Consider the following 114,110-nt stretch of genomic DNA (forward strand, 5'->3'; position numbering starts at 1 on the left):
CCACAAAATGGTCCGACTGGTCGTAGCTCTATTAGAATGGCTGCTCCGACAACTAGTGGTCTGTCAAAGGTCTGTAAAAATAGTAGGGTAGAGTAGGCGTTTTCCCCTCATGTGATCAAAAGTAATCGGGTATCCAGCGTTCAGCCCTGATTTCTTGCTAAACAGCTATATGCCGGCTAAAAAAGAATACATTTGGCAATTCCCCTGTATTCTTTTGCACCATGTCTGTTCTGGCCTGCCCCAAATGCGAATCGAAGGAAGCCACCAAAAGCGGGGTGGTGAACGGGCAGCAGCGGTTTAAGTGCAAGGGCTGCGGCTACCACTACACCGTGGCCAAGGTGGGCCGTGAGGTGAACCCCTACTACGTGGTGAAGGCCTTGCAGCTCTACATCGAGGGCGTGAGCTACCGCGAGATAGAGCGCCTGCTGGGCGTGAGCCACGTAAGCGTGATGAACTGGGTGAAAAAGTACGGCGTGAAGGCCCCCCGCCAGACCGACTACCACCCGACCTATAAAATTCTGAACCAGAAGGAGCTGGCCGAGTTTTTTCAAAAGCCCGAGAACCTGAAAAGCGCCGGGCTGGTGGTGACGGAGCTGGGCGACAAGTACATGATGATTCGCTGGGAGCGGTTCCGGGCCGGGTAGGGGCCCGGCGGCTATAGCGGGTTAGCGGGCCCGGCGGCGGGGAGAACCGCCGAAAAGCAGCGGCAGTATATTAGGCACCTCAACTCACCATTCTTCCCCACCCATGAACCCCGTCAAAACCTCCCCGGTTCTCACGCCCGAACGGCCGCAGTTGGGCTTGTTCAGCGCCATCGTCATCGTGGCCTCGCTGGGCTATTTTGTAGATATTTACGACCTGGTGCTCTTCAGCATCATCCGGGTCAAAAGCCTGAACGGCATCGGGATAACCGACCCCGCGGCCGTGACCGACCAGGGCCTGCACCTGCTGAGCATGCAGATGTGGGGCATGCTGCTGGGCGGCATTCTGTGGGGCGTGCTGGGCGACAAAAAGGGGCGGCTGTCGGTGCTCTTTGGCTCCATTCTGCTGTACTCGCTGGCCAACATCGCCAACGGCTTCGTGCAGAACGTGGACCAGTACGCTTGGCTGCGCCTGGTGGCGGGCGTGGGCCTGGCCGGCGAGCTGGGCGCGGGCATCACGCTGGTGGCCGAGAGCCTGCCCAAGGAAAAGCGCGGCTACGGCACGATGATCGTGGCGTCGGTGGGCGTGAGCGGGGCCATGGTGGCCTATTTGGTGGGGCAGGAGTTCGGCTGGCGCAACGCCTACTTCATCGGCGGGGCCCTGGGCCTGGGGCTGTTGGCGCTGCGGGCCGGCGTGTTCGAGTCGGGCATGTTCGAGCAAACCAAGCGCACCGACGTGGCCCGGGGCAACTTCCTGAGCCTGTTCAGCAACGGGCCGCGCTTCTACAAGTACCTGCGCTGCCTGCTGGTGGGGGCCCCGTTTTGGTACCTGGTGGGCATCCTGATTACGTTCGCGCCCGAGTTTGGCAAGCAGTTCGGCTTGCAGGGGCCCGTCACGGGCGGCCTGAGCGTCTTCTGGTGCTACTTCGGCCTCACGCTCGGCGACTTCACCAGCGGCGGGCTCAGCCAGCTCTTCAAGAGCCGCAACAAGACGCTGCAAGTGTTCATTATCTCTTCGGCCATCACGGTGGGGGCGTACTTGTTTGGGCTCAACGGGGCCAGCACCACGGTGTTCTACGCCGTGTGCTTCCTGATTGGCTACACGGGCGGCTTCTGGGCCTTGTTCGTGACGGTGGCCGCCGAGCAGTTCGGCACCAACCTGCGCTCGACGGTGGCCACCACGGCCCCCAACTTTGCCCGCGGGGCCACGGTGCTCATCGCGCCCGCCTACAAGGCCCTCAAGGCCTACCCCTCGCTGGGCATGGTGGGGGCCGCCGGCCTCATCGGGGCCGTGCTGCTGCTGCTGGCCTTCTTCAGCGCCAGCACCTTGCCCGAAACCTACGCCAAAGACCTCGACTACGTGGAGGAATAACGCTAGCGCCTTCGCCGCTTTTGCCAGCCTCTCAAACGGCAGCCCCCGCCCGGGGGCTGCCGTTTGGCGTTTGGGGCAGCGGCCCACGAACTTAGAACCTGGGCGATATCGCTAAACAAGTATAGGTTTGCTCAATTGATATCGCTTTTTCAGAAATGCTGATTGCCCGCTGGATAACCGAGTCCGGGCGAACCGTTTGAAGGGATAAAACTAAGATTCAGCGCAGTGGGTGGCTGTTTTGGGTGGGCCGTAGGGGTTGGTGCCATTGCCGGTCGAGGATCCCTGACTACCGTACCAGTGGGAATATTGCCCCGTACGGCCTCGTAGGTGTGCCGGGCGCGCTGGGCTACAACTGCTCCAGGGGCAAAGCCGTGCAGCACTAGCTATACAAATTAGCGAAACGATGGCACGCCGGCACCATAAAGCCCCGCCATAGTGCTACTTAGCTGGACCAAACCTGAATGGCCGCCTGCTGGCCTTTGGGAGCGGCTCCTACTTCTTACCATCCTACCATTTCCTCATGCGAAATTATCGCTACTCTTTGGCTCTTAGCAGCTTGTTGCTCGTAGGGGCCGGGTCGGCTTTCGGGCAGGTATTGCCCCCGGCCCCCGGTACGCCGCCCGCCCCGGCCGCCCCCGCCCCGCCGCCGGCCGTGCCGGCCCCCGCCAAATCTGTGCCCTACGGGGCGGGCATGAAGGTGAACCTCTCGCCCGACGGCTCCAAATACCTGCGCTTCATTGGCTGGGCGCAGGCTTGGGCCCAGTACAACGAGAACAACAGCAACACCCTGCGCGTGGGCGTTCCCAAAAACGACCAGCTGGCGTTCAGCATCCGCCGGGCCCGCCTCATCACGCTGGCCCAGCTCAACCCCCGGTTTTTGCTGCTGCTCGACCTGGGCATGGAAAACCAAACCGCCGTCAGCGGGGGCACGCCTAACGACCCCAACGGCCCCGGCCACCGGGCCCCGTTCTACGTCCACGAGGCCGTGGGCGAGTACCGCGTCAACAAGTACCTCAGCGTCGGCGGCGGCCTGAACTTCCAGGTGGGCATTTCGCGCATGTCCGCCGCCAGTACGGCCACCATGCTGGCCTACGACATTCCGGTGGTCAACTTCCCGACCCTGGACCAAACCGACCAGTTCGGCTTCTACACGGGCTTCTACGCCAAGGGCCGGGTGGGGGGCTTCGATTACCGCCTGGCCGTGGACGAACCCTTCCTGCCCAGCCAGGCCAACACCCCCGCCACCGTGCGCACCAACGTGGCGGCCTTCTACCCCCGCAACTCCAACAAAATCTACCAGGGCTACTTCGACTACGAGTTCCTGGACAAGGAATCCAACCTGCTGCCCTTTACCACCGGCACCTACCTGGGCACCAAGCGGGTGTTCAACATCGGGGCCGGCTTTCACTACAACGCCGCCGGCATGTTCTCGCGGCCCGCGGCCTTTACTGGCACAGCGCCCGCCGACCCCTTCACCATTCCCTTCCGCACGCACGACATCAAGCTGTTCGGGGCCGACGTGTTTTACGACGCCCCGATTGATACGGCTTCGAACACGGCCGTTACCTTCTACGGGGTGTACTACAACTACAACTTCGGCCCCAACTACGTGCGCAACGCCGGCGTGAACAACCCCGGCACCAGCATCGCCCCCCCCACCGGCTTCACGGGGGCCACCAACCTCTACGGCAACGCGTTGCCGCTCATCGGCACGGGCCAGACCCTCTACGCGCAGCTGGGCCTGCTGCTGCCCAAAAAGCTGCTGGGCCCCAAGGCCAAGCTCCAGCCCTACGTGGCCTACCTGCACAACAACCTGGAGGGCCTGCGCAACCCCGACGGCACCATCAAGGGCGTGAACGTGTACGACGCGGGCCTCAACCTGTACCTCGACGGCCACAACGCCAAGTTCACCCTCAACTACCGCGCCCGCCCCGACTTCAGCGACCAGTCCTTCATCCCCGCCAACAACGGCCAGGCCACGGTCAACAGCGTGAACTACCGCCCCGAGGTCACGCTGCAAGCGCAGGTGTACTTGTAAGCGGGGCCCCCGCCCGCCGGGGCCCCCGCGCAACCCCATTCATTAACCTTTCCCACCCAACACCATGGACCAAAGCCTGAACCCCGCCTACGCCGCCGACCTGGACGCGCCGGTGGCCCACGACAACAACCAAGTCGATACGAAAACCATCCGGCAGGTCATCACGGCCTCGTCGGTGGGTACGGTCATCGAGTGGTACGATTTCTACATCTTCGGGTCGTTGGCGGCCATCATCGGGCCGGTGCTGTTCGGGCACGCGGGCAAGATTGAGGACACTTTGCTGGGGGCCCTGGCCGTGTTCGGGGCGGGCTTCGTGGTGCGGCCGTTCGGGGCCATGTTCTTCGGCCGGCTCGGCGACATGATTGGCCGCAAGTACACCTTCCTGGTCACGCTGCTGATCATGGGCGGGGCCACGTTCGTCACGGGCCTCATTCCGAGCTACGATTCCATCGGCATCGCGGCCCCCATCATCGTCGTGATTCTGCGCCTGTTGCAGGGCCTGGCCCTGGGCGGTGAATACGGCGGCGCGGCCACCTACGTGGCCGAGTACGCCCCCGACAAGAAGCGCGGCTACTACACCAGCTTCATCCAGATTACGGCCACCGGGGGCCTCATCCTCAGCATCCTGGTGATTGTGATTACCCGCAAAACGATGGGCGAGGCCGCCTTCAAGGAGTGGGGCTGGCGCATTCCGTTCCTGCTCTCGGGCCTGCTCCTGATTGCCTCGTACTACATCCGCAAGCGCCTGCACGAGTCGCCGCTGTTTGCCAAAGCCAAGGCCACCGGCACCACCAGCAAGAGCCCGCTGCGCGACTCGTTCGTGAACCCCATCAACCGCCGCTTGGTGCTGATTGCCCTGTTCGGCGTCACGATGGGGCAGGGCGTTATTTTCTACACCTCGCAGTTCCACGCCTACTCGTTCATGAACAACACGCTGAAGCTCGACATCATCGATTCCAGCACGATTCTGGTGGTGGCGATGGTGCTGGCCACGCCGCTGTTCATCTACTTCGGCTCGCTCTCCGACCGCATCGGCCGCAAGCGCATCATCATGACGGGCATGATTTGCGGGGCCCTGTTCACGATTCCGCTCTTCTACGGCATCAAGGCCTACGCCGGGCCCCTGTCGGAAATCACGCCCGCCACCGTGGACGCCGCCGGCGCGGCCGTGCCCGCCGTGATGAAAGCCCTGGCCCCCAACGTGCCCATGATGACGCTGCTCACCTTCCTGCTGGTGCTGTTCGTGACGATGGTGTACGGCCCCATCGCCGCCTACCTCGTCGAACTGTTCCCGACCAGCGTGCGCTACACCTCGTTGTCGGTGCCCTACCACATCGGCAACGGCGTGTTCGGGGGCTTCGTGCCGCTCATTGCCACCGCCATTGGGGTGTGGGCCGCCAAGCAGCCGGCCGGCACCTTCTCCAAGGAGCACAGCAGCCTGCTCGGCCTGGTGTACCCGGTGGTCATCGCCCTCATCTGCTTCTTCGTGGGCATGGCCCTGATGAAGGACACGCGCGACGTGAAGCTGATGGACAAGTAATCTCCGGTTTGCCTGGCTAATAACCATCCAGAATCCGCCGGGCCCCGCGTCCGGCGGATTTTTGCTTGCCCGGGGGCCCCAGAAACGCCATTCTTTCGTTCCCTCCCATGTCCCCACTACCCCCCGGCGAGCCGGCCGAGCAGCGTCGCGGCCAGCGCCTGCTGTTCGTGGCCGTGCTGTTCGGCGTGCTGCTCAATTTTCCCCTGCTGGCCGTGTTCGACCGCGACGGCCGCGTGGGCGGCGTGCCCGTGCTCTACCTCTACGTGCTGCTGGTGTGGGTATTGGTGGTGGGGCTGACGGGGTATTTGGTGCGGAAATCCAATGACTGAATGGGGGAATGATTGAATGGGTGAGTTCTCGGGCCGTCATGCCTCGGCTGCGCTCGGCATGACGGCCTGATTGGTCCCCACACCCCCATACCACCACACCCTCACCCATTTACTCATTCACCCACTCACTCCTTGAACAAGCTGCTCGTCGTTGGCTTTTCGTTCGGCTACCTGGCCCTGCTCTTCGGGGTGGCCTACGCGGCGGAGCGCCGGTCGGCGGCGCGCAAAAGCTTGGTGGCCAACCCCTACGTGTACGCCCTGAGCATGGCCGTGTACTGCACGGCCTGGACGTACTACGGCTCGGTGGGGCGGGCGGCGCACCAGGGGGTCAGCTTTGTGGCCATCTACGTGGGGCCCACGCTGCTGGCCCCGGCGTGGTGGCTGGTGCTGCGCAAGATCATCCGCATCTGCCGGCAGCAGCGGCTCACCTCGATTGCCGACTTCATCTCGGCCCGCTACGGCAAGAACGCGGCCCTGGGGGCCCTCGTGACCGGGGTGTGCGTGCTGGGTATTGTGCCCTACATCGCGCTGCAAATCAAGGCCATTGCCACCTCGTTCGTGGTGCTCACCGGGGCCGGGGCGGGCGGGGCGACTCCGGTGGCGCTCTACACCACGGGGGCCCTGGCGGTGTTCACCATCCTGTTCGGGGTGCGCTCGGTGGAGGCCACCGAGCGCCACGAGGGCATCGTGTTGGCCGTGGCCGTCGAGAGCCTGGTGAAGCTGTTGGCCTTTCTGCTGCTGGGCGGCTTCGTCACGTTCGGGCTGTTTCACGGGTTCGGCGACGTGTTCGACCAGGCGGCGGCGGTGCCGGCGCTGCGGCAGCTTTTCACGCTGCGCGGGGCGGGCACGGGCGGGGCCGAGTGGGGCACGCTGCTCGTGCTGGGCATGTCGGCGGTGCTGCTGCTGCCCCGGCAGTTCCAGGTGGCGGTGGTGGAAAACGTGAACGAGGACCACCTGCGCACGGCCATGTGGCTGTTCCCGCTCTACCTCATCGTAATTAACCTGTTCGTGCTGCCCATTGCCTTCGCCGGCATGTTGCGCCTGGGCCGCCCGGGCCTCGACGCCGACACCCTGGTGCTGGGCCTGCCGCTGGCCGCTGGCCGCCCGTGGCTGGCGCTGCTCACCTACCTCGGGGGCCTGTCGGCGGCCAGCGGCATGATCATCGTTGAAACCATCGCCCTGAGCGTGATGATGAGCAACCACCTGCTGATGCCGCTGCTGGTGCGCGTGCCGGCCGCCGGGCCGGGGCCTCCCACGCGCTGGTTTGCCTACCTGGGCCGCATCGCCCTCGAAAGCCGCCGCCTGGCCGTGGGGCTGGTGCTGCTGCTGGCCTTTGCCTACTACGCCGAGGTGGGCCGCCAGCTGCCGCTGGTGAACACCGGCCTCGTCTCGTTTGCCGCCGTGGCGCAGTTCGTGCCCGCCGTGCTGGGCGGCCTGTACTGGAAGGGCGGCACCCGGCGCGGGGCCACCTGGGGGCTGCTGGCGGGCTTCGGGGTGTGGTTTTTCACGCTGGTGCTGCCCACGCTGGTGGGCCCGGGCCGCCTGCGGGCCGACCTGCTGACCGCCGGGCTGGGCGGGTGGGCGGGGCTGCGGCCGGGGGCCCTGTTTGGCCTCGAGGGACTCGACCCGCTCTCGCACGGGCTGTTTTGGAGCTGGTTTTTCAACATCGGCCTGTACGTGGGCGTGTCGCTGGCCCGGGCCCCCACGGCCCTGGAGCGGCGGCAGGCCGACGTGTTCGTGGACGTATTCGCGCGCCGCAGCCTGGCCGAGGAGGTGGCCGGCTGGCAGGGCCGCACCCCGCTGCCCGACGTGCGGGCCCTGCTGCTGGGCTTCCTGGGCAAGCGCCGCACCAACCAGGCCCTGCGGGCCTTCGCCGTGCGCTTCCCCGACGCGCTGCCCGCGGCCGCCCCGGCCCCGGTGCTCTCGGGCCCGCCGCCGCTGGCCCAGTCGTTCGTTTCCGCCGACCCGCGCCTGCTCACCTACGCCGAGAAGCTGCTGGCCGGCACCCTGGGCCCGGCCTCGGCGCGGCTGCTGCTGGCCGGCGTGGCGGGGGCCGAGGAAATCAGCTACGACAACGTGGTGGGCATCCTCAGGGAAAGCCAGCAGCTGTTGGAAGCCAACCGCCAGCTGCAAAAGCAGAGCCGCCAGCTCCAGCGCCTCAGCGACGAGCTGCGCCAGGCCTACGACCAGCTCCAGGCCCTGGACCAGCAGAAGGACGAGTTCCTGTACACCGTGACGCACGAGCTGCGCACGCCGCTCACCAGCATCCGGGCCCTGGCCGAGATTCTGGCCGATAACCCCGACCTGCCGGAAGAAGAGCGCGAGAACTTCCAGCTCACCATCGGCCGCGAGGCCGAGCGCCTCACCCGGCTCATCTCCCTGGTGCTCGACCTGGAGAAGTACGAGAGCGGCCAGGCCACCCTGGCGCGGGCCCCGCTGGCCCTGGCCGCCGTGGTGGCCGATGCCGTGGCCGCCGTGGGGCCCCTGGCCCGGGCCCGCGGCATCGCGCTGCGCGTGGACGTGCCCGCCGCCCTGCCCGCCCTGCCCGCCGACCGCGACCGGCTGATGCAGGTGCTCATCAACCTGCTCTCGAACGCCGTGAAGGCCTGCCCGCCCGGCGGCCGGGGCCGCATCGCGGTGCTGGCCTGGCCCGCCGCCGACGCCGTGCTGCTGTGCGTGGAAGACAACGGCAAGGGCATTTCGCCGGCCGAGCACCACCTCATTTTCGACAAGTTTTTCCAGGCCCGGCACCAGGCCCTGCGCAAGCCCGAAGGCTCGGGCCTGGGCCTGGCCATCACCCGCCGCATCGTGGAGCTGCACCAGGGCCGCATCTGGGTGGAAAGCGCCCTCGACCACGGGGCCCGCTTCTTCGTGGAGCTGCCGCTTTTTTCTTGAGCTGTTAGCTGATGGCTTTTAGCTGTTAGCTTTCTCGTTAGTCGTTAGCGCAATGCACAATTGATTCAGCCCATGTACTTATCTCCACTCATTTCCTGCCCAAGCCAGGAGCTAGCAGCTAACAGCTAAAGGCTAACAGCTATGTAAAGGCTAACAGCTATGAAAACGCCTCGCATTCTCATCGTCGACGACGAGCCGAACATTGTCATGTCGCTCGAATTTTTGATGCGCAAAAACGGCTACCTGGTCGGCATTGCCCGCAACGGCACCGAGGCCCTGGCCGCCATCGCCGCCACGCCCTTCGACCTGGTGCTGCTCGACGTGATGATGCCCGACGTGGACGGCTACCAAGTGTGCCAGCAATTGCGCCAGGACCCGGCCCGCGCCCAAACAAAGGTTATCTTCCTGTCGGCCAAGAGCCGCGACGCCGACGTGCGCAAGGGCTACGAAGTGGGGGCCGACCTCTACGTGGCCAAACCCTTCAGTACCCGCCAGCTGATGGAAAAAGTGCGCGCGCTGCTCGGCATCGCCGCCTGACGGTCCCTTTCTCCCCCTTTCCCAACTCCCACCCGCCCCATGAAAACCGCCTGCTCTTACGCCGTGATGCACGCCGCCAGCCTGGCCGACCCGGCCGCGTTTTGGCTGGCCCAGGCCCGCTACCTGGCCTGGCACCGCCCGCCCACCGCGGCCCTGAGCCAGGACGAAGCCAACGGGGCCCACCGCTGGTTTGCCGGCGGCACCCTGAACACGGCCTACCTCTGCCTCGACCACCACGTGGCCCAGGGGCGGGGGCCCCAAAAGGCGCTGATTTACGACTCACCGGTGACGCAAACGCTCAGCACCTACACTTACGCGCAACTGCTGGACCTCACGGCTCGCTTCGCCGGGGGCCTGCGCGAGTTGGGCGTGGGCGTGGGCGACCGGGTCATCATTTACATGCCCAACCTGCCCGAAGCGGTGGTGGCCATGCTGGCCTGCGCCCGGCTGGGGGCCGTGCATTCGGTGGTGTTCGGCGGCTTCGCGCCCCACGAGCTGGCCGTGCGCATCGACGACGCCCAGCCCAAGGTCATCGTCTGCGCTGCGGGCGGCAAGGAGTTCGACCGCATCATTCCCTACAAGCCGCTGGTAGACGAGGCCCTGGCCAAGGCCACCTTTCAGCCGGCCCACGTGGTGGTACTCCAGCGCGGGTTCGTGACGGCCGAGCTGCAACCCGGCCGCGACGTGGACTACCAGGAGCTGCTGCAAGCCGCGCCGGTGCCGGCCGTGCCCGTGCCGGCCACCCACCCGCTCTACATCCTCTACACCAGCGGCACCACCGGCCGGCCCAAGGGCGTGGTGCGCGACCACGGCGGCCACGCCGTGGCCCTGCGCTTCAGCATGGAGGCCATCTACGACCTGGCCCCCGGCGAGGTCATCTTCACCGGCTCCGACATCGGCTGGGCCGTGGGCAGCAGCTACATCGTGTACGGGCCCCTGCTGCGGGGCTGCACGTCGGTGCTGTTCGAGGGCAAGCCGGTGCGCACGCCCGACGCGGGCACCTTCTGGCGGCTGGTGGCGCAGCACAAAGTCAACGTGCTGTTCACGGCCCCCACGGCCATCCGGGCCATCAAGAAGGAAGACCCCGAGGGCCGGCTGGCCCGCAACTACGACCTAAGCAGCCTGCGCCACCTGTTCCTGGCCGGCGAGCGCTGCGACCCGGCCACCTTCGCCTGGGCCCAGCAGGTGCTGGGCGTGCCCGTGGTGGACCACTGGTGGCAAACTGAGTCGGGCTGGCCCATGCTGGCCACGCTGGTGGGCTTGGAGGAAATGCCCGCGCCCCGCGCCGGCAGCGCCGGCTTCCCCGTGCCGGGCTACGACGTGCAGATTCTCGACGAGGAAGGCCGCCCCGTGCCCGCCGGCACCACCGGCCTCGTGGCCGTGAAGCTGCCGCTGCCCCCCGGCTGCTTCCCCACCCTCTGGCGCGACGAGGCCCGCTACCACGAAGCCTACCTGGCCCCCTTCCCCGGCTACTACCTCAGCGGCGACGGCGGCTACCGCGACGCCGAGGGCTACTGCTACATCATGGGCCGGGTGGACGACGTGATTAACGTGGCCGGCCACCGCCTGAGCACCGGCGAGATGGAGGAAATCCTGGCCGCCCACCCGGCCGTGGCCGAGTGCGCCGTGCTGGGCATTGCCGACCAGTTGCGCGGCCAGGTGCCCGTGGGCCTGGTGGTGCTGAAAGACGGTCAGGCGGTGGGCGAGGGGGCCCTGGAAAAAGAGCTGGTGGCCGCCGTGCGGGCCCGCATCGGGGCCCTGGCCTGCTTCCGGCAGGTGCTGGTGGTGGCCCGCCTGCCCAAAACCCGCTCCGGCAAAATCCTGCGCAAAACCCTGCGCCAGCTCGCCGACGGCGAAGCCTTCGCCCTGCCCTCCACCATCGACGACCCGCGCATCCTGGACGAGATTCGCGCCGATTTTCAGCGCCGGGGCACGGGCGTAGCCTTTGAGAAAGTCGCCTAACCCCCATGACTTATTCCCGAGTAAAAAAACGCTTCAAAAAGGCGGTTATGCCGAGCGTAGCCGCGGCATCTCGCATGGTGAAGTAATTCAATCGTTGCAACGAAGCACGCGAGATGCCGCGGCTGCGCTCGGCACGACCGCCTTTTTTTGCTGATTCAACAACAAGCCTTCGTCGTAAAACGGAGTGGCACTCCGTTCCGCCGCGCCTTGCAAAACGGAGTACCACTCCGTTTTACATTCCCTACTCAACTTCAAATCACTGCTTTTTTCAACCCTTCAACTCTCATGTCCAAACCCCTCGAAGCCAAACCCGCCCGCATCCGCACCCTGGAAGAATACCACGCCGCCTACCGGCAGGCCACGGAGGACCCCGACGCTTACTGGGGGGCGGCGGCCGAAGCCTTTACCTGGCGCAAAAAGTGGGACACCGTGCGCGGCGGCGAGTTTTCGCCGGCCGGCACCAGTACCTGGTACGCCGGGGGCCTGCTCAACATCACCGAAAACTGCTTGGACCGGCACCTCGCCCAGCGCGGCAACAAGCTGGCCCTCATCTACGAGCCCAACGATCCGCACACCCGCCACCTGCGCCTGACCTACCGCGAGCTGTACCAGCAGGTGTGCCAGTTTGCCAACGTGCTGAAAAACAACGGCGTGCAGAAGGGCGACCGGGTGCTGCTCTACCTGCCCATGATGCCGCAGCTGGCGGTGGCCATGCTGGCCTGCGCCCGCATCGGGGCCATCCACTCGGTGGTGTTCGCCGGCTTTTCGGCCACGGCCATCGCCGACCGGGTGCAGGACGCCGGGGCCACGGTCGTCATCACCGCCGACGGCCTCAACCGGGGGCCCAAGCAGATTCCGGTGAAAAGCGTGGTGGACGAGGCCCTGCTCAGCTGCCCCGATGTGCGCCGCGTCATCGTGCTCAACCACCTCGACTGGCCCACCCACATGCGCGAGGGCCGCGACGTGTGGTACCACGAGGAAGTGGAGGGCGTGGAAAAAACCTGCCCCGCCGAGGCCCTGGCCGCCGAAGATCCGCTCTTCATCCTCTACACCAGCGGCAGCACCGGCAAGCCCAAGGGCGTGGTGCACACCCAGGCCGGCTACATGGTGTGGGCCGACTACACGTTCCGCAACGTGTTCCAAATCGAGGAAAACGACGTGCACTGGTGCACCGCCGATTTGGGCTGGGTCACGGGCCACACCTACTGCCTCTACGGGCCCCTGCTGGCCGGGGCCACCTCGCTGCTCTTCGAGGGCGTGCCCACCTACCCCGACGCTGGCCGCTTCTGGGAAGTGATTGACAAGCACCAGGTCACGACCTTTTACACGGCCCCCACGGCCATCCGCTCGCTCATGGCCGCGCCCCTCGACCACGTGCTCAGCTACTCGCTCAGCAGCCTGCGGGTGCTGGGCTCGGTGGGCGAGCCCATCAACGAGGAGGCCTGGCACTGGTACGACCTGCACATCGGCAAGGGCCGCTGCCCCATCGTGGACACGTGGTGGCAGACCGAAACCGGCGGCATCATGATTTCGGCCCTGGCCGACGTCACGCCCAGCGTGCCCGCCCGCGCCGGCCTGCCGCTGCCCGGCGTGCTGCCCGTGCTGCTGGCCCAGGACGGCACCGAAATCGAGGGCAACGACCAGGAAGGCTACCTGGCCATCAAGGCCAGCTGGCCGGGCGTCATCCGCACCACCTGGGGCGACCACGAGCGGGCCCGCCAAACCTACTTCGCGCCTTACCCGGGCTACTACTTCACCGGCGACGGGGCCCGGCGCGACGAAAACGGCCTCTTTCGCATCATCGGCCGCGTCGACGACGTGATTAACGTGAGCGGCCACCGCTTCGGCACCGCCGAAATCGAGAACGCGCTGAACCAGAACGAGCACGTGGTGGAGTCGGCCGTGGTGGGCTACCCGCACGACGTGAAGGGCCAGGGCATTTACGCCTACATCATCTGCCAGCACGGCGTGCCCGCCACGGAGGCCGAGCGCAAGATGTTCGAGGCCAGCATCATCGAGACGGTGGTGGCCGAAATCGGAAAAATCGCCAAGCCCGACAAAATCCAGCTCGTGAGCGGCCTGCCCAAAACCCGCTCCGGCAAAATCATGCGCCGCATCCTGCGTAAAGTGGCCGAGGGCGAAACCACCAACCTGGGCGACGTCACCACCCTGCTCGACCCCGCCGTGGTGGACGAAATCCTGGCCGGCAAGAAGTAAGCGGCGGGCTTCATACCATACGCGGCCCGCCGTTGCTTCGGCGGGCCGCGCTATTTTTAAGAAAATTTAACCGACCGCTCATGCAACCCGACCAACTCGCCCTCTCGCCCGCCGACAGCGAAGCCGTGCGCCAGCTGGCCCAGCGCACCGGCAAAGCCGAAACCGAGCTGCTCCACGAAGCCGTGGCGGAGCTGATGCAGCGGGCTACCCTCGAAAACTGGCAAGTAGCTCTGCGCCGCGTAAAAGGAATGTGGGCCGACCATCCGGACGCACCGGATGTGCGTAAGCTCCGCGAAGGGTGGGAAAACCGAATGGAAGACATAACCGGCCCGGCCCATGACTAAGCCGCTTCTGCTGGATTCTGACGTGCTGATTGATTATTTACGGCAACGCCCGCAGGTAACGGCGTACTTGGAAGCGCTGACGGCCGCGCCAGTGTTGTCGGCCATAACCGTAGCCGAGTTATTTTCGGGGGTGCGCGACGGACAAGAGCGGACGTTGCTCGAAGCGCTTGTGGCCTCCGTGCAGATTCTTTCAGTAGAAGAGCAGGTTGCGACGCAGGCGGGCTTGACGAGACGACAATACTGGACCAGCCACCGGCTTGCTTTGCCCGATGTGTTGATTGCCGCCACCGCCCTCGTTCACAACGCCACGCTGGTCACGCTCAACGCCAAGCACTTTCCAATGCTACCCGACGTGCTCGTGCCTTATCAGAAGCCATAACCCCGCGCACAGCAGCCGGTTTGCGGCCCACAAAAAACCCGACTGGCTACTAAGCCAGTCGGGTTTTTTGTGGGCCGCAAACCGGCGGTAATTTACCAGCCGCGCCGCTTTTTGGAACGCTTGCCCCCGCTTTTGCTGCTGAGCCACACAATGGCCCCGGCCGAAATAGCGGAGACGACGGCCAGCTTGGCAATGAAACCCGAGCGGTTGTACTTCAAGTCCATGCCGGCCCCGCGCTCGGCAAAAATGTTGGGCACGTGGCCGTGCGCGAGGTCGCTCAGCACGCCCTCTACCATGTCCACCCGGTCGGCCAGCAGCAGGGGCAACCAGTGCGGGTACACCGATTCGCTGTACTTGAACGCCCAGCGCCGGATGGCCCCGCTGAGCCCGTGCGGCGGCAGCGGCGTGCCAAAAACGGCCGACACGTTTTCGCGCTCGATGGACTTGAGCACTTCTTCGTCCACGGGTTGGAGCGTGGGGCGGTGCTTGCTGTCGGGGTCCTGGCCCACGTTCATGCGGTGGCGCATGGGGTAGGTGGGGTCGTTCTTGGGGTCCGCGTCGATGCCCCAGCCGGGCAGCAGCCCCGGGTCTTTTGCAGTGGTTTCCATGGTGGGTCGGCGTTAGATTTTAGCGGAAGGGGAGATGAGCACGGTTTTGATGCAGTTGTCCAGCTTGTCGGAAAACAGGCGGTAGCCGTCGGCCACTTCTTCCAGCGGAATGCGGTGCGTAATCAGCGCCTTCGGGTTGATGATGCCGTTCTGCACGTGCTCGATCAGCCGGGGCAGCAGGCGCTTCACCGACGTTTGGTTGGCCCGGATGGTGAGGCCCTTGTTGAGCACGTTGCCAATCGGGACCAGGTTGTCGGTGGGCCCGTACACGCCCACGATGGACACCACGCCGCCTTTTTTTACCGAGTTCACGGCCCAGTGGATGGCCGTGGCCGAGCCGGCTTGCAGCAGCAGCTTGCGCCCGGTGATGGTCTGCATGGCGTTGCCGGAGGCCTCGGCGCCCACGGCGTCGATGCACACGTCGGCGCCCATGAAGTCGGTGGTTTTCTTGATGAACACCACCGGGTCGGCCATCTCGTTGAAGTTGTAGGCCTCGCACTTAGCGTAGTTGCGGGCAAATTCCAGCCGGTAGTCCACTTGGTCGATGACGATGACGCGGCCGGCGCCGAACAGCCACGCGCACCGCGCCGCCATGATGCCGATGGGCCCCGCGCCGAACACCACCACCGTGTCGCCGGGCTGGATGCCCGCCATCTCGGCGGCCTGGTAGCCCGTGGGCACCACGTCGGTCAGCAGCACCGCGTCGTCGGGGTCCATGCCGGCCGGAATCACCGTGGGGCCCACGTTGGCGTAGGGCACGCGGGCGTACTCGGCCTGGCCGCCGTTGTAGCCGCCGGCGGTGTGCGAGTAGCCGAAGATGCCGCCCACGGCGCTGGCCTGGGTGTTGCTCTCGTGGCAGTTGCCGAACATGCCCTGCTTGCAAAAGTGGCACTCGCCGCAGGCCACGTTGAAGGGCACCAGCACGTGGTCGCCCACCTTCACCTTGGTTACGTCGGGCCCCACTTCCTCCACGATGCCCGTGAACTCGTGGCCGAACGTGGTGCCCACGCGGGTGTCGGGCACGTTGCCGTTGTAGAGGTGCAAGTCGGAGCCGCAGATGCACGCACGCGTCACCCGGACGATGGCGTCCTGCGGGTGCTTGATTTCGGGCATGGGCTTTTGGGCGGCGCGGACCCGTCGGGGGCCCCGGTAATCCATTGCTAACATGGGTATCCTGCTTTAATGAACGGTGAGACTGAGTGGGGAAGACTACGGATTGGTACGGCCGGCAGGGCGTTGCCGTTTCCGCCCGGGCCCCCCCGATGGCGCACGAATTCCGGCGTGGTGCCCGGAAGGGCCGCCGTAGCAACTGGCAATTGCCTGACCGTTCAAACAGTAGCCTGGTGACTCGGTAGAGGCCCAAATTTTTATTTTTTTGCTTGCCCGGCCGCCCCGTTACCGCGCCAGGGCCAGGCCGGCCCCGCGCACGCGGCGGGTGTGCACAGCAGCAGTGGCGGGTAAAAGCTTAGCAGTAGCAATCCACTTTCCTTCGCGTTGCCGCCCGCCAGAGTTTCCCCTCGGGTTGTCCGATTATCGGCGTGGTTCGACGGGGGACCGGCAGGCGTTCCGTGGATGGGTAGCGCCGGCGGAAGCTTACGTGTAATACTGCGTTCACATTGACTTAACGCAAAGTTAACCAATAGTAATAGTGCTACTTAATTGCGAATTAATGGCAATTATATGGTCGGATAATACAATTTAAGGCGAGTGCAGAACCGCTAGGTTACGGGGTGAATTAGTTTGATAACACGGGTGGCTTGCTCGCAGCAAGGGAGCCGGCGGACTTTTGCACCAGCAAAGTCGCTGCCCTTAACCTGCGCTTAATGAGTCGTCTCTATTCCCTGCTGATTTGCTTGCTGAGCCTGCCGCTGGCGGTGCTGGGCGGCACCATCAAAGGCCGCGTGACCGATGCCCGCACCGGCGAGCCGCTGGTGGGCGCGGTGGTGTACTTGCAAGGCACCGGTTACAACGCCCAGGTGCAGCTCGACGGTACGTTCAGCCTGCGCGGCGTGCCCGTGGGCGAATACGAGCTGGTGGGCCAGCTGGTGAGCTACGCGCCCCTTAACCAGCACGTTTCCCTCACCGCCGCCCAGCCCGACCAGGTGCTGAGCCTGCGGCTGAGCGACAAAAACCAGGCCCTGGAAGAAGTGACGGTGCAGGGCCACCGCGACCCGGAAGGGGAGGTGACGGCCCGCCGCATCGAGCAGGTGGCCCCCAGCATCGTCAACGTGGTGTCGGCCCAGGCCATCCAGGTGTCGCCCGACATCCAGGTGGCCAACGTGTTGCAGCGCGTGTCGGGCGTGACGCTGGAGCGCAGCACCAACGGCGACGGCCGCTACGCCCTCGTGCGGGGCATGGACAAGCGCTACAACTACACGCTCGTTAACGGCATCAAGATTCCCAGCCCCGACCCCTACAACCGCTACGTGCCGCTCGACATCTTCCCGGCCGACCTGCTCCAGCGCCTCGAAGTAACCAAGGCCCTGACGCCCGGCATGGAAGGCGACGCCATCGGCGGCGTGGTGAACCTGGTGATGAAGGACGCGCCCGCCGAGCGCACCCTCAGCGGCCAGCTCGGCACGGGCTACGGCCAGCTGTTTGCCGACCGCTCGTTCCTGGGCTTCGACCGCGGGGCGGTGAACCGGAAATCGCCCGGGGAGCGGAACGGCTCCGATTACCAGGCCACGCCCGGCGACTTTCCCTGGCCCAGCTTCACCCACAAGGCCCCGGCCCCCAACCTGCTGGGCAACCTCACCTTTGGCAGCCGCTACGGCCGCGACCAGCGCCTGGGCGTGCTGCTGGCCGGCTCGTACCAGGCCCAGACCCGCGGCTCGAACGGCTACTTCTACGAAACGGGCATCACCCAGGACAACTACCCCGCCCTGCGCACGCTGCACGTGCAGCAGTACTCGACGCAGCAGCAGCGCCTGGGCCTGAACGCCAAGCTCGACTACCGCCTCGACGCCCGCAACACGCTGCGCTTCTACGGCGTGTATTTGCAATTGGACGAGGCCCAGGCCCGCGCCGAAACCGACACCACCTACAAAGGCACCGCCCGGCCCGACGTGGACCGCCTGCTGCGGGCCCGCTACCAGCGCCAGGGCATCGCTAACGCCACCTTGCAGGGCGAGCACCAGCTCGCGCCGCGCCTCTCGGCCACGTGGTCGCTGGTGTACTCGCGGGCCACCAACAACGTGCCCGACGTGAGCGAGCAGGACCTCAAGCTCACGGCTTCGGGCAACTACTACCAGAACGCCACCCACACCTGGCTCGACAACACCGACCAGGACAAGGCCGCCTACCTCAACCTGAAGTACGTGCTGGCCGACGGCCTGGAGCTGTCGGCCGGGGGCCTGTACCGCGACAAGGACCGCGTGAACCACTACCTCTCGTACTCGCTGCGGCCCTCGGGCCAGCCCGCCACCAACGAGCAGGACATCAACTCGGAGCCCTACACGGTGTTCAACCCGTTGGGCATCTACGTGGGCAACAACAACTACACGGCCGCCGAAAAGGTGACGGCCAGCTACGGCCAGCTGCGCTACTTCCGGGGGCCCTGGGAGGTGCTGGGCGGCGTGCGCACCGAGTACACCGACCAGTCGTACATCACCAGCCTACCCGTGACGGAAGCCGCCAACCGCGGCGGCCAGAAGTACCTCGACGTGCTGCCCAGCCTGCACCTGCGCTACGCCCTGGACCCGCGCCAGAACCTGCGGGCCTCGTATTTCTCGTCCATCAGCCGGCCCAGCTTTTTCGAGCTGACGCCCCACAACAACTCCGGCAGCGTGAGCGAAAACAACGTGTACGCCGAGGCCGGCAACCCCTACCTGCTGCACACCCAGGCCCAGAACCTCGATTTGCGCTACGAATTCTTCGGGGCCGGCAACGACCATGTGATGCTGGGGGCCTTCTACAAAAACATCAAAAACCCGATTGAGTACGGCCTCGTCACGCTGCCCAACACCACCGTGACGGTGTACCAGCCCATCAACCCCAGCACGGGCGCGGCCACCAACTACGGCTTCGAGTGGGTGGGGGTGAAGTACCTGGGCGCGTTCGGGCTGTCCACCAATTACACCTTCACCTCGTCGAGCATCACCACCGACAAGGGCCGCAGCGCCACCGCCGAAGACCCGCGCGTGAGCGTGGCCCAGAAGCGCCCCCTGCAAGGCCAGTCGAAGCACGTGGCCAACGCCTCGCTGCTCTACAAAAACCCGCGCAGCGGCCTGGAAATGCAGCTGGCCTATGTGTACACCGGGGCCCGCATCGTGCAGGTGGGCCAGTTTCTGGGCCTCGACTACTGGCAGCGGGCGCAGTCGCAACTCGACTTTTCGGCCGAGAAGCGCCTCACCAAGTCCGACAAGCGCTTCGGGCTGACGGCCTACGTGAAAATCCAGAACATCCTCAACACGCCCTACCAGGTCGACATCCTGGCCCCCGGGGCGCCGGCCATCCCCGGGGCCCCGGCCGTGGCCGGCTACCCCTACCAGGACCGCGCCGACCGGGTGAATGTCGTCAACCAAACCTACCGGGCCTACTACCTGGCCGGGCTGCGCTTCCGGCTGTAGTGTTTTGCTTTTAAGGTACCTGAAGAACGTCATGCTGAGCGCAGCGCAGCGGAGTCGAAGCATCCCTCCCGCTCACTAATCCTGATTGCTGCCGCAGTAGAGATGCTTCGACTCCGCTGCGCTGCGCTCAGCATGACGGCCTTTTTTACTCCTGAATAAAATCGTATTCTCACGCCTTATGCGTCAATTCCATTCTCTTTTCACCCCCGCCGCCGCGCTCCTGCTGGCCACCGGGGCCCTGCTCTCCTCGTGCGAGAACCTGATTTACGTGGCCGCGCCCGTGAGCACGGTGGGCCAGGCCTTCAGCGGCGACACGCTGCGCAGCCCCATCAAGGGCACCATCGCGGGCCGGGCTAACCCGTACTACATGATTGGCGACGTGACCGTGAACGACGGCGACACGCTGCTGATTCAGGCCGGGGTGAAGATTCTGGTGATTGGCAAGCCCAAGTCCACCGCCACCTTTGGGCAGGCCACCAACAACCCCGGCTTCGTGGTGAACGGCGTGCTGCTGAGCCTGGGCACCAAGGCCGCGCCGGTGGTGATGACCATCAACGACAACCTCAAGGGCGACCCCGCAGCCGTGGTGAGCGCCGCCACCGACCCCGCGTTCAAGGGCTACTGGGGCGGCATCAACGCCGACGGGGCCTCGCTGCTGGTGCTGCGCTGGACGGACATCGGCTACATCGGGGGGCCCTACGGGGCCAACGCGCCCACCGGCTACGCGGCCGGCGACCCCAAGTACGGCGTGTCGATGCTGGCCAAGAAAGCCAACGCCCGCCTGGTGATGGAGGACTGCTACCTGCACGGCTCCGTGGACGACTTCATGCGCCTGCAAAGCTGCAAGTTCAGCCTGATGCGCAACCGCTTCGAGAAAACCGGCAAGGCCGGCGGCGAGGGCGTGAACGTGAAGGCCGGCTGCCTCGGCGACATCGCCTACAACACCTTCGTGGGCGGGGCCACCAACGGCTCGAAGGTGGCCTCGGTGGCCGCCGCGCCCGTGCAGGCCAACGTGAACACCTACAACAACACCTACCTCAACTGCGGCTACCGCCAGACCAAGGCCGGCCGCGGCGGCTCCATCAACTACGAGGTGCAGGCCGCCGGCCTGGTGTACAACAACCTGATTGCCAACTGCCGCTTCGGCCTGCGCATGCGCTCCGACGACCAGCCCGACCTCAGTAAAATCAAGTACAACAACCAGTACTACTACGGGGCCACCAGCTACCAGGTGGCCGAGTTCAACGCCGCCACGGCTGGCTCCGTCACGGCCAACCAGCCCAACGATACCCGCGGCACCGCCGGCACCAACGACCCCAAGTTCCAAGCGGCCGACCTGACCACGGCCGCCGGCACCACGGCGGCCCCCAGCACCACCATCCAGTGGACGAATTTCCTGAAGGGCGGCGGCAGCCTGCGCCTGCAAGCCGGCTCGCCGGCCCTCGGCAAGGGCTTCACCACGTTCTCGCCCGTCAACGCCGTGGGCGACTTGCGCGTCGGGGGCCTGTTCACGCCCACCGTTACGCCGCCCGGCTCCGACGCCGGGGCCTACCAGGCCGACGGCACCGGCAACCAGCAGTAAGGAGCCCGTTTCGCCGTAAAACGGAGTGGCACTCCGTTGCTACCCCTGGCCGCAACGGAGTGCCACTCCGTTTTACTACTATTTTTCCAATGCCCGTTTCTGCTATTTTCCGCCGCCCGGCCCTGGCTGGCCTGCTCGCCGCCACGGCCCTGCTGGGCACCCAGTGCCACCAGTCGGTGTCGGGCGTGCTGGGCACGCCGGTTGGCGGCACCAACACGGGCCCCGGCGTGGTGCAGCCGGTGGTCGTGACCGACCCCGTGCGCTACGACACCGACGACCCCGCCATCTGGGTGAACCCCGCCGACCCGGCCAAAAGCCTGGTCATCGGCACCGACAAAGCCTCCGACGGGGGGCTGTACGTGTTCGATTTGCAAGGCAAGGAAGTGCCGGGCAAAACCGTGCACGGCCTCAAGCGCCCCAACAACGTGGACCTGGCCTACGGCCTGAAGCTGGGCGGCCGGCCCACCGACTTCGCCCTCGTGACGGAGCGCGAAACCGGCAAGCTGCGGGCTTTCCGCCTGCCCGACATGCAGCCCCTCGACCACGGCCAGCTCGACGTGTTCAGCGGCGAAGCCGCCGGCGACCGGCTGCCGATGGGCATCGCCATCTACACCCGGCCCGCCGACGGGGCCCAGTTCGCCGTGGTGGGCCGCAAAACGGGGCCCAAAGAAGGCTACCTCTGGCAGTACCGGCTGGAGGACGACGGCACCGGCCAGCTCAAGTTCACGCCCGTGCGCAAGTTTGGCACCTTCAGCGGCAAGAAGGAAATCGAGTCCATCGCCGTCGATAACGAGCTGGGCTTCATCTACTACTCCGACGAGGGCGTGGGGGTGCGCAAGTACTACGCCGACCCCGCCCGGGGCAACCAGGAGCTGGCCCTGTTCGCCAAAACCGGCTTCACCGAGGACCACGAGGGCATCTCCATCTACAAAACGGGCCCCCAAACCGGCTACATTCTGGTGTCGGACCAGGGGGCCAGCCAGTTCCGCTTCTTCCCCCGCCAGGGCACCGCGGCCAACCCCAACGCGTACCCCGAGTTGAAAACCGTGAAAGTAGCCGCCCACTTCAGCGACGGCTCCGACGTGACCAACGTGCCCCTGAACCAGCAGTTCCCCCACGGCCTGTTCGTGGCCATGTCCGACAACAAAACCTTCCACTACTACCGCTGGGAAGATATGCTGGGCAAGGATTTGAAGGCCGTGCAATAGTGGCCCCTGGGGCCTTAAACGTTGCGCCTAACGCAGGCCCCTACTTGCCCTTCTTCGCCACCGGTTTAGAGCCCCGTACCGGCCGCTTGGGCCGCTTCTTGCGGATGGCCGCCAGCCGGTCGCGCTCCACTTTGCGCTCGGCGCGGGCCAGCAGGCGCTGGGGCAGGCGGGCCATGAGGCGCTCGCGCACGTAGTGCGCCAGGCGGGCCAGGGGGATGCGGTTATTCGTGCGCAGCAGCTGGGCCACGTCGCGGCCCCGCAGCGTGCTTACGCCCGTCAGGCCCAGGGCCAGCAGGAATTGCTTCACTTCTTCGAGCAGGAGCAGGGCGGCGATGGGGGCCCGCGCCACGGTGGCGTTGTAGGCGGCGGCCCGGTGGGTGCGCAGGCCGTCTTCGGCGGCCACCAGCACGCCCACCCAGGGGGGCAGCAGCGGTAGTAGCTTGGGCAAGTGCTTCTCCGTCACCACGAACGTGACGAAATCGTAGGCCCCGGCGTAGCAGCGCAGCTGGTTGGGCACCCGCTGCAAGGTGTCGCGGTCGCCCTTTAGCTCGTAGCCGTGCATGAAGTGCTCGGTGATGTGCACCACGTCGGCGCGGGTGCTGCCGGTGGGCAGCTCGTCCACGTGCACGCCGCCGGCCAGCAGGGGGTAGAGCAGGGCCCGGATGGCGGGGTCGTTCACGCGAACACCTTCACCTTCTCGCCCTTGTGCTTGGTGCGCAGGTACTGGCGGATAATCTGCTGGGTGTCCTTGTTGTCGGTGTAGGTCTTTATCACGTCCCGGAAGTCCCCGATTTTGCGGGCCGTGAAGGTGTCGTCCACGTAGGCGAAGCCCAGGTAGCGGCCGTGCTCCACCAATACCACGGTTTTTTCCAGCTCGGTGCGGCCCGCGCCAATCACCACGAACGACTGGTGCTCGTAGGTGATGCTGTCGATGGCCTCGTCCACGCGGGCGTTGTAGGCCTCGGGGGCCTCTTCGCCCACGCAGGCTCCCAGGCAGCGGTGTACCTGGTAGTCGAAGCAGGCCCCCTGGGTTTTGTAGAGCCCGCACAGCTTCTGGCACAAATTAAACTTGGCCACCTTGTGGTACAGGAAGCCCTGGGCCTTGTACTGGTTGCCCAGCGCAATGATGGGAATCTCCGCGTTCCGCGCGTCGGCCTTGCCGTAGAGCAGCCGCTTGTAGCCCTGCTCGTCGGTGCGCAAATAAATGCCCGCCGGAAACACCGAGCGCCGCTGGGCCCGGTTGTAGGCCGGCTTGAGCTGCTTAATCAGGTGCGACTCGTAGAGCAGCGCCACCAGCTCCGAGCCCGTCAGCTCCCAGGTGATGTCGGCGATGGAGTTCTTGAAATCCAGGCTCTTGCGCGACTTCACATCGACGGCAAAGTGCTGCTGGATGCGCTTGTAGATGTTGATGCTCTTGCCCACGTAAATCACCTCGCCGGCCTCGTCGTGGAAGTAGTACACGCCCGTGGCCTGGGGTAGGCTGGCCACCAGCTGGGGCGAAACCAGCGGCGGCAGCAGCGCCGTGCGGATGGCCTCCTGCACGGCCGCCACCCGCCGGGGCGACGGCGCTTTCGTGCCGCCCGGGCCCTCGGGCCGGCGGCCGGCGGGGGCCAGCGCATCTACCTGGGCCAGCGTGTCGGCCGTGGGGGTCCCCGGGGCCCCGGCCTCGCTTTCCTGGGTGATGCCGAGCAGGCGGCCGAAGAGCAGGGCCGTTGCGTGGGCGTCGCCAGCGGCGCGGTGGCGGCCGTTGAGCGGGATGCCGATGTTCTGGCACAGCTTGCCCAGGCTGTAGCTGGGCTGGCCCGGAATGAGGCTGCGCGAGAGCCGCACCGTGCACAGCGTTTTGCGCGAGTAGTTGTAGCCCAGGTCGGCAAACTCCTTCTTCAGAAACGAGTAGTCGAACCGCACGTTGTGGGCCACGAACACGCAGCCTTCGGTGATTTCCACCACCCGGCGGGCCACCTCGTGGAACTTGGGCGCGTCGCGCACCATGTCGTTGGTGATGCCCGTGAGCTGGGTGATGAACGGCGGAATGCTGCGCCCGGGGTTGAGCAGCGTGGCGTACTCGTCCACGATTTTCTCGCCGTCGTGGATGTACACCGCAATTTCCGTGATGCGGTCCTGGGCCGGCTGGCCCCCCGTGGTTTCTAAATCGACAATGGCGTACAAGGCAACGAAAAATAGGAGGAATAAGAACAGCGCTAACAAATTTAGTCGGCCGGAAGGTTGCAACATAAAAAAAGCGGCCCGGGGGCCGCTTTTTTTAAAATTGGCAACAAGCCGTTGGGAACAAGAAAATTTGGCTTGTCCACCGGCTGTCCAAACCTATTTGGCCTGGCCTTTCCACTGGGTCACCTGATTTTTGGCGCTCAGGATTTCGTCGTGCTGCTTTTGCAGCACCGTTTTGGCTTCGGTGGGCAGGTCGTTGCTCTGCAGCGCGGTTTCGTAGGCCTTGAGGGCCGCCGCATCGCCGGTTTCGCACTCGCCCAGGATGGCGGCGTCGCTCTGGCCGGTCACGGCCGATTTGATGTTAATCCAGCCGCGGTGCACGGCGGCGGCGGCATCCGTCAGGGCCCCTTCCACGGTGGTTTCGTGGCCGGCGGGAATGCCAAACTGCTGGGCGTGCTGGCTCAAGGCCGAAGCGTATTGGGCTCGCTGCTCCGAGAGGCGGGCCAGCTGGGCTTTTAGCTCGGGGCTGGTCACGCCTTCGGCGGCTTCCTGGTAGCCCTTGGTGGAGGTTTCGTTGATGGTTACCAGGTCGTTGTAAGCCCGGGCGGTGTTGTCAGCAAGCGTTGCCATAGTGGTCAGTGAGTTAGATGTGAAGTGAGAAAAGGAAGGTAAACTACCTGCTTCCTTGTACGAAAAGCCCGGCGCGGGGTTGCGCCGGAACGGCCCCTAAACGGGTTTGATGCGCAGCCAGAGCCGTTTAAAGAAATTGTCCTTCGCCGGTACTTTGGCCGACTTCAGCTCCGTGCCGTCGCTGAGGTCGCCCAGCAAAAAGCCCCAGGGCTCCATGCTCCGGTTGGCGTCGAACACCACCTTGAGCACGGCCACCAGCGGAATGCTCAAAATCATGCCCGGCGTGCCCCACAGCTCGCCGCCCAGGATGAGGGCGATGATGGCCGCCATCGGGTTGATGCTCACCTTGGAGCCCGTAATCATGGGCGTAATGAAGTTGCCCTCCAAAAACTGCACGAACATAAACACGCCCACCACGCCCAGGGCCTTGGCCGGCGAGCCGGTGTCGACGAGCGTGACGAGCGCCGGGATGGCCGAGCCCACCATGATGCCGATGTAGGGAATGATGGCCAGCACGGAGGCAAACACGGCAAAGAAAATGGCGAATTTGACGTCCAGCAGCAGCAAGCCGATGGAATTGAGCACCGACACAATCACAATCACCGTGAGCAGGCCTTGGATGTAGGCCTGCACCACCGTCTGGATGTCGTCCATGGTGTGCAGCACGCTGGTGCGCTTGTTGGGCGTCACGAAGCGGAACAGGAACTGCCGCATGTGGTCGCGGTAGTACAAGAAGCAAAAAATGTAGATGGGCACCAGCGTGGTCACGCTCAGGATGCCGGCCGTGGTGCTGAGCGTGGAGCCCAGGTAGCCGCCGGCCGACGACTTGAACGAGTCCATCGACTGGTCAATCAGCTGCTCTTTGCTCAGGGGCTGGTAGCCGAAGCGCTGGCTGGCCCACTGCTGGGCCTGGTCGAAGTACAGGATGGAGCGGGCCTCCAGCTTGGGCAGCTCGGTGCGCAGGCTCGCAATCTGCGCGCCGAAGCCGTAAAACATGGCCACCAGGGCCACCACCACGATGAGCAGCGTGACGACGATGGCCCAGACCCGCGGCAGCTTCCAGCGCTCGAGGCGGGCGGCCAGCGGCAGCAGCAGCACCGCCAGCAGCGCCGCGAACAGGATGGGCAGCAAAATGCTGTCGAGCGTGTGCAGCACGTACACCAGCAGCGTGAGGCCGATGAGCAGGAACGTGTATTGCACCACCGGCGACTGCTTGATGGGGGCCGGGGCCTGGTGCTGCAACGGCGAGGGGATGTTGCGCGGCGCGTTCAGGTTGTTGGGCGGCGGCAGCACCCGCGGCGGGGCGGTGGGGGTAGGGGAGGGGGGCATGGCGAAGAAGGTGAACCGGCGGGGCCCGGGCGAACCAAGTGCCGCCGGCCGGTGGTTACGAAATAGCTAACAGGGTTGGCGGCCGCCGGCTAAGCTGCCTGGCAGCGTGGCCGGCGGCCGGCCGCCGTTTTGTGCGTTATTTTACCCAGTAATTGCCTCCTACGGATTTTTTATGACGAGCGACGAACTTACCCCCGCGGCCCCCGCCCACGGCTACACCGAAGACAGCATCCGCTCGCTCGACTGGCGCGAGCACATCCGCCTGCGGCCCGGCATGTACATCGGCAAGCTCGGCGACGGCTCGGCCTACGACGACGGCATTTACGTGCTGGTGAAGGAGGTCATCGACAACTGCATCGACGAGCACGTGATGGGCCACGGCCGCACCATCGACATCAAAATATCGGAGCAGCGCGTGCAGGTGCGCGACTACGGCCGCGGCATTCCGCTGGGCAAGGTGGTGGACGTGGTAAGCAAAATCAACACCGGCGGCAAGTACGACTCCAAGGTGTTCCAGAAGTCGGTGGGCCTCAACGGCGTGGGCACCAAGGCCGTGAACGCGCTGAGCGGCTACTTCCTGGTGCAGAGCGTGCGCGAAGGGCTCATGAAGTCGGCCGAGTTTGCCCGGGGCCAGCTCGTGCAGGACCCCAAGCCCCAGAAAACGCCGCAGCGCAACGGCACGCTGGTCACGTTTCAGCCCGACGACACCATTTTCAAGAACTACCGCTTCATCCCGGAGTACCTCGAAAACCAGATGTGGAACTACGTGTACCTCAACGCGGGCCTCATCATCAACTACAACGGCCAGAAGTACTTCTCCGAAAACGGCCTGCGCGACCTGCTCGGCCGCAAGGCCGACGTGGAGCACCTGCGCTACCCCATCATCCACCTCAAGGGCCCCGACATCGAGCTGGCCCTGAGCCACGGCAACGACTACGGCGAGGAGTACTACTCCTTCGTGAACGGGCAGTACACCACCCAGGGCGGCACCCACCTGGCCGCCTTCCGCGAGGCGGTGGTGAAAACGGTGCAGGAGTTTTACGCCAAAGCGAACAAGAACAAGAAGTACGACGCCTCCGACATCCGGGCCTCCATCATCGCGGCCGTGTCAGTGCGGGTGCAGGAGCCCGTGTTCGAGAGCCAGACCAAAACCAAGCTCGGCAGCATCAACATGGGCGAGGACGGGCCCACGGTGCGCGGCTTCGTGCTCGACTTTGTGAAGGAGGAGCTGGACAACTTCCTGCACAAGAACCCCGCCACCGCCGAAGCCCTCAAGAAGCGCATCGAGCAGAGCGAGCGGGAGCGCACGGACATGGCCGGCGTGAAAAAGCTGGCCAACCAGCGCGCCAAAAAGGCCAACCTGCACAATCGTAAACTTCGGGATTGCCGCCTGCACCTGGGCGAAACCAAGGAGGCCGAAAAGGAGCTGCTCACCACGCTCTTCATCACCGAGGGCGACTCGGCCTCGGGCAGCATCACCAAGAGCCGCAACGTGGAGCTGGAGGCCGTGTTCAGCCTGCGCGGCAAGCCGCTGAACTGCTACGGGCTGAAGAAGAAAATCGTGTACGAGAACGAGGAGTTCAACCTCTTGCAGCACGCCCTCAACATCGAGGAAGGCATGGACGGCCTGCGCTACAACCGGGTCGTCGTGGCCACCGACGCCGACGTGGACGGCATGCACATCCGGCTGCTGCTGCTCACCTTCTTTCTCCAGTTCTTCCCCGATTTGGTGCGTAACGGCCACGTGTTCATCCTCGAAACGCCCCTGTTCCGCGTCCGCAACAAGAAGGAAACCATCTACTGCTACAACGAGGGCGAGAAGCAGGCCGCCATGCGCCGGCTGGGCAAGAACCCCGAAATCACCCGCTTCAAGGGCCTGGGCGAGATTTCGCCCGACGAGTTCGGCAAGTTCATCGGCGACAACATCAAGCTCGAGCCCGTCATTTTGCAGTCCGACCGCAGCATCCAGCAGGTGCTCACCTACTACATGGGCAAGAACACGCCCGACCGCCAGCAGTTCATCATCGAAAACCTGCGCCTGGAAAAAGACCTCGTGACCAGCGACGCGCTGCCCGTGGCCGAAGTAGCCGAAGCCGACCTGGCCTAGGCGGCCCTGGTTTGGCCCCAGCAAAACGCCCCCGCCCGAATGTTCGGGCGGGGGCGTTTTGCGTTGAAAGCCGCCAGCCTTATTGGCCCACCACCTGGCTTTGCAGGCTGGTAATAATGGTCAGCAGCTCGGTCTTTTCCGGGTCCTTCACGCCGTTGTCGGTCAGGGCTTTGGTGAAGGCCACGCCGAACACGCCGAACTCCTGGGTGGTGATGGCCATGCCTTTGTGGGCGGCCGTCATGGTGAGGCCTTTGTACACGAGGGGGCCCCCGGTGGCCTGCCCAATCTGGTCAATCAGGTTGTCGCGCAGCAGCGTCACGCGCTGGGCGTTGCCCGACGTCAGGAGCGGGTTGAACGTGCGCTTAAGCGACGAGTTGGACGTCTGGCTCTCGGCGATGACGTTGGCCAGGAACGAGTCCACGACCTTGGACACGCCATCGACGTTGCCCAGGCGCGAATAAAGGGTGGCGGGGGCCGGGGCCGGAGCCGGGGCGGGGTCGCTGCTTTTGCTGCACGCCGTGGCCGCCAGCAGCAGCGCACCGGCCAACAGGCTCTTGCGGACGGGTAAAAAGATTTTCATGGGTAAAAATGGTTGGGGGATAAATTAAAAAAAGTGAGAAACAAGCAAAGCGGGCCCTACACCGCCACGAAAAAGCGGCGCAGGTTGAGGGCAAAGCGCAGGCGCTCCAGGCCCAGCACGTAGCCGGCGGGCACCGGGCACTGGCGGGCCGCGGGGGCCGGAGCCGGGGCGGCGGGCAGGGCCCGGGGCGCGTAGGGGCCGGCCCCGGCCAGCGCCCGGCGCAGGCCGGCCTCCGTGGCCTCGCCCGGGCGGTACACGAACGACACCGTGCCCGTGGCCGCGCTCAGGGCGCAGGCCCGCACGCCGGGCTGCGCGGCCAGGTGCGCGCGCAAAGCCTCGGCGGCGGGGCCCGTGGGCAGGTGCGGCACCTGCCAGGCCACCAGCTCGATGGGGGCGGCGTAGCTGTGCAGGGCGGGGGCCTCCCAGTTGGCCCAGGCCAGCAGGGCCAGGGGCCCCACCACCCAGCCGCGACGTAATAGAGCAGACATAAAATTATTGGTTAAATACTATTCATAAATGCGCTGATTGAACTCAGTGGCAATGATTGCCTGTAAAGATGTTATTTCAATAGGTATTTCGGCGAATGCTGTAATTCGTCCGGCCAACGGGGCCGGGGCCCCGGCCGGCAGCGGGCCCCGGGCTGCCCGCGCCGGGTGGGCGCGCGGGGCCCCGGCGGGCGCTTTTGCCCCCGGCGGGCGGAACTTTCCGGCCCCGGCCGGCCTTGCCAGGGGTTGCGCCGCCGCGCCGCCGCCGGTACATTTGACCGCATCTTGCCGCTCACCCGTTTGCTCTTCGTGGATACACCCCTTACCCCCGGCCCCGCCTCGCTGTTCCCCGCCGACGAGCCCCGCGCCTCCGACGCGTCGGAACCCAACCCCTACCAACACCTCCAGGCCGGCGATTCGGTCGACTTTGACCTGGGCGCGTTTTCGCCCGCCGCAGAGGAAGACGCCGGGCTGGCCGCCGGCGACGAGGCCCTCGCCGCCCAGCTCACCGCCGACAACGAGCCCCTGGCCGCCGAAGAGGTGCCGGAAGAGGAAAACCCCAAGTTCGCGCCCGGCGAGGTCATCCACGACGTGGCCACGGTGCGCGGCATGTACCAGAACTACTTCCTCGACTACGCCTCCTACGTGATTCTGGAGCGGGCCGTGCCCGCCATCGAGGACGGCCTCAAGCCCGTGCAGCGCCGCATCCTGCACGCCATGAACGAGATGGACGACGGCCGCTTCAACAAGGTGGCCAACGTGATTGGGCAGACCATGCAGTACCACCCCCACGGCGACGCCAGCATCGGCGACGCCATGGTGAACCTGGGCCAGAAGGACCTGCTCATCGAAACCCAGGGCAACTGGGGCGACGTGCGCACCGGCGACGGCGCGGCGGCCCCCCGCTACATCGAGGCCCGCCTCAGCAAGTTTGCCCTCGACGTGGTGTTCAACCCCGACACCACCGAGTGGCAGCTCAGCTACGACGGCCGCAAGCGCGAGCCCGTGGCGCTGCCCGTCAAGTTCCCGCTGCTGCTGGCCCAGGGCGTGGAAGGCATCGCCGTGGGCCTGAGCACCAAGATCATGCCCCACAACTTCCGCGAGCTGTGCCAGGCCAGCATCGCGGTGCTGCGCGGCAAGGAGGTGCAGCTGCTGCCCGACTTCTCGACCGGGGGCCTGTGCGACGCCACGCACTACAACTCGGGGATGCGGGGGGCCAAAATCCGCCTGCGGGCCACGATTGAGAAGGTGGACAAAACGATGCTCGTCATCCGCGACATTCCCTACGGCACCACTACCACGGCGCTCATGGAGAGCATCGTGAAGGCCAGCGAGGCCAATAAAATCAAGATTAAGAAGGTGGTGGACAACACCGCCGCGGTGGTCGAAATCCAGGTGCAGCTGCCGGCCGGCGTCTCGCCCGACCTCACGATGGACGCGCTCTACGCCTTCACCGACTGCGAAATCAGCATCTCGCCCAACACCTGCGTCATCATCAACGACAAGCCCCGCTTCGTGGGCGTGGAGGACGTGCTGCGCTTGAGCACCAAGGCCACCGTGCGCCTGCTGGAGCGCGAGCTGGAAATCCGCCAGGCGGAGCTGTGGGAGCGGTGGCACCACGCCTCGCTGGAGAAGATTTTCATCGAAAACCGCATCTACCGCCGCATCGAGGAGGCCGAAACCTGGGAGCAGATCCTGGACACCATCGACGCGGGCCTGAAGAAATTCGTGCGCGTGGAAGGGGAGAAGCCCCGCGCCAACGACCTGCGCATCGTGCTGCGCCGCGCCGTGACGGCCGACGACCTGACGCGCCTCACCGAAATCCGCATCAAGCGCATCAGCAAGTTCGACGGCTTCAAGGCCGACGAGTACCTGCAAAAGCTGACCGACGAGCTGGCCGAAGTGGCCGACCACCTGGCCAACCTCACCCGCTACGCCGTGGCCTACTTCGAGGGCCTGCTGAAGAAGTACGGCGCGGGCCGCGAGCGCAAAACCCAGCTCCGCACCTTCGACGTGGTGACGGCCCAGAAAGTGGCCGTGGCCAACCAGAAGCTGTACGTGAACTACCAGGACGGCTTCGTGGGCTACGGCCTGAAAAAGGACGAGAGCGCGGTGAGCGTGGCCGATTGCTCCGACCTGGACGACATCATCGCCATCCGGCGCGACGGCACGTTCACGGTGTCGCGCATCGCGGAAAAGACCTTCGTGGGCAAGGACCTGCTGCACGTGGGCGTGTACAACAAGAACGACGACCGGCTGGTGTACAACATGGTCTACGTGGACGGGGCCAGCGGCATCAGCTTCGCCAAGCGCTTCCTGGTGTCGGGCATTACCCGCGACAAAAGCTACGACCTGACCAAGGGCACCAAGGGCACCAAAACGCTGTACCTCACGGCCAACCCCAACTCGGAGAGCGAGGTGGTGACCATCCTGCTCGCCGACAAGGCCCCGGCGCGGGTGAAGCAGTTCGACTTCGACTTTGCCGAGCTGGCCATCAAGGGCAAGGGCTCGATGGGCAACATCGTGACCAAGCAGCCCATCAAAAAAATCACCCAGAAAAGCCGGGGCGACAGCACCTTGGGCGGCCGCGAAACGTTTTTCGACGCCGTGGTGGGCCGCCTCAACACCGCCGGCCACGGCCGCTACCTGGGGGCCTTCGACACCGACGACACCCTGCTGCTGGCGTACCGCGACGGCTCGTACGAGCTGAAGGCCCCGGCCCCGGCCCTGCACTTCGACGTGCCCAACCTCGTGCTGCTGCGCAAGTTCGACCCCGACACGGTGCTCAGCGCGGTGTACGTGGAAGGCGAAACGAAGACGCACTACGTCAAGCGGTTCAAAATCGAAACCAGCACCTTGGGCAAACCCTTCACCTTTATCACCGAAACCAAGGGCTCGAAGCTGCTGGCCGTGACGGCCCACCCCGAGCCGCTGGTGGAAATAAAAGCGCAGAAGGACAAGAAAGGCGACAAGGAAACCGAGCAGCTCGGCCTGCACGAGTTCATCGACGTGAAGGGCTGGAAGGCGATGGGCAACAAGCTGAGCTATTACAAAATCCACAGCCTGGCCCTGCTCACCGACGAGGGCCCCGAGCCCCAGCGCCGCGAGGCCCGCAAGCGCGGCGCGGCCGACGCCCCCCCGGCCGACGACGCGGCCGTGGCCGTGACGGACGAGGAGGTGGCCCAGGCCCGGGAGGTGGCCACGGGCCGCACCAAGGCGCAGCTGGGGCTGTTTTAGCGGAGTAAGATGGGGGGCAGTGGGCCAAGCGTGACGGGGTGGGGGAGGCTGGCCGTGCTGGCGGCCGGCCTGGGCGCGGGCCCGGCGGCGGCCCAGGCCCCGGCCGTGCCGCCCGCGCCCCCGCCGGTGGTGCAGCCCGCGGCCGGCCCGCCCGCCCCGGCCGGAACCCTGGGCGAAGACCCGCCGGCCGTGCGCCAGAAGCTGTTCGAAGCCGCCCGGCTCCTCAACCGCTACAAGGATTCGGAGGCGCTGGCCGCGTACCAGGACGTGCTCAAAATTAATTCCGCGCACTACCTGGCCCTGTGGCAGTCGGCGGTGCTGAGCGTAAAAATCGGGGCCCGCTACTCCGACGAAACCCGCAAAACGGCCTACTTCAACGCCGCCGCCCGCTACGCCGACCGGGCCCTGGCCCTGCGGCCCGAGGGCGGCGAGAGCAACTACGCCGCCGCGCTGGCCCTGTTCAGCCAGGCCGGGCTGTACCGGTCGGAAAACCGCCTGGCGGCCTTCCGCGACCTGCGCTCCTACGTGTTTCTGGCCGTGGGCCAGCGCCCCGACCTGCCCGAAGCCTGGCAGCTGCTGGGCCGCTGGCAGTACCGCGTGGGCCACTACAACGTGCTGGAGCGCATTTACAGCAAAATCATCCTGGGCGGGGTGCCGCCCGGGGGCAGCGTGGCCGACGCCATGCGCAGCCTCGAAACGGCCATCCGGCTCGATTCGTCGCGGGTCTCGTTCTACTACGACCTGGCCCGGATGTACCGCTACCAGGGCCGCCGCCGCCGCGCCGTGGCCCTGCTGCAAAAGGCCGTCCGCCTGCCCACCTACACCAGCGAGGACCTGACCCTCAACCGCCTGTGCCAGCAGCTGCTGCCGCCGTTGCAGCGGGCCGCCACCCGGCGGGCCCGCCGGCAAGCGCGGGCCCAGCAGCGGGCCGCCCGCGCGGCCGGGGCCCCGCCCGCCGCGCTGCGGCCGTGAGGGCCCGGCGGGCCGTACTTTTGGGCATGCGTTGCCCCGCGCCGTTCGTTTTGCTCGCTGTGCTGGCCCTGCTGGCCTTGCCGGCCTGCCAGTCGGCCCCCGCCGAGCGGCCCGATACCCTCGTGGACCTGGCCACCGTGCAGAGCGGGCCCCGCGTGCAGGCCGACGAGCTGGACGGGGCCCTGCGCCAGCAGCCCGGCAACGTGGCCCTGCTTACGCGCCGGGCGGCCCTGCGCCTGGCCGCCGGCCAGCCCCGGGCCGCACTGCGCGACGCCACCGATGCCCTGGCCCTGACGGACGGCGACGACGACGGGCCCCTGTACTTTCTGCAAGCCCGGGCCCTGCGCATGCTGGGCCGCCTGCCCGAGGCCCTCGCCGCCGCCCGCCAGGCGGCCGAAAACGGCTTCACGGGTCCCGAGCTGCCCCTGCTGGTGGGCGAAACGCACCTGGCCGCCCGCGAGTACCCCGCCGCCCTCGACAACCTCGACCGGGCCCTGCGCCTCGACCCCGACCAGCCCGCCGCGCTTTTCTACAAAGGCCTGGCCTACGCCGCGTCGGCCGACACCGCGCAGGCCCTCGACTACCTGCGGGCGGCGCTGGTGCGCGAGCCGCGCCAGCCCGAGATACTGCACCAGCTGGCGGCCCTCTGCAACGCCCTGCGCGACCCCGAACAGGCCGCCGGCTACGCCGCCCGGGGCCTGCGCCTCGACACCACGTCCGGGGCCCTGCACTACGACTACGGCCGCCAGCTGGAGCTGCGCGGCCAGCCCGACAGCGCCGCCTGGCACTACCGCCGCGCCCTGGCCCTCGACACCACCCAGTACCGCGCCGATTACCGCCTGGCCCTGGCTGCCGGGGCCCGCGGCCAGCGGCCGGCGTCAATTATCCCGCACCTCGCCCGTGCCCTGCGCCGCAACCCGCGCCTGCCCCAGGCCCGCGCCCTGCTCGCCGAAGCCCTCGAAGAGCACCGCGACCTGCCCGCCGCCCTGGCCCAGTACCGCCGGCTGGTGCTCGAAAACCCGGGCAACGCCCACTGGACTTTCAAGGTGTGGAAAGTGGGCAACCGGGCCCGCCTGCTGCTGCCCGACAGCCTGCGCCCGGCCCCGCTGTACTACCCCGGGCCGGCGGTGGCGCGCCCCCGGGCGCAGGCCGTGGCCCCGCTCGCCCCGCGGGGCGGGCTGCCGCCCCGCTAGGCCAAGCTGCCCCTAGCCGCTGGGGCGCCGGTTAATGGGGAGCCTCGCCTGCTTCCGCCTTGCCTATAAAAAGGGCGAGGAGGGGGAAGCGCTGGCGGTGCGGGTCGGTACGCCCCGGTTGTCAATTGAAAAGTGCGCTAACTTTCTGCGTTTTAAGTAACGTAGTACTCCCAACAACTGCCTTTGATGAGAGTTGTCCTCCTGCTCATAATACTGGTGATGGGGGGGCGCGTGCCGGCCGCGGGGCAGGGCCCCCCGGTGCCCGGCGTGGCGTGGCTGCGGGCCGTGGTGCGGGCCCACCCGGCCCCCGACACCGTGCGGGCCAACCGCCTCAACGCCCTGGCCCTGTCGTTGCGCACCAACGCCCCGGCCGAGTCGGCGGCGCTGTTTGGCGAGGCGCTGGCGCTGGCCCGGCGGCTGCGCTACCCCGCCGGCGAAGCCGCCGCCGTGTTCGGCCTGGGCTACTACTGCCGCCTGCGCAACGCCTACGGCCCGGCCCTGGCCTACACGTTGCGGGCCCAGCGGCTGTACAAGCAGTTGGGCGACGGCTTCAACCAGGCCCGCTGCCAGTACAGCCTGGCCCGCATCTACTTCGAGCAGGGCAACTACGGCCAGTCGGTGGCCGCCAATCTCGACGGGCTGGCCCTGGCCAAGGCCCGGCACGACGCCAAAGGGCAGGCGTTTCTGAGCACCCAGCTCGGCATCACCAACTCTTACCTGGCCGACTACCCGCAGGCCCAGCAGTACCTCGCCCGGGGCCTGGCGCTGGCCCGCCAGGGCCACGACCGGGTGGGCATGGGCCACGCCAGTTCGGGCCTCGGCGATTTGTACCGGCGGCAGGGCCAGTGGGCCCAGGCCCAGGCGCAGTACGAGCAGGCCCTGGCCGCGTACCGCCCCGTGTACAACCGCGCCGGCCTGCTGTTCGAAGAAATTAACCTCGCCGACATGAACGAGCGCCAGGGCCGCTACCCGCAGGCCCTGGCGCAGGCCTACGACATCCTGGCCCGCGCCCACCGCGCCGACGCCGTGGACCAGGTGCCCCGGGCCGAGCTGGTGCTGGCCCGCGCCTACCTCGACACCGACCTCCCCGACAGCGCCCGCCGCTACGCGCAGCAAAGCCTGGCCGCCAGCGAGCGCAGCGGCGCGCGCGAAAACGGCCGCGACGCCACCGAAATCCTGGCCCGCGCCACGGCCCAGCTCGGCCGCTTCGCCGACGCCTACGCCTACCAGCAGCTCTACGGGGCCTACAGCGACAGCCTCACCGGCGAGGCCACCCGCCGCCGCGCCGCCGCCGCGCAGTTCGGGTACGGGCGCAGCCAGGCCCAGGCGCAAATCCGCCTCCTCACCGAGCAAGCCCGCCTTCAGGCCCAAACGCAGGAAGTGGCCCGCCTGCGCGAGCAGCGCGAGATGTCCGGCTTTGGGGCCCTGGCCGGCGCGGCCCTGCTGGGGGCCGCCGGCTGGCGCTGGCGCACGCGCCAGCGCCAGCACGCCCGCGAAGCCCGCCTGCGCACCCAAATCGCCGCCGACCTGCACGACGACGTGGGCACGCTGCTCTCGCAAATCAGCCTGCAAAGCAGTCTTTTGCAGGAAGACCTGGCCGACCCCGCCGCCCACCGCCAGCAGCTGGGCCAGATTGCCGAGGCCAGCCGCGCGGCCGTGCGCCAGCTCAACGACGTGGTGTGGAGCCTCGACGCCCACAACGATCACCTGCCCCAGCTGCTCGACCGCCTGCGCGATTACGCCTACGACGTGCTGGTGCCGGCCGGGCTGGCGGTGGTGTTCGACGCCCCCGCCGCGCTGCCCGACGGCCGCCTGCCCACCGCGCTGCGCCGCAACCTGTACCTCATCTACAAAGAGGCCCTGCACAACGTGCTCAAGCACGCGGCCGGGGCCACGCGGGTCACCGTGCGCCTGGCCCTGGGCGGCAGCCCGGCCGGCCTGCTGCTGGAAGTGCGCGACGACGCCGCCGTGCCCGCCGGGCACTCGCACGCGCGCCGCAGCGGCCACGGCCTGCGCAACATGGCCGAGCGGGCCGCCGCCCTCGGCGGCACCGCGGCCTGGGAGCCCCTGCCCGGGGGCGGCTCGGCCGTGCGCGTGGCGCTGCCGCTGGGCGCCTAGCGCCCCGGTGCGGGGCCGGGCGCTGCCCCAGGGCGGCGGCCGCCTGTTTTTTTAGGTAGCTGCCCGGGGCCCGAGGGGCACAGCTAACGGATGGATAAGGGTAATTATGTAGTGAGTTAAGAGTAAGCGGGCATCGACCTTGCTGTACGCTTTTATTGATTCAGCACAAAAGCTGGCTATTAGCAGCTAATAGCCAGCAGTAAAAAGCTAACGGCCAGCAGCTAAGTTCGCCGGTAGCGCCCGCATCTTCATGCAGTACCGCTGCGCGGGTTGGGTAGGTACTTTTGAGCCGTGAAAATCTCCCTTGCCATCATCGAAGACCAGCCCGCCATCCGGCAGGTGCTCAGCACCTACCTGGGGGCCCAGCCGGAGTTTGCCTGCGAGTTGGTAATGGGCTCGGTCGAGGAGCTGCTGGCCGCCCTGCACGCGGGGGCCCCCGCGCCCCGGCTGGTGCTGTCCGACATCGGGCTGCCCGGGGGGCTGTCCGGCATCGCGGGCATTCCGCTCATCCTGGCGCAGGCCCCCGGGGCCGAGATTGTGCTCATCACCGTGTACCAGGAGCCCGACCGCGTGGTGCAGGCCCTGTGCGCGGGCGCGGTGGGCTACCTGGTGAAAACCACCCCGCTGCCCGACATCAAAAAAGCCCTGCTCGACGTGCTGGCCGGCGGCTCGCCCATGTCGCCGGCCGTGGCCCGGCACATTGCCCGCTACTTCCGGCCCGCCGCGCCCCAGGCCACCCTCACCCAGCGCGAGCAGCAGGTGGTGGAAGCCATCGAGCAGGGCCTGAGCTACAAGCTCGTCGCCGACCGCCTCGGGGTCACCATTAACACGGTGCGGGCCCACATCCGCATCGTGTACGAGAAGCTGCAAGTCAGCTCCAAAGCCGAGCTGATGAACCGCGCGCGCAACAAGTAGCCGGGGGCAAAGCGCGGGATTGGGCGGCCTTTCGGCCCCCGCGCCCGGGCCCCGCCGCCTGGTTACTCGTTGCCGAACGGCGTAACTTGCGCCCCGCCTGGCCCCACCGGCCGGTTATTTTCCTGTTTATGCTCCACCTCACCCTGCCCGACGGCTCGCCCCGCGAGCTGCCCGACCACGCTACCGGCTACGACCTGGCCGCTTCCATCTCCGAGGGCCTGGCCCGCAACGCCCTGGCCGTGACCGTGAACGGCGAAGTGCGCGACCTGCACCGCCCCCTGCCCGACCACGCCAAGGTTAGCATCCTCACCTGGAACGACCCCGCCGGCAAGGCCACCTACTGGCACTCCTCGGCCCACCTCATGGCGGAGGCCCTGGAGGCCCTGTACCCCGGCGTGAAGCTGGCCATCGGCCCGGCCGTCGAAAACGGCTTTTACTACGACGTGGACCTCGGCGAGGGCCGCGCCATCAGCAGCACCGACTTCCCCGAAATCGAGAAGAAAATGGTGGAGCTGGCCAAGGCCAAAAGCCAGTACGTGCGCCGCGCAGTGCCCAAGGCCGAGGCCATTGCCTACTTCACCGACAAGCAGGACCCCTACAAGCTGGAGCTGATTGACGGCCTCGAAGACGGCCAGATTACGTTCTATACCCAGGGCAATTTCACCGACCTCTGCCGGGGCCCCCACATCCCCGACACCAGCACCATCAAGGCGGCCAAGCTCATGAACGTGGCCGGGGCCTACTGGCGCGGCGACGAGAAAAACAAGCAGCTCACGCGCCTCTACGGCATCACCTTTCCCAAGGCCAAGGAGCTGACCGAGTACCTCGAGCGCCTCGAAGAAGCCAAGCGCCGCGACCACCGCAAGCTGGGCAAAGAGCTGAAGCTCTTTGCGTTCAGCGAGCGGGTAGGAGCGGGCCTGCCGCTGTGGCTGCCCAAGGGCACGGCCCTGCGCGAGCGGCTCGAGCAGTTCCTGCGCAAGGCCCAGGTGCGGGCCGGCTACCAGCCGGTCGTCACGCCCCACATCGGGGCCAAGGAGCTGTACGTCACCAGCGGCCACTACGAGAAGTACGGGGCCGACTCCTTCCAACCCATCCGCACGCCCAACCCCGGCGAGGAGTTCTTCCTCAAGCCGATGAACTGCCCGCACCACTGCGAAATCTACAAAACCGAGCCCCGCAGCTACCGCGACCTGCCCGTGCGCCTGGCCGAGTTCGGCACCGTGTACCGCTACGAGCAGAGCGGCGAGCTGCACGGCCTCACCCGCGTGCGCGGCTTTACCCAGGACGACGCCCACATCTTCTGCCGGCCCGACCAGGTGAAGGACGAGTTCAAGAAGGTCATCGACATCGTGCTCTACGTGCTGAACGCGCTGGATTTTAAGGACTTCACCGCCCAAATATCCCTGCGCGACCCGGAGAACAAGACCAAGTACATCGGCTCCGACGAGAACTGGGCCCGGGCCGAAGCTGCCATCCAGGAAGCTGCCGCTGAAAAAGGCCTCACCACCACCACCGAGCTGGGCGAGGCCGCTTTTTATGGCCCCAAGCTCGACTTCATGGTGCGCGACGCGCTGGGCCGCCGCTGGCAGCTCGGCACGGTGCAGGTGGACTACAACCTGCCCATCCGCTTCGGGCTCGAATACACGGCGGCCGACAACTCCAAGGCCACGCCGGTCATGATTCACCGGGCCCCCTTCGGCTCGCTGGAGCGCTTCGTGGCCGTGCTCATCGAGCATTGCGCCGGCAATTTCCCGCTCTGGCTCACGCCCGAGCAGTTCATTGTGCTGCCCATCTCCGACAAGTTCATCGACTACGCCCACGAGGTGAAAACCCAGTTGGAAGCCGCCGACCTGCGCGGCACCGTGGACGCCCGCGACGAGCGCATCGGCCGCAAAATCCGCGACGCGGAAATGGCCAAAACCCCTTATTTGCTGGTGGTCGGGGAGAAAGAGGCCGAAGCCAACGCCGTCGGCGTGCGCCGCCACGGCGAGGGCGATTTGGGGGCCATGTCGGTGGCCGAGTTCATTGCCAGCGTGCAAAGCCAAGTGGCCGCGGCCAGCTAAGGCCGTCCGCAACGGGGCCCTGATTTTTGGGAACGAGCCGCCGGGGGGCCTGCGTTTGGTCCGCTGGGGGCTTCGTTTGCTGAAAGTTAACCGCGCTGGTTTGCCTTTACGAATAAAAATAACGATATTTGCCCCCTGATTGACGGGGTTCACCCCGCCCAATCTGCCCAAAGACTCATTCCCCGCCACTTTTTTCGCAGGAGGACCAAACCATAGCAACCCCGAATCGTCGGTATGTGCCTCGCCAGCAGGTGGAGGAGCCGTTCAAAATCAACCAGAAAATCCTGGCCCGCGAAGTTCGCCTAGTTGGCGACAACGTGCCCCAGGGGGTGTACACCACCGACCAGGCCCGCAAAATGGCGCAGGAGCAAAACCTCGACCTCGTCGAGATTTCGCCCACCGCCACGCCGCCCGTGTGCCGCGTTATCGACTACTCGAAATTTAAGTACGAGCAGAAGAAGAAAACCCGCGAGCTGAAGGCCAAGCAGACCAAGGTCGTGCTCAAGGAGATTCGTTTCGGCCCCAATACCGACGAGCACGACTTCGCCTTTAAGGTGAAGCACGCCCAGGAGTTTTTGCGCGAAGGCGCGAAAATTAAGAGTTACGTGCACTTCGTGGGCCGCAGCATCGTCTTCAAGGAGCGGGGCGAAATTCTGCTGCTCAAGTTTGCCCAGGCCCTCGAAGACCTGGCCAAAGTAGAGCAGCTGCCCAAGCTCGAAGGCAAGCGTATGTTCCTCTACCTCGCGCCCAAGGCGGCCATCGTAGCCAAGCCCACGGCTAAGCCCGCGGCCCCCGCCACGGGCGAGAAAGCCGAAAAGAAGGCCCCCAAGCCCGCGGCCCTGCAAGAAGCCACCGCCGAAGACGACTCTTCGGAGGACGCGGCGGCCGATAACGACTAGCTTTTTCCGGTTGCGGATGGCTTCCCGGCCCACGGTCGGCTAGCAATCAACCCAAACAATCAACAACCACCCCAAACCAACACGACAATGCCGAAAGTAAAGACGAAATCCGGTGCTAAGAAGCGGTTCACGCTCACCGGCTCGGGCAAGGTGAAGCGGAAGCACGCCTACAAATCGCACATTCTGACCAAAAAAACCACCAAGCAGAAGCGCAACCTCACCCACTCCGGCCTCGTGAGCAGCGCCGACATGAACCGGGTGTCGCAAATGCTGAATATTTGATTTAATTGATTAATTGTTGTGGGCTAAATTGTTGCTGTTCAATTCTGTTGACTAAAACAATTCAGTAATCAACAACTAATCAATTAAGTTATTTAACAATTTAATTTCCCCACCAGGCTTCCGGCCGCAATTTCAAGCCACTGCCGCCGCGCAGTGACGCCGGCTGCCAAAAACAATTCAGGTTATGCCAAGAAGTGTCAACCACGTGGCCTCGCGCCACCGCCGCAAAAAAATCATGCGTTTGGCGAAAGGCTACTATGGCCGCCGCAAAAACGTGTGGACTGTTGCCAAGAATGCCGTTGAAAAAGGCCTGCTCTACGCCTACCGCGACCGCAAAGTAAAAAAGCGCGAATTCCGCGCGCTCTGGATTCAGCGCATCAACGCCGGGGCCCGCGAACACGGCTTGTCGTATTCGCAGCTGATGGGCGGCCTGAAAAAGGCCGGCATTGAGCTGAACCGCAAAGTGCTGGCCGACCTCGCGCTCAACCACCCCGCTGCCTTCAAGGGCATCGTGGAGAAAGCCAAGTAAGCCGCGTCCGGTCCCCCGATAAGCAAGGAAACGCCGGTGCCGCAAGGTTCGGCGTTTTCTTGTTTTGGGCCCCCTGGCCGCCGGCGCGGGCGGTGCGCCGCTGGGCACAAAAAAACCGCCTCGGCACGCGGCCAATGCGGTTTTAACCAGTAGCGGGAGGCGGGTACGATCCGCCGACCTCAGGGTTATGAATCCTGTGCTCTAACCAACTGAGCTACCCCGCCGGGTTTTGTGGGTGCAAAGGTAATGAAAAATACGACTCCTGCGCAAAGTGCAGGCCCAAAAACACGGTTTATTCCGCTCCGCTGGCTCTTGATCGGTCGGGGCCCCTCGTTCTTAACCAATTAGTGCCATGGCATTGCCGGATACCCAAATCAAAACGCCGTTTGAAGTCGATTACCCCATCAATGCGTCGCCCAAAATCCTGTTTCCGTACCTGGCCACGGCTGGGGGCCTCGCCCAATGGTTTTGCGACGACGTGCGCTACGTGGACGGCGGCCGCCTGAACTTCGTGTGGGACCGCGAAAACCACTACGCCGAAGTTGGCCTCCAACGCCTCAACCGCTCCGTGCGCTACGTGTTCCTTGGCCCCGAGCGCTCCCCCGAAGACGACCCCAGCTACCTGGAGTTCACGCTGCACTCGTCGCAGGTGACCGATGAGGTGTACCTGCACGTGGTGGATTACTCGGCCTCGCATTCGGCCGAGCAGCGCGAGCTGTGGGACGGACTCGCGGCCAAGCTGCGCGAGCAAGTGGGCGGCTAAGTGGTGAGCCATTAGCTTTTAGCTGCTAAGCTGTTAACCTTTGTCAATCAGCGGGAAAGCTGATGGCTCACCACTTAAGGCCCGCCACGCACTATTTGGCGGCCCGCCCCGTTGAAAAAACGGCCCTGCCTTTGACTGGCCCCGCGCATGATTAAAAAACTCGACAAGCTGGTGCTGAAGGCCTTCGCCGGGCCCTTCCTGCTCACTTTTGCGGTGGTGCAGTTCATCCTGCTCACCCAAACCCTGCTCAAGTACCTCGACGACATCATCGGCAAAGACCTGGGCCTGCCCGTTATCGGTAAGCTGCTGTTCTTTCTGAGCGTCCTCATCGTGCCCACTTCGCTGCCGCTGGCCGTACTGCTTTCCTCGCTGATGACCTACGGCAGCATGGGCGAGCACCACGAGCTGACGGCCATCAAGGCCTCGGGCATCGCCCTCACGCGCATCCTGCGGCCGGTGCTCATCGTGAGCGTGGGGCTGCTGCTGGGCTCGTTCTGGTTCAACAAGTCCATCGTGCCCAAGGCCAACCTCAAAGCTTACAGCCTGCTGTGGGACGTGCGCCAGCAAAAGCTGGCGCTCGACATCCGGGAGGGCGTGTTCTACGGCGGTATTCCGGGCTACACCATTAAGGTGGACCACAAGACGGGCCCCGAAAAAGACCGCCTGCACGGGGTGATGATTTACGACCACACCCAGCGCAACGGCAGCTCCACCGTGATGCTGGCCGATTCGGGCCGCATGTTCACCCGCTTCAACGGGGCGTACCTGGGCCTGGAACTGTTCCACGGCCACAGCTACGTGGAGCAGCCCGACGCCCAGAACCGGGCCGGGGCCAGCTTCTACCGTCAGGGGTTCGACCACAACGTCGTCACGTTTTCGCTGGCCTCGTTCGACCTCAACCGCACCAAAGAAGAGCTGTTCCAAACCAACCGGATGATGCTCACCATTCCGCAGTTGCGCTCGGGCACCGACTCTATTCAGCGCAGCCTGGGCATGGCCCGCCGCCAGTTGCCCCGCCAACTCGATACGTACTACACCTACCTGCGCTTCGACACGCTGGGGGCCGCGGCCAACCGGCGCGTGGCGCAGTGGCAGGTGCCCGCCGGGCGCTTGCCCAAGCTCACGCCGCCCATCGCGGAGCAGGCTGCCAACCGCGCCCGCAACCTGCGCCAGTCGTTTAAAACCACCGCCGACCGGCTCGACAACCTGGCTCGCGACTCGGCCCAGTACCGCGTCGAGATTTACAACAAATACGCCCAGTCGGTGGCCGTGCTGCTCATGTTCCTCATCGGGGCCCCGCTGGGGGCCATCATTAAAAAAGGGGGCCTGGGGGTGCCCATCCTGATTTCCATCCTGTTTTTCATCGTGTACTACGTGCTCACCATTATGGGCACCAAGTACGCAAAGGAGTTCGTGCTGCCGGTGGGCGTGGGGGTGTGGCTGGCCAACTTGGTGCTGCTGCCCATCGGCCTGTTTCTGCTGTTCCAGGCGTACAACGACTCGGGCCTGCTGGAAGTGGATTTCTGGCGGCGGCTGCCCCGGCGGCTGGGCCTGCCCGTCCTGCGCCGGTTCACCAAACCAGCGGGGGAGGAGTAGTGCTTCACCGATTGATTAATCTTTTTTGCGGGTTAATTCACTAAATCCCGTACCTTTGCGGCTCCCCGAAGTGGGGGAACGTCATTTTTTTCATTTTTAAATCCAAGACGGGGTCAGACCCTATCAACCGATGAAGCTCACCACCGAAGCAAAGCAGGACATTTTCGAAAAGAACAGCCTGCAACACGTTAAAACCGATACCGGCTCGGCCGAAGCCCAGATTGGCCTTTTCACCCACCGCATCAACCACCTGACGGAACACCTGAAGGCCAACAAAAAGGACCACAGCACCCGCCTGGGCCTGCTGAAGCTGGTGGGTAAGCGCCGCCGCATGTTGGATTACCTCCAGCACCGCGAAATCAACCGCTACCGCGCCATCATCAAAGAGCTGGGCATCCGCAAGTAAGCCCAATGTCTGAGAGTAGGGAGCCTTCCACCGGAAGGTTCCCTACTCTTTTTTTTGCCAGTTGCGAGAGGTGAGCCGGGAGCGATAAGCCGGGCGTTTGCGTTCAGTGCTTGTCCAAGTAATTCCTTCCCCCGCGGTTCTCACTTCTTTCCCCCATTCCTCCTCTTCTCCTTCCGAATGCCCGCCCCCCACGCCATTACCAAAACCCTGGCCCTGCCCGACGGCCGCCAGATTTCCATCGAAACCGGCAAGCTGGCCAAGTTCGCCGACGGGGCCGTGGTCGTCCGCCTCGGCGACACCATGCTGCTGGCCACCGTGGTGTCGGCCCCCAGCCAGCGCGACGGCGTGGACTTCCTGCCGCTGTCGGTGGACTACCAGGAAAAATTCGGCTCGGCCGGCAAGATTCCCGGCTCGTTCCAGCGCCGCGAAGGCCGCCTGAGCGACTACGAAATCCTGATTTGCCGCCTGGTGGACCGCATCCTGCGGCCGATGTTCCCCAAAGACTACCACTACGAGGTGCAGGTGATGATTACCCTCATCTCGGCCGACAAAGAGGTGCAGCCCGACGCCCTGGCCGCCCTGGCCGCGTCGGCCGCGCTCTCGATTTCCGACATTCCGTTCGCCGGGCCCATTTCCGAGGTGCGGGTGGCCCGCATCGACGGCCAGTTCCAGATTAACCCCAAAACCAGCGACCTGAAGCGGGCCGACATGGACCTCATCGTGGGGGCCACCGCCGATTCCGTGGCGATGGTGGAGGGCGAGATGCACGAGGTGAGCGAGGAAGAGATGGTGGCGGCCATTGCTTTCGGCCACGAGGCCATCAAGGCCCAGGTGCAGCTCCAGAAGGATTTGGCCGCCGCCGTGGGCCGCGCCGCCGACTCGCCCACCCGCGAGTACCCGAAATACGAGGAGAACGAGGCCCTGAAAAAGCTCGTGCATGAGGGCGTGTACCAGGGCGCGTACGACGTGGCCCGCACCGGTAACACCAGCAAGGGCGGTCGCAAGGAGGGCTTCTCGCTCGTGAAAAAGGCTTTCCTGGAAAAGCTGGTGGCCGAGCAGCCCGAGCTGGACGCGAAGCAGTTCAGCCGCTACTACTCGTCGGCTGAGAAGAAGGCCATCCGCGACATGATGGTGAAGGAGCGGGTGCGCCTCGACGGCCGCCAGCTGACGGAAATTCGGCCCATCTGGTCGGAAATCAACTACCTGCCCGGGGCCCACGGCTCGGCCATCTTCACGCGCGGCGAAACCCAGAGCCTGACCACGGCCACGCTCGGCACCAAGCTCGACGAGCAGATTGTGGACCAGCCCCTGACCAAGGGCTACTCGAAGTTCATGCTGCACTACAACTTCCCCGGGTTTTCGACCGGTGAAGTGAAGCCCAACCGGGGGGCCGGCCGCCGCGAAATCGGCCACGGCAACCTGGCCATGCGCAGCCTCAAGCAAGTGCTGCCCCCCGACGACGAAAACCCCTACACCATCCGCATCGTGTCGGACATCCTGGAGTCGAACGGCTCCAGCTCGATGGCCACGGTGTGCGCCGGCTCGCTGGCGCTGATGGACGCCGGCGTGAAGGTGCGGGCCGCCGTGGCCGGCATCGCCATGGGCCTCGTGCAGGACAAGGAAACCGGTGAGTACGCCGTGCTGAGCGATATTCTGGGCGACGAAGACCACCTCGGCGACATGGACTTTAAGGTGACGGGCACCGAGAAAGGCATTTGCGCCTGCCAGATGGACATCAAAATCCAGGGCCTGAGCAACGAGATTCTGACCGCGGCGCTGCACCAGGCCCGCGAAGGCCGCCTGCACATCCTGGCCGAAATGGCCAAGACCATCGCCGCACCTGCTGCTGAGCTGAAGGCCCATACGCCCCGCTCGCACAAGATGCTGATTGATAAAGAGTTCATCGGGGCCATCATCGGGCCCGGCGGTAAGGTCATCCAGCAAATACAGAAGGACACCAACGCCACGGTTATCATCGAGGAGAAGGACGAGAAAGGCCACGTGAGCATTTACGCGGCCAACCAGACGGACATGCAGGGGGCCATCGACCGCATCCGGGCCATTGCGGCGCAGCCGGAAATCGGCGAGACCTACAAAGGCAAGGTGCGCAGCATCCAGCCCTACGGCGCGTTCGTAGAGATTATGCCCGGCAAGGACGGCCTGCTGCACATCTCGGAAGTGACCCACGAGCGTATCCAAAGCCTGGAAGGGCTGCTCGAAGTGGGCCAGGACATCGACGTGAAACTGGTGGACATCGACAAAAAAACCGGCAAGTACCGCCTCTCGCGAAAAGTGCTGCTGCCGAAGCCCGAAGGCGCTACCGCCGACAACGGCCAAGCCTAACGCTGGGGGCCGAACTTTCGTTAGGAGAAGCCTGTTGCTTTTCCTTGACCCTTGGCCTATCGTTAAGCGCTATTTTTTTGTCTACTATTTCCCGTTATCGTCCCTACCAGCTCCCATGAGACAGCTAAAAATCAGCAAGCAGATTACCAACCGCGAAAGCCAGTCGCTGGACAAGTACCTCCAGGAGATTGGCCGGGTGGATTTGCTCACCCCCGACGAGGAGGTGACCCTGGCCCAGCGCATCCGCGACGGCGACCAGCAGGCGCTGGAAAAGCTCACCAAGGCCAACCTGCGCTTCGTGGTGTCGGTGGCAAAACAATATCAGAACCAAGGGCTTAGCCTCGGTGACCTCATCAACGAGGGCAACCTGGGCCTGATTAAAGCGGCCAAGCGTTTCGACGAAACCCGCGGCTTCAAGTTCATCTCCTACGCCGTGTGGTGGATTCGTCAGTCCATCCTGCAAGCTCTGGCCGAGCAGAGCCGCATCGTGCGCCTGCCCCTGAACCGCGTGGGCTCGCTGAACAAAATCAGCAAGTCATTCTCGGAGCTGGAGCAGAAGTTTGAGCGCGAGCCCTCGCCCGAGGAAATTGCCGAAGTGCTGGAGCTGACCACCTCGGAAGTAGTGGACACGCTCAAGATTTCGGGCCGCCACGTGTCGGTGGACGCGCCGTTTGTGCAGGGCGAGGAAAACCGCCTGCTCGACGTGCTCGAAAACGAGGACGAGGAATCGCCCGACATGGCCCTGATGAACGACTCGCTCCGCAAGGAGGTGCAGCGGGCCCTGAGCACGCTCACTAAGCGCGAGGCCGACGTGATTACGCTGTACTTCGGGTTGAACGGCGAAGCCGCCCTGACGCTGGAGGAAATCGGCGAGAAGTTTAACCTGACTCGCGAGCGGGTGCGTCAGATTAAAGAAAAAGCCATCCGCCGCCTGCGCCACACCTCGCGCTCGAAAGCCCTGAAGCCTTATTTGGGTTAATTCTACTTAATTTTGCGTTATTAAAAAACCCCGGCCGATTGGTTGGGGTTTTTTAATAACGGCGGGGCAGCCCCGCGTCATTCTTTTTACTTTACCGCGGCGGGGCTTTGCGCTCCGCACCAGGGCCCTGGCGGCCACCTTTGCTATGTCTGAACACCACAAGTGCCTGATTATCGGCTCGGGCCCGGCCGGCTACACGGCGGCCATCTACGCGGCCCGCGCCAACATGGCCCCCGTCATGTACATGGGCCTGCAGCCCGGTGGGCAGCTCACCATCACCAACGACGTGGAGAACTTCCCCGGCTACCCCGACGGCGTGATGGGCCCCGAGATGATGGAGGACCTGAAAAAGCAGGCCGAACGCTTCGGCACTGATATTCGCTACGGCATTGCCACGCAGGTGGATTTCTCGGGCCACCCGCACAAGGTTACAATTGATGAGACGACGGAGCTAACGGCCGACGCCGTGATTATCGCCACCGGGGCCTCGGCCAAGTGGCTGGGGCTGCCCTCGGAAGCCAAGCTGAACGGCTCGGGCGTGTCGGCCTGCGCCGTGTGCGACGGGTTTTTCTACCGGGGCCAGGACGTGGCCATCGTGGGGGCCGGCGACACGGCCGCCGAGGAGGCCACCTACCTGGCCAACCTGGCCCGCAAGGTGACCATGATTGTGCGCAAGGGCGAGCTGAAAGCCTCGAAAATCATGCAGAAGCGCGTGCTCGACAACCCCAAGATTGAGGTGCTGTTCGACACCGTGACCGACGAGATTCTGGGCGAGCACGCCGTGGAAGGCGTGCGCGTGAAAAACGTGCGGACCCACGAGGTGCGGGAGATTCCGCTCACGGGGTTTTTCGTGGCCATCGGGCACGAGCCCAATTCGAAGATTTTCCAGCCCTACCTGCACCACGACGAGCAGGGCTACCTGAAAACCCTGCCCGGCACCAGCAAAACGAACGTGGACGGCGTGTTTGCCTGCGGCGACGTGCAGGACTTTACCTACCGCCAGGCCGTGACGGCGGCCGGCACCGGCTGCATGGCCGCCCTCGACGCCGAGCGTTTCCTGGCCGCCCAGGGCCTGCATTAGGCGCGGCCAGCTACTTTTGGCTAACTCCAGTCTCGCTTTGCCTCTCTGCTTTTGCTGCTTTACCGCTTGAATTTTCTGCGTCCTCTGGGGCTGCTATGGCTGTTGGCCGCGCTGGGTACGGCCCCCGCGCTGGGGCAGGGCAAGAAGCCCGCGCATCCCAAAGACGAGCACACGGGCCGCCGGTCGGACTTTTTTCGGGTGAAAACGCCGAAGATGAAGTACGTGCGGCCCGACACGACCACGGTCATCGAAACCGAGGAAATCCACGACGACAACTCCGACGCGGCCAAGTCGCTGCGCTTCAACCCGGCCAAAAAGCTGAGCATCGTGAGCGAGGACACGACCACGCTCAACGAGGGCGGGCAGGAAATCGTGGAGATGTCGGAGGAAGTGCTCATCGACTCGTCGTGGGTAAAGGTGGCCGGGTACTACTCCATCTGGGACGTCCACAACATCAACCCTTACCACGTGGACGGCCGCCGCTTCCGCGACTCGGTGAACCTGAAGCTGACCGACGCCAGCCGCGAGCGGTTCAGCCGGATGCCGATGAAGGAAACGCCCATCACGTCGGGCTTCGGGTTCCGGGGCTACCGCTGGCACTTCGGCGTGGACCTGGACCTGGAAACCGGGGACTCGGTGAAGGCGGTGTTCGACGGCGTGGTGCGCATCAGCAAGTGGGACGGCGCGGGCTACGGCAACTACCTGCTGGTGCGCCACTACAACGGCCTGGAGACGCTCTACGGGCACCTGAGCAAGGCCCTGGTGCCGGTGGGTACCTTCGTGAAGGCCGGCGAGCTGATTGCCTACGGCGGTAGCACGGGCCATAGCTCGGGCTCGCACCTGCACTTCGAGGTGCGCTACCAGGGCAACCCCATCAACCCGATTCAGCTCTACGACTTCCCCGACCACAAGCTGCTGAAGGACAACTTCACCATCACCTCGGAGCTATTTAACTACTACAGCCAGGCCCTGCGACGCGGCGGCGGCAGCCTGACGGGCGGCGGCCGCAGCGGCGGCGGCGAAGGCCGCGGCAGTCGCACCAGCCGCCCCCGCCGCGGCGAACCCCGGGCCGCGCGGGTGGTGGTGAGCCACCGCGTGCGCCCGGGCGACACGCTCTCGGAGGTGGCCGAAAAGTATGGCGTGGGCTTGAGCACCTTGAAACGCCTGAACCCGGGCATGAAGACCCTGCAACCCGGCAAGAAGCTGCGCATCAAATAAAATCGCAGATTTTGCAGATTTTAAGAATGATTTCGCAGATGAAGCAGTGGTGGGCAGTTGGTTTTTAATGTTCGTTTTGCCGTGCGGCCGCACTCCTGAAAAGCCAAAGATTTGAGCGGCGGGGCCGGTCATTGCAATTGCCATTGAATCTGCGTAATCCATTAAATCTGCAAAATCTGTGATTAAGCTGGATATCCTGGCCCTGGGGGCCCACCCCGACGACGTGGAAATGTCGTGCGCGGGCACGCTTCTGGCCGCCCGCGCGGCCGGCAAAACCGTGGGCGTTGTCGATTTCACCCGCGGCGAGCTGGGCACCCGGGGCAGCGTCAAAATCCGGACGGCGGAGGCTGCCGCTTCCAGCCAGATTCTGGGCCTGCTGGTGCGCGAAAACCTGGGCTTGCCCGACGGGTTTTTTCGCAACGACCGGGAACACCAGCTGCCCCTGATTGCCGCCCTGCGCCGCTACCGGCCCGACGTGGTGCTCGCCAACGCCGTGGCCGACCGCCACCCCGACCACGGCAAAGGCGCCCAGCTGGCCATCGACGCCTGCTTTCTGAGCGGCCTGCGCATGGTCGAAACCCTCGACGAGCACGGCCAGCCCCAGGCCCCCTGGCGGCCGCGCAAGGTGTACCATTACATCCAGGACCAGCAACTCGTGCCCGCCTTTGTGGTGGACATCACGCCCCATTGGCAGGGCAAGTGGGACGCCATCCACGCCTTCGGCAGCCAGTTTTTCAACCCCAACGCCGACCCCGGGGCCCCGGCCACCTACTTGTCGGGCCAGCAGTTCGAGCGCTTCATGGAAGCGCGGGCCCGCGAGTTTGGCCACATCATCGGGGTGGAATTCGGGGAAGGCTTCACGGCCGCCCGGCCGGTGGGCGTGCGCGAAGTGACGGAGCTGTTGTAGCGGGACAAGCCAGGCGGCACCCGTTGCGGTAGGGATGCTTTTGGGGAAAATACGCGGGGCGTAGCCCGCAGTATTCTTCAAATGAGCGCACATCTTGCAGCAGAAAAAGGATTAGAGGCAGAGAATTAAAAAACTGAGCATCAGTTTTTTAATTCTCTGCCTCTAATCCTTTTATTTAAGCAATAACTGCTCTAAGCGGAGAGGAAGGGTGCCCGTCAACGATTAGCGGGACAGCTCGGTGAGTGGCCCGGCTGGGGCGGGCCGCCCGGGCACCGTGCCGTCAGGGCGGGCCCAGGGCTCCAGTGGGGCCAGGGGCAACGCCAAGAGCTGGGCCACGGTCTGGCGGGTTGGGTCGGGGTAGGCGGGCACGCCGATGGTGAGGGCTTGCTGCGGCACGTTCAGGCGCAGGGTGCGGTGCAGGCGGTCCCATAGGGTGAGCACGACGCCGAAGTTGCTTTGCGACTCGCGGTGCACCACCGAGTGGTGGATGCCGTGGGCCCGCGGCGTGACGAGCAGCGGGGCCAGCCGGCGTTCCACGGCCAGCGGCAGCCGCCAGTTGCTGTGGTGAAAAGCCGCGCCGGCCTCGAACACCGCCTCGTAGGCCAGCACCGTGGCCGGCCGGATGCCCAGCAGCGCCGGCAGCGCCGCCCGGTAGGGGATGCTGGCCAGCATCTCGCCAAAGTGGAAGCGCCAGGCCGTGGTGAGGTCCATGTCGAGGTCGGAGTGGTGCACGCGGTGCAGCCGCCACAGCAGCGGCGCGTGCAGCAGCCGGTGCCAGCTGTAGGCCAGGTAATCGAGCGCCAGCACTTCCAGGCCGAGGCGCAGGGGCCCCGGCAGGCGGGCCAGCTGCCGACCCAGCCCGTGCGGGGCGGCCCGCTGCGCCAAGCCCACCATGGCGGGCAGCAGCGTGAGGCGGGCGGCGGGCAGGGCGGGGGCGGCCAGCAGCGCGTTGCGCCGCCAGCGCTCCGGGCGCGGGCGGGTGCGCCGCCGCAGCGGGTGGCGGGTTTCGAGCAGCAGCAGGCCCAGGCCCACCAGGGCCAGGGCCGGGCCGGCCCAGCGGTCGAAGCGTTGGAGGAGGGGGGGCGAAGCTGAAAAAAGCGGCATGAGAAGCGACGTACTGAGGGCGTAGCAACACTACGTAATTAGTGCCCGTGCCACCGGCCGGCCCCGAGCTGCTGGCCGTTTCGCGCAACGTGCGCCGCGCCCCGGCGTACTTAACCGGCCGGGGCGGCCCGCGGTTGCGCCCGGCGCGGGGAAGTACACTTAATCTTTTTTGTTGGCGCTGGCTGGCAGTATTTTGAATCCTGACAACCAACCGGGCGCTGAGCTAAGCGTCAGCATCATCATCCCGACGTACAACGAGGCGGCGGCCATCGCGGCCCTGCTGGGCTACCTGCGCCGGGCCACGGCCGGCGGGCCCGCCCCGGAGCTGCTGGTCGTGGACGGGGGCAGCACCGACGCCACCGTGCGCCTGGCCCGGCAGGCCGGGGCCACCGTGCTCACCAGCCCCCGCAAGGGCCGCGCCGCGCAGCTCAACCACGGGGCGCAGCGGGCGCGCGGGGGGGTATTGTACTTTCTGCACGCCGACTCCTACCCGCCGCCCGGCTTCCTGGCCGACGTGCGGCGGGCCCTGGGGCAGGGCTACGGGGCGGGCTGCTACCGGCTGGCTTTCGACCACCCGCACTGGTTTTTGCGGTTCAGCGCCTGGTGCACCCGCTTGCCCTTGACGGCCGTGCGCTTCGGCGACCAAAGCCTGTTCGTGCGCCGCGACTTGTTTGCCCGCATCGGGGGCTACCGCGAGGACCTGCTGGTGATGGAAGACCAGGAAATTGTGGGCCGCCTGCGGGCCCAGGCCCCATTTCGGCTGCTGCCCCGCGCCGTGACTACTTCGGCCCGCAAGTACCTGGTGAACGGCGTTTTTCGGCTGCAAGGTATTTTTACGCTTATCGTAATCCTCTACCGGCTGGGCGTGCCGCAGCGCCGCTTGGTGCAGCTCTACCGGCGGCTTGTCCGGCAGGGCAATGTGTAGCCGGCGGGCGAGTTGAAGGGGTTGGCCGTAGCTTGCCACTCCTATTTTTCAAGTGAAAAACGCCCGTATGCCGCCTGCCGCCACGCCCGCCCCCCACCTGTTGGTCTTTGCCCGCGAGCCGGTGCTGGGGCGCGTCAAAACCCGGCTGGCGGCGGGCATCGGGGCGGCGGCGGCGCTGGCCGTGTACCGCGAGCTGCTGGCCCTGACGGCGGCGGCCGTGGCGGCGGCGCAGGTGCCCGCCACCGTCTGGCTGGCGGAGGCCCCGGCCGGGGGCGACCCGGCCCTGCCCCGGCCCGAGTGGCCCGGCCTGCCCTGGCGCGTGCAGCCGGCCGCGGGCTCGCTCGGGGCCCGCATGGCGCAAGCCTTCGAGGAGGCTTTTGCGGCGGGTGCGGGCCGGGTGGTGGTCATCGGCACCGACTGCCCCGGCCTGAGCGCGGATTTGTTGCGGCAGGCTTTCGACCAGCTGCTGAGCCATGAGCTGGTGGTGGGGCCGGCCGACGACGGCGGGTACTACCTGCTGGGCATGAATGAATTGGAGGCCGAGCTGTTCGCCAACAAAGCCTGGAGCACCGCCACCGTGCTGCCCGATACCCTGGCCGACGCCGCCCGCCTGGGCCTGCGCGTGGCCCGGCTGCCGACCCTGCACGACGTGGACTCGGCCCAGGACCTGGCTACCTGGCGCGGGAACCCGGCGCGGGGGTAGCGCGCGGCAGCTGCCCGTGTCCCAGGTAATATTCCGCCATTGCCCAGGCCAGCACCGTCCCGTATTCGAGGGTTAGCAGCAGGCCGCTCTCGGTGTAGGCGGAGGTGCGGTACGCCGAGTAAGAGAGCACGGCCAGACCTGCCCAGATACGGGCGTAGCGCAGCGGCGAAAAGCAGCTCAGCGCCACCAGCGGCACCAGGTACCAGGGGTGCACGACGGTGGCCAGCGCAAAGTAGCCGCTGAGCGTGAGCAGCAACCGCTGCGGCAGCGCCGCCAGCCGGGGCCGCCCCGCCCCCCGCGCCAGCCGGAAAGCCAGGTATAGTGCCCCCGCGCCCAGCAGCGGCCCCAGGCCGCCCACCAGGTCAACGCCCGTGAGCCCCTTGCCCAGCGCCAGCAACACGTAGAACACGCTGGCGTTGAACTCGAAACTCTGAAAATACAAGTCCAGGCTGAGGCCGATGTGCAGGAGCAGGGTCCACGAAACGAAAGGTAGAAACAGCAGCCCCAGGCCCCCCGCCAGCACCCCCAAAAACCGGCGAAAGCGCCGCCGCCCCAGCCGCCGGGCCAGCAGGGGCAGCGCCAGCAGGGGCAACAGCTTGGCGGCCACGGCCAGGGCCAGGGCCCCGGCCGCCAGCCGGGGGCGGCGGTGCACCAGCAGCGCCCCCGTCAGCAGCAGGAAGCACACGACCACGCCTTCCATGTGCACGTTGCCCATGACCTCGACCACCACCAGCGGGTGCAGCAGGTAGGCCAGGGCGCGGCGGGCGGGCCAGCCGGCCAGGGGCAGCAGCCACAGCAGCAGCGCCGCCGCGCCCGCGTCGGCCAGCAGCAGGGCCCCGCGCACCACCACCAGAAAGCCGGTCTGGGAAGTGGGAAACGCCCGCGCCGCCGCGCCGTACAGGGCCTGGCACACGGGCGGGTACACCGAAAAATACGTCGGCGAATTGAGTTGCGGCAGCAGGCCCCGCAGCGCGGCCAGCGGCAGGGCAGCCGAGTCGGCGGGCGGGTGTTGGAGTAGCTGCACGGGCGTTTCGGCAAACGGGTTGTGGCCGTGGCCCACCAGCAGCCCGTCCCAGCGAAAGCGGTAAAAATCGTTGCTCAGCGCCGGGGTGGCCGGCAGCCACAGCAGCCGGAATACGAGCGCCGCGCCCAGCCCCCAGCGCAGCGGCAGCCGGGTGTGCAGCAGCCACGCGTAGGCCGCGCCGGCCACCGCAAAGAGCAGGACCAGCTGCCCAAACTGCGCCCGCGGCGTGTGGTAGGCCAGGGCCCAGTAGGCCGCGCCCGTCAGCAGCAAGGCCAGGAGCTGGCCGGCGCGGAGCAGGGGGGTGGGGCGGGATGGGTTCAAGAGCAAGTGGTTGGACGGCAGCGCTTTTGGCACTTCTGTGGGTGCCTCACCAGTATTTAAAAATCGTCCACAGAATCTTGTAGCCCGCGCCCAGCGTGCCGCGCACCGTGCCCGATATCTTGGAGGTGCCGATGCGGCGGCGGTAGCGCACGGGCACCTCCACCACGCGCAGGCCCAGGCGGGCGGCCTTCACCTGCATCTCCACCGTCCAGCCGTAGTTCGTATCCACCATGCCGATGCGGGCCAGCGCCGCCGCCGTCACGGCCCGGAAGGGCCCCAGGTCGGTGTGGGTGCCGCCGTAGCGCAGGCGCAACAGGCGTGAGGCCAGCCAGTTGCCAAACACCTGCTGCGGCAGCAGCGCCCCGCGCTCGCGCTGGCCCAGCGCCCGCGAGCCAATCACCAGCTCGGCCGCGCCGCTTAGCAGGGGGGCCAGCAGGGCGGGCATTTCTTCGGGAAAATCGGAGTGGTCGCCGTCGAGAAACACAATGATTTCCGGGGTGCGGCCGGCGGGTTGGGCGGCGTAGTAGGCCAGGCCGGCCAGGCAGGCCTGGCCGTAGCCGGGGCGGGGCTCGGCCACCACGGTGGCCCCGGCGGCGCGGGCGGCGGCGGCGGTGTCGTCGGTCGAGGCGTTGTCCACCACCACCACTTCCTGCGCCAGGCCAGCCGGGATTTCGCCCAGCACCCGCCCGATGGAGCGCCCCTCGTTGTGGGCCGGAATGAGCACGCCGATGCGCGGAAGAGTAGCCAAAGGGAGCAGCGAAGCGGGTGAGCGGGGTACAAAGAACGACCAGGGCCGCGCAATCGGCGGGCCGGGGCCGCTGCGTAGGTGCCGGGCGCACCGGGCGGCATCCCGCCGCATTTTGGCGTTCATTTGCATCCCAAGTAGGGCAGCAGAAATAATGAACGCTTGAATTTTGCCTAAGTCTCTGTTAGTCAGAAAAAAGCTAACAGCTAATAGCTAGCAGCCAACAGCTCACTACCTATGCACCTCGTTATCATCGGCAACGGCATCACGGGCGTTACGGCGGCCATCACGGCGCGGCGGCTTGCGCCCGACGCCCGCATCACGCTGGTGGCGGCCGAAAGCGCCCACCACTACGCGCGCCCGGCCCTGATGTACCTCTACCTGGGCCACCTGCGCTACGCCGACGTGAAGCCCTACGCCGACTGGTTCTGGGCCGAAAACCGCCTGGAGCTGGTGCACGCCGAAGCCACCGGCGTGGACACCGCCGCCCGTACCGTGCAGCTGGCCACCGGCCCCACCCTGGCCTACGACCAGCTGCTGCTGGCCACCGGCTCGGTGGTGCGCACGCCCGGCTGGCCCGGCCAGGGGCTGCGCGGGGTGCAGGGCTTCATCGGCCTGCCCGACCTGGAACGCATGAGCCGCGCCACCCAGGGCATCCGCCACGCCGTGGTGGTGGGCGGGGGCCTGATTGGCGTGGAGCTGGCCGAAATGCTGCACTCGCGCGGCATCCGCGTCACGTGGCTGGTGCGTGAGGCCCGCTACTGGCAGTCGGTGCTGCCGCCCGAAGAATCGGTAATGCTGGAAGCGCACATCCGCCGCCACGACATTGACTTTCGGACAAGTACCGAGCTGGGCGAGGTGCTGGGCGACGCCCAGGGCCGCGTGCGGGCCGTGGCCACCACCACCGGCCAGGAGCTGCCCGCCGAGTGGGTGGGCCTGGCCACCGGCGTGACGCCCAACCTGGCGCTGGCCCGCGCCGCCGGCCTCGCCACCGACCGCGGCATTCTGGTAAACGAGCTGCTCGCAACCAGTGCGCCCGGCGTGTACGCGGCCGGCGACTGCGCCCAGCACCGCCAGCCGGCCCCCGGCGAGGCGGCCGTGGAGCAGCTCTGGTACACCGGCCGCATGCAGGGCGAAACCGTGGCCCACACCCTCTGCGGCCAGCCCACGCCCTACCGGCGCGGCGCGTGGTTCAACTCGGCCAAGTTCTTCAACCTCGAATACCAGACCTACGGCCGCGTACCCGCCCAGCCCGAAGCCGGCCTCGCCAGCTTCTGCTGGCAGCACCCAAACGGCCAGCACCTGCTGCGCCTCAACTTCCGCGAGGCCGACCAGGCCGTAACCGGCGTCAACGCCCTGGGCCTGCGCCAGCGCCAAGACGTGTGGGAGCGCTGGCTGCGCGACAAAACAAGTATCGGCACCGTGCTGGCCCAGCTGGCGGCGGCCAATTTCGACCCCGAGTTCGGGCGGCAGCACGAGCCGGCCATCCGGCGCGAGTTTGAGCGGCAGTTTCCGGGCATCGCCGTGGCTAAGCCGCGCCGCAAGGGGCTGTTTGGGTAGTCGAACGGGCAGCGTAAACCAGTAGGCCTGTTGGTGTTTGCTGGTCAGAAGTTAAAAAAAGAACGTCATATTTCCCTTCGGTCTGTATGACGTTCTTTTCATAATAAGTCATCCACTAAGTAGTGCGTCTTAGGTAATCGACACTTGCCTATTGGCTAAAATTTTGTTAATCAGAACGTAAGCTAATAACTAATAGCTAAAAGCCAACAGCTAATCCATTATGCAAGACCTCCCCGCCCCCTCCCTGGCCCTGGCCCAGCCCCCGGCCGCTGCCGTGCCCGCCGGCGAAAAGCCGGCGCTGGCCGCCGTGGCCCTGGGCCTGCTGGCGCTGCTGGTGGCCGCCGCCGACGCCGACGCGGCCCGCGCCCGGCTGAGTTTGTGCCTCGCGCTGGCGCTGGTGGTGGGCGGGGCGCTGGGCTGGGCCTGGCTGGCTTTTGGGCGCAGGGAGGCCGGCTGGCACCCGCACGACCTCTGGCGGCGGGCCAGCACCAGCCGGGGCACCGTGGCCTGGGCCACCGGCGTGGCCCTCACGGGCTTCTACGCGGTGCTGTACTGGTTGCCGGGGCTGCTCACCAACCTCATCCGGGCCGTGGACCCGGCCAGCCAGTGGCTGCGGCACCAGCCGGCCGACCAGTGGTTTCTCTACGGCACGTTCTACACGCTGGCGGTGCTGGTGCTGGGCGGGCGGGCGCTGTGGAAATACCGGTTTTCGCGCTACCACCTGGCCCGTACCGCCTCGGTGATGTTCTTTCAGCTGGGTTTCGGCTTCCTGCTGCCGGGGCTGCTGCTGGCTTTGCAGCAGCCCGAGTATTATTTCTCGTATTTCTGGCCTTTGAAGTACGACTACCTGTTTCCCGCCACCGTGGGCAAGCTGCTGCACGGCGGCGGGCTGGGCGTGTTTATGGTGTTTTGGGGGGTGATGCTGTCGTTTTTGGCCACGCCGGTGCTCACCTATTTCTTCGGCAAGCGCTGGTACTGCGCCTGGGTGTGCGGCTGCGGCGGCCTGGCCGAAACCGCCGGCGACGCCTACCGCCACCTCTCCGACAAAAGCCGCCAGGCCTGGCGCTGGGAAGTGCGCCTCATCTACCCCATCCTGGGGCTGATAACGCTGCTCACGGCGCTGCTCTGGGTGGGGGCCTCGGGGGCGGTGCCGGCGCTGCGCTTCGTCACGGGGCCGCTGGGGCAGTTCTACGGCTTCGTGATTGGCAGCGTGTTTTCGGGCATCGTCGGGGTGGGGTTTTACCCGCTGATGGGCAGCCGGGTGTGGTGCCGCTTCGGCTGCCCGATGGCCGCCTACCTGGGCTTGCTGCAAAAGCACTTCTCGCGCTTCCGCATCAGCACCAACGGCGGCCAGTGCATCTCGTGCGGCAACTGCTCCAACGCCTGCGAGATGGGCATCGACGTGAAGCAGTACGCCCAGCGCGGCGAGCCCATTGTGCGGGCCGCCTGCGTGGGCTGCGGCCTCTGCGCCACCGCCTGCCCGCGCGGCGTGCTCAACCTGGAAAACGGGCCCCGCGCGGGCCGCCTGGCCGGCTCGGCGTTCATTCACGCTGACGCCCTGCGAATTTTGTAGGGCCCCCGGCCGGCGCTTTTCTTTTTAGTATTCTCTTGATGTTATTCCTTGAAACCGGGCTGGTCGTCCTTTACGGGCTGTGCCTGGTCTTTATGCTCGGGTTCAGCCTCACGCAGTGGCAGCTGGCCCGGCTGGCGGGCCGGGCTAAGGCAATTCCCCCGCCCCCCGCGCCCGCCGCGTGGCCGCGGGTGGCGGTGCAGCTGCCGGTGTACAATGAGCTGAACGTGGTGGCCCGCCTCATCGACGCGGCGGCGGCCCTCGACTACCCCGCCGACCGCCTGCATATCCAGGTGCTCGACGACTCGACCGACGAGACCGGGGCCCTGGCCGCCGCCCGCGTGGCGCACTACCGGGCGCAGGGCTTGCACATTGCCCACGTGCGCCGCCCCACCCGCCGGGGCTACAAGGCCGGGGCGCTGGCCCACGGCCTGGCCGAAACCGACGCGGAGTTCATTGCCATCTTCGACGCGGATTTTCTGCCCGCGCCGGACTTTCTGCGGCGCGTCATCCCGTACTTCACCGGCCCTGACGTCGGGATGGTGCAAACCCGCTGGGGCCACCTCAACGAAAATGACTCGCTGCTCACGCGCCTGCAAGCCTTCGGGCTGAACGCGCATTTTCTGGTGGAGCAGGTGGGCCGGCAGGCCGGCGGGCACTTCCTCAACTTCAACGGCACGGGCGGCGTGTGGCGGCGCAGCTGCATTGTGGACGCCGGCGGCTGGCACGCCGACACCCTCACCGAAGACCTCGACCTGAGCTACCGCGCCCAGCTGCGCGGCTGGCGCTTCCGCTACCTGCCCCAGGTGGTGGCCCCCGCCGAGCTGCCGGCGCACCTCGACGCCCTCCGCTCGCAGCAGCACCGCTGGAACAAGGGGGCCGCCGAAACCGCCCGCAAGCACCTGGGGCGGGTGTGGCGCGCGCCGGCCCTCTCCCTGGCCACCAAGCTGCACGCCACCTTTCATTTGCTGAACAGCTCGGTGTTTGCCGTCATCCTGCTCATGGCGCTGCTGAGCGTGCCGCTGGTGTTCGTGCGGGCACACCGGCCCGAATTTCGGCCGGTGTTCCGGCTGGCTTCGGGGTTTTGCCTCACGCTGCTGCCGCTCACCTCCTATTACTACGCGGCCTGGCGGCGCAGCCCGCCCCCGGCCGGGCGGTGGTTTGCGCCCACGTTCGCGCTATTTATTGCCCTGTCGATGGGCCTGGCCCTGCACAACGCGCGGGCCGTGGTGCAGGGCCTGCTACGGCGCTCCTCGCCCTTCGTGCGCACGCCCAAGCTGGGCGCGGGCCCGGCGGCCGCGGCCCCCGCCCGCCGCTACCGCGTGCGCGAAACCGGCCGGCTGCCGCTCGCCGAGGCGCTGCTTACCCTGTATTTCCTGGCCGGGCTGGCGGCCGGCTGCTACTATGCCGACTACGGCCTGCTGCCGTTTCACGCGCTGCTGGTGGCGGGCTTTGGCACGCTCGCGGGCTACGCCTGGCACGAGCGGCGGGGGTGAAGCAACCGGCGGGGGCCGCGCCTGCGTATGGCTGGGCATGACTTCCTCCTCCCTCGGGCGGTGGCTGGGCGGCGGGCTGCTGCTGGCGGGCCTCGTGGCCGCTTGCCACGGCCGCCGCCCCGCCGCCCCGCCCACCACCAGCAAGCTCTACTCGGCCATGCTCAACGGCCTGCTCCAGGGGTCGGTGCCTTTTGTGAGCGTGGTACAGCTCCGGCAGCAGCCCACCCCCCCGGTGCTGCTCGATACCCGCGAGGCCCCGGAGTTTGCTGTTAGCCACCTGCGCGGGGCGCGGCTGGTGGGCTACAGCACGTTTTCGCTGGCTGCCGTGCAGGACCTGCCCAAAAACGCGCCCATTGTGGTGTACTGCTCGGTGGGCGCGCGCAGCGAAAAAATCGGCCTGCGGCTCAAACAGGCCGGTTTCACCGACGTGCGCAACCTCTACGGCGGCCTCTTCGAGTGGGTCAATGAGGGCCAGCCGGTGGTCACGGCCGCGAACCAGCCCACCGACCGGGTGCACGCCTACTCGCCCACCTGGGGCATCTGGCTCCGGCGCGGCCAGAAGGTGTATTGAGTTATCAGCTGTTAGCTTATGGCTGTTAGCTTATGGCTGTTAGCTTATGGCTGTTAGCTTATGGCTGTTAGCTATTAGATTTTGTGTTGATTAACAATTAATTAACCGAAAGCCAAAGGCCGTTTACTTTATCTTGCGGAGTAGGTGGCCGCCCGGCGTAGCCACTTGGCGCGTAGTGAAGGATGTGATAATTGCTGACTGAGTGCTTATTCAGAATTAAGCAGCTAACGCGTTTGGTTTAACCGCTTGGTAGTGAACGAGAAAGCTAACAGCTAATAGCTATGAGCTAACAGCTTAACAGTCAACTACTCTGGTAGCAGGCGAATGACAAAGTTCTTGAGCGGATTCTTTTTGATGATGGTCACCAGCTGGCCGTTGGCGTACTGGTACTCGTCCTCGCGGCCGTCGCGCACGGCCTGCCAGCGGCCCGCCGGGCCCCGGCTCAGGGCGAAGTAGTCGCCGAAGTATTCGGCAAACGCCCGCGCCTGGCCGGCCGGCGGCTCCCCAAAAAACAGGTTGGTCACCGCGTAGCGGATGGGCTGCGTCTCGGTGGCCCGGTAGTGGTGCTTGTACTGGTCGGCCACGATGTCGTAGTGGTCGCCCTTCCACTCGGCCCGCGAGGCAAAATCGCCCTGGTTGGTGTGCGCCTCCACCGTCGAAAGCAGCAGCTGGCCGTTGCGGAAGCGGTTGGTTACCTGGTAATAAATCTTGAGGTGGTAGAACAGGAAGTTCACTTTCACGTCGCTCACCAGCGCGTACGTCACGTCGGGGCCCGCCGGGGCCTGCCGCGTGGCCGTCATCGTGCCCACCCGGATGCCCGCCACCTCGATGCCGTAGTGCCGCACCTCGGCCGCGGCGGCTTGGGGGTCCTGGGCTGCCGCAACCAGGGGCAGCGTGCTGAGGAATATTTCATTTAACATTTAGCAAGTAACATTTAACGGTCTCGCTGCGAATGGACAAGGACCATGCAGCTTATTGCCACATTCTACCAATCGTTAAATGTTACTTGCTAAATGCTAAATGAGAATCAGCAGCAGCCGCCCCCGTCGTAGTGGAAGGTGGCGGGCGAGATGAACACGTCGTCGCGGCCCAGCTGGGCCAGGGCCCCGGCGGTTTTGTCGCACACGGCCAGGGGCTGGTTTTGCAGCAGCACGTGGCCTTTGTGGTCGTCAAAGTACTCGTCCTGACCGAAATAAATGGCCGTGCGGCCCGTGAAGATGCAGGGCCCGTCGGCCGGCATGGGGTCCTTGATGGCGCACACTTCCACGCTTTCAATGTAGATAAGCTCGTCGGTGGGGTAGTGCTGGGGCGAGAGCACGCGGTAGGCCCGCCGGGCCCTTACTTCCACGGTGCCGAAGCCCACTTCGGTTATCATGTCCAGGTACTGCTGCAAGGGCAGCGAGCCGGTGAGGCACAGGGCCCGCAGGCGCTCGTCGGCCCGCAGCTCGTCGCTCAGGGGCTGCTCGCAGGTGGGGTCCGACATCACCAGGCGGCCGTGGGGCTTGAGCACGCGGTAGGTTTCCTGGAGGGCGCGGCGCAAATCGTCGAGCTTGAAGATGTTGAACAGGCAGTTCTGGGCGGCTACGTCCACGCTCGCGTCGGCCACCGGCAGGTGCAGGGCGTCGCCGGCCCGCAGGTCCACGAAGTCCTGCTTAAACCAGTCGTTCTGCGCCGCCGCCGTTTGCATGTTGGCCCGCGAGGCGTCGAGCATCTCGCTCACCACGTCCACGCCAATCACGGCCCCCGGCCGGCGGCTGAAGTAGGCAAATTGCAGCAGCTCCATGCCGCCGCCCACGCCCACGTAAAGCACGGTGGGCGAGTTGGTGAGGTCGCGGGGGTTCACGGTGCTGCCGCAGCCGTAATTCATGCTCAGCATGCGCGGCGGGATGCTCAGGCCGGGCAGCTGCCACACCGGGTTGGTGGTGCAGCACAGGCCCACCTGGGGCTCCTGGGCCGCCTGGCGGTACACGTCGGCGGTGGTTTCGAGGTAGCTCATGCGGGGGGGCGGGGAAAGGTGCAGTAGCCGGCGAAGCTACGGCCGGCTTACTGCTTGTTCAGGTTCCAGTTGTAGTCCAGGTACGTAATCTTGGTGTTATCGCTGATTTTGGCCGTGGAGTAGCGGTTGACCCACTTCACCACCGACTGGCCGTTCTTCTGCCAATCGCCTTTGTACCAGTCAAAATACTTCGAGAGCTGGGCGTCCGACGGGCTGATTTTATTTTTGGCCGGGTTGTTCAGAAAGTCGCGGCCCTGGTCGTCCAACTGCTTTTCGAGCTGAGCGGCGGTGTAGGCCTCGTTGCGCAGGCGCGGGCAGGAGATGGACGCGCAGACCAGCGTGAAGTGGATGCGCGGGTCGTCGAACTTCTTGCGCAGAATGCCGTGCTCGATGTTGTCGAGGCTCATATTTTCGCCGCCGATGCTGAAAAACTTGGCCGCCCAGGGCGTGGTCACGAACGGAATCTTGATTTTCGAACCGATGTCCTTGATGCTTTCGACCGGGTAGTGGTTGAGGATGAGGCGGATGGTGTAGGCGTTGTAGGCGTTAATCCAGTACGCCATCTGGTCGGCCTTGCTCCAGTTGGCGGCCGGCGGGTTCTTGCTCAGCATGGTCAGGTACTGGTTGAAAATTGCTTCATCCGCCTTAAAGCCCTTGTAATCGACCAGCCCCTGGGCATTAACGTGCTTTTTAAGGAGCCGGTCGTAGGCGCTGTGGTCGACCAGGGCCCCGGTGGCGGGCACGGCGAGCGTGGGCGTGGGCACGGGGTTGAGGCCGGGCCCCACCACGGCCACGGCAGTGAGCGTACCGGCGGCCAGCACCAGGGCGGCCAGGGTCGAGGTTTTCATAAATTGATTCATTACCCGCATGTACGTGGAACCGGACCATAAAAGATTCTTGCCCGCTTAAAACCCCGGCCCTGCCGCGATTTCGTACAGTGAGCGCAGCCATCTTTACCGCCCATGCTTTTGACCTTTGCGCTGCTGGGCCTCGCCGGGCTGGCCCCCGCCGATACGGTGCACCCCAAGCGCCTGGCGCTGATTCCGGTGCCGCTGGTGTACTACACGCCCGAAACCCGGCTGGCTTACGGGGTGGCCGCCACGGCCACCGTGCATTTCCGGCGCGACGACGGCTTTGCCGCCGCCCGCCCCTCGCAGCTCACGCTGGCCCTGGCCTACACCCAAAACCACCAGCTGCTGCTGTACCTGCCTTTCCAGGTTTTTTACGACCACAACCGCTACTACGCCTACGGCGAGGCCGGCTACTACCGCTACAACTACTACTTCTACGGCCTGGGCCAACGCGCGGTGCCGCGGGAGCTGTACGGCGTCAATTTTCCCCGCGTGCGGGCCAACGCCTTTCGGCGCGTGGGGGCCGGGGCGGGGGCCGGCAAGCTCTACGTGGGCCTGCGCTACCAGTACGAGGACTACCGGGTGAGCAGCGTGGCGGCGGGCGGCCTGCTGGCCGGCGGCACCGTGCCCGGCGGGCTGGGCAGCCGCCTGACGGGCGGCGGGCTGGGCCTGTTTTACGACTCGCGCGACCAGATTTTCTTTCCTAAAAAAGGGGTGGTCGTCGACCTCAGCGCTTTTGTTCGCAACCGGGCCGTGGGCGCGGGCCCGGCGGGCGAAACGACGCGCTTCGACCGGTACGTGGCCGACGTGTCGGAATACCACGCGCTGGGCCACCGCGCCGTGCTGGCCGTCAATTATTTCGGCAGCTTTACCGTGGGCACCGCCCCGTTCAACGCCTTGTCGCTGCTGGGCGGCCCGCGGCGGCTGCGCGGCTACTACGAGGGCCGCTACCGCGACCAGAACGCTGCCCTGGTGCAGGCGGAGCTGCGCTTTGACGTGTACCAGCGCCTGGGGGCCGTGGTGTTCGGCGGCGTGGGCGCCCTGGGCGATGCGCAGGCGCTGCTGCGGCTCAACGAGCCGAAAGGTGCTTACGGGGCGGGCCTGCGCTTCACGGCCAACCGCCGCGACCACCTCAACGTGCGGCTCGATTACGGCCTGGGGCCGCAGTCGAGCGGCTTGTACCTCACCGTGGGGGAGGCATTTTAAGCCGGTTGAAGCCCGTCTTTGCCAAATGATTCGGAAGTTGCGGCTCCAAAGAAGTTTTGCCGGTATGCTCAGCGTCATCATCCCCACCTACAACGAAGCCGCCCACATCGGCCGGCTGGTGGCCGAGCTGCGCCGCCACGCGCCGGCCGATGCGGTCGAAATTCTGGTGGTGGACGCCCACAGCCCCGACGGCACCGCCGCCGCCGCCCGCGCCGCCGGGGCCACCGTGCTGGCCGCCCCCGCGCCCGGCCGCGCCGCCCAGCTGAACCACGGGGCGCGGCAGGCCCGCGGCGACGTCCTTTACTTCGTGCACGCCGACGTGGGCATTCACCCCGGCTACGTGGCCACCATTGCGGCGGCCGTGGCCCGGGGCCACGCGGCGGGCTGCTACCGCTTCCGGTTCGACTCGGCGCACCCGCTGCTGCGCATCAACAGCTACGGCACGCGCTTTAAGGGCATTATGAGCCGGGGCGGCGACCAGACGCTGTTCGTCACGCGGGCACTGTTTGAGCAGCTGGGGGGCTTCAACGAGCAGTTTGTCATCATGGAAGACTTCGAGATTATCCAGCGCATCCGGCGGGTGGCCAGCTTCCACATCGTGCCGCTGGAGGTGGTGGTGTCGGCCCGCAAGTACGAAACCAACGGCTGGCTGCGCGTGCAGCTGGCCAACCTGACGGCCTTCGCCCTGTACTTCCTCAAGCAGCCGCCGCCCCGCATTGCGCGCACCTACAAGGCCCTGCTCAACTACCGCTGATGCCGCCGCTCCCGCTTCCCCGCGTGCTCGTGACCGGGGCCAACGGCTTTTTGGGCCGCCACCTCGTGGCCGAGCTGCTGCGCCGGGGCTACCCCGTGCGGGCGCTGGTGCGGCCGGGCCGCCCAAGTAGCCCGGCCTTGCCGCCCTTGCAGGCGCTGCCCGTCGAGGTGTGCGAAATGGACCTTTCGCAACCCGCCCCCAAGGCCGAACTGGCCGATGCCATCGGTGGCTGCGGGGCCATCATCCACGCCGCCGCAGTAGCCCAGGTGAACCCCGCCCGCAGCCGGGCCGTGCGGGACACCAATCTCGGCGGCACCGAGCAGGCGCTGCGCCTGGCGCGAAAAGCAGGGGTAGAGCGCCTGGTGTACGTGGGCACGGCCAACGTCTTCGGCTTCGGCTCCAAAGCCCGGCCCGGCGACGAAACCCGGCCCTACGCCGGCCGCCGCTACGGCCTCGACTACATGGACAGCAAGCGCGCCGCCGCCGACCGGGTGCTGGCCGCCGTGGGCCGCGAGCAGCTGCCCGCCGTGCTGGTGCACCCCACCTTTATGCTGGGCCCCGGCGACGCCCGGCCCACCTCGGGCGCGTTGCTGCTGGCGCTGCGGGCCGGCCGGCTGCCCGGCTACCCGCTGGGCGGCAAAAACTACGTGCACGTGCAGGACGTGGCCGTGGCCACCGTCAACGCCCTGACCCAGGGCCGGGTGGGCGAGTCGTACATTTTGGGCAATGAGAACCTGAGCTACCGCGAAGCCTTCGCGCTGATGGCCGAACTACTGGGGGTAGGGCCCCCGCGCTGGCCGGTGCTGCCCCCGCTGGCCAATTGCTACGGCGTGCTCTGCGACCTCAAAGCCCGCCTCACCGGCCGGCCCGGCCCGGTAAACGCGGCCATGGCGGCCGTGGCCAACGACGGCCACTACTTCACCGCCCAAAAAGCCCGCGCCGAGCTGGCCCTGCCCCAAACGCCCATCACCCAAGCCGTGGCCGAGGCCCGCGACTGGTTCATCACCCACGGCTATGCTACCTAACACTGCCGGCCCCCTGGCGGGCCGAGTCGCCCTGATAACGGGCTCCGAGTCGGGCATTGGCCGCGAAACGGCCCGTGCCTTTTGCCGGCAGGGGGCGGCCGTGGTGCTCAACGGCCGCCAGCCCGAGCGCCTCGAAGCCACCCGCCAGGCCCTGGCCGCCGAGGGCTACCAAGTGGCGGCCTGCGTGGCCGACGTGACCGACTACGCCGCCTGCGAGCGCCTCGTGGCCGTGGCCATCGCCCGCTTCGGCCGGCTCGATATCCTGATTGCCAACGCCAGCATTTCCCAGCGGGCCTACTTTGCCGACATGCAGCCCGACGTGTTCCGGCAGGTGCTCGACAGCAACGTGTACGGCGCGGTGTACCCGCTGAAGGCGGCGCTGCCGCACCTGCTGCAAGCGAAGGGCAGCGTCACGTTCATTTCGTCCATTTCGGCCCTCAACGGCATGCCCAGCGGCTCGGCCTACTGCGCCGGCAAGGCCGCCCTGGCCAACCTGGCCCACACCCTGCGCCTGGAACTGGCCGGCACCGGCGTGCATTTCGGGGTGGTGCACATCGGCTTCACCCAGAACGACCCCGACAAGCGCGTGCTCGACGCGGCGGGCCGGCCCGTGCCCATCGCGCACCGCCCGCCGCGCTGGCAAAAGTCGCAGGCCCAGGTGGCGGCCCTCATCCTGGGCCACGTGCGGCGGCGGCGGCGGCGCACCGTTATTTCGGCCCTGGGCCGCCTCATCCTGGTGGTGCATTCGCTGCTGCCCCGGCTCGGCGACTGGGTGGTGCTAACTTCCCAGCGCCGGATGCGCAATTTCTACGAGTAGCCCGCCGGCAATCTGTTCCCTTTCCTTTCTTCGTGTTGTTTAAAACCCCTGCCCATGGAAACGTATTACAACCCCGCCGACCTCAAGAAATTCGGCAACATCGGCGAGTTTCAGAAAGAGTTTGCCGACAAATTTTTCGCCTACTACGGGGCCGTGTTCGCCGAAGGGGCCCTCACGGCCCGCGAAAAATCGCTCATCGCCCTGGCCGTGGCCCACGCCGTGCAGTGCCCGTACTGCATCGACGCCTACTCGGCCGACACGCTGGAAAAGGGCTGCACCGAGCCCGAGATGATGGAGGCCGTGCACGTGGCCGCCGCCATTCGCGGCGGGGCCACCCTGGTGCACGGCGTGCAGATGATGAACAAAGTCAAAGAGTTATCGATGTAAGTTGTAATGGTCGAATTGATTAATTGCCGGATGGTTGAATCGGCGGCTGATTGCACTTTCGGCAAGAGCGGAATAAACAGGAGTTCAACCAGCCGCCGATTCAACCATCCAGCAATTAATCAATTCAACAATCACGTGATAAAATCCCTCAAAGCCACCGGTAACCAGTTCGCCGATTCGGCTTTTCAGCTCACCGTGCTGCGCCAGGAAGTGGTGGACGTGCTGCACCTGCCGCCCTTCCACCAGAAGATGCGGGAGGCGGGCCTGTTCCCCCTGAAGCCGGTGGCCCCGGCGGTGCTGCAAATCAACGTGGGCAAGATGTGCAACCAGGTGTGCAAGCACTGCCACGTCGACGCCGGCCCCGACCGCAAGGAAATCATGACCCGCGAAACGATGCAGCTCTGCCTCGACGCGCTGGCCCAGACCGACATTCCGACCGTGGACCTCACCGGCGGGGCCCCGGAGATGAACCCCGATTTCCGCTGGTTTGTGGCGGAGATTCACAAGCTGGGGCGCAAAACCCTGGTGCGCTGCAACCTGACCATCATCGTGGCCAACAAGAAATACCACGACCTGCCCGAGTTTTTCAAGCAGCACGGCGTGGAGGTGGTCAGCTCGCTGCCCTTTTACTCGGCCGACAAAACCGACCGCCAGCGCGGCGACGGCGTGTTTGACGACTCCATCCGGGCCCTGAAAATGCTGAACGCCGTGGGCTACGGCCAGCCCGGCAGCGGCCTCACGCTGAACTTGGTGTACAACCCGGCCGGCGCGTTCATGCCGGGCCCTCAGGTGGCGCTGGAGCGGCAGTTCAAGCAAGCCTTGCTCAAAGACCACGGCATTGCGTTCAACAGCCTGTTTGCCATCACCAACCTGCCGGTGAGCCGCTTCCTCGACTACCTGGTAGAATCGGGCAACTACGCGGGCTACATGGAAAAGCTCGTCACGGCTTTCAACCCCGCGGCGGCGGCCGGCGTGATGTGCCGCGACACCCTCTCGGTGGGCTGGGACGGCGGCCTCTACGACTGCGACTTCAACCAGATGCTCGACCTGCACGTGGCCAGCACCAGCCAGCACATCCGCGACTTCGACGCGGCGGCCCTGGCCCAGCGGCCCATCGTGCTCAACCAGCACTGCTACGGCTGCACGGCCGGCGCGGGCTCCAGCTGCGGCGGCGCCGTGGCGTAGCTACCACCGGGCCCGGGCCACCCACTGCGGCCCGGACTACCCTCAGCGCTGGCCGCCCCGCCCCGTGCGTGGCTACACTGCTGGCAGCACCAGCACGGGTACGGGGCTGTGCAGCAGCACGTGCGCCGTGACGCTGCGGTGAAACAGCTCGCCCAGGAAGCTGTGGGGGCGCGCCACCAGCACCACCCAATCGAACCCACCGCCGGCCACGGCCTGCAAAATGCCGCCCGCTGGCGTGGCGTGCACCAGGCTTTGGGCGCGCAGCCCGGTCGTCAGGTCGAGGGCGAGGCCCGTGCGCTCCAGCGCTTCGCGGGCGGCGGCGGTGCCGGTTTCGGCGCTCGCCTTGTCGGGGCCGACGTGCAGCACGGTCAGCTCCGCGGGCAGCGCATCGAATAAGTGGCGGACGAGCCCCGCGTACGTCCCCAAACTAAACTGCTCCTTGTCAAGGGCCAGCAACAGGCGGTGCGGGGCGCTGAGGCGGGCCCGGGCGGGCACCACCAGCATGGGCTGCGGGGCGGCGCGCAAAATATCCAGCGCGGCGGTCGATACCAGCTCGTCGGGCATGGCGTCGGTGTTGCGGTGGCCGAGCACGACCAGCGCGGGCTGGTGGCGGCGCAGGGCGTCGGCCACGGCCTCGGCCACCCGGCCGTGCGCCTTTTCGGCCACCACGGGCGCGGACAGCCCGCGGGCCAGGCTGGCCAGCGCCAGGTCGATGGCCTCCTGGCCCAGGGCGTCGACGCGGCCGGTGAGGTGCTCGGGGTCCAGCACCGAATCGCGGCGCACGTGCAGCAGCACCAGCTGCGCGCCGAGGGCCCCGGCCAGCGCGTCGGCGTAGGCCAGGGCATGGTCGGCGGGTTGGAAGAAATCGGTGAGCACCAGCAGCGAGAGCGCCATGTGGCAAGGGAGAAAGGTTGGGAAACGCAGGCAAAGAACCGGGCGCGGCGGGCCCCCGGCCATGCGCAACGTCAGCCCCGCCACCTGATTTTAATCATGGCCTTGGCCGGGCGGCTGCCGGAACCTTGCGGCCTTCCAAACGCACTTCACTGCAGCGCACTTGCTGCCCTGGGCCTTCCTGACCATGAACGTCACTGTTTTCAGCACCCTGGCCTTTGAGCGCCCGTTCCTGGAGCGGGCCAACGCGGGCCGGCACGAGGTTCGTTTTTACGAGGCGGCCCTGACGGGCCAGACCGCGCCGCTGGCCCAGGGGGCCCTGGCCGTGAGCGTGTTTGGCCCCGACGACCTGTCGGCCCCCGTGCTGGAGCAGCTCTGGGCGCACGGCGTGCGCTACGTGCTGGTGCGCGCCGCCGGCACCGACCAGGTGGACCTGCCCGCCGCCCACCGCCTGGGCCTGCGCGTGGCCCACGTGCCCGATTACTCGCCCCACGCCATTGCCGAGCACGCCGTGGCCCTGATGCTGGCCCTGGCCCGCCACCTGCGCCGGGCCGACCAGCAGCTGCGCGCCAACGACTTCTGCCTCGACAAGCTCATTGGCTTTGAGCTGCACAACAAGACGGTGGGCATCGTGGGCGTGGGGCACATCGGGGCGGCCCTGGCCGGCATCCTGCACGGCTTCGGCTGCCGGCTGCTGGGCGAAGACGTGCAGCCCAACCCCGACCTGGCCCGGCGCTACGGCCTGGCGTACGTGGCCCTGCCCGAGCTGTGCGCGCGGGCCGACATCATCAGCCTGCACACGCCCCTCACGGCCCAAACCCGGCACCTGTTCAACGACCAGGTGCTGAGTCAAATGAAGCCCGGCGCGATGCTCATCAACACCGGCCGCGGCGGCGTGCTCGACACGGCCGCGGCGTTGCGCGCCCTCGACAGCGGCCGGCTCGGCTACCTGGGCCTCGACGTGTACGAGGCCGAGAAAGGGCTGTTCTTCGCCAACCACACCCGCGACCCGCTGCGCGACGCGGTGTTTGCCCTGCTGCTCACGTTTCCCAACGTGCTCGTGACCGGGCACCAGGGCTACCTCACCCGCGAGGCCCTGACCAACATCGCCGAGGCCACCGTGGCCAGCCTCGACGAGTGGGCCAGCGGCGTGCCCGCCGACCACGAGCTGTAGGGCCGGCGCCTTTTTCCTCCTCGTTGCTTCTTTGTGGACCTTCACCACCTCATTTACCAAAGCCAGGCCTTGGGCGACTTTGGGGCCCCCGCGCTGGCCGCCCTGCTGCAACGGGGCCGGGCGCACAACCACGCGCACAACATCTCGGGCGTGCTGCTGCACACGTTCGACGGGCGCTTCCTGCAAGTGCTGGAGGGCCCCAGAACGGTCGTGCGGCACCTCTACTACCACATTATCCTGTCCGACACGCGCCACTTCCACTGCCAGGTGCTGGGGGAGGGGCCCATTGCCCGGCGCAGCTTTGCGGGCTGGACCATGGGCTGCCGCCTGGCCCACGCCGCCGACCTGCGGGCGCTGCTGGGCGAGGTGCTGGCCGACGACCTGGGGCTCACCCACCGTCCCTACCCCCGGGCCCAGCTGCTGGCGCTGCTCGAAGACTTCATCGCCCAGCCGCCCGGCGCAACGGAGCCAGCGCACCTGCTGGACAGCCCGCCCACCCGCCACCAATAAACTGCTTAATCATTAGTTGTCAGCTGCTCGATGTCATTAATAATTTGTAAATCAAATAATTAATGACATCGAGCAGCTGACAACCCGTTTGCTTTTAAACGACTACTTACCCCTGCTTCACCCGTGGCGCTCCTCGCTCACATTCGGTTACTAAGCGGCTGCATCGGCTTGTTGCTGGCCACGCAGTGCGGTGCCGGGGCCCCGCCGGCGGGGCCCCAGGCCAGGCCGCTTTTGGTTGCCAAGGCCCAACCCACCCAGCCGGTGGATGCCATCATCCGGGCGCTGCTGGACACGGCCGCGGCCGGCCGCGCCGATGAGCGCCTGGGCCTGCAAGCCGGCGCGGAGGTGCGGGCTTTTTACGGCACCGCCGGCGCGCCTGCCTGGCTGGCCGCCGACAGCCTCGGCCCCGATGCGGCAGGGGCCCTGGCGCTGCTGGCCCAGGCCCCCGCGCACGGCCTGCGCCCCGCCGACTACGGCAGCGCGCGCCTGCTGCCGCTGCGCGATTCGCTGGCCCGGCCCGGCGCGCCGGCGCAGCGCGCCCGCCAGCTGGCGCGCCTGGACGTGTACCTCAGCGACGCGGTGCTGCGCTTCATGCGCGACGTGGGCCGCGGCCGGCTGCACCGCTACGTGGCCGCGGCCGGCGAGCGGGCCGCCGGCCCGGCCGGGCAGCCGGGGGCCCGGCTGCGCGCGGCGCTGGGTGCGCACGCGGTGCCCGCCGCCATGCTGGCCGGCCAGCCCGCCAACCGCGAGTACCGCCAGCTCCAGCAGGCCCTGGCGCGGTGGCTGGCGCTGCCCAGCGCCCCCGATTCGGCGGGGCAGCACCGGGCGCGGTACGAGCAGGTGGCCCTCAACCTGGAACGCTGGCGCTGGGAGGCCCTGCCGGCGGCCGCCGCCGAGTACGTGCTGGTGAACCTGCCCGCCTGCGAGCTGCTGGTGGTGGCCCACGACTCGGTGCTGCGCCGCCACCGGCTGGTGGTGGGCAAGCCCGCCACGCCCACCCCCACGCTCAGCAGCGTCATCGACCACTTCACGCTGGCCCCCGACTGGCACGTGCCCCGCTCCATTGCCACCCGCGAAATACTGCCCCGCCTGAAGCGCGATGCCGGCTACCTGGCCCGCAACAACTACGCCCTCTACGACGGCCAGGGCCGGCTGCTCGATGCGCGCCGCATCAACTGGGCGGGGGTCACGGCCCAGCATTTTCCGTACACCATCCGGCAGTCGGCGGGCTGCGATAATGCGCTGGGCAACATCGTGTTTCGCTTCGCTAATCCGTACTCCGTGTACGTGCACGACACGCCGGAGCGCCAGGTATTTGCCCAGCCGTACCGGGCCCTGAGCCACGGCTGCATGCGCCTCGAGCAGCCCATGCAGCTGGCCGCCTACCTGCTGCGGCGCGGCGGCCAGCCGGTGCAGCTGCCCAGCGAGGCCGCGTGCGCCCGCCAGCCCCGCCCCCGCGACGTGCCGTTGCGCCGCCCCATCCCGTTGTTTGTGCGCTACGCCACCTGCACGGCCGAGCGCGGCCAGCTGCGCTTCCTGCCCGATATCTACCACCGCGACGAAACGATACGCCGGGGGTTGTTCGGGCCTGAAGTTGCCGCCGGCCCCCAGTGAAACGCCAATGCCCCGCCCGCCGGCACCTGGGCCACGGCGGCGGCACCTGACAAAGCGCACCCCCTGAGGGTGAGCTTTGTCATAGTAGGCGGGGGGAGGGGCCCCTACTTTTGGATGGTCTGTTTGTTCCCTCACTGATGCTTTTTTTCCTTGAAATAGTTGCCGCTGCGTTGGCTGTGCGGCGGCCGCCGGCCGCCGGGGCCCCCGGGCGGCGCACGGCGCCCGCGCCAGGCCCCCGGCCGTGGTAGCGCCGCCGCGGGTAGCACTGCCCCGGGGCCAAGCGGCCGCGGGGTACGGCGTAAGACCCCGCGCCAAGCCCCGCGCCTGGGCCGTGGGGAAGCTTCTTTGGGTGCTTGGGGTGGCCCTGCTGCCGGGCCAGGCGGTGCACGCGCAGGCCCTGGCCGCGGAAAACGTGCCACCGCTGGCCTTTGGGGCGATGTTTCGGCAGTACCCGCAGGCCCGGCACATTACCTGGCGCCGGGTTCAGAACTGGTACCAGGCCAGCTACACCCAGGGCCCGACCCGCCGGCTGGTCCGGTTCAGTAGCAACGGCGATGTGGAGGCCACGGGCCAGGACATGGCGCTCGGTGCGCTGTCGCTCCCCATCAAGCACACCCTGGCCGCGTACTACCCCACCCGCACCTTCTGCCGCGCCATCGAGGTGACCAACGCCCGGACCGGGGGCCTCACCTACGAGATGGCCACCTGCGAAACCGCCATCAGCCGCACCGTCACGCTGACGGCCAACGGCCGGAAAATACCCCGCCCCAACTAGCCCGGGGCAGCTGCTTCGCCCGCCGCTTTTTTGCGGGCGCTGGCTCGCCGCCGGCTGGCCAGGAGCTGCCACCCGGGGGCGGCTACCTGACAAATGTCAGCCAGTAAGGCAATCCTTGTCAAGGTATTGGGGAGCGGAAGGGCGGAATTTTGGGGCCTGTTCCCTTCCTCAACCTTTTCCCCCATCGCCCATGCAAACCCTGGAAACCTTCGCCCCGCCCGCCGCGGCCGAGCACCTGTCGGATGCCGCCATTACGGCCGCCATCGAGCTGTTTTTTCTCACCGAGAAAGGGGTGCCCGCGCACCTGATTGACGTGGCCACCCACGAGGGCATCGTGCAGCTCACGGGCATCACCGACAACCTGCTGGCCAGCGAGCGGGCCGAGGCAATAGCCCTGGCCGTGCGCGGCGTGCGCGGCGTGGTCAATGAGCTGCTCATCAGCACGCCCGACGTGCCCAACGATGCGCTGTACCGCGCCGTGACCGACGCCCTGGCCGCCGACCCCGCCACCACGGGCTACCACGTGGCCTGCCGCGTGGCCGAGGGCGTGGTCGCGCCGATGGGCGTGGTGCAGTCGTGGGCCGAGCAGCAGCTGGTGCTGCGCGTGCTGCGCGGCGTGCGGGGCGTGCGCCGCCTGGTGCCGGACGAGCTGACCATCCGCTGGGGCGAACTTCAGAACTCGGACGAGGAAATCACGACCCAAATCCGCGAGCTGCTGGACTGGGACATCCGCGTGCACAGCGCCCTGGTCGAGGTGCGGACCGATGACCGGGTGGTGCACCTGTCGGGCACGGTGGGCTCGGCGGCCGAAAAGGCGCAGGTGGTGACCACCGCCTACCGGGCCGGCGCGGCCCGCGTGGACGCCCGCGACCTGTTCGTGGCCTACTGGGCGCTGAGCCCGGAATTGCGGCGCACCAAGTACGCCGACCGCTCCGACGAGGACATTGCCGCGGCGGTGCGGGCCACGTTCCTCTACGACCCGCGGGTGCTCTCCTACCAGCCCATCATTTTGGTGCACAACGGCACCGTGACGCTGAGCGGGGCCGTGGGCAACCTGCGGGCCAAGCAGGACGCCGAGCGCGACGCCCGCGCCGTGGTGGGCGTGTGGGACGTGCAGAACCTGCTGAAGGTGCGCACCGCCCGTTTTATTCCCGACGACGACGTTACCCAAACCATCAAGGCGGCGCTGGCCCGCGACCCGTACCTGGGCTTTTTCGACTTCAGTGTGTACGTGCGCAACGGCAAGGCCTCGCTCTACGGGCAGGTGGGCAGCCACTTCGAGCAGCGGCAGGCCGGCGCCGTGGCGGCCGGCGTGAACGGCGTGGCCGACCTGGCCAACTGGGTGAGCGTGGCCGCCAGCCCCGGCTTCGACGGCTTCGCGGTGTACCAGCCCCGGCCCAACGCCGACTTCGCCCTGGCCGAGCGCATCCGCACGCGGTATTTCTGGTCGAGCGCCTTGCACAACCAGGCCATCGAGGTGCTGGTCGAGCAGGGCCGCGCCACGCTCACCGGCACCGTGGCCACCTGGCTCGACCGCGAGCAGGCCGCTTACGACGCCTACAACGTGGGGGCCCGCTACGTCGACAACGACCTGGTAGTAGCCACCGACGGGGGGCTGTAGGCCAGCACTATGCGTTCTTTCCTTCGCCCTACGGCTGGGGGCCCGCCGCGGGCGGCCAGCCGGCCCGTTGCCGGTGCCGTGAGCCCGGCCGCCCTGCGCAGCGCCCACGAAGCCGACGCCACCATGTCGCCCGACGGCTGGGAGGCTGATTATTCCAAGCCCGGCTTCCTGGCCGAGGCGCCGGCGGCCGGCCCCTTTTCCAGCCTGCCCGGGGCGCCGCCCACTGCCTGAGGCAGGCTGCTTCATCGCCCTCTTTTGCCCGTAATTGCCATGAACCCTTCCCTGCTTGTACTGGCCAATTTGCCGGAAGCCGCCGCCCACACGGCGCGCTACGCCGCCGCGCTGGGCCAGCCGCTGGGCCTGCGCCTGGCGCTGCTGCACTGCTACCTCTACCCCGCTTTGCTGGAACCCGCGCTGGTGGAAGCCGTGGCCGAGCAGCTCGACCGCAACGAGGCCGAAACCATGGCCGCGCTGCACGCCCTGGCCCGCCGCCTGCCCGTGCCCGCAGAGGTAGCCGAAGCGGGCGGGCTGCTGGAAGACGACGTGGCCACCGCCATCAGGCGCTACCAGCCGCTGCTGCTGGCCATGGGCCTGGGCCCCAACCAAGGGCTGCTCGACGAGCTGCTGCGCGGCCAGGTGCTGCCCGTGCTGCGCGCCACCGGGCGGCCCGTGCTGCTGGTGCCCGCCGCCGCTACGGCCCCCGCCCCGCCCCGCCGCGTGCTGGTGGCCGCCGATGGCGAGCCCTTCGCCCTGGCGGCCTCCTCCAGGGCCCTGGACGAGCTTGTGAAGTCGTGGGCGGCGGAGTATACGGTGGCCCACATCGACTTGTCCGGCGAGCTGCCGGGCACCAAGGGCCCGCGCGCCCTGGCCGATGTGCGGGCCAGCAAGCTGCTGCCGCCCGCCACGCCCCTGGCCCTGTACGAGGTGGCCGGCCAGGCCCCGGCCGCCGGGGTGCTGCAAGCCGCCGCCGATACCCAGGCCGATTTGCTGGTGCTCATCGCCCGGCCGCGCAGCTTCCTGGGGGCCCTGTTTCACCGCAGCGTTACGGCCGAGGTGCTGCGCCACGCCCCGCTGCCGGTGCTGCTGCTGCCGGCGGCGGGGTAGGGGCCCCCGTTCTTTTTTCTTTTCAGCTTTCTCTCCTAAAAAAATGGACACGCTCCAACCTGCTCATTGCCCGCCCGGTATCGGTGCGCAAGCCCCCGACTTTGAGGCCCTTACTACCACCGGGCCCATCAAGTTTGCCGATTTTGCGCCCGGCAAGTGGGTGCTGTTCTTCTCGCACCCCGCCGATTTTACCCCCGTTTGCACCACCGAGCTAATGGGCTTTGCCAAGCGCCAGGACGAGTTCACGGCCCTCAATACGGCGCTGCTGGGCCTGAGCATCGACAGCATCCATTCGCACATTGCCTGGGTCAACGACGTGCGCGAAAAGAGCGGCGTGTACTTCCGTTTCCCCATTATCGCCGATATCGACATGAAGGTGGCGCGCCTCTACGGCATGCTTCAGCCGGCCGAGAGCGACACCGCCGCCGTGCGGGCCGTGTTCTTCATCGACCCCAGCCACAAGGTTCGCCTTGTGCTGTACTACCCCATGAGCGTGGGCCGCAACCTCGACGAGCTGCTGCGCGCCCTCCAGGCCCTGCAATACGTGGACGAGCACCACGTGTCGCTGCCCCTGAACTGGCAGCTGGGCCAGAAAGTGCTGCTGCCGGCCCCCATCACCCTGGCCCAGCTCGACGCGCGCCTGGCCGACGACTCGGTGGAGCAGCCGGAGTTTTACCTGGCCGAAACCTACGTGTAAGACCTTGCGCCAAGCAAGGGTTTGCTGCCAGAATACCTTACTTACTACACGCTTCACCCTTCCCGGCGCCCCAATTCCGGTGCGCTGTTTCCCTCCCTCAGTCCCATGTCGAAGAAAGCAGTTGACAGCCACAAAAAGGCCGCCGCCCACCACACCGAGGCCGCCGCCCACCACACCGAAGCCGCCAAGCACCAGGAGGCCGGCAGCCACGAAAAAGCGGCCCACCACGCCCACACGGCCGCTGCCCACACCGACCACGCCGCCGAGCACGCCACCCAAGCTCGTAAGAGCCACGCCGAAGACCACGGCACCAAGTAAGCCGCCTCAGCCGGCTGCCAAAACCCCGGCTTCCCCGCAGCGGAAGCCGGGGTTTTTACTGGATGAATGAACGGTGTATGTTGTATAAAGCTTTGATAATCAATTAATTATTTTCAAACTGAGTAAGCCAGGCAATTGCCAGCTTTAGCCTGCCGCGCTTCGCCCCTGCCTTCCCAACGGAAAGCAGGCAGGCGGGTGGCTTTTTGCGGCGCGCGTAACCCCGATGCTGCGCCGCCTGCACCCCTCGCTGCTGCCCGGAAACCACCGGGGGCGCGTTAACGAAATCAGCCCCTTCCGCTATGAGCCCAAAAACCCCGGCCGTCCCGTCCCCGTCCGCCTCGCCGCCGGCTAAGGGCTTGGTGCAATCTGACTTAGCGAGCCTGCGGGCGCAGTTTGGGTACAATGAGGTGCTGGAAAAGAAGCCCAATCCGGTGCTGTTGTTTGCCAAAAAGTTCTGGGGCCTCACGGCGTGGCTGCTGGAGATAATCATTGGCTTGTCCTGGTTTTTGCACAAGTTTGCCGATGTGTATACCGTGCTGGGGCTGCTGATTTTCAACGCCGTCATTGGCTTCACCCAGGAGCACAACGCCGCCAAGGCCGTGGCAGCGCTGAAAAAAAAGCTGCAAATCAACGTCAAGCTCCTGCGGGATGGGCAATGGACTACCCGGGCCGCCCGCGAACTGCTGCCCGGCGATGTTGTGCGCGTGCGCAGCGGCGACTTCGTGCCGGCCGACGTGCAGCTTACCCAGGGCGCGGTGCGCCTCGACCAGGCGGCGCTGACCGGCGAATCGGGCGCCGTTGCCAAAAAGGTGGGCGACACCCTGTACTCCGGCTCCATCGTCACCAAAGGCGAGGCAACGGGCACCGTCACCCTGACCGGCCCGCGCACTTACTACGGCAAGACCATCGCGCTGGTCAACACCGCCCAGCCGCAGTCGCACATCGAGGCGGTCGTTGGCAGCGTAACCCGGTGGCTGCTGGCCATTGTGGGCACGTTGCTGGCCGTGGCGCTCGGGGTCGCGGTTAGCAAAGGCCTCCACGTGCTCCAGCTAATGCCCCTGCTGCTGGTGCTGCTGCTCGGGGCCGTGCCGGTGGCCCTGGGGGCCCTGTTCACGGTAAGTATGGCGCTGGCTTCCCGGCAGTTGGTGGCCCAGGGGGTACTGGTTACGCGGCTCAGCGCGCCCGACGACGCGGCCAGCATGGACGTACTGTGCGTGGACAAAACGGGTACCCTGACCCTGAACCAGCTCACCGTGGGCACCGTGCAGCCGGCCGACGGCTTCGGCGCCGACGACGTGCTGCGCCTGGGCGCCCTGGCCTCGCAGGAAGCCGACCACGACGCCATCGACCTGGCTTTTATCGCCGCAGCCCGCCAGAAAAGCCTGCTGGATAGCACGTTCGTGCAAAAGACGTTCGTGCCCTTCGACCCCCAGACCCGCCGCACCGAAGCCCAGATTCAGCACGGGCCCGCAACGTTTTTGGTGCTGAAAGGCGCGTTCGCCAGCCTGGCGGCGGCCTGCGGGCTCGATGCGGCGGCCACGGCCGCGTGGGCCGCCAAAGTCGCCGCGGCGGCCCGGCAAGGCTACCGCACGCTGGCCGTGGCCACGGCCACGGGGGCGGCCCCGCCCCGCCTGGTGGGGCTGGCCGACCTGCACGACGCGCCCCGGCCCGACTCGCGGCAGCTGGTGCAGGAGTTGAAGAGCCTGGGCGTGGCCGTTAAAATGCTCACCGGCGATGCCCGGCCCATTGCCATCCAGATTGCCACGGCCGTGGGCGTGGGCGGGGCAATCATTCAGGCCGCCGACCTCAAAAAGGCGGACCCGGCCCAGGTGGCGGCCCTGCTGGAGAAAAACGACGGGGTAGCCGGCGTTTACCCCGAGGATAAGTACGACATTGTCAAGGCTTTGCAGGCGGGTAGCCACATCGTGGGCATGACCGGCGACGGTGTGAACGATGCCCCCGCCCTGAAGCAGGCCGAAGTGGGCATTGCCGTGCGCAGCGCCACCGACGTGGCCAAGGGGGCGGCCAGCGTCGTGCTCACCCAGGATGGGCTGGTCAGCATCCTGGAGCCCATCAAAGTGGGCCGCATGATGTTCGAGCGCATCAACACCTGGATACTCAACAAGCTGGCGCGCACCATTCTCAAAACCTGCTTCGTGGTTGGGGCCTTCCTGGTGCTGGGCAAGTTCGTGATTTCCGCCGCCGCCATGCTGCTGCTGATTTTCATGACCGACTTCGTGAAAATCTCCCTGGCCACCGACCACGTGCAGTGGGCCCCGCAGCCGGCCCGCTGGAACATCCGCGGCCTGGCCAAAACGGGCATCGTCATTGGCCTGGCGATGACGCTGGAAGCCTTCGGGCTGCTGTACCTGGGCCTGCGCTACTTCCGGCTGGGCGCGGGCAGCGCGGCGCTCAGCACCTTTTGTTTCGAGCTGCTGCTCTTTTTTGCGCTGTTTTCCATCTTTGTGGTCCGCGAGAAGAGCCATTTCTGGCACTCGGCCCCGAGCCGCACCCTGCTGCTGCTGCTGCTGGCCGACATGGTGCTGGGCCTTGCGCTGGCCACTTTCGGGCTGCTGGGGTTCCAGGCCATTCCCCTCACGCAGTCCGTTGCGGTAATTGCCTACACCGCTGTCTGTTCCTTTGTAATCAATGACTTACTGAAAGTAGCGGTTTCGCGGCCCGCCCCGGCGGCCGGCCCGCCCCCGCCCGCTGTGTAGCCGGCCGCCGGGCCCCTGGCCGGGAAAGCCAGGGCCGGAGGCAGCCGGGTTTTTTGCGGGGTGAGCCCGCGCCGTGCGGTGCCTGCTTTGCCAGGTAGAGCGGGGTTCCAAGGCGCGCTATGCTGGGAGGCCGGGCACTCCAACGCTGAACAGCGTTGGTAGTAACCTGACAATAATCAGCTAGTAAGCCGATTATTGTCAGGGCCTTGCCCGGCCCGGCTCCTGACCTTTATGCCTAGCCCACTACCTGCCCGCCACGGGGCCCGGCGGGGCTTTCGCCGCTTAAAATACCCGCTTCATGGACAAGGACTTGCAAGGAAAAACGGCCTTGGTTACCGGGGCGGCGTCGGGCATTGGCCGGGCGGTGGCGCTGCTCTACGGGCAGCACGGGGCCAAGGTCATGGTGTCGGACATCGACGAGGCGCAAGGCCGGCAAGTAGTGGCCGAGCTGCAAGCCGACGGGGCCCAAGCCCGGTTTTTCACGGCCGACGTGGGCGATGCCGCCCAGTGCCGCCAGCTGGTGCAGGCCACCGTGGCCGCCTTCGGCACCCTCGACGTGGCCTGCAACAACGCCGGCATCACCGGCGAGCTGAGCCTGACGGCCGACTACTCCCTGGAGGGCTGGCAGCGCATCATCAACGTGAACCTGAACAGCGTGTTCTTCTGCCTCAAATACGAGCTGGAAGCGATGCTGAAGCAGGGCGCGGGTTCGATTATCAACATGTCGTCCATTTTGGGGCAGGTGGGCACGCCCACGCTGGCGGGCTACGTCGCGGCCAAGCACGCCGTGGTGGGCCTCACCCAAACGGCCGCCCAGGAGTACGCCGCCCAGGGCATCCGCCTCAACGCCGTGGGCCCCGGCTACGTCGATACGCCGCTGCTCAAGGATTTCAGCGCCGCCACCAAGCACGCGCTGGTGGGGCTGCACCCCATCGGCCGGCTGGGCCGGGCCGAGGAAGTGGCCGAGCTGGTCATCTGGCTCAGCTCCGACAAAGCCTCGTTCGTGACGGGCAGCTACTACCCCGTCGACGGCGGCTACCTGGCCAAATAAGCGCACCCTATTACCCCTTATTTCGATGAAAAAAACCGAATCCAAGCTGCAAGCTGCTCTTTCTGAAAGCCTACAAGCCAACCTGCCGGGCCTGAGCGAGCACCACGCCAAAAAGCTGCAAAAAACCGTGGCCCGCGCGACCAAAAAAATAGCCAAGAAGTTTGCCAAGCTGCTGGCCAAACAGCAAAAAACCGACAAAACGACCGTCGCCCAGACCGTTTCGCCAGTGCTCCGCAAGGCCGCCCGCCGCGTGGGCAAACCCGCCCCCAAGCCCGCCACCCGCCCGAAAGCCCGTGCCGCCGCCAGCTAGTCCGTGCACCCTTCGATGGCTGATTCTCTGCCCTTTCCGGCGCGCACGCCCCCAATCACCACGCTCTTCGTGGACGTTGGGGGCGTGCTGCTCAGCAACGGCTGGGGCCTGGCCTCGCGGCAGCTGGCGGCCACCACTTTCGGGCTGGAGGCGGCCGAGATGGAGCGGCGGCACCACCTGCTGTTCAGCACCTACGAGCTGGGCCGGCTGAGCCTGGCCGACTACCTGCGGCAGGTGGTTTTCTACCGGCCCCGGTCGTTCAGCGCGGCTGATTTTCAGGAATTCATGTTCGCCCAATCGCTGCCCTGTCCTGAGATGCTGGCGCTGCTACCGCCGCTGAAAGCCCGCTACCAACTCAAAATCGCCGTGGTCAGCAACGAGGGCCGCGAGCTGAACGCGCACCGGATTCACGCGTTCGGGCTGGCCGGGTTCGTGGATTTCTTCGTGTCGTCCTCCTTCGTGGGCCTCAGCAAGCCCGACAGCAACATCTTTCGCCTGGCCCTCGACCTGGCGCAGGTGCCGGCCGCGCAGGTACTGTACCTGGACGACCAGCCGCTGTTCGTGGGCGTAGCGGCCGGCCTGGGTATTCAGGGGATTTGCCACGTCGATTATGCCTCCACCTGCACCCAGCTGGCCGCCTTTGGCCTGACGCTTTGACTAACGCGCCGCCCGCAGCTGCGCCGGGCTGGGGTTTCGGGGCCCGGAGCTCAACGCGGCCCACAACGCCACCCGCGCCGCCGTGATTTCCAGCGCCGGCAGCCGGGTGGTGGTGCGCGTGATTCCGGCCGATGAGGAGCGGCTGATGGCGGGACTGGTGGCGGCGTGCCTGTAGGTCGGGGTCCGGTCCGCCGGCGCAAGCCGGCCGACCGGTTGACGCTGCTTCGTCCGCATCTACTACCAATAACCAGCATATCCCAGTGATAATCAAATTTTTGCTAACTGTGAGCAGACGATTAGCCAATGCTTCCTAACGACAACCGGTCGGCCAGCTCGCGCCGGCGGACCGGAGCATAATGAGCTAAAATTCAACGAATTAACCCAACAAACCCCATGTCCGCTACCCTCCTCGCGCCCCCCATCGCCCGGCCCACTTCCACGCCACTTTCCCCCGAAGTTCTTCAGCGCCTCGACGCCTACTGGCGGGCGGCCAACTACCTCTCGGTGGGTCAGATATACCTGTGCGACAACCCCTTGCTGCGCGAGCCGCTGCAGCTGGCGCACGTCAAGAAGATGCTGCTGGGGCACTGGGGCACCACGCCGGGCCAGAACTTCATCTACACCCACCTCAACCGGGTTATCAAGCGGCGCGACTTGAACATGATTTACCTCTCGGGGCCCGGGCACGGCGGGCCGGCGGTGGTGGCGGGCACTTATTTGGAAGGCACCTACAGCGAGGTGTACCCGAATATCAGCCAGGACGAAATTGGGCTGAAGCGGCTGTTTACGCAGTTTTCGTACCCCGGCGGGATTTCCAGCCACGCCTCGCCCCAAACGCCGGGCTCCATCCACGAGGGCGGCGAGCTGGGCTACTCGCTCAGCCACGCCTTCGGGGCGGTGTTTGATAACCCGGAGCTGATTGTGGCCTGCGTAATTGGCGACGGGGAGGCCGAAACCGGGCCCCTGGCCACCGCCTGGCACTCCAATAAGTTCCTGAACCCGGCCACCGACGGCGCGGTGCTGCCCATTCTGCACCTCAACGGCTACAAGATTTCCAACCCCACGGTGCTGGCCCGCATCACGCCCGAAGAGCTCGACCAGCTGCTGCGCGGCTACGGCTGGATGCCCTACTACGTGGAGGGCCACGAGCCCGCGCTGATGCACCAGGCCATGGCCGCCGCCCTGGAAGAGGTGGTCTGCGACATCCACCAGATTCAGCAGCGCGCCCGCGAGCACGGCGACCTCACCCGGCCCCGCTGGCCGCTCATTGTGCTGAAGTCGCCCAAGGGCTGGACCGGCCCGAAGGAAGTGGACGGCGTGCCCAACGAGGGCACCTTCCGGTCGCACCAGGTGCCGCTGGCCGTGTCGGCCACCGCGCCGCCCGAGCACTTGGCGCAGCTAGAAGCCTGGCTGCGAAGCTACCGGCCCGAAGAATTATTTGACGAGGCCGGCCGCCTGCGCCCCGAGCTGGCCGAGCTGGCCCCGCGCGGCGAGCGCCGGATGGGGGCCAATCCCAACGCCAACGGCGGCCTACTGCTGCACGATTTGCACCTGCCCGACTACTGCGACTATGCCGTGGCCGTGCCGTCGCCGGGCAGCGTGGAGGCCAGCGACACGGGCACGGTGGGCCAGTTTTTGCGCGACGTGCTGAAGCTGAACGCGGCCCCGCGCAACTTCCGCGTTTTCGGACCCGACGAAACGCTGTCCAATAAGCTTGATGCCGTATTTGAGGCCACCAACCGCCAGTGGGACGCCGCGGTGGCGGTCAACGACGAGTTTCTGGCGCCCGACGGGGGCGTGATGGAGATGCTGAGCGAGCACCAGTGCGAGGGCTGGCTCGAAGGCTACCTGCTCACCGGTCGCCACGGGTTGTTTAATAGCTACGAGGCGTTCGTGCACATCGTGGATTCGATGTTCAACCAGCACGCCAAGTGGCTGAAGCTGACGCTTGAAATACCGTGGCGGCGCAAAATCGCCTCGCTCAACTACCTGCTCACGAGCACCGTGTGGCGACAGGACCACAACGGCTTCACGCACCAGGACCCCGGCTTTATCGACCACGTTATCAACAAGAAAGCCAGTATCGTGCGCGTGTACCTGCCGCCCGATGCCAACTGCCTGCTCTCGGTGATGGACCACTGCCTGCGCAGCCGCCACTACGTGAACGTGATTGTGGCCGGCAAGCACCCCGCCCCCCAGTGGCTGAGCCTGGACGCGGCCCGCACCCACTGCGCCGAGGGAATTGGCTTGTGGCCGTGGGCCAGCACCGATGCCGGCCAGGAGCCCGACGCCGTGCTGGCCTGCTGCGGCGACGTGCCCACCCTCGAAATCCTGGCCGCCGCCAGCATCCTGCGCGAGCACCTGCCGGAGCTGAAAATCCGGGTCGTCAACGTCGTGGATTTGCTGAAGCTGGAGCGCAGCACCGAGCACCCGCACGGCCTGGATGAGGCCGACTACGACGCGCTGTTCACCCGCGACAAACCCGTCATTTTTGCCTTCCACGGCTACCCCTGGCTGGTGCACCGCCTCACCTACAACCGCGCTAATAACCAGCACATGCACGTGCGCGGCTACAAGGAGGAAGGCACCATCACCACGGCCTTCGACATGACGGTGCTCAACGACATGGACCGCTTCCACCTGGCCATGGACGTGCTCGACCGCGTACCGGGCCTCGGCAACAAGGGCGCGTATCTCAAGCAGCACCTCAAGGACAAGCTGGTGGAGCACCGCCAGTACATCACCACCCACGGCGAGGACATGCCCGAAATCCGCAACTGGCAGTGGAAGGCCTAGCGCCGGCCATGTTATGCTGCGCTTCCCCGGTCCAGGTGCCGGTCCGACGGCGGAGCCGGCCGACCGGTTGACGGGTGCGCCGCTTGGCCGGTCGGGCAGTCCTCGTTCCCATGACAACTGGTCGGCTGGCACCGCCAGCGGACCGGTTGTCGTGGGAAGCTCTTAGAGCGGTTTCTGGGTCAGTGGCTAGTTGGGCGGCGGTTCCCGGTCCGCCGGCGCGAGCCGGCCGACCGGTTGTCGTTGGTAAACCCGCACCGTGCAACGACAACCGGTCGGCCGGCTCGCGCCGGCGGACCGGACACTGACTACGAAACTGCTCTAATGACAGACGTTTTGAGTTTCTAAACAGCTTTTCCTTCCCCCTTATCATGATAAAAATAACCCGCTTCCTGCCCTTGCTACTGCTCCTCGCCATTGGCGGCCCCGCCCACGCGCAAACCACCCCGCAGCCAAAATCGGCGGCTGCCGCGAAGAAGGCCCCAGCCGATTACTGCACGCTGAAAAACGGCAAAATGACCCGGATGAAAAACGGCAAAGCCATGCCCATGATGGCCAGCATGACCATGGCCGACGGCACCAAATGCCTCCCCGACGGCACTTGCCAAAGCAAGGACGGCACCACCCATAAGATGAAAGAGGGCGAGTGCATGATGATGAACGGCAAGATGACCATGCACCCCGACTCGGCCATGCACCCCGGTATGATGAAGATGGGCAGCATGAAAATGTAGCGGGTAGGCGCGTAACCGGTCCGCTTAGCTGGGCATCACCCTTGGCAGTGGGCCCGTCGCGGCCCGCTGCTTTCCCCTTTTTTCGCTGCCGCTGGCCTTATGACGCCCTCCCCCGAACCCACAACTGCCCCGCCGCAGGCAACCCCGGCCAAGGCCGCCGCTTCGGCGACGCCTTCTACCCCGGCTAAACCCCTGGGCTATAGTCAGATGGGTCATAGTCAGATGGACCATAGCCAGATGGATCACGGCGCCATGGGCGGGCACGACCACGGGGCCATGCTGGCCGATTTCCTGCGCCGCTTTTGGCTATGCGTGGCGCTGTCGGTGCCCATCATCGGCTTGTCGATGATGTTTCAGCAGCTGGTGGGCTACCACTTGGTGCTGCCCTACGGCACGCCGGTGGTGCTGGTGCTGGCCACGGTCATTTACGGCTACGGCGGCTGGCCCTTCTTCAGCGGCACGGTGGGGGAGCTGCGCAGCCGGCAGCCGGGTATGATGTCGCTGGTAGCGATAGCCATCACGGTGGCCTATGGCTACAGCGTGGTGGTGCTGCTGGGCTGGCTGCGGGGCACCGACCTGCTGCTGGAGCTGGCCACCCTCATCGACATTATGCTGCTGGGCCACTACCTCGAAATGAAGTCGGTGGCCGGGGCCTCGCGGGCGCTGGAATTATTAGTACAGCTACTACCCGCCGAGGCCCACCAAAAGCAGGGCAACGCCCTCAACGACGTGCAAGTGAGCGCCTTGGTAGTGGGCGACGTGGTGCTGGTGCGGCCCGGCGAGCGCATCCCGGCCGATGGCGAGGTGGTGGCCGGCAGCAGCGCCGTAAACGAAAGTATGCTGACCGGCGAGAGCACGCCGGCCCCCAAGCAAACGGGGGCTAAGGTCATTGCCGGCGCGCTCAACGGCACGGGCGCGCTCACGGTGCGCGTCACGCACCAGGGCGCCGACAGCTACCTGAGCAAGGTGGTTCAACTGGTGGCCGAGGCCCAGCAAACCAAGTCCAAAACCCAGACCCTGGCCGACCGCGCCGCCGCCTGGCTCACGGGCCTCTCGCTGGTGGCCGGGCTGGGCACGCTGGCCGCGTGGCTCTGGCTGGGCAAGGGCGCGGCCTTCGCCATCGAGCGCATGGTGACGGTGATGGTCACGGCCTGCCCGCACGCGCTGGGCATGGCCATTCCGCTGGTGGTGGCCATTTCTACCTCCATTTCGGTCCGCAAGGGCCTGCTCATCCGCAACCGCACGGCCTTCGAGGAAGCCCGCAAGATTACGGCGATGGTGTTCGACAAAACCGGCACCCTCACCGAAGGCACCTTCGGCGTGACCCGCGTGCAGGTGCTGGCCGCCGGCCTCGACGAAGCCGCCCTGCTGGGTACCGCCGCCGCCCTCGAGCAGCAGTCGCAGCACCCCATTGCCCAGGGCATTGCGGCCGAAGCCAAGAAGCGCGGCCTGCCGCTGCCGGCCATTCAGGATTTTAAATCATTGACTGGCAAGGGAGTAACCGCCACCGTGAACGGTAAGGCGGTGGTAGTAGCCAGCCCCGGCTACCTCAAGGAACAGCACATCACGCCGCCCCCCGCCGCCGTCAGCAACGGGGCCGAAACGGTAGTGTTTGTGCTAATAGACGGTAAGCTGGCCGGCTACATCGCCCTGGCCGACCGCATCCGCCCCGATTCTCAGGATGCCGTGCAGCGCCTGCAACAGCAGGGCATCAAGGTGTACATGGCCACCGGCGACAACCAGCAGGTGGCCGACGCCGTGGCCAAAACCCTGGGCCTCGACGGCGTGTACGCCGAAGTGCTGCCCGACCAGAAAGTAAAGATTATTAAAGACTTGCAGGCCCAGGGTCAGTTCGTGGCCATGACCGGCGACGGCGTGAACGACGCGCCCGCCCTGGCCCAGGCCAACGTGGGCATCGCCGTGGGCTCGGGCACCGACATCGCCGCCGAAACCGCCGACATCATCCTGGTCAACAGCCGGCCCACCGACATCACCAACCTGGTCGAATTTGGCAAGGCCACCTACGCCAAGATGCGGCAAAACCTGTTTTGGGCCACGGGCTACAACGTGGTGGCCGTGCCGCTGGCGGCGGGGGTGCTCTACCCGCATTTCGTGCTGAGCCCCGCCATGGGCGCGGTGCTCATGAGCGTGAGCACCGTCATCGTGGCCCTGAACGCGCAGCTGCTGCGCCGCGAGCTGAAGTAGGCCCGCGCATTGCCGGCCAAAAGCCCATTGCGGCGCTCACCGACCAGCGCGGCTCACCGTTTTTCATAAATTATAATCCTATGAACATAAGCATCTTAGCTGCCATCGCCCAGGCGCTGGTGGCCCCCGGCAAAGGCCTGCTGGCGATGGACGAGAGCACCGGCACCTGCAACGCCCGCTTCGCCGCCCAGGGCCTCCCCCAAACCGTGGAAGTCCGCCGCGCCTACCGCGAGCTGCTGGTGACCACGCCGGGCCTGGGCGAAGGCATCAGCGGGGCCATCCTGTTTGATGAAACCATCCGGCAGCGCACCACGGCGGGCGTTTCCTTCGTGGAAATTTTGCAGCGGGCGGGCATTATTCCGGGCATCAAGGTGGACCTGGGCGCGCACGAGCTGGCCGGCTTTCCCGGCGAGCAGGTGACCGAAGGGCTCGACGGCCTGCGCCCGCGCCTGGCCGAATACGTGCAGCTGGGGGCCCGCTTCGCCAAGTGGCGGGCGGTGCTCACCATCGGCCACGACCGGCCCAGCCGGGCCGGCCTCGCGGCCAATGCCCACGCCCTGGCCCGCTACGCCGCCCTGTGCCAGGCCACCGGCCTGGTGCCCATCGTGGAGCCCGAAGTGCTGCTGACCGGCCCCCACTCGCTGGCCCGCTGCGCCGCCGTAACCGAGGAAGTGCTGCACGAGGTATTTGCCCAGCTGCGCACCCAGGGCGTGGCCCTGGAAGGCATGTTGTTGAAGCCCAGCATGGTACTGGCCGGGGCCGACTGCCCCCAGCAGCCCACCACCGCGCAGGTGGCCGACGCTACCGTAGCCTGCCTGCTGCGCACGGTGCCAGCGGCCGTGCCGGGCGTGGCATTTTTGTCGGGTGGGCAGTCGCCCGAGGACGCCACGCGCCACCTGGCGGCCATGCACGAGCGGTTTGCCGGCCGGCTGCCGTGGGCGCTCACCTTTTCGTTTGGCCGGGCCCTGCAACAGCCAGCCCTGGCCATCTGGGCCGGGCAGGCGGCCAACGTGCCCGCCGCGCAGCAGGCCCTGCTGGCGCGCGTGCACAGCAACGCGGTGGCGGTTGGCGCGGGTAGCGTGGTGGCTAGCGCAGCATAAGCGAGGTGCGCAGATTGCTGACAATCAAAGTTTTGCTCACGACTTCTCAACCTCTTCTCAATCATGGAAATAACTAAAATGAATGCCCGAGCCGGCCACGTATTGCTCGCCGCGTTGGCGGGGGTAGGGGCCGGGGTGCTTGGCGGGGTGCTGCTGGCCCCCACCGGCGGGGCGGCAACCCGCCAAAACCTGAAGGACTTGGCGCATAAATACGTCGGCTTGGCCAGCGAGCAGCAACAGGAGGCTAGCCACCACCTGGCCGAGCGGGCCACCCGGCTCGGGTGTGCTTATAAAGACCTGAAGAGTAGCTGCTTGGGCTACTTGCAGCGGTGGGGATTGCTGCCGGAAGCCCCCCGCCGCCCCTACTAAACGCGCCCCTCGTAGGGCGGCAGCCGGGCCAAATGGGTCCGGTATGCCGCCCCGCGAGGGGCGCGTTATGCATCTGCTTACCGCTGATTTACAGCGCGTTCAGCAGCTTGACGATTTGGCGTTTGCGCTTGCCGAGCTTGGCTTGCAGGCGGCCCACCAGCTCGTGGCCCTTGCCTTCCACGTAGGCCAGGTCGTCGTCCGTGAGCTGGGTGTAGGCGTGTTGCAGCTTGCCTTTGAGCTGGTCCCAGTCGCCGCGCAGGTGCAGGCGGTGGTCCACGCGCAGGTTGCGGAATTTGCGGCGGCGCGCAAGGCCTTTCTCGGAGTAGAGCAGGACCCCGGCGAGGGCCCCCACGCCGGCGCCGGCGAGGGCAGTGAGTAATACTTTACCGGTCTTGTTTTTGGGCGTTTCGGCTGTCATGGGAAGCAAGCTAAAAAATGGGTGAGGGGGCCGCCAGCCGACTTTGATGCTCGGCGGTGGGGTTTAGCAAAGGTTCCGCTGCCGCCCGCCGCGCGGCCCTGACTAGCATCAGGCCATTAGCTGACGTTCGTCATGGGCCGGCCAGGGAGCTTACCGGAACCTTGCAAGTAGGTTTTTCCTGCCTAAAAAAGGTCATGCGGACCACCGGGAAGCATTTCGCGCGGTGCAGTGACCTCGAGCAGAGACGAAGCGTCTTGCTCGCTTCGTCTCTGCTCGAGGTCACTGCACCGCGCGGGCTGACGACGTTTTTTGGTGCTACTACGTTGCCGCATCCCGCGGCCCCTTCCCGACAACCCGCAGCCACTTTGTGCCCTGACCCGTCCTGTTTTGCCATGGAACCGATGACCACCCTTACGACAATACTGGCCCAGCTCAAGGAAGAGGGCTACACCGAGGATTTTAACCTGCAAGACCGCCACCTGGCCGGCCAGGGCCCGGCCATCCGATTGGCGCCGCACGAGTTTGCGGTAGACAAATATTACCGCTTCGAGGGCAATTCCGACCCCGACGACGAGGCCGTGGTGTACGCCATCTCGTCGGCCAAATTCAACCTGAAAGGCACCCTGGTCAACGGCTACGGCATCTACAGCGACGCCGCTTCGGATGCGCTGGTGCAGGCCCTAAAGGAAAAAACAGCTGCTTGCTGATTCTTCAAGTAACACATTTCCATCACTTATCCTTCCCACCCTCATGGCCATCCAAACAACCAATCCCGCCACCAACCAAGTCGTCTGCTCGTTCGAGGAGATGACCGACTTGGCCGTGGACGCCGCCGTGGCCCAGGCCACCACCGCCTTCGACGCCTGGAAAACCACGACCCACGCCCACCGGGCCACCCTGCTGCACCAGGTGGCCGACCTGCTGCGGGCGCAGCAGGAGCCCCTGGCCCGGCTCATCACCCTGGAAATGGGTAAGCTCCTGGCCCAGGCAAAGGGCGAAATCAACCTGAGCGCCGACATTTTTGACTACTACGCCGAGCACGGGGCCGAGTTTCTGGCCGATAAGCCGCTGCACCCGGACCACGGCTCGGCGCTGGTGCGGCCCAGCCCGGTGGGCGTGCTGCTGGGGGTCGAGCCCTGGAATTTTCCCTTTTACCAGGTGGCCCGGTTTGCCGCGCCCAACCTCATGATTGGCAACGTGGTGCTGGTGAAGCACGCCTCCAGCGTGCCGCAGTGCGGCATCGCCCTCGAGCGCCTGCTTCAGGAGGCCGGGGCCCCGGTGGGGCTCTACACCAACTTGCTCCTGGCCGGGGCGCGGGCCACGGCGTTGGTGAGCGATGCGCGCATTAAGGGCGTTTCGCTGACGGGGAGCGAGGCGGCGGGCGCGAGCGTTGCCGCCGCCGCCGGGCAGCACCTCAAGAAATCGGTGCTGGAGCTGGGCGGCAGCGATGCCTTCATCATCCTCGAAGACGCCGACCTCGACCAGGCGGTGCGCTGGGCCGTGGTGGGGCGCATCAACAACAACGGCGAGTGCTGCGTGGCGGCCAAGCGCTTCATCGCCGTCGAGGCCGTGGCCGACGAGTTCCTGGCAAAGTTCAAAACCAAGCTTTCGCAGCTCAAGGTGGGCGACCCAATGGACCCGGCCACCGAGCTGGGGCCCCTGAGCAGCGAAGGCGCCGCCGCCGAGCTGGCCAGCCAGGTGCAGCGGGCGGTGGCCGCCGGGGCCCAGGTGCTGCTGGGTGGCCACCGGTTGCCGGGGCCGGGCGCCTTCATGGAACCCACCATTCTGGCCGGCCTCGCCCCCGACAACCCCGCGTACCGCGAGGAGCTGTTTGGGCCGGTGGCGGCCTTTTACCGGGTGCCCGACGAGGCGGCGGCCATCGCGCTGGCCAACGACTCGCCGTTTGGGCTGGGCGGCTCGGTGTTCACCCAGGACGTGGCCCGGGGCCAGCGCGTGGCCGACCAGCTCGACACGGGCATGGTCTTCATCAACCACCCCACCTGGACGCAGCCCGACCTGCCCTTCGGCGGCACCAAAGGCTCGGGCTACGGCCGCGAGTTGGCCGCGCTGGGCATCGAGGAATTCGTCAATAAAAAGCTCATCCGCGTGAGCGCGGTCACCGACCCGTTTTAGCGCTGGCTAGGGGTGGGGCCACGCTCGCCGCGCAACCCCGCCCCCTGGCCCCGCATCTGCTTAATGCGCAGAGTCCGACGGGGAAGGGGAACTAGAGCAGTTCTCAGGTCGATGTACGGTCTGGCCGCTGCCGGTCGGCCGGCTTTTTCAGCCGGCCGACCGATTGTCGCTACGGAGCACAAGGGGCGGGTAGTCAACCGGTCGGCCGGCTGAAAAAGCCGGCGGACCAGACCGTACACCAACCTGAAAACCGCTCTAGTTCCCCTTCCCCGTCGGACTCTGCGCATTAAGCAGATGCGGGGCCAGGGGATGGGGGTGCGCGGCGAGCGAGACGCTAGCGCTTAGTGGCGCTAGGGCTAGGGGGCAGGGTAACCCGTGGAGGTCGTAACGGCCCTGATAGGAGGGGTTTTTCCGCAAGTTGCCGGCCGGCCAAATAGCTGACCGGTTTTTCCATTTTCCATATGCGCCACCGGCTTTTATCCGAGTCCTCCACGCTCGTGCTCGACTACGACGCCGTGGACGACCTGCTGCACGCCCGCTGGGGCCCCGCGCAAACGCTGGCCTCCACCCGGGCCGGCTACGAGCAGATACTGGCCGTGCTGCCCACCCAGCACTGCCACCGCCTGCTCGACGACCGCCGCGCCGCGCACCTGATGTGGGACGAGCTGGCTACCTGGATGGCCACCGACTGGTACCCGCGCGCCCACGCGGCGGGCCTGCTGCGCCACGCCGTGGTGTTTGCGGCCGATTTTTTTGGGCACCTCGCCACCGCCCTGGTGCTGGCGCGGGTCGATGGCGATGGCCAGCTCATGGGCTTCGGCTCGGAAGCGGCGGCCCGCCAGATGCTGCTGGCCCCGTAGGCCCGCGCCCTTCCCTTTTCGTCCCCGCTATGCTGCTCGATACCAAGCTCCCGGCCACCTACCTCTTCCGGGGCATTCGCCCCGACCTGGTGCGGGTGCTGCTGATTTCCAGCTCTTTCCACCTGCTCAAGCTCGCGATTGGCACCTTCCTGCCGCCCGTGCCGCTGCAGCTGCCCACCATCCTGGGGAGCCTGATTTCGCTGCTGCTGGCCTTCAAAACCAACCAGTCGTACGAGCGCTGGTGGGAGGCCCGCAAGGTGTGGGGCGCCATCGTCAACGACTCGCGCGCGCTGGTGCTGCAGGCCGGCGGCTTCGTGCCCGAGGCCGTGCTGGCCGCCGCCCCGTGGCCGCTGCGCGCCCTGGCCCACCGCCAGATAGCCTGGTGCTACTGCCTCGGCGAAACCCTGCGCGGCCTGGATACCACCGCCACCCTCACGAAATTCCTGCCCCCCGCCGAGCTGCAATACACCCAAAATCAGGATAATAAGCCCCTGGCGCTGCTGGCCCTGCACACGGCGCAGCTCAAAAAGCTGTTTGAGCAAGGGGCGCTCAACGCTTACCAGCAGGTGCAGCTCGATGCCACGCTGGGGCGCCTCTGCGACGCGCTGGGCCAGGCCGAGCGCCTCAAGAGCACGGTGTTTCCGGCCAGCTACCGGCGGCTGGTGCATTTCTTCATCTACCTGTTTCTGCTCACGCTCTCGCTGGGGCTGGTGCAGGCCATCGGGCTCTGGGAAATTCCGGTGCTGCTCACCACCGCCTCCACGTTTTTCCTGCTCGAGCGCACCGCCCGCTACCTGCAAGACCCCTTCAGCAACCAGCCCACCGATACGCCGGTCACGGCCCTGGCCCGCACCGTGGAAATCAACCTGCGCCAGCTGCTGCACGAAAGCGCCGTGCCCGCGCCGCTCGCGCCCGAAGCCTTCTACTTGCTGTGAGGCGGCGGCCTCAATCCCGCGGCTCGGCCGGCAGCAGCAGCACGGGCACGGCGCAGTGGCGCAGCACCGAGGCCGTGACGCTGCGGTGAAACAGCTCGCCCAAAAAGCTGCGCGGCCGGGCCATGAGCACGAGCAAATCGGCCCGGGTGTCGGCCACGGCTTGCAGCACGCCGGTGGCGGGGTTCGGGGCGGCTTCTTCGTGCAACTCCAGCGGGGTGGCCGCCGGGAGCAGGCCGCTGGCGCGGACGTCGGCCAGCGCCAGCCGGCCGGGGGCCTGCCCGCGCTGCTCCTGCCGGGCCCGCACGTGGGCCACGGTGAAGGCGGCCGACCACGCAGCGAGCAGCGGGGCCAGCGCCAGGCTCGCGGCATTCGGCGTGAACGGCTCGCCATCGACGGCCACCAGCACGCGCCGGGGCGGGCCGACGCACGGGGCGCCGCGGGGCACCAGCAGCAGCGGCCGGTGGGTGGCGCGCAGCACGGGCAGCACTTGCTCCACCAGCAGGCGGTCGAGCAGGCTCTGCTCGGGGTTGAGGCCCATCGCCAGCAGCAGCGGCCGCTGCTGGCGCACGGCTTCGGCCACGCCATCGCATACGATGCCGGCGGCTTCCAGCACTTCGGGGTGGCCCGGCAGGCGGCGGGCCAGGGCGTGCAGGCCGGCCATGGTTTCGGCCTCATTGCGCTGGGTTTGCTCGGCCGCTGCGGCCACCAGCTCCGGCTCCAGCATCACGGGGTACGCTTCGAGGTGGAGCAGGGCCAGGCGCAGGTGCAGCGGGGCCCCCAGCGCGGCGGCGTAGCGGGCGGTGGGCTCAGCGGCTTCGGCGAAGTTGGCGAGAACGAGAATGGAAGCGTTCATAAGCAAGGCAAAAGACGGGGCATGGGAGAAGTATGCTAACAGCTTGCAATAGGCGCAAAAAAAAGGACGGTCGTACTGGGCTTGTCAAAGCGTCTCTGCCGCGGAAGTAGCGGTATGCTGTTGAGGTAGAGACGCTTCAGCAAGCGCAGTACGACCGCCTATCAGGCTAACGCTACGGTGCAGATGGCCTACAGCCCACCGGCGGTGGATACTACCAGGTCGTTGTCGACGTGGCGGGCCCCGGCCGCGTAGGCGTCGCGGGCGGCCTGCTCGCGGTCGAGCCAGGTGGCCACGGCGCCGGTGAGGGCGCCGGTGAAGGCGCTGATGAGCAGCCCATTAATTACGCCGCGCACGGCCGGGGCTATTGCCTCGGCCCGCTCGCTGGCCAGCAGGTTGTCGGTGATGCCCGTGAGCTGCGCGATGCCCCCTGGGTGGCCACGTCAACCAGGTGCGCGGGCACCCCTTTCTCGGTGAGGAAAAACAGCTCAACGGCGGCCGTGATGGCGGCGTCCGACAGGTGCTCGGCCGCGGCGGGTTGGGTGCCGTAAGCCAGCGTTTGCATGGGAAAGAACGAAAAGGGGTGGTGATGAAAGAAGCCACTGGCCCGGCCAGCGGCCGGTGTACCGCTGCCAAGGCCGGCCGGGGAACCGGCTGGCCTGGTGGGCCGCCCGATGCGCCGTAGTGCAGAAGCAACAGTCGGTGCTCATCCAAAGCAAAGCCCTGGTAATAATTGCCTGATTACTTGGCGTTTACCCCAAAATGCGCCCACCCTTTTATTGAGTAACTGCTGTTACGCAGTTCTTTAGCCAAAGAGCCCCCGGGGAGTAGCGCGAACTTTGTAGTTCGCGTCCCGGCGCCGTTCAAGCCATTCCAAAGGCGCTCCGTGGCGCGAACTACAAAGTTCGCGCCACGGAGCGCTGCGTACGAGCAGTGAGTAATTGCTCGCTTGTAGGAGTCAGCAGCCCACCGTAGTGCGCTGGTAGCCGCCGGACGAATCAGCCACGCTGGCTAGCCCTTCAGCCGATTGCCGGCAAGTTTGAAGCCCCGCTTAATATCCTGCCAGGCAGCGGCGGTAGCCTGGTCCGCTTTCGTAATGTCGGCAGCAAGCTCTACCCGCCGGGCCGCTAGTTTGGCGATTTCCTGACGATTCCTGGCCTTGATTTTGTCGTCTTCCCGCCTCATGTCGGCCCGCAGGGAGTCGGCCCTGGCATCGATAGCCCGCTGTTCTTTCCGCATGCCGGCCACTACTTGGGCGCGGTCTTTTCGGAAGTCGGCGGCCATTTCCTGGTTTTTTGCGCGCACATCGGCGGCCATTTCCTGGTTTTTTGCGCGCACATCGGATGCCACCTCGTGGGCGTCTGCTTTCATTGCATCACCGGTGCGTTCGAGCGCAACTGCGGTGCGCGATTCTCTGCGCTCGTCGGAATGGCACGCGCTGACCAGCAGCCCGCCCGCCAGCAACGGTGCGCTCAGGAGGAAGATTATTTTTTTCACAGCGGATTGGTCTGTAATGAATGAGGGGATTCCCGCTGGGCCCGCAGCTGCTGCTCGCGCGCCAGCGTTCCCGCGCGCCAGGGGCCCGCAGCAGCTGTTCAGTCGGTCTATCCGTCGGTTTCCCCTAAAGGGCCTTTTTGACAACCTTCGCGTCTTTTTTTACCCGGTCCTTCGCCAGCTTGACTTCCCCCTTCCGGTGCGCTTTGCGGTCAATCCTCAGGCCTTCCTGGTCGTCGTATTTTCGGTCGCCCGCGCGCGCTTCTTCGTTGCGTTGGAGGTTGGCTTTATCAGCTGCAACCGTGGCTTTTGCGGCCTTTACGGCGGCGGCTTCCGCCGGTTTTTTGTCCTGTGCCTGCGCTACATTCAGTGCGAAAGCCACGGCGAAAAAGGTGGTGATTACTTGCTTCATGGTGGTGACGGGCGGTGCCCCTGAAAAGTGGAACGAACTGTTTTTACGACTGGTTGAGGCCTTGTTAGCAACCCTCAAAGGTCCCTTGCAGGGACTGGCCGTGCTTTGATAAACATCAGGGGAAACCCTGCATTCTGTCAGGTGCTTTTTGCCCTGACCCGCTTTGGGGCTCGTCTTCCGAAAGGGCCGATTTACACGCCCTGCCAGTGAGGTACTGGGCGGGCGGAGTGGGCGGCGCGGCAACGGGTCGGGCTGCGCCGGGTGCTGGTGCCCTTCCGGAATTTCATTGGCTCCGGCGCGCCGGAGCCGGACCATGGGCTCGGTGGCCGTTAGCCCGCTTGCCCGGCCGGCGCCCGGCGCGTGGCCGCCTCACCGCTGCCACAGAATCCGGTCGTCCTCCAGCGGCACAGCGAGGCCCTCGTACGTGGGCAGCAGGCGGGCCGTGAAATCACCAGCGGGCCGGGTGGTCGTCACCAGGGCCTGGTACTGATAGCGGCCTTCGGCGCTGCTGGCCGCGTCCGGCACCAGCGGAATGCGCAGGGCCGCCGCGCCGCCGAGGCCGTTTGCGTACAGCTCCACCAGTACCTGGTCGGGGGTGAGCGCGCCCAGCCGGACCGGCACGCGAAACAGGTAGCCGTTGGCGACAGCCTCCGTTTGCACCTCGCCGAAGGCTAGCTTATCCCACTCATCGCCAATGTGCTGGCGCTGCTGCACGATGGCCGCGCCGGCCGCGCCTTTGTTGGCGGCGCGTTGGGCGTAGCGGGTGGCGGCGGGCAGGTAATAATTCTCCGTGTATTCGCGCACGGTGCGGTTGGCCGAGAACTGGGGCGTGAGGGTGGCCATGCTTTGGCGCATGCGCTCGACCCAGCGCACGGGAATGCCGCGGGCGTCGCGCTGGTAGAACTCGGGGCCCACCTGGGTTTCGAGCAGGGTGTAGAGCGCGTCGGCTTCGGCGGCGTCCTGGGCGGGGTCGTCGCCGTGCTCCTGGCCGTCGCCCAGGGCCCAGCCCACTTCGGGCGCGTAGGCTTCGGCCCACCAGCCGTCCAGCTCCGAGAGGTTGAGGCCGCCGTTCACGAGCACCTTCATGCCGCTGGTGCCGCAGGCCTCCCAGGGCCGGCGGGGGGTGTTGAGCCACACGTCCACGCCCTGCACCAGGTGCTCGGCCAGCAGCAGGTCGTAGTCGCTCAGAAACACGACGTGCTGGTACAGGTTGTGCTGGGCGATGAACTGCATCCACTGCTGAATCAGGGCCTTGCCGGCCTCGTCGAAGGGCGGGGCCTTGCCGGCCAGCACCAGCTGCACGGGCTGCGCGCGGTTGGTAAGCAGCCGAATGAACCGCTCGGGGTCGTGCAGCAGCAGGTTGGGCCGTTTGTAGGCCACGAAGCGGCGGGCGAAGCCGATGGTTAAGGTGTTTTCGTCGAATACTTTACTGGCAATATCAACCAGCGCCGGCGGCTGGCCCGACACCGTGAATTGCCGGGCCAGCCGCGCGCGGGTGTAGGCCACCAGATCCTGGCGGCAGCTGGTGCGCAGCTGCCACAGCGCCTCATCGGGCACCTGGCCGATGTGCGCGGCCAGGGCGTCGAGGCCCCCGCGCCACCGGTCCTTGCCGCAGGCGGCGGTCCAGAGGGCATCGGCGGCCTCGGCGTCCCAGCTGGGCATGTGCACGCCGTTGGTGACGTGGCCCACGGGCACCTCGTCGGTGGGCCAGCGCGGAAACAGGGCCCCGAACAGCTGCCGGCTCACCGCGCCGTGCAGGCGGCTGACGCCATTCACGGCCCCGCCGCCCCGAATGGCCAGAAAGGCCATGTTGAAGCTCTCGGCCGGGTTGGTGGGGCTTTGGCGGCCCAGGGCCATGAGGGTCTCGAAGTCGATTTTCAATTCCTGCCGGGCGTAGTCGCCCAGAAACTGGCTCATCAGGGCCGGGCTGAAGTGGTCGAAGCCCGCCGCTACCGCCGTGTGGGTGGTAAATAAGTTGCCGGGGCGCGCCACGGCCAGGGCGGCTGCAAACGCGAGGCCGGTTTCCTGCATCAGGGTTCGGGCCCGCTCCAGCACCACGAAGGCCGCGTGGCCTTCGTTGAGGTGGCACACCTCGGGCTTGATACCGAGCGCTTTAAGCAGCTGCCAGCCGCCGATGCCGAGGATTATTTCCTGCTGAATGCGCAGCTCCATGCCCCCGCCGTACAGCTCGGCCGTGAGGCCCCGGTGCACCGGCAGGTTGGCCGCGTCGTTGCTGTCGAGCAAATACAGCATCACGCCGCCCACCCGCACCTGCCAGGTGCGCAGCCACACGGGAAAGCCCGACAGGGCAATCTTCAGGCGCAGCCACTCGCCGCTAGCCAGCCGCAGCGGGGTAATGGGCAGTTGGCCGGGGTCGTTGTACGGAAACAGCGCCTGCTGGGCCCCCTGGCGGTCAATCTCCTGCCGAAAATAGCCCTGCTGGTACAGCAGCCCCACCGCCACCACGGGCACCCCCAGGTCGCTGGCCGATTTGAGCTGGTCGCCGGCCACGTTGCCCAGCCCGCCCACGTAGATGGGCAGCGCTTCGCTCAGCATAAACTCCATGCTGAAATACGCCACGCACGTAAGCGCCGCCGCCGGGTGCTGACTTTGAAACCACTTGGGCTCGGCGGCGGCGCACTGCTGCTGGGCCAGCAGGGCGGCCATTTGCGCCCGGAAAGCCGGGTCGGCGAGGCGCTGCTGCAAGGCCTCGCGCGAGGCGGTTTGCAGCACCACCCAGGGGTTGTGGGTGCGGTCCCACAGCTCGGCGTCGAGCTGCTGCCAGAGCGCATCGGCCGCGTGGTTCCACGACCAGCGCAGGTCGAGGGCCAGCCCGGTCAGGGTATCGAGGCCGGTCATCTCCGTGGGTAGGAAGCCGTGGCTGCGGCGGAAAGTTGGGCTGTCGGTGGTCATGGTATTGGGGGGGTGAGGCGGTCGCCAGCGCCGTTAGTTATTGGCAGTGAATCAGGATTTTGCCAGGGCGGCATCCACCATTTCCTGGGCCTGGGCCATGATCTTAGCGAGGTGCTCAGCGCCCAGAAAGCTCTCGCCGTAAACCTTATAGATGGCCTCCGTGCCCGAGGGGCGGGCGGCAAACCAGCCGTTCTCAGTCGTCACTTTCAGGCCCCCGATGGGCGCGTGGTTGCCGGGGGCCTGGGTTAGGATGGCGGTTATTTTCTCGCCGGCCAGCTCGGTGCTGGTTACCTGGCTGGCGGTGAGGGCCGCGAGCTTTTGCCGCTGGGCCAGCGTGGCGGGGGCCTCCGCCAGCGCGGTTACCGGGTCGCCCAGGGCGTGGGTGAGGTCCTGGTACAATTCGCCGGGGTCGTGGCCCAGGCGCGCCGTCATTTCGGCCGCCAGCAGGGCCGGGATGAACCCGTCTTTGTCGGTGGTCCAGACCTGGCCGTTGCGCCGCGAAAACGCGGCCCCGGCACTTTCCTCGGCCGCCAACCCCAGGGAGCCGTCGAGCAGGCCCTCGGCAAACCACTTGAAGCCGACGGGCGTTTCGAACACCCGGCGGCCCAGGCGGGTCGCCGCCCGCTCAAGCAGTTGGCTGGTCACTACCGACTTGCCCACGGCCGCCGCGCTGCCCCAGTCGGGCCGGTGCCGAAACAGGTAGTCGACGCACACGGTGAGGTAGTGGTTGGGGGGGAGCAGGCCGTGGCTGCGGGTCACGATGCCGTGCCGGTCGTGGTCGGTGTCGCAGGCAAAGGCGACGTCAAACGTATCCTTCAGCTTAATCAGGCCCTGCATGGCGTAGGCCGACGACGGGTCCATGCGAATCTGCCCGTCCCAGTCCACGGCCATGAAGCGAAAAGTGGGGTCCACGGCCGGGTTAACCACCGTGAGGTCGAGCCGGTAGTACGCCGCAATGGCGCCCCAGTAATGCACCCCGGCCCCGCCCAGCGGGTCGACGCCCAGGCGCAGGCCGCCCCCCCGAATAGCGTCCAGGTCGAGCACGTGGCCCAGGTCGGCCACGTAGGGGTGGAGGTAGTCGTGCGTTTGGGTGGTTGCGGCCCGCCGGGCTTTTTCCAGCAACATGCGCTTTACTCCTTTTAAGCTGTTGTCCAGCAGCTCGTTGGATTTGGCTTGAATCCACTCCGTGACGGCCGTGGCGGCCCCGCCGCCCTGGGGCGGGTTGTACTTAAAGCCGCCGTCGTGGGGCGGGTTGTGCGAGGGCGTGATGACGATGCCGTCGGCCCAGCCGTTTTTCCGACCCTGATTGTAGCCCACAATGGCGTGCGAGATAACCGGCGTGGGCGTGTACTCGTCGGTAGCGGCCAGCCTGACCGTCACCCCGTTAGCCGCCAGCACTTCGAGGGCCGTGTGGAGGGCCGGCACCGAAAGCGCGTGGGTGTCCATGCCCATAAACAGCGGGCCGTCAATCCGATGCGCTTTCCGGTAGAGGCAAATGCTCTGGGTGATGGCCAGGATATGGTCTTCGTTAAAGGACCGGGTGAAGGACGAGCCGCGGTGCCCGGACGTGCCAAACGCCACGCGCTGGGCTGGTACTGCCGGGTCCGGCTTATCGGTGTAGTAGGCCGAGACGAGCCGGGGAATATCGACCAGGATATCGGGCGGGGCCGGCTTGCCGGCCAAAGGGCTGATCTGCATCATGCGGGGCGTGTGGTTTCTGCTTGCGGTATACGTCCCCGGTCCGACGGCGGAGCCGGCCGACCGGTTGTCGTGCGGACCACGAAAACATGAAGGGCCAAATCGGTCACGCCGCAAATCGTGCACGCGTCAACCGGCCGGACGGCTTCGCCGTCGGACCGGTGCGGGTACCCCTTCAGCGGCCGGCCGCAGCCGGCCGGCCGCAACGAGGGCCAGGCGGATTCCGCCCGGCCCTCAGCTGCTAACACTAGCTCTGGCTACGCGATGGCGAGTTCGCCCACGCCCAGGATTTCGCGGGCCCGCACTACTTCGGCCGCCGTGCCGTGGGCCAGGAGCAGGAATTTGCCGGCCTTGATTTCCGTCTCGTACTCGAGCACGCTGTTTTCGGGGATGCCGATGCTGGCCAGGGCCCCGGCCAGGGCGCTGACGGTGCCGCCCACTACTGCGCCTTCGAAGGCCGCCACCAGCGCCACCACAAAGGGCCCGGCAATGAGCAGGGGCCCCACCCCGGGCACCAGAAAAAAGGCGGAGCCGAACAGCAGGCTCCAAATGCTGCCCCAAAATGCGCCGGTGCTGCCCCAGCTCAGCATCCGGTCGCCGAGGTTGTAGTAGCCCACCACCTTTTCTTCGGTGTGGTATTCCTGGCCCACGATGGAGAGGCGCTTCATATCGTAGCCGCTGGCTTGCAGCTCCTCCACGGCCCGCTCGGCCTGCGCGTGGGTGTCGTAGAGGGCCGACATTACTTGGTCATGTTTCATAAGAAAGGGGGGTTGGGGGACACTTAAATGAGGGAGTGGGGTGGCCCGCGCGCTGGCCCGCTGCCTATGCGGCGGGCCCAGCGAAACGGTAGGGCAAGATTACGCGCGGCCAGTAGCGGGCCGCATGACCAACGTCATGGTTTTCTTTGATTTTCAGCGCGTTTCAAATCAGGTGGGCCCATTCACTTGCCCGTTCGTTTCCCAGCTTTTCGCTCCCTCTCGCGCCCCATGGCTATTCATAGTCAAAAATTTGTTGCGTGCCCGCCGGCACAGCAGCGGCCAGGTTTCGGCCAAAACCACTTCAATCGCACGGCGCTGGTCGCGTCGAAGCAGGCGCTTTGGCAAACCCGGGGCCCGCGCCGGCCTTACTCGTAGTGCAGCGCATCAATGGGGTTCATGTGGGCCGCTTTGCGGGCCGGGTACCAGCCAAAAAATACCCCGATGGCCGAGCTGAAGGCAAACGCCAGCCCCACCGACGACGGCGACACCGTGATTTCCCAGTGCAGCGCGTGGGCCGCCACCCGCGCCAGGCCCCAGCCCAGCCCGATGCCCAGCACGCCGCCGGCCACGCTCAGCACCACGGCTTCGAGCAGGAATTGCAGCAGCACGTCGGTGCCGGTGGCCCCGATGGCCAGCCGGATGCCGATTTCGCGGGTGCGCTCCGTCACCGACACCAGCATGATGTTCATGATGCCGATGCCGCCCACCAGCAGCGAAATGCCCGCAATGCTGGCCAGCAGCACCGTGAGGGCCCCCGTGACGGAGCCCGCCGCGTTGCTGATGTCGGTTTGGGTGTGCACCGCGAAGTCGTCCGGGGCCCCGGGGGCCAGGCGGTGGCGCTGGCGCAGGCGCTGGCTGATGCCGGCCGTGGCCTCCGGAATGCGCGCCTCCGTTTGGGCCGAGAGCAGGATGGCCCGCACCGAAGTGCCGGCCAGCAGCCGCTTCTGCACCGTGCTGAAGGGGGCCAGCAGCTGGTCGTCCTGGTCCTGGCCCGCGCCGCTCTGGCCCTTGGCCACCAGCACCCCCACGATGCGAAACGGGATGCTGCCCACGCGCACCTGCTGGCCCACCACGTCGGTGGTGCCGAACAGGGCCGTGGCCACCGTGGGGCCCACCACGCACACTTTGGCCGCCACCTGCTCGTCGCGGGTCGTGAAGCGGGTGCCCGCCTGCAAGGCCAGGTCGCGGATGTCGAAGTAGCTCGGGTAGGCCCCGTAGGCGGTGGTGCGCCAGTTGTGGCCGGCGGCCAGCACCTGCACCGTGGCCCGCACCAGCGGCGAGGCGTAGCGCACGGCCGGCCCGGCGCCGGGCAGCGCATCGGCATCGGCCTGGGTGAGGGTGACGGCCCCGCCCACTTCCTGGCGCACCCCGCCCTGGTTGGTCGCGTCGGGCGTCACGATGATGACGTTGGTGCCCAGCCCGGCAATCTGCTGCTGAATGTTCTGCCGCGTGCCGTTGCCGATGGCCAGCATGGCAATCACGGCCCCCACGCCGATGACGATGCCCAGCATCGTCAGAAACGCCCGCGTCTTGTTCTTGCCCAGCGAGCGGTAGGTGATTTTGAGCAGGTTGAAGAGGTTCATGGGTCGATGTTCTGGCGGTTCGCCTCACCCCCCGGCCCCCTCTCCGGTGGAGAGGGGGAGCCACGTCGGCGCGACACATATCGTTTAGTTATTGCTTTTCAAGTTTTTGATAGACGGTATGCTAACTCGTATTCGTAATCGTTCGGCTCCCCCTCTCCTTTTTGGAGAGGGGGCCGGGGGGTGAGGCGCTCGTTGAACGATGCCGCTACTTCCCCACCACCGGCAGGGCGGCCAGCACCTGCCCGGCATCCCGCTTGGCGGTGGCCAGCGTATCGGCCACCGCCAGCCCGTCGCGAAAGACGAGGGTGCGGTCGGCGAAGCTGGCGATGTCTTCTTCGTGGGTCACCACGATGACCGTGATGCCGCGCTCCGCGTTCAGGCGCTGGAAAATGCCCATCACCTCCACGCTGGTGCGCGAGTCGAGGTTGCCGGTGGGCTCGTCGGCCAGAATCAGCACCGGGTCGTTGATGAGGGCGCGGGCAATGGCCACGCGCTGCTGCTGCCCGCCCGAGAGCTGGTTGGGCAGCGACGCGGCCCGGTCGGCCAGGCCCACGGCGGCCAGGGCGGCCAGCACCCGCGTGCGCCGCTCCGTGGCCGAGCGGCCCCCGGCGTAGAGCAGCGGCAGCTCCACGTTGTCGAAGGCCGAGGTGCGGGCCATCAGGTTGTAGCTCTGGAACACGAAGCCCAGCTGGCGGTTGCGCAGGCCCGCCAGCTGGTCGCGGCTCAGGCGCTCCACGTTCTGGCCATCCAGCAGGTACTCGCCGCTGGTGGCCACGTCGAGGCAGCCGATGATGTTCATGAGCGTGCTTTTGCCCGAGCCGCTGGCCCCCATAATGGCCAGCAGCTGGCCCGGCGGCACGTCCAGGTCGATGCCGCGCAGGGCGCGCACCGTCACGTCGCCCATCTGGTAGGTTTTGGTGATGCCGTGCAGCTGCACCATCGGCCGGGCGGGGCTGGCCGGGGGCGCGGCAGCGAGGGTAGGGGCAGGGAGCATTAGGCGGGCGGATGTATTGAGAGATTGATAAGTAGCCAAGTGCCGGCTCCGGTCCACCGGCGCCAGCCGGCCGACCGGTTATCATTGGGCGTACCTAGCGGGTATAAGCAACGACAACCGGTCGGCCGGCTGGCGCCGGCGGACCGGACCTTGCGCACCGCCCTATCTGGCCAGCCCGCGCCCAAACAGCTGCTGGCGCAACTCCTCATCCCGCCCGTATACATCCGCATAAAACCGGAGCCGGCCGGCCACAACCGCGCAGGTGGCGTAGCGCACGTGGAGCGGCACCGGCCGCTTAAGAAAGAAGTTGCGCGACTTCGGGGCGGCTTCGCACTGGGCTTCGGTGGGCAGCGCGGCGCGGGCGGCGTCGGGCCCCAGCAGGTAGGCGGCCAGGTGCATGGGGTTTTGTACTTGCAGGCAGCTGTGGCCCAGGGCCCGGTAGGGCCGCTCGAACCGCTGCGGGTCGGGCCCGTCGTTGAGGTACAAGCCGTACGGGTTGGCGAAGGGGAAAATAATGTTGCCCAGCAGGTTGCCGCAGCCGGGGCTTTGGCGGAGGGTGTACGGGAAGTTCTGCGCCGTCACCGCCGCCCAGTTCACCCCGGCGGCCGCCACCGGCCGGCCCTGCGCATCGAAGAGCAGGTAGTTGTTGTCCGCCAGGAAATCGTGCTCCGAAGGCCGCTGGGCGTTGGCCTGTAAGTACGGCAGCAGCTGCGTGGTGGCCACGCGGCGGGGCACCCGCCATTCCGGGGCGATGGTGAAGGAAGTGAGCCGGCTGCTGAGCGTGGGCGTGGGGTTGGCGGGCCGGCCAATCACCAGGCGGTGCGTCTGGAGCACCCGGCCGTGGCGCACGACCTCCAGCTGGTAGGCCGGCAGGTTCGCCAGCACGTATTCCGCGTCGGGAATGGCTGCCCAGCGCCAGCGCTCCAGCGTGACGGCCAGCTGCTGGGCCCGCCGCCGCCGGGGCCCGGCATCGCGGCCGGCCGGCTGCCGCCGCCACCGGGCCAAGGCCTGTTGTAGCTGCTGGTACTCGCGCTGCTGGGGCTGGCACCGCAGCAGGGCCCCGGCAAAATCCGGGGCCGCTAGGGCGTGCGCCAGCCAGGCGGCGGGCGCAAAGGGCCCCCCGGCTTTTTCCAGCGGCGAGGGCGTGAACGCGTGGAGCTGGCCCCGGCGCAGGTGCACGGCAAACGCCAGCAGCCCGTCCGTGAGCAGCACGTCCAACCGGGCCAGCTGCGCATCTTGCCGAACGGGCGCCTGGGGCTGGGCCAGCGAATCAGCCAGGGCTTGCAGGGCCCCGACGTGGTAGTGCCGGGGCTGCAAGCCAAAGTCTTCGGCCCGGACCAGTAGGGCCAGCGCCGCACGGCCCGGTGGCGCGAGTTGTTGGGCGGCGCACCAGGCCGGCGCATGGGCCCGCCGGCGGTAGAATGCCCGACTGCTCTGAACCTGAACGAGTGGCAGGGCCCCCGCCAGCGTGTCGCGGAACAGGGCCTGGATGCGGGCGGCCGGGCCGGTGGGCGTAGCCTGGGCCGGGCCCTGCTGCCGCGCCGGCAACGCGCCCGGGCGGCCCGCCGACAGCGCCAGCAGGGCAAGGGAGAGCAGGGCAACTAGCGGGCGCATGGGCGGCATGGGAAATTGTGCGGCAAGGGAAAGAAGAAAAGGCTGGAAAGCCAACGGAACGCCGTGCGGAGCGAAGCCGAAGTATCTATAAAATATTGATAATCAATAATTTTATAACGAAGTGGTCGAGATGCTTCGGCTGCGCTCGGCACGACCGTTTCTTTACGAGTTGATTTAAAATGGCCCGCGCCGCCCGCCGCTGGCCCCGCCCGACATGCCCGACATGAGGTTGCCGGTGCCGGATTTGGCCGGGCCGTTGTCCTGGCCGGTGGCCACGGCCTCGCCGGCCCGCAGCGGGCCCCGCACTTGGGTGTGCACGCCATCGGTAGCGCCCACGCGCACGGCCACGGGCCGGAGCGAGTCGCCGCGCACCACCCACACCAGGGCCCCGGCCGGCACGGGGCCGGCACCCGCCCGCAGGTAGCCCGCGGGCGGCACAAACGTGAGGGCACTGGCCGGCACGGTGGGCGCGGCCGGGTAGTGCGCCGTGCCGACGGTGAGGTTGGCGGTGAGGCCGGGCAGCAGGGCCAGGTCGGCATTCGTCGTGCTGATGATGACCGTGTAGGTGACCACGCTCTGCGTGACAACGGGTTGCAGGCGAATCTGCTGCACCACGCCCTGGAAGGCGCGGCCGGGGTAGGCATCGACCTCGAAGCGCACCGGCTGGCCGGTTTTCACCTGGCCGATGTCGGCTTCGTCCACGGCGGCTTCCACCTGCATCCGGGTCAGGTCGTTGGCGATGGTGAAGAGCGTGGGCGTGTTGAAGCTGGCGGCCACGGTCTGGCCCACGTCCACATTGCGGGCTACCACCACCCCGGCAATGGGGGCCGCGATGGTGGCAAAGTTCAGGTTCACGCGGGCGCGCTGCTGCTGGGTGCGGGCCGACCGCTCGCTGGCCAGGGCGCTCTGGTAGGTGGTCAGGGCGGTGTCGTAGTCCACGCGGGCCGTCACCTTATTGGCGTAGAGCAGCCGGGCCCGCTCGAATTCGCGCTGGCTCTCGCGGGTTTGCACCTGGGCTTTGTCGAGCACGGCGGTGGCGTCGGCCAGGGCCGAGAGCAGCAGGGTTTTGTCTAGCTCGGCAATCACCTGGCCTTTTTTCACCCGCGAATTGAAGTCGGCGTACAAGGCCGAAATCACGCCCGACACCTGCGTGCCCACCGCCACGGTGCGCACGGCGGCCAGCGTGCCAGTGGCCGTGGCGCCCAGGTCCAGCGGCTTGCTTTCGACCGGCGCGGTGTAATACTTCCAGGCCACGGCACTGGGGCGCAGCCAGAACCAGGCCCCCGCGGCGGCGGCCAGCACAAAAGCCAGCGTCCACCAGGGCCAGGGGCGCCGCCACCAGCCGGGCTCGCTCAGTGCCGGGATTTCGGCCGGGGCCCCCGGCGGCGGTGAAGTAGCCGCGGGCGGCAGGGCGGCGGGCGCGGGCAGCACCAAAGCGGGCGCGGCCACCAGCGGCACCAGGGGCAAAGCAGGGCGAAGCGGCGTCATAGCGTGAGGGGTTTGCCCAGGTAAAAATCCAGGACTTTGAGTGCCAGTAGGTAGTTGTATTTGGCCTGCGTCTGCTCGGATTGGGCGCTGGCGAGCTTGTTTTTCTCAATGAGCAAATCCTGGGCATTGGCCGCGCCGAGGCGGTATTTCACGGCCATGTTGCGGTAGGCCTGGTCCTGGAAGCGCCGCGCCTCGCGGGCGGCGGCGGCGCGGCGGCCGGCGGCCTGGCCGTCGTTCTGGGCCTGCTCCACGGCCTTGCGGAGCTGGTTGCGGGTGTCGCGCTCGTCGAGGGCCGCCGAGGCCACCGCAATTTCGGCCACCTGAATGGTGCGCCGCACCGCGAGGTTGTTGAGGATGGGCACGCTCAGGCTCAGGCCCACCGAGGGGTTGAAATTGTCGTGGAACTGGCTGCCCAGCGTGTAGCCGCCGCTCGTGCCCGTGGTGATGGGCACCCCCGCGTACACGGGCTGGGCCAGGTCGTTGCCGAGGTAGCCCACCACCTGCTGCTGCGTCACGGTCTGGTACGTATACAGGTTGCGCGCCGAGGAGTACGTGGTGGCCAGGCTGCCGCTCAAGGCCAGGCGCGGCAGCAGCTGGCTCCTCGCCGCCCGCACGCCCAGCCCCGCGCTTTCGGCCCGCAGGCTGGCCCCGCGCACCTGCGGCTGGGTGCCCAAAGCCGTGTCGTAGAGGGCCCCGGGGCTGAGCGTATCGGCCCCGAGGGGCACCGGCTGGGTGGGCAGCGCAATGGCAAAATCGGGCCGGGCGGGTTCCTCAACCAGCTGGCGCAGGGTGAGCAGGGCGGTGGCCAGGGCATTGGCGGCGGCGGTGGCGGTGAGCTGGTCGGTGGCCAGCTGGGCCTGCACTTGCAGCACGCTGGTTTCGGGCACGCTGCCGGCCGCCAGCAGCTGGCGGGTGCGGGCCAGCTGGGCCGCCGTTTCGGCGTGCTGCACGAGGGCGGTTTGCAGCTGCTCCTGGGCCTGCAAAACGGCCACGTAGCCCTGCAATACTTGCAGGGCGAGGTCGAGGCGGGCGGTTTCGGCGTCGAGCCGGGTGGCGGCCAGGTCCTTCTCGTACTGGCGGATGGTGTGCTGGATGCGCCCGCCGTTGAACACGGTGACGGCGCTGGTCAGGCTGGCGCTCACGCTGCCCACGTGCTGGTTCACAAACTGGTTGGTGCCGGGGTCCACGCTGCGGCCGGCGCTGTAGTTGTAGCCGCTGTTGCCGTTGAGGGTGGGGTAGCGGTTGGCCCGAAATTGCAGCAGCGCGGCCCGGCTGGCGGTGGTATTCAGGTCGGCGCGCTGGGCGGCCACGTTGCGGGCCTGGGCCAGCGCAATGCACTCGGGCAGGGTCAGCGGCGCGTGGCCCGGCGGGGGCCCCCCCACCACCCCCACCGGCTGCGCCCGGCCGGTGGTGCTGAGCAGCAGTAGCAGCCCCAGCAGCCCCGCGCCTTTCGGCCAGCCGGGTCCAATAGGCTGTTGGCCAATGCGCAGGCACTTGTCTCCAGTCCGGTGGCCCTGGAGCACGGCTGTTTTCCTGTTCATGGCAACCGGGGGTTTAAAGCGTATTCGAAAGCAGCTTGCGCTGGAGATTTTAGTGGTGTATTCGCTAAAATGCGGCCCCGTGCTACCCAGCGGCCCACCAGCCATCGGCAGCAGCGCCGCCGATACCGGCCGGGGCCCCGTGCGCGTATCTCCTCGCCAACAGCGCCGTCCGCTGCCCCCGGAAAACCGGTCGCGGCTCACTCCAGCACCTCAACTGCGCCCACCCGCGCCGGTGCGCCCACGGTTTCGGCCCGCGGAATCTCGATGGTGAACGTGCTGCCCTGGCCCTCCTGGCTGGCCACGGAAATGTGGCCGTGGTGCCACTCCTCGATGGTTTTGCACAGGGCCAGGCCCAGCCCGGTGGTGGCTTCGCCGCGCAGGCCCGGCCGGCGGGCCTTGGTAAACCGCTCGAACAGGTACGGCTGCAGGGCCAGCGGAATGCCGATGCCCTCGTCCATCACCTCAATGCGGACCACGCCGGGCCCCGGCGCGATGCGCACGGCCACGCGGCCGGCATCGGGGGTGAACTTGAAGGCGTTGCCCACCAGGTTGATGAGCACCTGCGTGAACTTGTTGACGTCGAGGTGGGCGTAGATCGGCGCGGCGGGCAGCGTGTAGGTGAAGGCGTGGCCGAGCACCCGCTGGCCGGCCTGGAGCTGGTCGAGCGGCACGCGCAGCACGGCGCCCACGTCCACGCGGTCCACCTTCAGGTCGGTGTTGGCCGAGGTCAGGAATTCTATGTTAATGAGGTCGCGGATCATCTTCACGCTGTCGCGGCTGGTGGTTTCCAGCACGTTCAGCATCTCGGGCACCCGGCTGTTGAGCGGCGAAGTGACTTCCTCCCGCAGGAACTGGGCAATCTGCTTTATCATAATAAAGGCCCCGCTCAGGTCGTGCGACAGGATTTCGAGCGTGGCGTTTTTGCGGCTGTTGAACAGGTCGGCGTTTTCCTGGTAGCGCTTCAGCACGCTGGTGTCGCGCAGGGTGCCCCCGAGCAGCACCCGGCCCTGCGCATCCTGCCGGTAAGCGGGCGTGAGGCAAAACCACTGGTGCGGCTGGCCCGCGTGCAGCAGGCGCACTTCTACTTCGTTGGCGGGCGGGCCCTGCTGCCACCGGGCCCAGTAGTGGGCCAGGTAGGCCCGGTCGTCGGGGTGCAGGCGCCGGAGCAAGCCCGGCAGCTCGGCGTTCACCAGCCCGCGGGTGCCCTGAAAAACCCGCTCGTAGGCGGCGTTGACGAACACGACGCGGCCCGCCGCCGGGTCGTACACAAACTGCACGTGGGCGCTGGCTTCCGCCTGGTCCTGAAAGAAGTCGGCGTAATCGGGCATGGGTACTGATTCGATGAAGGGCAGCTGGTGCGGGTGCGCGCGTGGGGGCCGCCACTAGCTGTGCCGGGGCACAGTACGGCCTCCAAAAGGGGGTAGGGGCCCCTGAAAAACCCGTCCAGCGGGTGCGGTACAAGTGGCACAACACAAGATTACGCCGGCCCCAAAGCGGCCCCCATGACGAAAATCAGCCCTCAGGGTGACAAACCACAGCTTCTGCTTAGCGCGGTTGCTCCTGCGCCGGTCCGGCGGCGGAGCCGGCCGACCGGTTGACGCGGGAACGAGGCCTGCCCGACCGGCCAGGCGGCGCACGCGGGAACGAGGCCTGCCCGACCGGCCAGGCGGCGCGCCCGTCAACCGGTCGGCTGGCTTTGCCAGCGGACCGGAGCCCGTACCCGTACTTGGAAATGGAAGTAATTAGCGACCCGAGGGTTACGCGTAGCTGATGGACTCCAGCTCGTGGTGGGCCACAAAATCCAGCAGCAGCTTCAGCAGCTCGGGGCGCACGCGGGGCTGGGGGGCAAACAGCAGCAGCTCGGCGGGCGTGGCGGCGGCCAGCAGGGCGTGCAGCTCCGCGGCGTTGGCCACGCGGAAGCCCATGTTCCAGTCGGCAAAGCTGCGCTCGGCGCAGGCCCCGGCGCCCACCAGGCGGCAGTGGTGGTGGCGTGGGTCGGCCACGATGCGGTCGTAGTAGAGCGTCCGTACCACGTCTTCTTCGCCCTCCAGAATCTGAAAAAACCGGTCGTCGGGCGTGTGCAGCAGCAGGCCCGAGAGGTGGTGTTCGCGGTTGAAGGCGCGGGCCTGGTGCAGCAGGGCCGTCAGCGCCGGCGTGTCGAAGGGTTGCAGGGCCTGGCTGTGGTAGAGGAGGTGGTACAGGCCCATGGTCGCAGCAGCAAGTAAATGAAAGCCCGCCGGGGGCGGGTACCCTTCCTGGCCAATGCAGCGCTTACGGTTGGTGAAGTTACGCAGTGAGCCTGATAACCGGCCCAATCCAAGCGTGCCACTACGGCGATTTTTAGGACAATTTATTGTTTGGAAGCGAATTAAAAACGATAAATTAAATATTTGGTGGTCATATTTTTAATTCACTTGCAACGCCGAGCCAGCGTGCCGGCCCGGCGGGCAGCCTACTCCGCTGGGGCCCCGGCGAGCCGGGCCAGCAGCTGGGCCACGATGAACTCGCCCTCGGGCAGGCCCTGCTGCCGCCACAGCTCCACGCCCTGCCGCACCAGCACGAAGGCCGGCAAATTGGTTGCCTGGAAGCTGCGCACCACCGCCGGATGGCTGGCCTCGTCCACCGACAGCACCCGGATAACACTTCCCAGCCGCTGCTGCAAGGCCTGGAGCGCCGCCAGCGTGGCCGCCCGCACCGGCAGGGCCGTGCCCTCTGTCGGCAGCAGCACCAGCAGCACCGCTGCATCGGCGGCCACGGCAGCACTTGGCGTAGAGAAAGAAATGGACATGGCAAGCAGCCCGCTGGCGGTAGTAGAGGAGAATAAAGGCAAAAATAGTGCCTTCCCACTCCTCCCCACAGGAGAATACGTGTCTGAATAGTTGATATGTATCATATTAATTATAGAAAAGGGTGACGCGGTAATTCCGTCCGGTGTGCCGCAGTGGCAGAGCCGATGGCGGGGCTGGCACTTGACCGCTGGGGCCGGGGCCCCGGCGGCCGCCAGAAATCTAAAGCCCCAGGCATTTGCCCGGCCCGCGCAGGAGCGCCTGCCGGAGCGGCCGTACCCGTTTCAATTGGCAGGTGTCGCAAAACTATTGGGCCGTTTGGGTCACCGCCATGATAGTTTTCGGGTAAATACCTGACGTTCGTCATAAGCAGGCCCCCGCCTACCGCCGACCTTTGGTGGGAACGAGGTTTAGCCCAGTACCCCGATTCCCCCGCGCCCGCCGATGCTTTCCACTGCTTACACTACCGTTCTCTCCAACCTGCTCTACACCCACTCGCGGGAGTTTGTGGGCATCTATGATGTTGAAATGGGCTGGTTTACGCAGGTAAATCCCGTGGCCGTGCAGCTGCTGGGCTATGCCTCGGAAGAGGCTTTTCTCACCGACCCCGACCACTCGCTGCGCACGCCGCCCTGGACGGCGGACGAGTGGCGGGCGCTGGTCGAAATTGCCCGGCGCGAAGGCCACCACGAGCTGGACGCCTGCATTCGCCGCCACACCGGCGAACCACTCCAGGCCTACATGCGGCTCACGCATTTTGAGGCCGAAGGCCGGCCCTCGCTCCTCGTGTGCCTGACCGCGCAAAGCCCCCTGCAGCACGCCGAGCGGGCCCTGGCCCACAGCGTGCGGCGCTTCGAGGCGGTGTTTGCCAATGCGACCATCGGCATCATCGTCTGCGATAGAGCGGGCATCATGGTGTCGGCCAATGAGTTGGCGGGGCAGCTGTTTGGCTACGCGCTGCCCGCGCTGCTGGGCCGGCGCATCGAAGCGCTGGTGCCCGGTTCCGATGACCATCACCACGAGCAGCTGCGCGCATCGTTCAACCAGCACCCGCAGGTGCGCAGCATGGGTTTGCACCGCGTGCTGCAAGGCCAGCGCCAGGATGGCTCCGTGTTTCCGGTGGAAGTCAGCCTGAGCTACTTCTACCTCGACGAGGAGCTGTACGTGGTGGCCTACATTCTCGATATCAGCCTCAAGCAAGCCGCTGAGCAGGAGCTCATTGCCCAGCACCAGCACGTGGCGCGCCTCAACGCCGAGCTGGAGCAGAAGGTGGCCGACCGTACCCACGCGCTGCTCAGCACCCTGGCCGAGCTCGAGCAGCGCGGCCAGGAGCTGGCCCAGGCCCTGGCCGCCGAGCGCGAGCTGGGCGAGCTCAAGTCGCGCTTCGTGAGCATGGCCTCGCACGAGTTTCGGACCCCCCTCACGGCGGTGCTCACCTCGGCCACGCTCATCGGCAAGTACCCCGGCGGCGACCAGCAGGCCCAGCGCGTGCGCCACCTGGCGCGCATCGAAGCCTCGGTGAACCACCTCAACGCCATCCTGGAGGAGTTTCTGTCGGTGGGCCGCATCGAGGAAGGCACCATGGCGGCGCACGCCACCACCTTCGACCTGGCCGCGCTGCTCACCGAAACCCTGGCCGATGTGCAAAGCCTGCGCAAGCCCGGCCAAACCATTGTGCGCCTGGTAGAGTGCCCCGACCCCGTGCACCTCGATGCCTCGCTGCTGCGCAAAA

At 66.6% G+C, this 114,110-nt stretch carries 98 protein-coding genes, 1 tRNA gene and 1 pseudogene (1 of these 100 running past the window's edge); 67 read left to right on the forward strand and 33 right to left on the reverse strand.

Features of this window, described 5'->3' with window-relative positions; genetic code table 11:
* The first annotated feature begins 221 nt into the window (after positions 1-221).
* From HNP98_RS11555 to HNP98_RS11605, 11 genes are all read left to right on the forward strand, one after another.
* Positions 222-644, forward strand: coding sequence for an IS1 family transposase (locus HNP98_RS11555; RefSeq protein WP_173810237.1), 423 nt, complete (start codon positions 222-224; stop codon positions 642-644).
* A gap of 103 nt (positions 645-747) precedes the next feature.
* Positions 748-2,013: an MFS transporter gene (locus tag HNP98_RS11560; RefSeq protein ID WP_173810238.1), complete on the forward strand. Its 1,266-nt coding sequence runs from the start codon at positions 748-750 to the stop codon at positions 2,011-2,013.
* Between the two features lie 556 nt (positions 2,014-2,569).
* A complete protein-coding gene (locus HNP98_RS11565; protein ID WP_246275096.1) occupies positions 2,570-4,051 on the forward strand; it encodes a hypothetical protein in 1,482 nt (493 codons plus the stop codon).
* 64 nt (positions 4,052-4,115) lie between these two features.
* The gene (locus tag HNP98_RS11570; protein ID WP_173810240.1) at positions 4,116-5,591 is read left to right on the forward strand and encodes an MFS transporter; all 1,476 of its coding nucleotides are present in this window, start codon (positions 4,116-4,118) and stop codon (positions 5,589-5,591) included.
* 107 nt (positions 5,592-5,698) lie between these two features.
* Positions 5,699-5,920: a hypothetical protein gene (locus tag HNP98_RS11575; RefSeq protein WP_173810241.1), complete on the forward strand. Its 222-nt coding sequence runs from the start codon at positions 5,699-5,701 to the stop codon at positions 5,918-5,920.
* A gap of 132 nt (positions 5,921-6,052) precedes the next feature.
* Positions 6,053-8,815, forward strand: coding sequence for an ATP-binding protein (locus tag HNP98_RS11580; RefSeq protein WP_173810242.1), 2,763 nt, complete (start codon positions 6,053-6,055; stop codon positions 8,813-8,815).
* A gap of 159 nt (positions 8,816-8,974) precedes the next feature.
* Entirely contained in the window at positions 8,975-9,352 is a 378-nt protein-coding gene (locus HNP98_RS11585; protein ID WP_173810243.1) for a response regulator transcription factor, read from the forward strand.
* A 39-nt stretch (positions 9,353-9,391) separates the two neighbouring features.
* The gene (locus tag HNP98_RS11590) at positions 9,392-11,314 is read left to right on the forward strand and encodes an AMP-binding protein (protein WP_173810244.1); all 1,923 of its coding nucleotides are present in this window, start codon (positions 9,392-9,394) and stop codon (positions 11,312-11,314) included.
* A 285-nt stretch (positions 11,315-11,599) separates the two neighbouring features.
* A complete protein-coding gene (acs, locus tag HNP98_RS11595) occupies positions 11,600-13,531 on the forward strand; it encodes an acetate--CoA ligase (protein WP_173810245.1) in 1,932 nt (643 codons plus the stop codon).
* Between the two features lie 80 nt (positions 13,532-13,611).
* The gene (locus tag HNP98_RS11600) at positions 13,612-13,875 is read left to right on the forward strand and encodes a hypothetical protein (protein ID WP_173810246.1); all 264 of its coding nucleotides are present in this window, start codon (positions 13,612-13,614) and stop codon (positions 13,873-13,875) included.
* Positions 13,868-14,254 (forward strand): type II toxin-antitoxin system VapC family toxin, encoded by a 387-nt coding sequence (locus HNP98_RS11605; RefSeq protein WP_173810247.1) that lies wholly within the window; start codon positions 13,868-13,870, stop codon positions 14,252-14,254. The genes HNP98_RS11600 and HNP98_RS11605 overlap by 8 nt, the downstream gene beginning before the upstream one ends.
* Before the next feature lie 92 nt (positions 14,255-14,346).
* On the opposite strand, the gene HNP98_RS11610 is transcribed toward HNP98_RS11605, so the two are convergent.
* Both HNP98_RS11610 and HNP98_RS11615 read right to left on the reverse strand, forming a co-directional pair.
* A complete protein-coding gene (locus tag HNP98_RS11610) occupies positions 14,347-14,862 on the reverse strand; it encodes a hypothetical protein (RefSeq protein ID WP_173810248.1) in 516 nt (171 codons plus the stop codon).
* Between the two features lie 12 nt (positions 14,863-14,874).
* Positions 14,875-16,029 carry a zinc-dependent alcohol dehydrogenase gene (locus HNP98_RS11615; RefSeq protein WP_173810249.1) on the reverse strand — a complete coding sequence of 385 codons (1,155 nt, stop codon included), beginning with the start codon at positions 16,027-16,029 and terminating at the stop codon, positions 14,875-14,877.
* A 656-nt stretch (positions 16,030-16,685) separates the two neighbouring features.
* Here HNP98_RS11615 and HNP98_RS11620 point away from each other — a divergent pair.
* The 3 genes from HNP98_RS11620 to HNP98_RS11630 all read left to right on the forward strand — a co-directional run bounded on the left by HNP98_RS11620 (position 16,686) and on the right by HNP98_RS11630 (position 22,220).
* Complete coding sequence (locus HNP98_RS11620; protein ID WP_173810250.1) at positions 16,686-19,430, forward strand: TonB-dependent receptor; 2,745 nt, start codon at positions 16,686-16,688, stop codon at positions 19,428-19,430.
* A gap of 178 nt (positions 19,431-19,608) precedes the next feature.
* The gene (locus HNP98_RS11625; RefSeq protein ID WP_173810251.1) at positions 19,609-21,012 is read left to right on the forward strand and encodes a hypothetical protein; all 1,404 of its coding nucleotides are present in this window, start codon (positions 19,609-19,611) and stop codon (positions 21,010-21,012) included.
* Between the two features lie 89 nt (positions 21,013-21,101).
* Positions 21,102-22,220 carry a phytase gene (locus HNP98_RS11630; protein WP_173810252.1) on the forward strand — a complete coding sequence of 373 codons (1,119 nt, stop codon included), beginning with the start codon at positions 21,102-21,104 and terminating at the stop codon, positions 22,218-22,220.
* 40 nt (positions 22,221-22,260) lie between these two features.
* Here HNP98_RS11630 and HNP98_RS11635 read toward each other — a convergent pair whose 3' ends face one another.
* From HNP98_RS11635 to HNP98_RS11650, 4 genes are all read right to left on the reverse strand, one after another.
* Positions 22,261-22,899, reverse strand: a complete 639-nt coding sequence (locus HNP98_RS11635; protein WP_173810253.1) for a sce7726 family protein — start codon at positions 22,897-22,899, stop codon at positions 22,261-22,263.
* Positions 22,896-24,389, reverse strand: coding sequence for an exonuclease domain-containing protein (locus HNP98_RS11640; protein ID WP_173810254.1), 1,494 nt, complete (start codon positions 24,387-24,389; stop codon positions 22,896-22,898). Before HNP98_RS11640 ends, HNP98_RS11635 begins: the two co-directional genes overlap by 4 nt.
* 156 nt (positions 24,390-24,545) lie before the next feature.
* The gene (locus HNP98_RS11645; protein WP_173810255.1) at positions 24,546-25,019 is read right to left on the reverse strand and encodes a PA2169 family four-helix-bundle protein; all 474 of its coding nucleotides are present in this window, start codon (positions 25,017-25,019) and stop codon (positions 24,546-24,548) included.
* A 96-nt stretch (positions 25,020-25,115) separates the two neighbouring features.
* A complete protein-coding gene (locus HNP98_RS11650) occupies positions 25,116-26,348 on the reverse strand; it encodes an AI-2E family transporter (protein ID WP_173810256.1) in 1,233 nt (410 codons plus the stop codon).
* A 172-nt stretch (positions 26,349-26,520) separates the two neighbouring features.
* Between HNP98_RS11650 and HNP98_RS11655 the strand changes: the two genes are divergently transcribed.
* The gene (locus HNP98_RS11655) at positions 26,521-28,455 is read left to right on the forward strand and encodes a DNA topoisomerase IV subunit B (protein ID WP_173810257.1); all 1,935 of its coding nucleotides are present in this window, start codon (positions 26,521-26,523) and stop codon (positions 28,453-28,455) included.
* A gap of 79 nt (positions 28,456-28,534) precedes the next feature.
* On the opposite strand, the gene HNP98_RS11660 is transcribed toward HNP98_RS11655, so the two are convergent.
* Both HNP98_RS11660 and HNP98_RS11665 read right to left on the reverse strand, forming a co-directional pair.
* The gene (locus tag HNP98_RS11660; RefSeq protein WP_173810258.1) at positions 28,535-29,035 is read right to left on the reverse strand and encodes a group I truncated hemoglobin; all 501 of its coding nucleotides are present in this window, start codon (positions 29,033-29,035) and stop codon (positions 28,535-28,537) included.
* A 56-nt stretch (positions 29,036-29,091) separates the two neighbouring features.
* A complete protein-coding gene (locus HNP98_RS11665; protein WP_173810259.1) occupies positions 29,092-29,523 on the reverse strand; it encodes a hypothetical protein in 432 nt (143 codons plus the stop codon).
* A 537-nt stretch (positions 29,524-30,060) separates the two neighbouring features.
* Here HNP98_RS11665 and HNP98_RS11670 point away from each other — a divergent pair.
* The 9 genes and pseudogenes from HNP98_RS11670 (at position 30,061) to rplT (ending at position 41,728) form a co-directional block, all read left to right on the forward strand.
* Positions 30,061-32,757 carry a DNA gyrase/topoisomerase IV subunit A gene (locus tag HNP98_RS11670; RefSeq protein WP_317171102.1) on the forward strand — a complete coding sequence of 899 codons (2,697 nt, stop codon included), beginning with the start codon at positions 30,061-30,063 and terminating at the stop codon, positions 32,755-32,757.
* A gap of 9 nt (positions 32,758-32,766) precedes the next feature.
* Complete coding sequence (locus HNP98_RS11675; RefSeq protein WP_173810260.1) at positions 32,767-33,729, forward strand: tetratricopeptide repeat protein; 963 nt, start codon at positions 32,767-32,769, stop codon at positions 33,727-33,729.
* A gap of 59 nt (positions 33,730-33,788) precedes the next feature.
* Positions 33,789-34,922, forward strand: a complete 1,134-nt coding sequence (locus tag HNP98_RS11680; protein WP_317171103.1) for a tetratricopeptide repeat protein — start codon at positions 33,789-33,791, stop codon at positions 34,920-34,922.
* Positions 34,923-35,108: 186 nt separating this feature from the next.
* A complete protein-coding gene (locus HNP98_RS22220; protein WP_173810262.1) occupies positions 35,109-37,040 on the forward strand; it encodes a tetratricopeptide repeat protein in 1,932 nt (643 codons plus the stop codon).
* Between the two features lie 291 nt (positions 37,041-37,331).
* Positions 37,332-37,955 (forward strand): response regulator, encoded by a 624-nt coding sequence (locus HNP98_RS22340; RefSeq protein WP_173810263.1) that lies wholly within the window; start codon positions 37,332-37,334, stop codon positions 37,953-37,955.
* 128 nt (positions 37,956-38,083) lie between these two features.
* On the forward strand, positions 38,084-40,018 hold the full coding sequence (gene thrS, locus HNP98_RS11695) for a threonine--tRNA ligase (RefSeq protein WP_173810264.1): 1,935 nt from the start codon (positions 38,084-38,086) through the stop codon (positions 40,016-40,018).
* Positions 40,019-40,230: 212 nt separating this feature from the next.
* A pseudogene (infC, locus tag HNP98_RS11700) lies at positions 40,231-40,788 on the forward strand (translation initiation factor IF-3); the annotation flags it as partial.
* A gap of 216 nt (positions 40,789-41,004) precedes the next feature.
* A complete protein-coding gene (gene rpmI / locus HNP98_RS11705; protein ID WP_173810265.1) occupies positions 41,005-41,199 on the forward strand; it encodes a 50S ribosomal protein L35 in 195 nt (64 codons plus the stop codon).
* Positions 41,200-41,383: 184 nt separating this feature from the next.
* Positions 41,384-41,728, forward strand: coding sequence for a 50S ribosomal protein L20 (gene rplT / locus HNP98_RS11710; RefSeq protein ID WP_070728591.1), 345 nt, complete (start codon positions 41,384-41,386; stop codon positions 41,726-41,728).
* 150 nt (positions 41,729-41,878) lie between these two features.
* On the opposite strand, the gene HNP98_RS11715 is transcribed toward rplT, so the two are convergent.
* Positions 41,879-41,952 (reverse strand) — tRNA-Met (locus HNP98_RS11715).
* Positions 41,953-42,080: 128 nt separating this feature from the next.
* On the opposite strand from HNP98_RS11715, the gene HNP98_RS11720 reads away from it, so the two are divergent.
* The 8 genes from HNP98_RS11720 to bshB1 all read left to right on the forward strand — a co-directional run bounded on the left by HNP98_RS11720 (position 42,081) and on the right by bshB1 (position 51,021).
* Complete coding sequence (locus HNP98_RS11720) at positions 42,081-42,491, forward strand: START-like domain-containing protein (protein WP_173810266.1); 411 nt, start codon at positions 42,081-42,083, stop codon at positions 42,489-42,491.
* A gap of 147 nt (positions 42,492-42,638) precedes the next feature.
* Positions 42,639-44,087: an LptF/LptG family permease gene (locus HNP98_RS11725; protein WP_217425738.1), complete on the forward strand. Its 1,449-nt coding sequence runs from the start codon at positions 42,639-42,641 to the stop codon at positions 44,085-44,087.
* Between the two features lie 130 nt (positions 44,088-44,217).
* Entirely contained in the window at positions 44,218-44,493 is a 276-nt protein-coding gene (gene rpsO, locus HNP98_RS11730; RefSeq protein WP_173810267.1) for a 30S ribosomal protein S15, read from the forward strand.
* 177 nt (positions 44,494-44,670) lie between these two features.
* Positions 44,671-46,836 carry a polyribonucleotide nucleotidyltransferase gene (pnp, locus tag HNP98_RS11735; RefSeq protein WP_173810268.1) on the forward strand — a complete coding sequence of 722 codons (2,166 nt, stop codon included), beginning with the start codon at positions 44,671-44,673 and terminating at the stop codon, positions 46,834-46,836.
* A gap of 115 nt (positions 46,837-46,951) precedes the next feature.
* Positions 46,952-47,815: a sigma-70 family RNA polymerase sigma factor gene (locus tag HNP98_RS11740; protein WP_068231931.1), complete on the forward strand. Its 864-nt coding sequence runs from the start codon at positions 46,952-46,954 to the stop codon at positions 47,813-47,815.
* A 145-nt stretch (positions 47,816-47,960) separates the two neighbouring features.
* Positions 47,961-48,896, forward strand: a complete 936-nt coding sequence (gene trxB / locus HNP98_RS11745; RefSeq protein ID WP_173810269.1) for a thioredoxin-disulfide reductase — start codon at positions 47,961-47,963, stop codon at positions 48,894-48,896.
* A gap of 66 nt (positions 48,897-48,962) precedes the next feature.
* Entirely contained in the window at positions 48,963-50,114 is a 1,152-nt protein-coding gene (locus tag HNP98_RS11750) for a M23 family metallopeptidase (protein WP_246275097.1), read from the forward strand.
* Positions 50,115-50,292: 178 nt separating this feature from the next.
* The gene (gene bshB1, locus HNP98_RS11755) at positions 50,293-51,021 is read left to right on the forward strand and encodes a bacillithiol biosynthesis deacetylase BshB1 (RefSeq protein ID WP_317171099.1); all 729 of its coding nucleotides are present in this window, start codon (positions 50,293-50,295) and stop codon (positions 51,019-51,021) included.
* Between the two features lie 222 nt (positions 51,022-51,243).
* On the opposite strand, the gene HNP98_RS11760 is transcribed toward bshB1, so the two are convergent.
* Entirely contained in the window at positions 51,244-52,125 is an 882-nt protein-coding gene (locus tag HNP98_RS11760) for a sterol desaturase family protein (protein ID WP_173810270.1), read from the reverse strand.
* A gap of 193 nt (positions 52,126-52,318) precedes the next feature.
* On the opposite strand from HNP98_RS11760, the gene HNP98_RS11765 reads away from it, so the two are divergent.
* Positions 52,319-53,050 (forward strand): TIGR04283 family arsenosugar biosynthesis glycosyltransferase, encoded by a 732-nt coding sequence (locus tag HNP98_RS11765; protein WP_173810271.1) that lies wholly within the window; start codon positions 52,319-52,321, stop codon positions 53,048-53,050.
* Positions 53,051-53,102: 52 nt separating this feature from the next.
* Positions 53,103-53,753: a TIGR04282 family arsenosugar biosynthesis glycosyltransferase gene (locus HNP98_RS11770; RefSeq protein WP_173810272.1), complete on the forward strand. Its 651-nt coding sequence runs from the start codon at positions 53,103-53,105 to the stop codon at positions 53,751-53,753.
* On the opposite strand, the gene HNP98_RS11775 is transcribed toward HNP98_RS11770, so the two are convergent.
* On the reverse strand, positions 53,722-55,098 hold the full coding sequence (locus HNP98_RS11775; RefSeq protein WP_173810273.1) for a hypothetical protein: 1,377 nt from the start codon (positions 55,096-55,098) through the stop codon (positions 53,722-53,724). The genes HNP98_RS11770 and HNP98_RS11775 overlap by 32 nt on opposite strands.
* A gap of 46 nt (positions 55,099-55,144) precedes the next feature.
* Positions 55,145-55,846: a glycosyltransferase family 2 protein gene (locus tag HNP98_RS11780; RefSeq protein WP_262889110.1), complete on the reverse strand. Its 702-nt coding sequence runs from the start codon at positions 55,844-55,846 to the stop codon at positions 55,145-55,147.
* Positions 55,847-56,080: 234 nt separating this feature from the next.
* Between HNP98_RS11780 and HNP98_RS11785 the strand changes: the two genes are divergently transcribed.
* The 4 genes from HNP98_RS11785 (at position 56,081) to HNP98_RS11800 (ending at position 61,040) form a co-directional block, all read left to right on the forward strand.
* Complete coding sequence (locus tag HNP98_RS11785) at positions 56,081-57,403, forward strand: NAD(P)/FAD-dependent oxidoreductase (RefSeq protein WP_173810274.1); 1,323 nt, start codon at positions 56,081-56,083, stop codon at positions 57,401-57,403.
* Positions 57,404-57,623: 220 nt separating this feature from the next.
* Complete coding sequence (locus HNP98_RS11790; RefSeq protein ID WP_173810275.1) at positions 57,624-58,976, forward strand: 4Fe-4S binding protein; 1,353 nt, start codon at positions 57,624-57,626, stop codon at positions 58,974-58,976.
* A gap of 38 nt (positions 58,977-59,014) precedes the next feature.
* Complete coding sequence (locus tag HNP98_RS11795; RefSeq protein ID WP_173810276.1) at positions 59,015-60,469, forward strand: cellulose synthase family protein; 1,455 nt, start codon at positions 59,015-59,017, stop codon at positions 60,467-60,469.
* Between the two features lie 37 nt (positions 60,470-60,506).
* Positions 60,507-61,040, forward strand: coding sequence for a rhodanese-like domain-containing protein (locus tag HNP98_RS11800; RefSeq protein ID WP_173810277.1), 534 nt, complete (start codon positions 60,507-60,509; stop codon positions 61,038-61,040).
* A 305-nt stretch (positions 61,041-61,345) separates the two neighbouring features.
* On the opposite strand, the gene HNP98_RS11805 is transcribed toward HNP98_RS11800, so the two are convergent.
* The 3 genes from HNP98_RS11805 to HNP98_RS11815 form a co-directional block, all read right to left on the reverse strand.
* Positions 61,346-61,960, reverse strand: a complete 615-nt coding sequence (locus tag HNP98_RS11805) for a DUF6134 family protein (RefSeq protein WP_246275098.1) — start codon at positions 61,958-61,960, stop codon at positions 61,346-61,348.
* A 107-nt stretch (positions 61,961-62,067) separates the two neighbouring features.
* Positions 62,068-63,036, reverse strand: a complete 969-nt coding sequence (gene arsM, locus HNP98_RS11810; RefSeq protein WP_173810278.1) for an arsenosugar biosynthesis arsenite methyltransferase ArsM — start codon at positions 63,034-63,036, stop codon at positions 62,068-62,070.
* A gap of 47 nt (positions 63,037-63,083) precedes the next feature.
* Entirely contained in the window at positions 63,084-63,884 is an 801-nt protein-coding gene (locus HNP98_RS11815; RefSeq protein ID WP_173810279.1) for a DUF547 domain-containing protein, read from the reverse strand.
* Positions 63,885-63,998: 114 nt separating this feature from the next.
* On the opposite strand from HNP98_RS11815, the gene HNP98_RS11820 reads away from it, so the two are divergent.
* From HNP98_RS11820 to arsS, 6 genes are all read left to right on the forward strand, one after another.
* On the forward strand, positions 63,999-65,093 hold the full coding sequence (locus HNP98_RS11820) for a BamA/TamA family outer membrane protein (RefSeq protein WP_173810280.1): 1,095 nt from the start codon (positions 63,999-64,001) through the stop codon (positions 65,091-65,093).
* A 64-nt stretch (positions 65,094-65,157) separates the two neighbouring features.
* A complete protein-coding gene (locus HNP98_RS11825) occupies positions 65,158-65,847 on the forward strand; it encodes a TIGR04283 family arsenosugar biosynthesis glycosyltransferase (RefSeq protein ID WP_173810281.1) in 690 nt (229 codons plus the stop codon).
* Positions 65,847-66,872 (forward strand): NAD-dependent epimerase/dehydratase family protein, encoded by a 1,026-nt coding sequence (locus HNP98_RS11830; RefSeq protein WP_173810282.1) that lies wholly within the window; start codon positions 65,847-65,849, stop codon positions 66,870-66,872. Before HNP98_RS11825 ends, HNP98_RS11830 begins: the two co-directional genes overlap by 1 nt.
* Positions 66,862-67,689: an SDR family oxidoreductase gene (locus HNP98_RS11835; RefSeq protein WP_173810283.1), complete on the forward strand. Its 828-nt coding sequence runs from the start codon at positions 66,862-66,864 to the stop codon at positions 67,687-67,689. The genes HNP98_RS11830 and HNP98_RS11835 overlap by 11 nt, the downstream gene beginning before the upstream one ends.
* A 54-nt stretch (positions 67,690-67,743) precedes the next feature.
* A complete protein-coding gene (locus tag HNP98_RS11840) occupies positions 67,744-68,076 on the forward strand; it encodes an arsenosugar biosynthesis-associated peroxidase-like protein (RefSeq protein WP_068229436.1) in 333 nt (110 codons plus the stop codon).
* 138 nt (positions 68,077-68,214) lie between these two features.
* The gene (gene arsS, locus HNP98_RS11845; protein ID WP_173810393.1) at positions 68,215-69,261 is read left to right on the forward strand and encodes an arsenosugar biosynthesis radical SAM (seleno)protein ArsS; all 1,047 of its coding nucleotides are present in this window, start codon (positions 68,215-68,217) and stop codon (positions 69,259-69,261) included.
* A 72-nt stretch (positions 69,262-69,333) separates the two neighbouring features.
* Here the strand turns inward: arsS and HNP98_RS11850 are convergent, their stop codons facing one another.
* Positions 69,334-70,155, reverse strand: a complete 822-nt coding sequence (locus HNP98_RS11850; protein WP_173810284.1) for a universal stress protein — start codon at positions 70,153-70,155, stop codon at positions 69,334-69,336.
* A 184-nt stretch (positions 70,156-70,339) separates the two neighbouring features.
* On the opposite strand from HNP98_RS11850, the gene HNP98_RS11855 reads away from it, so the two are divergent.
* From HNP98_RS11855 to HNP98_RS11940, 18 genes are all read left to right on the forward strand, one after another.
* Entirely contained in the window at positions 70,340-71,326 is a 987-nt protein-coding gene (locus HNP98_RS11855; protein WP_173810285.1) for a 2-hydroxyacid dehydrogenase, read from the forward strand.
* Between the two features lie 33 nt (positions 71,327-71,359).
* Positions 71,360-71,836 (forward strand): BLUF domain-containing protein, encoded by a 477-nt coding sequence (locus tag HNP98_RS11860; protein WP_173810286.1) that lies wholly within the window; start codon positions 71,360-71,362, stop codon positions 71,834-71,836.
* Between the two features lie 123 nt (positions 71,837-71,959).
* Complete coding sequence (locus tag HNP98_RS11865) at positions 71,960-73,450, forward strand: L,D-transpeptidase scaffold domain-containing protein (RefSeq protein ID WP_173810287.1); 1,491 nt, start codon at positions 71,960-71,962, stop codon at positions 73,448-73,450.
* 331 nt (positions 73,451-73,781) lie between these two features.
* A complete protein-coding gene (locus HNP98_RS11870; protein ID WP_173810288.1) occupies positions 73,782-74,225 on the forward strand; it encodes a hypothetical protein in 444 nt (147 codons plus the stop codon).
* A gap of 190 nt (positions 74,226-74,415) precedes the next feature.
* Positions 74,416-75,846 carry a BON domain-containing protein gene (locus tag HNP98_RS11875; protein ID WP_173810289.1) on the forward strand — a complete coding sequence of 477 codons (1,431 nt, stop codon included), beginning with the start codon at positions 74,416-74,418 and terminating at the stop codon, positions 75,844-75,846.
* Positions 75,847-75,855: 9 nt separating this feature from the next.
* The gene (locus HNP98_RS11880; RefSeq protein WP_173810290.1) at positions 75,856-76,077 is read left to right on the forward strand and encodes a hypothetical protein; all 222 of its coding nucleotides are present in this window, start codon (positions 75,856-75,858) and stop codon (positions 76,075-76,077) included.
* Positions 76,078-76,116: 39 nt separating this feature from the next.
* Complete coding sequence (locus HNP98_RS11885; protein WP_173810291.1) at positions 76,117-76,950, forward strand: universal stress protein; 834 nt, start codon at positions 76,117-76,119, stop codon at positions 76,948-76,950.
* A gap of 43 nt (positions 76,951-76,993) precedes the next feature.
* Positions 76,994-77,647: a peroxiredoxin gene (locus tag HNP98_RS11890; RefSeq protein ID WP_173810292.1), complete on the forward strand. Its 654-nt coding sequence runs from the start codon at positions 76,994-76,996 to the stop codon at positions 77,645-77,647.
* A gap of 105 nt (positions 77,648-77,752) precedes the next feature.
* Positions 77,753-77,965, forward strand: a complete 213-nt coding sequence (locus HNP98_RS11895) for a hypothetical protein (protein ID WP_173810293.1) — start codon at positions 77,753-77,755, stop codon at positions 77,963-77,965.
* Between the two features lie 299 nt (positions 77,966-78,264).
* A complete protein-coding gene (locus tag HNP98_RS11900; protein ID WP_246275099.1) occupies positions 78,265-80,682 on the forward strand; it encodes a plasma-membrane proton-efflux P-type ATPase in 2,418 nt (805 codons plus the stop codon).
* A 298-nt stretch (positions 80,683-80,980) separates the two neighbouring features.
* Positions 80,981-81,733: an SDR family NAD(P)-dependent oxidoreductase gene (locus tag HNP98_RS11905; RefSeq protein WP_173810295.1), complete on the forward strand. Its 753-nt coding sequence runs from the start codon at positions 80,981-80,983 to the stop codon at positions 81,731-81,733.
* Between the two features lie 25 nt (positions 81,734-81,758).
* On the forward strand, positions 81,759-82,043 hold the full coding sequence (locus tag HNP98_RS11910) for a hypothetical protein (RefSeq protein ID WP_173810296.1): 285 nt from the start codon (positions 81,759-81,761) through the stop codon (positions 82,041-82,043).
* 15 nt (positions 82,044-82,058) lie between these two features.
* On the forward strand, positions 82,059-82,700 hold the full coding sequence (locus tag HNP98_RS11915; protein ID WP_173810297.1) for an HAD family hydrolase: 642 nt from the start codon (positions 82,059-82,061) through the stop codon (positions 82,698-82,700).
* A gap of 393 nt (positions 82,701-83,093) precedes the next feature.
* Entirely contained in the window at positions 83,094-85,496 is a 2,403-nt protein-coding gene (locus HNP98_RS11920) for a phosphoketolase family protein (RefSeq protein WP_173810298.1), read from the forward strand.
* Positions 85,497-85,864: 368 nt separating this feature from the next.
* Positions 85,865-86,227: a DUF6799 domain-containing protein gene (locus tag HNP98_RS11925; RefSeq protein WP_173810299.1), complete on the forward strand. Its 363-nt coding sequence runs from the start codon at positions 85,865-85,867 to the stop codon at positions 86,225-86,227.
* A 237-nt stretch (positions 86,228-86,464) separates the two neighbouring features.
* Positions 86,465-88,432, forward strand: coding sequence for a heavy metal translocating P-type ATPase (locus tag HNP98_RS11930; protein WP_246275100.1), 1,968 nt, complete (start codon positions 86,465-86,467; stop codon positions 88,430-88,432).
* An 80-nt stretch (positions 88,433-88,512) separates the two neighbouring features.
* Positions 88,513-89,532, forward strand: a complete 1,020-nt coding sequence (locus HNP98_RS11935; RefSeq protein ID WP_173810300.1) for a class I fructose-bisphosphate aldolase — start codon at positions 88,513-88,515, stop codon at positions 89,530-89,532.
* A gap of 78 nt (positions 89,533-89,610) precedes the next feature.
* Entirely contained in the window at positions 89,611-89,901 is a 291-nt protein-coding gene (locus HNP98_RS11940; RefSeq protein ID WP_173810301.1) for a YtxH domain-containing protein, read from the forward strand.
* Positions 89,902-89,989: 88 nt separating this feature from the next.
* Here HNP98_RS11940 and HNP98_RS11945 read toward each other — a convergent pair whose 3' ends face one another.
* Complete coding sequence (locus HNP98_RS11945; RefSeq protein ID WP_173810302.1) at positions 89,990-90,319, reverse strand: CsbD family protein; 330 nt, start codon at positions 90,317-90,319, stop codon at positions 89,990-89,992.
* Positions 90,320-90,711: 392 nt separating this feature from the next.
* On the opposite strand from HNP98_RS11945, the gene HNP98_RS11950 reads away from it, so the two are divergent.
* The 4 genes from HNP98_RS11950 to HNP98_RS11965 all read left to right on the forward strand — a co-directional run bounded on the left by HNP98_RS11950 (position 90,712) and on the right by HNP98_RS11965 (position 94,247).
* Positions 90,712-91,026: a phosphoribosylpyrophosphate synthetase gene (locus tag HNP98_RS11950; RefSeq protein ID WP_173810303.1), complete on the forward strand. Its 315-nt coding sequence runs from the start codon at positions 90,712-90,714 to the stop codon at positions 91,024-91,026.
* A 43-nt stretch (positions 91,027-91,069) separates the two neighbouring features.
* Complete coding sequence (locus tag HNP98_RS11955) at positions 91,070-92,452, forward strand: NAD-dependent succinate-semialdehyde dehydrogenase (RefSeq protein ID WP_173810304.1); 1,383 nt, start codon at positions 91,070-91,072, stop codon at positions 92,450-92,452.
* Between the two features lie 461 nt (positions 92,453-92,913).
* Positions 92,914-93,312: a hypothetical protein gene (locus HNP98_RS11960; RefSeq protein WP_173810305.1), complete on the forward strand. Its 399-nt coding sequence runs from the start codon at positions 92,914-92,916 to the stop codon at positions 93,310-93,312.
* 29 nt (positions 93,313-93,341) lie between these two features.
* Positions 93,342-94,247, forward strand: a complete 906-nt coding sequence (locus HNP98_RS11965; RefSeq protein WP_173810306.1) for a bestrophin family protein — start codon at positions 93,342-93,344, stop codon at positions 94,245-94,247.
* 10 nt (positions 94,248-94,257) lie between these two features.
* On the opposite strand, the gene HNP98_RS11970 is transcribed toward HNP98_RS11965, so the two are convergent.
* The 16 genes from HNP98_RS11970 to HNP98_RS12045 all read right to left on the reverse strand — a co-directional run bounded on the left by HNP98_RS11970 (position 94,258) and on the right by HNP98_RS12045 (position 112,380).
* A complete protein-coding gene (locus tag HNP98_RS11970) occupies positions 94,258-95,100 on the reverse strand; it encodes a universal stress protein (protein ID WP_173810307.1) in 843 nt (280 codons plus the stop codon).
* 188 nt (positions 95,101-95,288) lie between these two features.
* Positions 95,289-95,453, reverse strand: a complete 165-nt coding sequence (locus HNP98_RS11975; RefSeq protein WP_173810308.1) for a hypothetical protein — start codon at positions 95,451-95,453, stop codon at positions 95,289-95,291.
* Positions 95,454-95,461: 8 nt separating this feature from the next.
* The gene (locus HNP98_RS11980; RefSeq protein ID WP_173810309.1) at positions 95,462-95,662 is read right to left on the reverse strand and encodes a hypothetical protein; all 201 of its coding nucleotides are present in this window, start codon (positions 95,660-95,662) and stop codon (positions 95,462-95,464) included.
* 446 nt (positions 95,663-96,108) lie between these two features.
* Complete coding sequence (locus tag HNP98_RS11985) at positions 96,109-96,594, reverse strand: hypothetical protein (RefSeq protein WP_173810310.1); 486 nt, start codon at positions 96,592-96,594, stop codon at positions 96,109-96,111.
* Between the two features lie 124 nt (positions 96,595-96,718).
* Entirely contained in the window at positions 96,719-97,003 is a 285-nt protein-coding gene (locus tag HNP98_RS11990; RefSeq protein WP_173810311.1) for a hypothetical protein, read from the reverse strand.
* Positions 97,004-97,372: 369 nt separating this feature from the next.
* The gene (gene glgP / locus HNP98_RS11995) at positions 97,373-99,916 is read right to left on the reverse strand and encodes an alpha-glucan family phosphorylase (RefSeq protein WP_173810312.1); all 2,544 of its coding nucleotides are present in this window, start codon (positions 99,914-99,916) and stop codon (positions 97,373-97,375) included.
* Between the two features lie 51 nt (positions 99,917-99,967).
* A complete protein-coding gene (gene pgm, locus HNP98_RS12000) occupies positions 99,968-101,617 on the reverse strand; it encodes a phosphoglucomutase (alpha-D-glucose-1,6-bisphosphate-dependent) (RefSeq protein ID WP_246275101.1) in 1,650 nt (549 codons plus the stop codon).
* 254 nt (positions 101,618-101,871) lie between these two features.
* Complete coding sequence (locus tag HNP98_RS12005; protein WP_173810313.1) at positions 101,872-102,372, reverse strand: general stress protein; 501 nt, start codon at positions 102,370-102,372, stop codon at positions 101,872-101,874.
* A 365-nt stretch (positions 102,373-102,737) separates the two neighbouring features.
* Positions 102,738-103,955, reverse strand: coding sequence for an ABC transporter permease (locus HNP98_RS12010; protein ID WP_173810314.1), 1,218 nt, complete (start codon positions 103,953-103,955; stop codon positions 102,738-102,740).
* Between the two features lie 205 nt (positions 103,956-104,160).
* Entirely contained in the window at positions 104,161-104,949 is a 789-nt protein-coding gene (locus HNP98_RS12015; protein WP_317171100.1) for an ABC transporter ATP-binding protein, read from the reverse strand.
* A gap of 162 nt (positions 104,950-105,111) precedes the next feature.
* Positions 105,112-106,563: a L,D-transpeptidase scaffold domain-containing protein gene (locus HNP98_RS12020; RefSeq protein WP_173810315.1), complete on the reverse strand. Its 1,452-nt coding sequence runs from the start codon at positions 106,561-106,563 to the stop codon at positions 105,112-105,114.
* Positions 106,564-106,737: 174 nt separating this feature from the next.
* A complete protein-coding gene (locus HNP98_RS12025; RefSeq protein WP_173810316.1) occupies positions 106,738-108,051 on the reverse strand; it encodes an efflux RND transporter periplasmic adaptor subunit in 1,314 nt (437 codons plus the stop codon).
* A complete protein-coding gene (locus HNP98_RS12030; protein WP_173810317.1) occupies positions 108,048-109,592 on the reverse strand; it encodes a TolC family protein in 1,545 nt (514 codons plus the stop codon). Before HNP98_RS12030 ends, HNP98_RS12025 begins: the two co-directional genes overlap by 4 nt.
* A 197-nt stretch (positions 109,593-109,789) precedes the next feature.
* Complete coding sequence (locus HNP98_RS12035; RefSeq protein ID WP_173810318.1) at positions 109,790-110,920, reverse strand: sensor histidine kinase; 1,131 nt, start codon at positions 110,918-110,920, stop codon at positions 109,790-109,792.
* 429 nt (positions 110,921-111,349) lie between these two features.
* Positions 111,350-111,799, reverse strand: a complete 450-nt coding sequence (locus tag HNP98_RS12040; protein WP_173810319.1) for a BLUF domain-containing protein — start codon at positions 111,797-111,799, stop codon at positions 111,350-111,352.
* A 245-nt stretch (positions 111,800-112,044) separates the two neighbouring features.
* Entirely contained in the window at positions 112,045-112,380 is a 336-nt protein-coding gene (locus HNP98_RS12045) for a thioredoxin domain-containing protein (RefSeq protein WP_173810320.1), read from the reverse strand.
* Between the two features lie 442 nt (positions 112,381-112,822).
* Between HNP98_RS12045 and HNP98_RS12050 the strand changes: the two genes are divergently transcribed.
* Positions 112,823-114,110, forward strand: partial view of a sensor histidine kinase gene (locus HNP98_RS12050; protein ID WP_173810321.1) — the 5' portion only. It continues 323 nt past the right edge of the window; the window shows 1,288 of its 1,611 coding nt (coding positions 1-1,288); its start codon is at positions 112,823-112,825; its stop codon lies beyond the right edge, outside the window.

The sequence above is a fragment of the Hymenobacter caeli genome (assembly GCF_013294115.1).
GTDB classification, from domain to species: domain Bacteria; phylum Bacteroidota; class Bacteroidia; order Cytophagales; family Hymenobacteraceae; genus Hymenobacter; species Hymenobacter caeli.

Bases quoted from the DNA above. Each gene is read 5' to 3' on its own strand.
- HNP98_RS11555 (WP_173810237.1), top strand. From the start codon at position 222: ATGTCTGTTCTGGCCTGCCCCAAATGCGAATCGAAGGAAGCCACCAAA.
- HNP98_RS11560 (WP_173810238.1), top strand. From the start codon at position 748: ATGAACCCCGTCAAAACCTCCCCGGTTCTCACGCCCGAACGGCCGCAG.
- HNP98_RS11570 (WP_173810240.1), top strand. From the start codon at position 4,116: ATGGACCAAAGCCTGAACCCCGCCTACGCCGCCGACCTGGACGCGCCG.
- HNP98_RS11575 (WP_173810241.1), top strand. From the start codon at position 5,699: ATGTCCCCACTACCCCCCGGCGAGCCGGCCGAGCAGCGTCGCGGCCAG.
- HNP98_RS11585 (WP_173810243.1), top strand. From the start codon at position 8,975: ATGAAAACGCCTCGCATTCTCATCGTCGACGACGAGCCGAACATTGTC.
- HNP98_RS11590 (WP_173810244.1), top strand. From the start codon at position 9,392: ATGAAAACCGCCTGCTCTTACGCCGTGATGCACGCCGCCAGCCTGGCC.
- acs (WP_173810245.1), top strand. From the start codon at position 11,600: ATGTCCAAACCCCTCGAAGCCAAACCCGCCCGCATCCGCACCCTGGAA.
- HNP98_RS11600 (WP_173810246.1), top strand. From the start codon at position 13,612: ATGCAACCCGACCAACTCGCCCTCTCGCCCGCCGACAGCGAAGCCGTG.
- HNP98_RS11605 (WP_173810247.1), top strand. From the start codon at position 13,868: ATGACTAAGCCGCTTCTGCTGGATTCTGACGTGCTGATTGATTATTTA.
- HNP98_RS11610 (WP_173810248.1), bottom strand. From the start codon at position 14,862: ATGGAAACCACTGCAAAAGACCCGGGGCTGCTGCCCGGCTGGGGCATC.
- HNP98_RS11615 (WP_173810249.1), bottom strand. From the start codon at position 16,029: ATGTTAGCAATGGATTACCGGGGCCCCCGACGGGTCCGCGCCGCCCAA.
- HNP98_RS11620 (WP_173810250.1), top strand. From the start codon at position 16,686: ATGAGTCGTCTCTATTCCCTGCTGATTTGCTTGCTGAGCCTGCCGCTG.
- HNP98_RS11625 (WP_173810251.1), top strand. From the start codon at position 19,609: ATGCGTCAATTCCATTCTCTTTTCACCCCCGCCGCCGCGCTCCTGCTG.
- HNP98_RS11630 (WP_173810252.1), top strand. From the start codon at position 21,102: ATGCCCGTTTCTGCTATTTTCCGCCGCCCGGCCCTGGCTGGCCTGCTC.
- HNP98_RS11645 (WP_173810255.1), bottom strand. From the start codon at position 25,019: ATGGCAACGCTTGCTGACAACACCGCCCGGGCTTACAACGACCTGGTA.
- HNP98_RS11650 (WP_173810256.1), bottom strand. From the start codon at position 26,348: ATGCCCCCCTCCCCTACCCCCACCGCCCCGCCGCGGGTGCTGCCGCCG.
- HNP98_RS11655 (WP_173810257.1), top strand. From the start codon at position 26,521: ATGACGAGCGACGAACTTACCCCCGCGGCCCCCGCCCACGGCTACACC.
- HNP98_RS11660 (WP_173810258.1), bottom strand. From the start codon at position 29,035: ATGAAAATCTTTTTACCCGTCCGCAAGAGCCTGTTGGCCGGTGCGCTG.
- HNP98_RS11665 (WP_173810259.1), bottom strand. From the start codon at position 29,523: ATGTCTGCTCTATTACGTCGCGGCTGGGTGGTGGGGCCCCTGGCCCTG.
- HNP98_RS11675 (WP_173810260.1), top strand. From the start codon at position 32,767: ATGGGGGGCAGTGGGCCAAGCGTGACGGGGTGGGGGAGGCTGGCCGTG.
- HNP98_RS22220 (WP_173810262.1), top strand. From the start codon at position 35,109: ATGAGAGTTGTCCTCCTGCTCATAATACTGGTGATGGGGGGGCGCGTG.
- thrS (WP_173810264.1), top strand. From the start codon at position 38,084: ATGCTCCACCTCACCCTGCCCGACGGCTCGCCCCGCGAGCTGCCCGAC.
- rpmI (WP_173810265.1), top strand. From the start codon at position 41,005: ATGCCGAAAGTAAAGACGAAATCCGGTGCTAAGAAGCGGTTCACGCTC.
- rplT (WP_070728591.1), top strand. From the start codon at position 41,384: ATGCCAAGAAGTGTCAACCACGTGGCCTCGCGCCACCGCCGCAAAAAA.
- HNP98_RS11720 (WP_173810266.1), top strand. From the start codon at position 42,081: ATGGCATTGCCGGATACCCAAATCAAAACGCCGTTTGAAGTCGATTAC.
- HNP98_RS11725 (WP_217425738.1), top strand. From the start codon at position 42,639: ATGATTAAAAAACTCGACAAGCTGGTGCTGAAGGCCTTCGCCGGGCCC.
- rpsO (WP_173810267.1), top strand. From the start codon at position 44,218: ATGAAGCTCACCACCGAAGCAAAGCAGGACATTTTCGAAAAGAACAGC.
- pnp (WP_173810268.1), top strand. From the start codon at position 44,671: ATGCCCGCCCCCCACGCCATTACCAAAACCCTGGCCCTGCCCGACGGC.
- HNP98_RS11740 (WP_068231931.1), top strand. From the start codon at position 46,952: ATGAGACAGCTAAAAATCAGCAAGCAGATTACCAACCGCGAAAGCCAG.
- trxB (WP_173810269.1), top strand. From the start codon at position 47,961: ATGTCTGAACACCACAAGTGCCTGATTATCGGCTCGGGCCCGGCCGGC.
- HNP98_RS11760 (WP_173810270.1), bottom strand. From the start codon at position 52,125: ATGCCGCTTTTTTCAGCTTCGCCCCCCCTCCTCCAACGCTTCGACCGC.
- HNP98_RS11785 (WP_173810274.1), top strand. From the start codon at position 56,081: ATGCACCTCGTTATCATCGGCAACGGCATCACGGGCGTTACGGCGGCC.
- HNP98_RS11790 (WP_173810275.1), top strand. From the start codon at position 57,624: ATGCAAGACCTCCCCGCCCCCTCCCTGGCCCTGGCCCAGCCCCCGGCC.
- HNP98_RS11795 (WP_173810276.1), top strand. From the start codon at position 59,015: ATGTTATTCCTTGAAACCGGGCTGGTCGTCCTTTACGGGCTGTGCCTG.
- HNP98_RS11800 (WP_173810277.1), top strand. From the start codon at position 60,507: ATGACTTCCTCCTCCCTCGGGCGGTGGCTGGGCGGCGGGCTGCTGCTG.
- HNP98_RS11805 (WP_246275098.1), bottom strand. From the start codon at position 61,960: ATGTTAAATGAAATATTCCTCAGCACGCTGCCCCTGGTTGCGGCAGCC.
- arsM (WP_173810278.1), bottom strand. From the start codon at position 63,036: ATGAGCTACCTCGAAACCACCGCCGACGTGTACCGCCAGGCGGCCCAG.
- HNP98_RS11815 (WP_173810279.1), bottom strand. From the start codon at position 63,884: ATGAAAACCTCGACCCTGGCCGCCCTGGTGCTGGCCGCCGGTACGCTC.
- HNP98_RS11820 (WP_173810280.1), top strand. From the start codon at position 63,999: ATGCTTTTGACCTTTGCGCTGCTGGGCCTCGCCGGGCTGGCCCCCGCC.
- HNP98_RS11825 (WP_173810281.1), top strand. From the start codon at position 65,158: ATGCTCAGCGTCATCATCCCCACCTACAACGAAGCCGCCCACATCGGC.
- HNP98_RS11830 (WP_173810282.1), top strand. From the start codon at position 65,847: ATGCCGCCGCTCCCGCTTCCCCGCGTGCTCGTGACCGGGGCCAACGGC.
- HNP98_RS11835 (WP_173810283.1), top strand. From the start codon at position 66,862: ATGCTACCTAACACTGCCGGCCCCCTGGCGGGCCGAGTCGCCCTGATA.
- HNP98_RS11840 (WP_068229436.1), top strand. From the start codon at position 67,744: ATGGAAACGTATTACAACCCCGCCGACCTCAAGAAATTCGGCAACATC.
- HNP98_RS11850 (WP_173810284.1), bottom strand. From the start codon at position 70,155: ATGGCGCTCTCGCTGCTGGTGCTCACCGATTTCTTCCAACCCGCCGAC.
- HNP98_RS11855 (WP_173810285.1), top strand. From the start codon at position 70,340: ATGAACGTCACTGTTTTCAGCACCCTGGCCTTTGAGCGCCCGTTCCTG.
- HNP98_RS11875 (WP_173810289.1), top strand. From the start codon at position 74,416: ATGCAAACCCTGGAAACCTTCGCCCCGCCCGCCGCGGCCGAGCACCTG.
- HNP98_RS11880 (WP_173810290.1), top strand. From the start codon at position 75,856: ATGCGTTCTTTCCTTCGCCCTACGGCTGGGGGCCCGCCGCGGGCGGCC.
- HNP98_RS11885 (WP_173810291.1), top strand. From the start codon at position 76,117: ATGAACCCTTCCCTGCTTGTACTGGCCAATTTGCCGGAAGCCGCCGCC.
- HNP98_RS11890 (WP_173810292.1), top strand. From the start codon at position 76,994: ATGGACACGCTCCAACCTGCTCATTGCCCGCCCGGTATCGGTGCGCAA.
- HNP98_RS11895 (WP_173810293.1), top strand. From the start codon at position 77,753: ATGTCGAAGAAAGCAGTTGACAGCCACAAAAAGGCCGCCGCCCACCAC.
- HNP98_RS11900 (WP_246275099.1), top strand. From the start codon at position 78,265: ATGAGCCCAAAAACCCCGGCCGTCCCGTCCCCGTCCGCCTCGCCGCCG.
- HNP98_RS11905 (WP_173810295.1), top strand. From the start codon at position 80,981: ATGGACAAGGACTTGCAAGGAAAAACGGCCTTGGTTACCGGGGCGGCG.
- HNP98_RS11910 (WP_173810296.1), top strand. From the start codon at position 81,759: ATGAAAAAAACCGAATCCAAGCTGCAAGCTGCTCTTTCTGAAAGCCTA.
- HNP98_RS11915 (WP_173810297.1), top strand. From the start codon at position 82,059: ATGGCTGATTCTCTGCCCTTTCCGGCGCGCACGCCCCCAATCACCACG.
- HNP98_RS11920 (WP_173810298.1), top strand. From the start codon at position 83,094: ATGTCCGCTACCCTCCTCGCGCCCCCCATCGCCCGGCCCACTTCCACG.
- HNP98_RS11925 (WP_173810299.1), top strand. From the start codon at position 85,865: ATGATAAAAATAACCCGCTTCCTGCCCTTGCTACTGCTCCTCGCCATT.
- HNP98_RS11930 (WP_246275100.1), top strand. From the start codon at position 86,465: ATGGATCACGGCGCCATGGGCGGGCACGACCACGGGGCCATGCTGGCC.
- HNP98_RS11935 (WP_173810300.1), top strand. From the start codon at position 88,513: ATGAACATAAGCATCTTAGCTGCCATCGCCCAGGCGCTGGTGGCCCCC.
- HNP98_RS11940 (WP_173810301.1), top strand. From the start codon at position 89,611: ATGAATGCCCGAGCCGGCCACGTATTGCTCGCCGCGTTGGCGGGGGTA.
- HNP98_RS11945 (WP_173810302.1), bottom strand. From the start codon at position 90,319: ATGACAGCCGAAACGCCCAAAAACAAGACCGGTAAAGTATTACTCACT.
- HNP98_RS11950 (WP_173810303.1), top strand. From the start codon at position 90,712: ATGGAACCGATGACCACCCTTACGACAATACTGGCCCAGCTCAAGGAA.
- HNP98_RS11955 (WP_173810304.1), top strand. From the start codon at position 91,070: ATGGCCATCCAAACAACCAATCCCGCCACCAACCAAGTCGTCTGCTCG.
- HNP98_RS11960 (WP_173810305.1), top strand. From the start codon at position 92,914: ATGCGCCACCGGCTTTTATCCGAGTCCTCCACGCTCGTGCTCGACTAC.
- HNP98_RS11965 (WP_173810306.1), top strand. From the start codon at position 93,342: ATGCTGCTCGATACCAAGCTCCCGGCCACCTACCTCTTCCGGGGCATT.
- HNP98_RS11970 (WP_173810307.1), bottom strand. From the start codon at position 95,100: ATGAACGCTTCCATTCTCGTTCTCGCCAACTTCGCCGAAGCCGCTGAG.
- HNP98_RS11980 (WP_173810309.1), bottom strand. From the start codon at position 95,662: ATGCAAACGCTGGCTTACGGCACCCAACCCGCCGCGGCCGAGCACCTG.
- HNP98_RS11990 (WP_173810311.1), bottom strand. From the start codon at position 97,003: ATGAAGCAAGTAATCACCACCTTTTTCGCCGTGGCTTTCGCACTGAAT.
- glgP (WP_173810312.1), bottom strand. From the start codon at position 99,916: ATGACCACCGACAGCCCAACTTTCCGCCGCAGCCACGGCTTCCTACCC.
- pgm (WP_246275101.1), bottom strand. From the start codon at position 101,617: ATGATGCAGATCAGCCCTTTGGCCGGCAAGCCGGCCCCGCCCGATATC.
- HNP98_RS12005 (WP_173810313.1), bottom strand. From the start codon at position 102,372: ATGAAACATGACCAAGTAATGTCGGCCCTCTACGACACCCACGCGCAG.
- HNP98_RS12010 (WP_173810314.1), bottom strand. From the start codon at position 103,955: ATGAACCTCTTCAACCTGCTCAAAATCACCTACCGCTCGCTGGGCAAG.
- HNP98_RS12015 (WP_317171100.1), bottom strand. From the start codon at position 104,949: ATGCTCCCTGCCCCTACCCTCGCTGCCGCGCCCCCGGCCAGCCCCGCC.
- HNP98_RS12020 (WP_173810315.1), bottom strand. From the start codon at position 106,563: ATGCGCCCGCTAGTTGCCCTGCTCTCCCTTGCCCTGCTGGCGCTGTCG.
- HNP98_RS12025 (WP_173810316.1), bottom strand. From the start codon at position 108,051: ATGACGCCGCTTCGCCCTGCTTTGCCCCTGGTGCCGCTGGTGGCCGCG.
- HNP98_RS12030 (WP_173810317.1), bottom strand. From the start codon at position 109,592: ATGAACAGGAAAACAGCCGTGCTCCAGGGCCACCGGACTGGAGACAAG.
- HNP98_RS12035 (WP_173810318.1), bottom strand. From the start codon at position 110,920: ATGCCCGATTACGCCGACTTCTTTCAGGACCAGGCGGAAGCCAGCGCC.
- HNP98_RS12040 (WP_173810319.1), bottom strand. From the start codon at position 111,799: ATGGGCCTGTACCACCTCCTCTACCACAGCCAGGCCCTGCAACCCTTC.
- HNP98_RS12045 (WP_173810320.1), bottom strand. From the start codon at position 112,380: ATGTCCATTTCTTTCTCTACGCCAAGTGCTGCCGTGGCCGCCGATGCA.